Raw genomic sequence first — 111,897 nt, 5'->3', positions numbered from 1 at the left:
CATTGCGCGCTCGGTGGAGGGTGCGCTGGCCGGCGGCATCGTGGCAATCGAGCTCTACAAATGGTCCGCGGGGATCACGGTGCGAACCGGCGCGCGTTTCGCGCTGCCGCTGGCCGTCGGCATCGCGATCGGGCGGCTCGGCTGCTACTTCGCGGGCCTCGACGATTTCACCTATGGCACGCCGACGGCGCTGCCGTGGGGGCACGATTTCGGCGACGGCGTTCTCCGCCATCCCGTGCAGCTCTACGAGAGCGCGGCAATGGGCTTGTTCGCGCTTGCCTATGTGCTGGCGGTCTTGAACCGGAATACGTTCGCGATCACCAATGGATTCTATCTGGTTCTCGCCTGTTACGGAGCGCAACGCTTCCTGTGGGAATTCCTCAAGCCCTATGGCACGCTGATCGGCCCCTTCACCCTGTTTCACCTGCTGTCGCTGTCCATCCTGCTCTACGCCGCAATCATGCTGGCGACGGCGCCCAAAGCGAGACCCGTGCATGAACGCGCCGTTGCGTAAGTCGCGTCCCTACATCTTCTGGGGCCAGACCCAATCCCTCTGCGAGACCTGCCTGAAGCTGGTGCCGACCAAGATCCAGATCCAGGGCAACGAGGTCTGGTACGAGAAGCGCTGCAAGGAGCACGGCGTGCAGTCGACGCTGGTGTCGACGGACGCCGCCTATTGGCGCCTGTGCAATGACTTTATCAAGCCCGGCGACCGGCCGCTGCAATTCCAGCAGCGCACCGAATTCGGCTGCCCCTATGATTGCGGCCTCTGTCCCGACCACGAGCAGCATTCCTGCCTGGCACTGATCGAGATCACCGAGCATTGCAACCTCACCTGCCCAGTCTGCTTCGCCGAATCCTCGCCCGCACGAACCAAATTCACCCCGCTCGCGACGGTGGAGAAGATGCTCGACGCGCTGGTCGCCAGTGAAGGCGAGCCCGACCTCGTGCAGATTTCCGGCGGCGAGCCGACGCTGCATCCTGACTTCTTCGAAATCCTCGACGCCGTGCGCGCCCGCCCGATCCGCCACGTCATGATCAACACCAACGGCCTGCGCATCGCCCGCGAAAAGGATTTCGTGGCGCGACTCGCCGAGAACAGGCGCGGGCTGGAGGTCTATCTCCAGTTCGATTCGCTTCAGCGCGATGCGCTGATCAATCTGCGCGGCGCGGATTTGCGGAAAATTCGCCAGCAGGCGCTGGAGAATCTCGAACATTACGGCGTCTCGACCACGCTGGTCGCGACCATCAAGCGCGGTGTCAACGATGGCGAGATCGGCGACATCGTGCGCCACGCCCTCACCTGGAAATGCGTGCGCGGCGTCACCTTGCAGCCGGTGCAGGATGCCGGCCGCAACGAGAGTTTCGACAAGACCACCGACCGCATCATGCTGTCGGAGATCCGCAAGCGCGTCGTCGAGACCGGCGTGTTCGGCGACAAGGACATGATCCCGCTGCCCTGCAACCCCGAAAGCATCTCGATCGGCTATGGCCTGCGCAACGGCGAGAAGGTGCTGCCGCTGACCTCGCTGATCCCGCAGGAGCAGCTCGTCGCGGTGATGCCCAACACCATCAGCCCGGAAAAATATCCGATGCTGCGGGAAAAATTCGTCGATCTGTTCTCGCTGTCGTCAGGGCCATTGAACACGAGCGAGCGGGTCTGCGAATTGCTGTGCTGCCTGCCGAGCTTCCAGGTGCCGGAAGGGCTCTCCTACGAGAACGTCTTCCGCGTCACCATCGTGCAGTTTCTCGACCGCTTCAATTTCTGCGTCGGCAACGTCAAGCGCAGCTGCATCCATTTCGTGACGGAGCAGGGCGCGATCATTCCGTTCGACACCTACAATCTGTTCTACCGCAACGGTGCGATCGGCCGGATTCGCGCCGAGCTCGAAGGGCAGACTTATCGCGAGGCAAGGCAAAGCGAGGAGGCACCACGATGAGCGACACGCCACCGCCGGTTCTGCCGCCCGTCCCGACGCCCGCCGAGGCCCGCAGCGGCTGCCTCACCGCGCTCATGGTGATCTCGGGGGTGATCCTGCTGCTTCCGGGGCTCTGCGCCCTGCTGTTCGGCGGGGCCTCGGTGGTCGAGGGGGGCAAGATCGATTCCGACATCGCGCCGCTGGTCTTCCTGGGGCTGGTCGTCGGCATCGGGGGCGTCGTCCTGATCTGGGCGGCGATCAAGGGGCGAAAGTCCCCCGCCCATCCCGGAACCCGGCCCTAAGCCCCGGGAATTCCCGGACAAAATTCAGTCAACCAAGGGCCAAAGAACACATTGTTTTTTGGCGGTTTTTGCATATATTGCGCCGCAAACGCGTAGGGTGCCCGGTCGAGCTGACCGGGCTTCCTTTTTGGGCGAAGCAGGCCCCGTTTTCCACGTTTCCAGCGTTGTCCGTGAAGAGGTCCCGGTCTGACCGGCGAGATCGCGCTTAACCCATTGTTCGACCGCAAAGAAGCTCACACATGAACCTTCGCAACGTCGCCATCATCGCCCACGTCGACCACGGCAAGACGACCCTCGTCGACAAGCTCCTCCAGCAGTCCGGCACGTTCCGCGAGAACCAGAAGGTGACGGACCGCGCCATGGACTCCAACGACCTGGAGCGTGAGCGCGGCATCACCATCCTGGCCAAGGCGGCCTCGGTGCAGTGGAAGGACACCCGCGTCAACATCGTCGACACCCCCGGCCACGCCGATTTCGGCGGTGAGGTCGAGCGTATCCTGAACATGGTGGACGGCGCCCTGGTGCTGGTCGACGCCGCCGAAGGCCCGCTGCCGCAGACCAAATTCGTGGTCTCCAAGGCGCTCAAGGTCGGCCTCAAGCCGATCGTGGTCATCAACAAGGTCGACCGCCCCGACGCGCGCCCGACCGAGGTCATCAACGAGGTGTTCGACCTGTTCGCGGCGCTGGACGCCAGCGAGGAGCAGCTCGACTTCCCCATTCTTTATGGATCAGCCAAGCAGGGCTGGATGGCCGAGAGCCCCGAGGGTCCGAAGGACAAGGGCATGGAGCCGCTGTTCGACCTGATCCTGCGCCACGTCGCGCCGCCCAAGGTCGAGGAAGGCCCGTTCAAGATGATCGGCACCATCCTGGAGGCCAATCCCTATCTCGGCCGCATCATCACCGGCCGCATCTCGTCCGGCGTGCTCAAGCCGAACCAGCAGGTCAAGGTGCTGAACGCCGAGGGCAAGCTGGTCGAGTCCGGGCGCATCACCAAGATCCTGGCGTTCCGCGGCCTCGAGCGCACCCCGCTCGATGAAGCCGAAGCCGGCGACATCGTTGCGATCGCGGGCCTCACCAAGGGCACCGTCGCCGACACCTTCTGCGATCCGACCGTCGAGGTGCCGCTGCCGGCCCAGCCGATCGATCCGCCGACCGTGTCGATGTCGTTCATCGTCAACAACTCCCCGCTCGCCGGCACCGAAGGCGACAAGGTGACGAGCCGCATGATCCGCGACCGTCTCTTGCGCGAAGCCGAAGGCAACGTCGCGCTGCGCGTCGTCGAAGCCGCCGACAAGGACGCGATGGAAGTGTCGGGCCGCGGCGAACTCCAGCTCGCGATCCTGATCGAGACCATGCGCCGCGAAGGCTTCGAGCTCTCGGTGTCGCGTCCGCGCGTCGTCTACCAGAAGGACGAAGCGACCGGCGCCACCATGGAGCCGATCGAGGAGGTCGTGATCGACGTCGACGAGGAGCATTCCGGCGTCGTCGTGCAGAAGATGAGCGAGCGCAAGTCCGAGCTGATCGAGATGAAGCCGTCCGGCGGCAACCGTCAGCGCCTGGTGTTCTACGCGCCGACCCGTGGCCTGATCGGCTATCAGGGCGAGCTGCTCACCGACACACGCGGCACCGCGATCATGAACCGCCTGTTCCACGGTTACGCCCCGTACAAGGGCGAGATCCAGGGCCGCCGCAACGGCGTGCTGATCTCCAACGACCAGGGCGAGGCGGTGGCCTACGCCATGTTCAAGCTGGAAGACCGCGGCCCGATGATGATCGAGCCGGGCTGGAAGGTCTACAAGGGCATGATCGTCGGCGAGCACACCCGCGACAACGATCTCGAGATCAACGTGCTCAAGGGCAAGCAGCTCACCAACATCCGCACGACCTCGAAGGACGAAGCGGTGCGCCTGACCCCGCCGATCCGCATGACGCTGGAGAAGGCGCTCGCCTATATCGAGGACGACGAACTCGTCGAGGTCACCCCGAAGTCGATCCGCCTGCGCAAGAAGCACCTCGACCCGAACGAGCGCAAGCGCGCGGAGAAGGCCAAGGAAGCGGTGGCGTAAGGCCACCGCTCTCTCGTGCCCCGGACGCGGCGCAGTGCCGTAGGGTGGGCAAAGCGCAAGCGTGCCCACCACTTGAGAATGGTGGGCACGGCGCAAGAGCGCCTTTGCCCACCCTACGAAACCGTCTCACACGCCCACAGCTCGTTTTGTGGTGGCGCTCCAGCGAACGTGCTAGAGCCCGCCCATGACCTCCCTGCCCTCCTCCGTTGACGTCGCGATCATCGGTGCCGGTGCAGCCGGCCTCGGCGCCGCGCATGCGCTTGATGGCTCCGGCCTCTCCGTGATCGTGCTGGAGGCGCGCTACCGGCTCGGCGGCCGCGCCTGGACCGTACAGCCCTCGCCCGAGGTCACCTTCGACGTCGGCTGCGGCTGGCTGCATTCCGCCGACAAGAATTCCTTCGTCGCAATCGCCAAACAGCTCGGTTTCGAGCTCAACAAGGACCTGCCGCCCTGGCGCGAGCGCGCCTACGGCAATGCGTTTCCGCAAAGTGAGCGCGACGACTTCATGCGCGCAATGGACGCGTTCTACGAGCGCATGTGGAAAGCCGCACAAAAGGGCAAGGATGAGCCCGCGAGCCTGAGTCTGGAGCCCGGCAATCGCTGGAATCCGATGATCGACGCGATCTCGACCTATATCAACGGCTGCGAGCTGAAGGACATGTCGACGCTCGACTGGGACGCCTATGAGGACACCAACCTCAACTGGCGCGTCCGCCGCGGCTACGGCGCGCTTGTTGCGGCCTATGGCGCGCCCTGCCCGGTAGCGCTGAGCTGCAACGTCACGCTGGTCGATCATTCGGGAAAGCGCATCCGCATCGAGACGTCGCGGGGCACGCTGGATGCCGGCAAGGTGATCGTCACAGTGCCGACCAATCTCATCGCCGATGAGGCCATCCGTTTCTCGCCGCCGCTCCCGTCCAAGGTCGATGCCGCCGCCGGCCTGCCGCTCGGCGTCGACGACAAGGTGACGCTGGCGCTCGAGGATGCTGAAGCCTTCCCGAAAGAAGGAAACCTGCGCGGCGCGACAATGCGCACCGAGATGGGCACCTATCACATCCGCCCGTTCGGCCAGCCCTGCATCGAAGGATTCTTCGGCGGCAGCTTTGCCCGCGCGCTGGAAGATTCCGGCGAAGGCGCCATCGCCGCGCACAGCATCGACGAGATCGCGGGCTTTCTGGGTAACGATATCAGGCGCAAGCTGAAGCCGCTGTACGAATCGCGCTGGGCGCGTGATCCTTTCGCGCAGGGATCGTACTCGCACGCGCTGCCGGGGCATGCGGGAGATCGCGCGGTGCTGGCCGCGCCGGTGGATGGACGGCTGTTCTTCGCGGGAGAGGCGACGTCGCCGGAATTCTTCACAACGGCACATGGCGCGCGGGATAGTGGTGAGCGGGCGGCGCGGGAAGTACTGGCGGCTTTGAGCAGGCTCTAAGATGTCGTCCCGGCGAAGGCCGGGACCCATACCGCGTGATTTCTCGATGAACCACGGTGCTCGTATCGCAGCCTCCTTCACTTCCAGTCTTCGCCAAACTGCGCCATGTGGTTATGGGTCCCGGCCTGCGCCGGGACGACACTGAATTTGCGGGTGCCGCTGCGCTCGCAATGACGAGCCCTACTCGATCACCCGCGCCCGCAAATCGGCATCAGGCACGAAGCAGGCATCGTACTTCCCGAAGATACGATAACGGTTGCGCGCGATGAGGCTGTAGATCGGGTCCCGCAGCGGCTTCGGCACGGCAAACAACGCGCGCACCCAACCCCAGCCGGGGAGCTGTGACAGCACCGTTAGCGCGGCGTCCGACTTCATGAACACTTCGCCGCCGTGAACGACGGCGTTGGTGTCGGGATCGCCGGGGTCGATGCCGAACGCGCGCGCCAAACGCGCCCCATAATCCGACTGGATCGGCGTGAAGCGAAAGCGCTTCGCCGTGTCGCGCTTGGCGACGAACCGCACCCAGCGCGAGCAGAAGATGCAGACACCGTCGAACAGGATGACGTCATCGTCGGGCCATTTACTCATCAGCGATTGTCCAGCATCAGGAGCGAGACCAGCATCAGCACGATCGCCGGCCCGGTCTTCACCAGCGCGCCAAGCGGCTCGATCCAGAGGTCGGGTGTGAGAATCGCCGCGCCGAGCATGTAGCCGAGCGAAGCGGCGATGCCAGCGACGAGCCCGACCGCCGCCGTGCGGCGGAAGGCGATCAGCACGCCGATGCTCATGTCCATCAGGCTGGTGCCGATGGTGATGGGATCGACCAGCGCGGGCGGGAAGTTGTGCGCGGTCAAAATGCCGGCGGCGGCGCGGTAGGACACGAACAGCGCGATGAAGCCGGAGACGATCCAGAACGCGACCAGGCTCGCGACAATCAGCGCCTTGGTCAGGAACAGCCGCGCAAACCATTTGTCCTGGATGGTCGCGGGATGGCGCCCGATCGTCTCAGCCAGCGTCTTCGGCACGATGCTAGTAGCGGCGATCCAGGCCGAGGGATCGCCCGTCACGCCGCGGCGGAGCTCGGCAATGGCCGTGGAGCGCATCGGCGGCATCCAACCGAGATAACTGGCGAGATCGCCGATCTTCGCGCCGAGATCGAGCATGAAGGCCGGCATCGCGATGCGTGGCCAACCGCCTGTGCCGAATGCGAGACGAAATTTCTTGATGACGCCGGCCATGGTGACCGGCTCGACCTGCATCAAATCCCAGCTCACCGCTTTGACGGAGGCATCGTCGATGTCGCGCGCGGCGAGCCAGGCGATGGTGGCCGAAATATCCTCGACCGCAACGGGCTGAAATGGCGTCATCATCTCCTTTCCCGGCAGGTCGAGCGGAAAGGCCGCGAGCGCCCGCAGCATCGCGCTGCCGCCATAGGCAGATGGGGCGATCACGAAGCCGGGCCGCAGGATGGCGTGGGGCGCGCCGGACGCAGCGATCAATCGCTCCGCCTCGCGCTTGGTCGTGGCGAAGGCGGTGCGGTCCGCCGCAGCGGTGCCGGGAATCGAGATATGCACCAGCCGGACGGCACGGCCGCTGCCAGTGATCGCCTGAAGCAGGCGCGCGACGAAATCGCGATGCGCGGCGTTGGTGTCATTGCCGGGACCATCCTGAAGGACGCCGAGGCAATTGACGACGATATCAACGGAATGCTCGCTCATCAGGCGCGTCAGCGCGGTCGCATCGAGCGACAGGATCGGCAGCTCGATGTCCAGCGCGCTCATTGTCTGCGCCGGCGACAGGCTGCGCGCCACACCGACCGCACGAAAACCCCGCGCGCGCAAATCGTCGGTGACGAAGCGGCCGATCAGGCCGGAGGCGCCGAGCACCAAAATGGTTTTTGGGTTCATCGCGTGTCTCAAAACGGTTTGGCGATCATCAACCACAAGATCGCCATCGTTGCGCCGAAGCCCGGGAAGCCGAACGCGAACCAGCGGCGGAACAGGATGAAGTAGCGCTCTGGCAACGCGGCCCGCTGACCGGCAGCCTTGCGCGCGAGGTCGCGCATCTCGATCTGCATGAACACCACGGGAATCCAGAACAGACCTGCCAAGACGTAGAGGGCGAGCGAAGCAAGAATCCAGCCTTCGGCAATCGACGTTGCTGAGAGAATCATCAGCACGCCGCCGCTGACCGGCTGCAGGATCACCGCCGACAGCGTGAAGATCGCATCCGCGATCACCACGACCGATGCGGTGCGCGCGATGAAGTCGGCATCGTGCGTGCGATGCGCCATCAGCATGAAGAAGGCGATGCCGGTCCCGGTGCCGAGGATGACGATGGCGCCAAGCACATGGAAAAATTTGACCAGGAAATACAGCGTCATGGCTTCTTGGTCGCCATTGGTTTGGACGGGTTCAGCGCGCGCTCGAGCTCGGCGGCTGCAGCTTTCACGCCGGCTTCAGTCTCGATCATCCCGTGCCCCTCGCTGCCGACCACGGGCAATACGCGGAAATCGACTTTTCCGCCGGCGCTGCGAAAGGCATCTGCCAATGCCTTCGAGAATTCCAGCGCAAAATAGCTGTCATTGTTGGCGACGAACCATGTGACGGGAATGCGCGCCGCTTTGCCGAATTCGGCTGCCACCGTCAGCAGCGCATGTGGCGAACAGATCCGGTTCGGCTCGTCATTGGCGTGGCCGCCGCGCCCCGGCGCGAACGTGATGATGGCGGAAATCGCTTTTGGATCGGCATTCGCGAGCGCCAGCGCGCCCCATCCACCGGCGGAATGCCCGAACACGATCGCGGCATCCTTTCGGATAAAATCCTGCTTGCGCAAATGGTTCAGCGCGAACGAAATTTGTTCGGCCGTCGCGCGGCCGGAGCCCGCATAGTCCGCCGCGTCGCAATCACCCTGATCCTCGACATAGCGGCCGCCGGTCGCACCATGGCCGAGCCGCTCCGGCACCAGAACGGCAAACCCGCGCGCGACGAGAAACGCTGCGAGCGCGCGGTATTCCGGTTGCGGCATTTGCGCACGACGCAACGCGTTCTGCGTCGAAGCATGCGCGATGACCGCAAGCCGGAACGGACCGGCACCAGCGGGGCGAAACAGCAGCGCATGCGCGGCGATAGCAGCATCCGGCGAGGGCACCCGCCACTCCTGCCGGCGAAACGGCTCGCCTTCCGCGCCCGATGCACCGAACGTGACCTGAGCGCACAGAGGCGACGCGGTCAGCAGGGCCAGCAAAGGCAGGAGCGCTAGGTTATTGAAGAGCCGCATGAATGGCCAAAGGCGAGCACGGACAAGCGACCGCCAGACTAGTAGGAACGAATCATTCTGGGCGGACTTTCTGCGTTGCCATTGCCGTTCATTGGTTGCCGCAACACAGTTTTGCACCGACCCATAGCAGGCCGTTGCCCGTCAAGGCGCCGCCTTGTCCTCTTTCGGTACAACGTGGCCATAAAACTGATGCAGAAAGTCCACAGGTTAACCGATAATTAACGATAGGTCTTGCCGCCGGCGCGGCGACTTGGTTTGATCGCGTCCATGAGCACAACCCTGATCGAGGTCCGGCCGGCCAAAGCCGCAGATGCAACTGCGGTGGCGTCGACTCATGACGAAGCCTGGCGTTCGGCCTATCAGGGCATCATCCCCGGCTCCGAGCTGGAGAAGCTGATCAACCGCCGCGGTCCGCAGTGGTGGGACAGCGCGATCCGCAAGGGCAGCCGCGTCAGCGTGCTGGTGTTCGGCGACAAGATCGCGGGTTATGCGAACTATGGTCGCAACCGCGCGCGCAGCCTGCACTTCGACGGCGAGATCTACGAGCTCTATCTGCGCCCCGAGTTTCAGGGCCTCGGCTTCGGCCGCCGCCTGTTCGCCGCCGCCCGCCGCGACCTGATGCAGAGCGGCCTGAAAAGCATGGTGGTGTGGGCGCTCTCGGACAACGATCCGGCGACCGAGTTCTACCGCGCCCTGGGCGGCCGCATGGTGGCGCGCTCCTCCGAGCGTTTCGGGCCGAAGTCGCTCGACAAGGTTGCCTTCGCCTGGACCAATTGAGCTGCTGAAGTCCAGTCGGCAGCGCTTTCCTTCCTTCGATACCGCCGCTTGCGCCGGTGATCGCTGGATTCATTATTTCGCAAAAACACGATGGATTGGCGGGCCAAGCCCGCGTATGACAGCGCCAAAATCGCTGCCGGGCGCGATTTAACCTCGGCAACAACGGAGCCTTGAATGCGTATCGATGCTATCTCGATCGGAAAAAACGTCCCCCAAGACGTCAACGTCGTCATCGAAGTCCCCGTGGGCGGCGAACCGATCAAGTACGAGATGGACAAGGAGGCCGGCACGCTGGTGGTCGACCGCTTCCTGTACACGCCGATGCGTTACCCCGGTAACTATGGCTTCATCCCGCACACGCTGTCCGACGACGGCGACCCCTGCGACGTGCTCATCATCAACACCCGCGCCATCATTCCCGGCGCCGTCATGAGCGTGCGCCCGGTCGGCGTGCTGTTCATGGAGGACGAGGCCGGCGGCGACGAGAAGATCCTGGCGGTGCCGTCGTCGAAGCTGACGCAGCGCTACGACAAGGTGAAGTCGTACTCCGACCTGCCCGACATCACGCTGCAGCAGATCCAGCACTTCTTCGAGCACTACAAGGATCTCGAGAAGGGCAAGTGGGTGAAGATCCTGCGCTGGGGCGGCCCGGAGGAGGCGCACAAGCTGATCCTCGAGGGCATCGAGCGCGAGAAGAAGAAGAAGGGCTGATCTTCTGTGTCCCGGACGCGGCGCGGCATGAAATGACGCGACGCTGAGCCGGGACCCATGCCGCCACTGGGCCCCGGCACCGCTGAACTGGACGATGCTTCGTATCGCCAGGGAAGCGCTGCGCTGCGTCCGGGGCACGAGAGTTTACCTACACCGCCGGCTTCGGCAGCCCGGCGATCGCGCAGGCCGCGCGGAGCGTATTCACCAAGAGGCACGCCACCGTCATCTGGCCGACGCCGCCCGGCACCGGCGTGATGGCACCGGCAACGGCGAGCGCTTCCTGATAGGCGACGTCGCCGACGAGGCGCGTCTTGCCGTCCTCCTTCGGGATTCGCGTGATGCCGATGTCGATCACGGTCGCGCCGGGCTTCAGCCAGTCGCCGCGCACCATCTCGGCCTTGCCGACGGCGGCATAGACGAGGTCGGCGCGCTTCACGAGATCAGGCAGATCGCGCGAGCGCGAATGCGCGATCGTCACGGTGGCGTTCTCGTTCAGCAGCAATTGCACCAGCGGCCGGCCGACCAGGTTGGAGCGACCGATGACGATGGCGTTCATGCCTTCGAGCGAGGCATGGACGCTCTTGGTCAAAATGACGGAGCCGAGCGGCGTGCAGGGCGACAGCGCTTCGAAACCGCCGGCGAGACGGCCGGCATTGTTCGGATGCAGGCCGTCAACGTCCTTGGCGGGATCGATGGCGTTGATCACGGCCTCGGTGTTCAGCCCCTTCGGCAGCGGCAGTTGCACCAAAATGCCGTGCACGGCGGGATCGCGGTTGAGCTTTGCGACGACGGCCAGCAGGTCCGCTTGCGAGACGTCAGCGGGCAGCTTGTGCTCGAACGAGGCCATGCCGGCCGCCTGGGTCTGGGTGCCCTTGGAGCGAACATAGACCTCGCTGGCGGGGTCGTTGCCGACCAGGACCACCGCAAGACCCGGCACCAGATTATGCTCGCGCTTGACCCGGGCGACCTCGTCGGCAACGCGGGCGCGGAGTTCCGCGGCGATGACTTTTCCATCGATGATCTTGGCGGTCATGTCAGTTCCTCAGTCTGTCGATTTGGCGTCTGCCGCTTTGGCTTGGACGAGCTGACGCAGGGCTTCGCCCAGCCGCGCCGGATCGCCGTCGACCGCGATCTGCTTCAGCCGCGACGTCGCCCCCGACAGGAGCTTGACGCTGGCCTTGGGCACGCCAAGCGATTTCGCCAGCAGCATCAGAACGGCCTTGTTGGCCTCGCCGCCATCGGCAATGGCGCGCACCCGCACCTTGAGCACGCTGCGGCCGTCGGCCAATTGCTCGATCCCGTCGATGTCGTCGCGACCGCCGCGCGGCGTCACCCGCAGCGCGATGCTGATTCCTGCGGCGGAATAGCGCCAAGGTTCCCTAGAAGCTTCTTTCGCAACCAAGGCGCTCCAGCCTGCTCAGATCACGTTCGGGTAGATGTAGTACAGGATCACCCGCTCGATGAACATGATGATCAGGATCAGGATGATCGGCGAGATGTCGAGACCGCCGAGGCTGGGCAGGAAATTGCGAATCGGCGCCAGCAGCGGCTCGGTGATCCGGTACAGGAACTCCGCCACCGCCGACACGAACTGGTTACGCGTGTTCACGACGTTGAAGGCGATCAGCCAGGACAGGATCGCGGAGGCGATCAGCAGCCAGACGTAGAGGTCGAGCACGATGATGACGATGTCGAGAACGGCACGCATGGCTTTTGAGGCCTCTGGCTTATGAAAACTCTGGCTTCGGTCGGGAGTGACGCCTTTTGCTAGATATCGGTTCCCCCCGGCCCAAACAAGGGAAGTTCGGGCACCGAAATGGCTAAAACCGGGTTACACCCGTCCTTGACTTGACCTTGGCAGGGACTTAAATGGCGCCCGGTTGTCGGCCGCGTTTACCAGAGCGGCCAGCAAAGGGGCCATAGCTCAGCTGGGAGAGCGCGTCGTTCGCAATGACGAGGTCGGCGGTTCGATCCCGCCTGGCTCCACCACGCTTCGCCCTTCGGGCTACGCGTGGCGCAGCCACGCAAGAGCCCGAAGGGGGAAGCGTGGTGTCCGGCGAAGCCCGCAGGGCGAAGACGGACTGTCTCAACCAACCCAACCTCGAAAATTGCCGAGACCACTTCGGGCTACGCGTGGCGCAGCCACGAGGAGCCTGAAGGGCGAAGCGTGGTGTCCGGCGAAGCCCGCAGGGCGAAGACGGACTGGTTGAGGAATACTTCCCCCTACTTCCCCGTAAACCTTGGCGGCCGCTTCTCCATAAAACTCGCCACCCCTTCCCGGAAATCACTCCCGTTCAGCGCCACCATCATCTCCCTGTTGGCCTCGATCGTCGCCTCCGCCAGTGTCTGGAACGGGACCTCGTAGAGCTGGCGCTTGATCACGGCCATCGCGCTCGGCGAGACGAAATCGGCGAGGTCGCGCGCATAGGCGTAGGTCTCCTCGCGCAGCTGCTCGGGCGAGCAGAGCCGGTTGACCAGTCCGATCCGCAGCGCCTCATCGCTCGAAACGCGGCGCGCCGAGAGCAGCAGATCCATCGCATTGGCGTGGCCGACGATGCGCGGCAGCATCCAGCTGATGCCGTGCTCGGCGATCAGGCCGCGCCGCGCGAACGCCGTTGTAAACACGGTGTTGTCGGCGGCAAAGCGCAGGTCGCAATAGAGCGCATGGACGAGACCGATGCCCGCAGTCGCGCCGTTGAGCATGGCAATGACCGGCTTACCGATCGACGGATAGAAGCCGTAGCGCGTCTGCCAGTCGGGCCGGCGGTTCATGTCGAACGGCGGCAAATTCGACGCGCGCCTGACGTCATCGGGATCGAGCCCCTTCAGCGCATCCATGTCGGCGCCGGCACAGAAGGCCCGGCCCGCGCCTGTCAGCACGATGACACGGACGTTGTCGTCGGCGCTTGACGCTTCCATCGCATGACGCACGTCGCGCTCCATGATCGGCGTCCACGCGTTCATGCGATCGGGACGATTGAGCGTGATGGTCGCGATCCTGTCGCTCACCTCGTAGAGAATGTGTTCGTAGGCCACGGCGCTCTCCCTTTGTCTGCCGGCGCAACTTCTCGCGCGCTCGTTAGGAAAGAGCCTAGCATATCAAGGGATGAGGCAAGGACTTGCGCCAAGGATCTGCGCCAAGGACCTGCGCCAAGGACCTGCGCGAAGGCGCGGGGTTACTCGGCGGCTTGCGCCAGCACCGGCCGCCGCGCCAGCCAGCCGTCGATGAAATGATCGAGCCAGGCGCGCTCCGCCGCATCATACACGGCACGGTCCGCAAAGTGATGATGCCGCTCGCGCGCGCCGGGTGCGCTGAGGCCATCGTAGCCGCGCGTGGTCCAGCAATGCATCATCGCGTAGGTCACGTCGGGATGAAACTGCACGCCGAAGGCATTGCCGGCGCGATAGGCCTGGATCGGAAAGTCGTCGCCTTCCGCGAGCAGTTCGGCACCGACGGGCAACGTGAACCCCTCGCGGTGCCAGTGATAGACCTGCGCCGGCCAGTCCGGGCAGAGCGCATGTCCAGCAGCCGTGGGACGAATTGGATAGTAGCCGATCTGGGTCAGCGCCTCCGCATGCGGCGCGACGCGGGCCCCGAGCTGCATCGCCAGCATCTGCGCGCCCAGGCAGATGCCGAGGAACGGCCGCTGTTCGCGGAGCGGAATTTCGATCCAGTCGATCTCGCGTCGAATGTAGTCGTCGGGATCGTTGGCGCTCATCGGGCCGCCGAAGAACACGGCGCCGGCATGCCGGTCGAGGGTTTCGGGCAGGGGATCGCCGAAGCGGGGACGGCGGATGTCGAGACGGTGGCCGAGCGCGCGCAGCGCATTGCCGACGCGGCCGGGTGTCGAGGATTCCTGGTGCAGGACGATCAGAACCGGCAGCCGGTTTTCGGAGGCGGCGGCGCTCGGCGCCCTCTTTCGGAAGGGCACCACTTCTGCGCTACCAAACCTGTCCGTCCGGAACGACATGGCCTCTGCGAGTGCTATCGGTTCAGACCGCCAGCATAGCTAAGCGATGGTTAACATCGTGTGAGTTTGCGCACACACGCTCCTGGACTGAAGCAAGCTCCGGGCCACCACGGACGTTCAGAACTGCCTTCAGCGTCGCTGCCTCTGGAACCGGCTGGTGGCGGACAGGATGAAGCCGCGCGGAAAGAACCGCAGCGCGAACGGCACAATCTTGATGCCGAGACCCGGCAGCACTGCCCGTTTGTTGGCCATCAAGCCGTGATAGGCCTGTCGTGCGACATCGGGCGCCGAAACGTTGAGAAGCGCCGTGTTGTGCCCGGACCCGACACCGGCGCGCGCCTGGAATTCGGTGGGCACCGGCCCCGGGCAAAGCACCGTGACGCGAACGCCGCGCGGCGCGAGCTCTGCCCGCAGCGCCTCGGTGAGCGAAATCACATAGGCCTTGGAGGCGTAGTAGACGGCCATGCCGGGGCCGGGCAGAAAGCCGGCGACCGATCCGACATTCAGAAGTCCGCCCTTGTTCCTGATCAGCTGATCGGCAAAACGCAGCGACAGATCCGTCAGCGCCCGCACGTTGACATCGACGATGCCGACCTGCTCGGCGCGGTCGCACTCGATGGCATCGCCGAACACACCGAAGCCGGCATTGTTGACGAGATGATCGAGCTCGACGCCTTCGGCCTTAAGCGCTGCGGCGATCTTGTCGCCGGCGCCGGCGTCCTGAAGATCGCAGGCGATCACGATCGGCTTCTTGCCGCCCTTGGCGGCGAGCTCGATCGCAAGCGCCTCGAGCCGTTCCGCCCGTCGCGCCGTCAGTGCGAGACGGTGTCCATTGGCGGCAAATACACGCGCCAGCTCCGTGCCTATGCCCGCCGAGGCACCGGTGATCAACGTTACCCGCTCAGTCACGATCGATGTCTCTTGAATTGAAGTTTTTGGTCCCGCAATGGCGGAACGAGAGCATAGGCCGTGCGCGACAGGCAAGCGGCGCCGGCCGCATGGCCGCTTGAGCGGACATCAGGGAAAGCAGAAAACCCGGGAATTTACGGGCGAATCCGGGCGGCGATCGCCCACATTAAAGTTTCGTCATGTGATCGGCACAACCGGCCGTCGGCCGGCTTGCGCGGATCAACCGCCCACGGCGCTGTCCTGCACCTGACCGCCGGCACGCTCGGCAACGGCGTGCTTGAGGTCGATCCGGTCGCGCTGCGAGATCCCGAGCAGGTCGGAGGCGCGCCAGACGACGTTGTCCTCGAACTCGGAGACCTGGCCGTCGGCATAGACCAGCTCCCACATCATCTGCACGATGCGCTTGCGGCCCGCTTCGTCGAGCGAGCGCATGATGACGCTGGTGAAATGGTAGAGATCGACCGCGTCGCCCTCGACCTGGGTGGCATCGGCGATCAATCGATCAGCCGTGCCGCGATCGAGCCCGAAATGGCTTTCGATCAGGCTGTGCAGCTTGCGCTGCTCGGCCGCGCTCGGCTGGCCGTCCAGCGAGACCACGTGGACCAGCAACGCGGTCGCCGCGAGCCGATAATCGCTATCACCGAAAGCGCGATCCCCGGCCTGGGGAGCAACAATCTCGGCGATGAATTGGCGCAGGCCGTCGAGCATAAGGTCCTACCGAAATCGATGCCGCCGCGGGGTGCGGCGGCTACCAGCATTATATGAGCGGGAAACTCAACCGGCGCAACGTGCGTCAGTTTCGCGCGCGCATTACGTTTCGGCAATCTGGGCGGGCCTTCCGCCGTCATGGCCGGGCCTGACCGAGCAATGAAGATGGAGTATAACACCCATCTGCCTCCACATCGTCATTGCGAGCGCAGCGAAGCAATCCAGATTCTTTCCGCGGAGGCAGCCTGGATTGCTTCGTCGCAAGGGCTCCTCGCAATGACTGAGAGTGTGGCAATCTCCTCCCGTCCCTCACGGTATCTCGTACACCACCATCTTGTCGGCGATGCCGCGCAGCGCGGCTTGTTTCTGGATCGGCTTGATCTCGCGCTGCTGGAGAAGTTCGGCGACCGCCGGCGCATCCGCCACCGGCCCGGTGATGTGGATCTCCTGCGCGGTCGACAGGCTCTGCACGCGCGCGGCGATGTTGACGGTCTGGCCGAAATAATCCTGCCGCTCGTTGAGCATCACCGCGAGGCACGGCCCTTCGTGGATGCCGATCTTGACGATGAGATCGGTGGTGCCGCGCTGCTTGTTGAGCGCGTCCATCGCCGCGCGCATCCGCAGGCCCGCGACGATCGCGTGCTCGGGACGGTCGAAGGTCGCCATCACGGCATCGCCGATGGTCTTCACCACCGCGCCCTTCTCGGAGGAGATGATCTCGAGCAGCGCATGGAAATGCGCCCGCACGAGGTCGAAGGCGGCGAGATCGCCGACGCGTTCGTAGAGCGCGGTCGAGCCCTTCAGATCGGTGAACAAGAAGGTGAGCGAGGTGATCTGAAGCCGCTGGTCGAGGCTGAGATTGTCCGCCTTGAACACATCGCGAAAGGTCTGGTTCGACAGCATCCGCTTGGCGGTGAGGAACGGCTTGCGCTTGCCAATGAGGTGGTGGAGCGCCTCGGCCGCGATGAACACCGACGGCAGCACGCGCACGCCGGCCTGGTTCTCCATCGACAGCCGCAGCGGGCCCGGCCGCATGACCGTGGTCCCGGTCGGCGCCTGCACCTTGTTGTACATGATGGCGAGCTGCTGGCGGTCCTTGGTCGGCTCGCCCTGGACGTCGATGAAATGGGCAGCGTGCGTCACCGGCTCGAAGATGATGACGAAGTCGCTCGGCAGTTGCAGCGACATGGTCGCCTTCTCCCCGGCCGGCAGCTCCATCGTGTCCAGCGTGACCTCGTTGGCGAGTGTCGCAAACGATTCCTTGTTGAAGTCGACGCCGGAGCTCCAGAACACCTGCTTGAAATATTCCCACACCGGGAGCGTGTCGGGATCGTGTGCCGCGATGCGCCGGACGCGCGGATTCACGGTGAAGGAGACCTCGACCTGGTCGTCGACGGAGGCCTTGTAGCCGCAGGCGCAGAGCGCGCAGTGATAATCGTCGGGCTTGAGCGCCTTCAGGGTCGAGTGCGCCCCGAGCACGCCGCCGCAGCCCGGGCACAGCACGTTCCAGCCGAGATCGAACAGCCCGAGCCGCGCCGAATGCAGGAAGGCCGAGATCACGTGCTCCTCGTCGAGACTGTGCTGCGTGGAGAAATCGAGCACGTTGACGCGGTTGAGCTCGTGATCCTCGCCATGCTCGATGAGATCCGCAATCGCATCGACCACCTTCGCATCGGCAGTCTGCTTCAGAACGGAAAACTGGGCCTGAATGTCGCTCATGGCGTAACTCTATCTTGGGTCGATCACGCCATCGACCAGGCGATCGCCTGTCATCGACGCGTGATGCGGAACATGGGTGAGTGACCCGGCTGGGTCGTGACGACGCCATGCGGAATCACGGGAGTCTGGTCGGCCAGCTCGACGCGGAACGCGCCGATCAGCCGGGCCAGCGCCAGCACGGATTCGGCCTGCGCGAACGGCGCGCCGATGCAGACGCGCGGGCCCGCGCCGAACGGCAAATAGGCGAAGCGGTCGGGCGCCTCGGTCGACATGAAGCGCTTTGGAATGAACGCGTTCGGCTGATCCCACAGCTTCTCGTGCCGGTGCAGCAGCCACGGCGCGATCATGATGATGTCGCCCTTGCCAATCTCGACGCCGGCGGCGTTGTCCTTCTCGCGCGCGGCCCGCGCGACCAGGAACGCAGGCGGATAGAGCCGCATCGTCTCCTCGATCACGGCGCGGGTGAATTTCTGGCGGTCGATATCGGCCATGCTGTCGAGATGTTCGCCCTGCGTCTCGGAAGCGACTTCCTCCTGCGTCTCCGGATCGAGCGCGAGCAGATAGAGCGCCCAGAACAGCGCCGTCGCAGTGGTCTCGTGACCGGCGAGAATCATGGTCGCGACCTCGTCGATGAGCTGCTCGTCGGAAAAGCCCTTGCCGGTTTCAGGATCGCGCGCCTCGTCCATGAGATCGAACAAATCGCGCGGCGGCGCGCCGTCCTTCTTGCCCATCTTGCGCCGCTCGGCGATCAGCATCGACACGAAGTCGGTCCAACGCTTGCGGAAGCGGGCGCGGGCACGATCCATCGGGGTCGGCCAGGACACCGGCAGCACCATGTCGAGGAAATAGGGACGCCCGAGCCGCTCGCCGTACTCCATCACGAAGTTACGCAAGGTGGCGCCGTGCTGATCCATGCCGAACGAGAACATCGTGCGGCCGGCGATCTCGAGCGTCATGCGCTGCATGATCTCGCGCAGGTCGACCAGCTCGCTTGCGCGCGCATCGAGCTTGGCGATGGTCTCGTCGAGCACCGCGGTCATGTGCGGGACGAGGTTCGCGGTCGCGCGCGGCGTGAACGCCGGCGCGAGCGTGCGGCGCTGAAACGTCCAGGAGTGCCCCTCCGCGATCAGGAGGCCCTCGCCGAGCACCGGACGCAGCATGCGGATGCCCGCCGGCGTACGCGTGTAGTTCTCGTAATTGGTGAGCAGGACATGCCGGATCGCGTCCGGACGATTCAGGATGAAACTGTTGCGGAAGACGAAGCGGCCCGGGATGACCTCTTCCTCGTAGGCACGCTGCCCCCAGGTCGCGATCATGTTGCGCCGGATCACGGCGAGCTTGCCGAGAAACGACATGTTGTCGGGCGCACGCGGCGGGGCCGGGGGGACGATGGGCCGACGCACACTGGCGATATTCATGGCTCGCTCCCGCAGATGTGACGCAGCTCAATAGCTAGTAAGTCATCTCGGCAATCGCAATCCTGTTCTCGGCAGCCGGCCAGAGGCGTGCCACAATCCGTTCTTCACCGAACTGGGCGACGATGTTACGCCCGATCTCTGCGGCCGGAAGCCGCAATGTTGCTGCCGCATCTGTGGGCACGCCGGACTTGACGTCGGCCGGCTCCTTGCCGTCGAACAGCACCACGTCCCGCGGCAGGCCGAAATAGCCGCGCGGACGCGACATGATCACGATCGCACCGGCGTCCTTGTCCGCCGGCCCGAGCGGGCGCGCGGGCCGGAGGTGCACGACGTCGGACGAGCGGGGGAAGGGCGAACGATAGATGTGCGTGGTCGGCGCATCCGGCGCCGCCAGGACGAATTCGAGTGACCAGGACGGCTCGACCTGCGCCGGTCCCCAACGGCCGTCGGCGCCGGTCTTCGCGCTGTGCACGGCACTGCCCCTGCGCTCACCGGTATCGGGGTCGACGCGAAATATCTCGACGGTTGCGCCCGCGACCGGGCGATTGGTCTGCACACCGCCGGGCGTGCCGGTGACGAGGCCGCTCAGGCGGACCGTCTGCTCCGGCACGATCGCAATTCGCTGGGGCTCGCGTCCGGCGATGAACTTGTAGATCTCGCGGAAGGCGCGCGGATGGAACGCCACCTCGCGATGGTCGAGCGCGCCGAGCACCAGATTGGTGGCACCCTTGAGCTCCGGCCCCTCATTGGTGACGCCGGTCGGCGTGCCGGCTTTGCCGATGAAGCGGCCGTCGCTCTGCGCGTATTTGTCCATGCCGTCGCTGCGCAAGGTGAGGAAGGCGACCCCTGGCGTCACCTCGCTCTCCCCCTCGTTCAAACCGCGCAGGAACGGCCCCCGGCCATTGAACTCGTTTCCAAGCTGGTCGTCGGTCGCGAACACGCCGTGATTGGGTGTGCCGCACAGCACGGCGTGGCTGACATCGCCGGCGCCGCCATTCCTGATGACGTTGCGGATCGCATTGCCGCCGCGCGAGCTGCCGACCAGCGCCACGCGCGGAGCTCCAGTCCGGCGCTTCAGCTCAGCGATGGCAGCAGCGAGCTCGCGGCGCTGGTCCTCCGCCGAGGAGCGGTTCGCCTGCTCGACCTTGTCGTCGCTGCGCGCCAGCGGATCGGTGAAATTGATCGCCATCATGCGATCGCGCGCGATGCCGTTGGATTCCATCCGCCACAAGGTCGTCATCCAGAGCGCGTCGTAGTCGCCATTGCCGTGTACGAACAGGATCGGCGGCACTTCCGCGTTTTGCGCTGCGGGCGTCGTCTGGGCCAGCGCGCCCGTTCGCAAGCTCGCAAGCGCGAAAGGCAAGCTGCCCGCCCCCAGCAGGATCGTCCGTCGTGACAGCCTCATCTGTTCCTCCCCGGCAATACCATCTTTGCACCGCTTATACCGGCCTAACCACTGGACAGCGAAGGACTTTCGCGGGCATCACTGATTTTGCCGGAATCACCCAAAGACCACTTCTGCCAGCCCATATGGAAGGGGATATGACCGAGCAGCCGAACCGTCAGAAATTCGCCGGCGAGGGCATCGCCGCCCCGCTGCGGTTCACCGTATTCCGGCGCATCTGGCTTGCCAGCCTGCTCTCCAATCTCGGCCTCCTGATCCAGGGCGTGGGCGCGGCCTGGGCGATGACGCAGATGGCGGCCTCGGCGGACAAGGTGGCGCTGGTGCAGACCGCCCTGATGCTGCCGATCATGCTGATCTCGATGCCGGCCGGCGCCATCGCCGACATGTATGACCGCCGCGTCGTCACCCTGGTCTCGCTCGCGATCGCGCTGGCCGGCGCGAGCGCGCTGACGATCCTCGCCGGCCTCAAGCTCATCACGCCGGAAGCACTGCTGGCCTTCTGCTTCGTCGTCGGCAGCGGCAACGCGCTGTTCGGACCGGCCTGGCAATCCTCGGTCAGCGAGCAGGTGCCGCCGGAAGCCCTGCCGTCGGCGGTCGCGCTGAACGGTATCAGCTACAACATCGCGCGCAGCTTCGGCCCCGCCGTCGGCGGCGTCATCGTCGCTGCGCTCGGCGCAGTCGCTGCCTTTGCCTGCAATGCGATCCTCTATTTGCCGCTGCTGGTGGTGCTGCTGCTCTGGCGCCGCTCGGTGGAGCCCTCGCGCCTGCCGCGGGAAAAGCTCAACCGCGCCATGGTCTCGGGCTTCCGCTACATCGCCAATTCGCCGCCGATCAAGATCGTGCTGCTGCGCACGCTGGTGATGGGCCTGACCGGCGGTGCCATCATGGCGCTGATGCCGCTGGTCGCGCGCGACCTCCTGCATGGCGGCGCGCAGACCTACGGCATCATGCTCGGCGCATTCGGCATGGGCGCGGTGGTCGGCGCACTCAACATCCACGAACTCCGCAAGCGCATGAGCGGCGAGGCCGCGATTCGCGCCTGCACCATCTCGATGGCGTTCGCGATGGCCGCCCTTGCCGTGAGCACCGAGCCGGTGCTGACGGCCACCGCGCTGGTGCTCGCCGGCGCTGTCTGGATGGCGGCGGTCGCGCTGTTCAATATCGGCGTGCAGCTCTCAGCGCCGCGCTGGGTCGCGGGCCGCTCGCTCGCGGCATTCCAGGCCTCGATCTCCGGCGGCATCGCGATCGGCGCATGGGGTTGGGGACATCTCACCGACTATGCCGGCGTCGAGGTCGCGCTGCTCGTTGCCGCCGGCCTGATGCTGCTCTCGCCACTGCTCGGAATCTGGCTCGCGATGCCGCGCGTCGGCGCCCGCAACGAGGATGCCGAGGTGCTGGCCGATCCCGAGGTGCGGCTGTCGCTGACCGGCCGCAGCGGGCCGCTGGTGGTCGAGATCGAGTACCGCGTCGCCCAGGAGAACGCGCGCCCCTTCCACAATGTGATGCAGGACGTGCAGCTCTCCCGGCAGCGCAACGGCGCCTATGGCTGGTCGATCGCGCGCGACATCGCCGACCCCGAATTGTGGACCGAGCGCTATCACTGCCCGACCTGGTTCGATTACTTACGCCAGCGCAACCGCTCGACCCTGTCTGAACGCGCGCTGCATCAGCAGGCGATCGATTACCACATCGGCCCCGAGCCGGTACGCGTCCGCCGCATGCTGGAGCGTCCGTTCGGCTCGGTGCGCTGGAAGGACGAGACGCCGGACCGCGCGGGCGGCGAGGTGCTGCCAGTGGTCGCAACCGCGGCGGGGAGCAGCACGTAGGTTATCTCAGTCCGTAGCCCGCATGAGCGAAGCGATATGCGGGGTCAGGAGTCCCGGATATCGCTACGCTCATCCGGGCTACGGGAATCACTACTGCCCGTGCTCCGTCAGCACCTTGTCGCAGGCCTTGCTGAGGCGGGTGCGGTTCTGCTTGAGGCAGGCGAGCACGGCGCCATCGCCATTATTCATCACGGCGCGGCAGAAGCGGCTGACATCGCGCGCACAGGCGTCGTGTCCGGGCTGCTGTTGCGCGGACGCGGCGGTCGCGCACAAGAGCAAGGAAATAACGAAAAGAAATCTGGTCATCGCGTAATGCCTCTTACCCGGAAGAATGTGCGGGCGAAGCTAGTGCGACGATCCCTGAGCCGCAACGGCTTTATTGGCAGGCTGCATGACACCGCCGCGTGGCCCCGGCTTGACGCCGGGGCGCATCGCGAGGGGAGCTAACCGACGCAACGATCGCAGTGCTGCTCTTACTGTTTGTCCTGCGCGTCAGCGACCTTGCGTGAGGCGCCCTTGGCGAAGTCCTTGTCCATCACTGCGCGGCAGCCGGCGCTCAGATCCGAGCGATGCTTGATCATGCACGCGGTGATCTTCGGTATGTTGGGGATCTCCGACGAGCACAGGCGGAAGGCATCGCCGGTGCACATCTGCTGCGCTTCGGCCGTGAAGGCGAAGCTCGAGGTGGTCGAGACGATCGAGACGAGGGTGGCAAAGCCCAGAGCCAGGCCGGTATCGCGGATCTTGCTACTCAGGGACTTGGTAGAGAACGACGTGGTCATTTGAAGCTCCCATTGGCGCCGCCATAGCGGGCCCGTTGTTAATGGGAACTACGATGCTCCGGCAAAACCGTTTCCACTGTGATGACGGTCACGACAGCCCCGCCTTCTGTGACCTCGGTCACTTTGGCGCACCTCGCTGAAATTCCTCCGCATCCGCCGTCGTGTTGGTGTCACGTTAACTGTTCCTTCGCATTAATGGCTCGTCGCGCGGGAAATTCCGCCGGTTTGGTTGCGTAATTGGAAAGAGTAGCGATGCGTAATGCGTTGGGCCTGATGCTGGCCAGTGTAGTTGCGGCGGTCGTGATCGCCGCCGGCGGTTGGTTTTATTATTCCGCAAGCGCCGATCAGGGCGCCCCCAAGACAGTTGCCGCCCGTGCCGCCGACCCATTGCCGGCACAGGCGAAAATCGCCGCCAAGGACGACGTCGCGACCACTGCGACGATCGCGGCGAAGCCGACGGCCGTTGCCCAGGCACCCGCGCCTGCGCCCGCACCGGTCGCGCCAGTTCAGCCGAAGCAGGCCTGCGCCAATCCGAACGCGCTGGGCGTATCCCGCGTGGTCGAGATCGACACGACAGGCGGTCCGGGTTTCGGCTTCGAGCATTTCAAGCAGTTCGACTTCCTGACCGACAAGGAGGTCGTGCTGACCTTCGACGACGGTCCGTGGCCGGTCAACACGCCCGCGGTGCTGAAGGCGCTCGCAGATGAATGCACCAAGGGCCTGTTCTTCTCGGTCGGCAAGCACGCGACCTACCATCCGGAAATCCTGCGCCAGGTGCTCGCCCAGGGCCACACGGTCGGCACGCACACCTGGTCGCATGTCAACCTGAACAGCAAGAAGATGACGGAGCAGCAGGTCAAGGACGAGGTCGAGAAGGGCTTTAGCGCGGTGCGGTTCGCGCTCGGCACCAATCCGGCACCGTTCTTCCGCTTCCCGCAGCTTCAGCACAATCCGGCAATGGTGACCTATTTCGGCACCCGCAACGTCGCGATGTTCTCGACCGACATCGACTCCTTCGACTTCAGGAAGGGCGCGACGCCGGAGAAAATCGTCGAGACCGTGATGACCAGGCTCGACAAGCTCGGCAAGGGCATCATCCTGATGCACGACTTCCAGAAGCACACCGGCGAAGCCATGCCGGCGCTGCTGGCACGGCTCAAGGCCGGTGGTTACAAGGTCGTGCAGATGAAGGCCAAGACGACGTTCCAGACGCTGCCGGAATATGACGAGGCGCTGATGAAGGACATGAAGGTGCCGACGGCGGGCACGAACACGCGTCCGATCGGAAGCGTGGTGCAGACGGTCTCGCAATAGGCGGCCGAAGCACGTCCTCAAGACATCATGGCCGGGCTCTGCCCGGCCATTTGCTTTTGGAAGGGGAGGAAGTGCCTACCAATAGATGCCGTGGCTGCGGTCGCCAGCATGGGCAGATGCAGAAGCCAGGGCCATGGCGGCGACCAGAATGATTTTGCGCATGTGAATCTCCCCGTGTTCGGCGTGACCGGGACATTCCGGGGCGGGCGCGAGGTTATGTGGCACACGCCACGCAAACATGGGGCCGCGTGCAACGCGCGGTCATGCGAGCCGGCTGCCGTCGGCATACGTTTTCATGGCGGTCTGATGAAACAAGGCGCTGGTGCCGCAAGAGGGATTCGAACCCCCGACCCCGTCATTACGAATGACGTGCTCTACCGACTGAGCTATTGCGGCAGCTCTGCCGGGACCAAAGCGATGCCGGTCCCGATACGCGCGCTCCTGATATCGGGCGTGGCCCGAATTGGCAAGGACAAGCGGGGGCCGAAATGCGCCTCACGCGCCCCAGCGGGACCAGAATCCGCGCCAGCCGCCGGCCTGGGCCTTTGCATCGGGCTTGGGCGTGCCGATTTGTTCCGTAAATTCATCGCTCGGGCCCTCATCATCGATCCCGGGATCGTCGGGCGCGCGGACGATCGGGATGACGGCGGGGATCGGGGCGGGCTTGCCGAGATCGGCGCGGGTCCGGAACACCGGCGTTGCCGCCGGCGGCGATGATTCGGCCGGGTCGGGGGCCGGTTTGACCGGCTCGGCAGGTGCCACCGCCGGTTCGTCCGTGGCGGTTTCCGTGACGGCTTCCTTGACCGTTTCCTCGGCCGTTTCCTCGGCCGTTTCCTTGGCGGTTTCCTTGGTCTCGGGGGGTGAATTGTCCTGAGCGGCGGGGGCCGGGGCCGGACCTGTCACGACCGGTTCCACCGGGCTCTCGCTCTGAGCCGCCGTCACCCGCTTTGGCGGCGGGGCGGCCAGCATGGCCTCCTCGAAGGCCGAGGATTCGATCGTGGTCGCCTTGTCCGAGGGCAGGCTGGCGACCGGCGTCTGCCACTGGAAGGCGTCGAGCCGGCCGGTGACCGGGGAGACCGGGCGCCAGCGGTCGCTGACATAGCCGTCCGCGGTCCAGGCCGGATCGTGGCGGGCGCGCACCGCGCGCAGGGTCCAGGCGCGGGCACGGCCGCTATCGCCGTGCTCGGCGCGCTCGATCTCGGCCATCAACAGCGCCACGCGCTGGGTCGGATCGTTGATATAGGGCGCGAGCACCTGGCGTGCGCGGGCGAACTCCGTGGCATCGATCGCCGCGCGCGCGATCGCGAGCTGGCCCTCGACATGGCCGGGCTTGTCGGCAGCCGTCTTGGCCGCGAGCGTCTCGACCCGCTGCAGGCGCTGCCGCGCGGAATCGCCGAGCTTCACATGCGCATAAGCATCCGCAAGATCGGGATGCGGATTGGCGAGCCAGGCGGTCTCGACCAGCTTCATGGCGCGGCGGACCTGATGCGCCTCGCTCTCGAATTTTGCGGCGAGCACTGCGGCCGGCACCAGGGTCGGCGCGAGCTTGATCGCATCCATCACGCTCTCGCGCGCGACGTCGCGGTCCATCTTTTCCAATTCAAGCGCGCGCGCCGTGAGCAGCACACCGCGCTGGCGGCGATAGGCCGGCTTGTCGATCAGGCCGGCGGACAGATTCGAATCGAGGATCGCGAGCGCACCGCTCCAGTCGCCGCGCGCGCAGCGGAAGCCGAGCACCGCATGCGAGGCCCAGGTCGAGGACGGCGACAGCTTGATCGCTTCCTCCGCGATCATCACGGCGCCGACCGCATCGTCGGCGCGCTGCGCCTCGATGAACAGGCCGCGCAGGCCGAGCAGGCGCGTATCCTCGCGCTCGGCCATGGCGCGGAAGACGCGCTGCGCTTCGTCGCGCTTGCCCTCGAGCTGGGCCGATTGCGCATGCAGCAGCAGCGCGAGCGGATCGTTCGGCGCGTGGCGCCGCGCCGCCTCGGCGTGACGCCGAGCGAGCGCGGTGTCGCCGTGACCGATCGCGAGCAGGCCGTGGGTGATGGCGTGGCGGCCGCGCGCGTGACGCTTCTCGTGACGACGGCGGCGCATGCGGCCCGGCGTGCGCCAGATCGTGGTCAGGATGCTCCAGACCAGCACGACGGCCGCGGCAAAGAGGCCGAGCAAGAACACGAACCTGGGCAACGTCGTAGACGCGCGGAAACCACCCGCGGTCAGGACGAGATCGCCAGGTTGGTCGGCAACCCAGGCGGCGCCGCCCGCCGCCAGTGCAATCAGGACAAGGAAAAGGACGATGCGAAGCATGGCGATCCCTATTACGCGCTGATTGTTGCGCGAATCTTATTGAGCAGATTTGGCGAGATCCGCCATGGCATCGTCGGCGAATTTGCGGGACGCGGCGAGCGCGGCGTCGCGGGCATCGGCCTTCTCGAGCCAGGCCTGCGCCGGCGCCCGATCGGCCTCTGGCAGCGTCTTCAGCTCCCGCCGCGCCTCCACGAAATCGTTGCGCAGCGCCGCGGCCGTCACCCGGGCGACGATGGCGCCGCGATCGTTGCCGACGCCGTCGGTGCGCTCGATGCGTACGAGTTTCGACGCGCCTGCCTGCAGGCGCTCGACGATGCCGACATTCGCGGCCGGGGCTTCCGCCGGCGGCGACAATTTCGGCACGATGGCGAGCAGCTCGCGGCTCAGCGCGACCGGGGTCGGGATGCCCGACGATGCGAACGCATCGAGCGGCTTCAGCATGTCAGGCTTGGCGGCGAGCGACCGCGCCGCGGACAGCTGCGACTGGTAGGGATCGCCATGGCGAACGGCGACATCGAGCAGGGTCGCAGCCACCACAAAGCGCAGCGGCTTGTCATCCATCACTTTTGCGTCGGCGATCTTCTCGCCTTGCTGCGCGAGCTCGGCGCGTTCGGTCTTGCTGGCGCGCTCGAGCTGCGTGATGCGGTCGGCGAGCGCGGCAACATCGGGCGCAGCGGTACGCGGCGCGGATTTGCTATCGTTCAGCGCGCTCGCGGTCTTGTCGGACTGCGCGCGTAGATTGGCGATGTCGCTGCGCAGCGCGCTCGCCGATTTCTCCAGCGCGTCGATCCGCGCGGCCATGGCCGGATCGGCGACGGGCTTGCCGGCCTTGCCCTCGACCGCGGCGACGCGACCACTCAAAGCATCGACCGTCGCGCTCGTGACTTGCGGCGCGGCCGGCGGCGCCTGCACTGCGGGCCAGCCCAGCATCCAGCCGACCCCGATCACGAGCGCTGCCGCCGCCGCACCGGAAAACGGTGCAATGACCCAGGGGGACATCGACCGCGAAGCGGACGCGGGCGCAATGGAAGGCTGCTCCTCGGCTGACTCGGGTTGAGGCTCGGGCTTGGTCTCCTCGACCTTTTCCTGCTCAGGCGCGGCCTGCTCGGCCGCCGGCTGAGCCTCGGGCTCGCCCGCCAGCTCCTGCGGCTGGGTCGAGACTTCGGTTGCCTCGAGGTCGATGGTGGGCGGGGTGCGCTTGGCACGACCGGTGTCGGGAGCCAATCCTGCGTCTTCAGGCTTGTCGTCGGCCATCGTGACGGTTCCTCACACTTCCATACCTTGCACAGATCCTGGCATTAGATCCTTAAACGGACCCGATCGCGCCGGATTCGGCCCGACCTCTTACGCCAAACGGGTACGCAAAGCACGCTCCAAGGTGTCAAATAAGGCATTTTCGTCCGGCGTCGCGGCTACCAGAACCTGCGACGCACCGGCATCGCGCAGCACGCCGGCGACCGTCTCGGACAGGCAGCATTGCGGGATCGCCAGCGCCGAAATTTCGACGCCTTCGTCCCGCGCTGCGTCCAGGAACGCCCGCGCGCTGCGCCGGGAGTAGTGCAGCACCGCCTCGACCCCGTGGGCGGCAAAGCCCTCGCAGACCTCGCGCGGCAGATGCTTGACCGGCGCCATGCGATAGGTGGTCTGCGTCACCACGTTGAATCCTTCCGCACCAAGCTCTCCGCCGAGATCGCGCGACAGATCCGCGCCGGCAAGATAGAGCAGCGTGCTTTTCTTCTTCAGCACCTTGTCGCGTGCGCTTTGCACGACCTTGTCGCGTAGGGCCGCAGCATCGCCGCCGGCGACGATGACCTCGCCAAAGCCGGCGTCAAGCGCAGCAGACGCTGTGTGCTCGCCGACCGCGAACAGCGGCAGCTCCAAAAGGCCGAGGTCCCGCAATTGCGGCGCGACGGCGCGGATCGCATTGGCCGACGTGACGATGACGGCGCCATAGCCCGCTTCACCCTCGTCATGGAAGGCGACGGGCTCGAACTTGAGCACCGGCGCGAGCAGCACCACATGCCCCCGCGCGCGCAGATTGTCCGCTGTCGCCTCATTGTCGGGATGCGGCCGTGTGACAAGAATGGACATCGCGTGTGTTCCCGAACCGCGTGACGGTGACGCATTCGCCGGGATCGCTGCGCGTGACGATTGCGCAATCTGGCCCCGGAATGCTACCGGACTTACCAGAACTCTGCTTTATGGATCAGTGCAAGGGCGCAAATTGGATAACGATTCGCCAATGCTGGTATTGGGTATCGAAACCACCTGCGACGAGACCGCCGCGGCGGTGATCGAGCGCGCGCCTGACGGCAGTGGCAAGATCCTGTCCAACATCGTGCGGTCGCAGGTCGAGGAGCATGCCCGCTTCGGCGGCGTGGTGCCGGAGATCGCCGCGCGCGCGCATGTCGACGTGCTCGACGGGATCATCGACCGTGCCATGCACGAGGCCGGCATCGACTATGCCCAGCTCGACGGCGTCGCCGCGGCCGCGGGGCCTGGGCTGATCGGCGGCGTCATCGTCGGGCTCACCACCGCGAAGGCGATCGCGATGGTGCATGACACGCCGCTGGTCGCGGTGAACCATCTCGAAGCGCATGCGCTGACGCCGCGCCTCACCGACGGAATCGATTTTCCCTACTGCCTCTTCCTCGCCTCGGGCGGCCATACCCAGATCGTGGCGGTCACCGGCGTCGGCGAGTATGTGCGGCTCGGCACCACCGTTGACGACGCCATCGGCGAAGCCTTCGACAAGGTCGCGAAGATGCTGGGCCTGCCTTATCCAGGTGGCCCGCAGGTCGAGCGCGCGGCGGAAAACGGCGATGCCACGCGCTTTGCTTTCCCGCGGCCGATGCAGGGGCGGCCCGACGCCAATTTCTCGCTGTCCGGATTGAAGACGGCCGTCCGCACCGAAGCGAGCCGGCTCGCCGAGATCACGACGCAGGACATCAGCGATCTCTGCGCGAGCTTCCAGGCCGCGGTGCTGGATTCAACCGCCGACCGGCTCAGCGTCGGCCTCAAGCTTTTCCGCGCGCAGTTCGGCGCGCCGCGCGCGCTCGTGGCCGCCGGCGGCGTCGCTGCCAATCAGGCGATCCGCGGCGCGCTGCACGACGTCGCGCGGCAGGCGGGGACGCAATTGATCATGCCGCCGCCGGCGCTCTGCACCGACAATGGCGCGATGATCGCATGGGCCGGCGCCGAGCGCCTCGCGCTGGGCATGACCGACACGATGGAGGCGCAGCCGCGCGCGCGCTGGCTGCTCGACGCCAATGCCACGGCGCCCGCCGGCTACGGCAAGACGCGGGCGGGATACTGACGATGACCGCGTTCCAATCCGTTGCGGTGATCGGAGCGGGTGCCTGGGGAACGGCGCTGGCGACGGTGGCGGCGCGGGCAGGGCGGAGCGTCACGCTGTGGGCGCGCAACGCGGAGCATGCAACGCGGATCGCCTCGACACGCGACAATCCGCGATTGCCCGGCGTGCGGATCGCGCCGGAGATCGTGGTGACGAGCGATCTGGCGGTCGCCGCGCACGCGGAGATGCTGCTGATCGCAACGCCGGCGCAGCATCTGCGCGGCGCGGTCAACATGCTGGCCTCGCACATCACGACGCCGGTACCGATCATCGCCTGCGCCAAGGGCATCGAGCACGGCACCCATAAATTCATGACCGACGTGATCGCGGAGGCCGCGCCGCACGCGCAGCCGGCGATTCTGTCGGGTCCGAGCTTTGCCGACGACGTCGCACGCGGCCTGCCGACGGCGGTGACATTGGCGGCGAAGGACGAGGTGTTGGCGAGCGGCCTGGTGCAGGCGCTGGGCTCACCGACATTCCGCCCCTATCACTCCACCGACATCCGCGGCGTCGAGATCGGCGGCGCGGCCAAGAACGTGCTGGCGATCGCGGTCGGCATTGCGGTCGGGCGCAAGCTCGGCGCCTCGGCCCAGGCGGCGCTGACGACCCGCGGCTTTGCCGAGCTGACGCGCCTAGGCCGCGCGCTCGGCGCGCGCAGCGAGACACTCGCCGGCCTGTCCGGCCTCGGTGATCTGATCCTGACCTGCGCGAGCCCGCAATCGCGCAACTTTGCGCTCGGCCTCGCCCTCGGCCGTGGCGAGCAGCCGTCCGCCGGCAAGCTAGCCGAAGGCGAGTTCACCGCGCCGGTGCTGATCGAACTCGCGGCTTCGCAAAACATCGAGATGCCGGTATCAGAAGCGGTCGCGTCGATCCTGAGCGGCCGCAGCACGATCGACGCCGCGATCTCGGGGTTGTTGACGCGCCCCTTCAAGGCAGAGGAATGAGCATGGCGTACTGGCTGGTGAAATCCGAACCGTCGGTGTGGTCCTGGGACCAGCAGGTGGCGAAGGGCGCCAAGGGCGAGGCCTGGACCGGCGTGCGCAATTATACCGCGCGCCAGAACCTCGTGAACATGAAGAAGGGCGACAAGGCGTTCTTCTATCACTCCAACGAGGGCAAGGAGATCGTCGGCATCGTCGAGATCATCAAGGAGGCCTACCTTGATCCGACCGACAAGACCGAAAAATTCGTCTGCGTCGACATCAAGGCCGACAAGCCCTTGAAGACGCCGGTGACGATGGTCGCGGTCAAGGCCGAGAAGAAGCTCAAAGACATGGCGCTGGTGAAATATTCGCGCCTGTCGGTGCAGCCGGTGACGGCGGATGAATGGAAGCTCGTCTGCAAGATGGGCGGGATGTAGGCAGTGCCGTAGCCCGGATGAGCGGAGCGACATCCGGGATTATCTGGTCCCGCATATCGCTACGCTCATGCGGGCTACGATAGCCGAGCTTGCGTCTCCGCCAGCGCAAACACCTCGCAAGGCGCGGCAATGCCGCGGAGCGAATGCGATCCGAGCGCGATCAGCGGCATCTCCGTCTCGGCGGCGAGTGCGCCCGACACCAGCACCGTCCTGCCGAGCGGCTTGCACAATCCCTCGAGCCGGCTGGCGAGATTGACGGCGGGACCGATCGCCGTGAAGTCGAGCCGGTTGGCGGCGCCGATATTGCCCCAGAGCATCTCGCCGAGATGGAGCGCGGCACCGAACCCGAGCGGCGGCAGGCCTTGCGCGCGGCGCTCGGCATTGAGATAGGCCATCCCGGCTTCGGCCGCGCCTGCCGCGCGGAGAGCGGCATCGCAGGCGCGGCGCGGCGATGCCTCGAGCACCGGAAAGATCGCGAGCACGCCGTCGCCGATGAATTTCAGCACCTCGCCGCCGAAGGCATGAACCGCGCCGGCGATGCGGTCGAACCAGGCGTCGAGCGCCGCGATGACCTGGGCCGGCGGAGTGGTTTCCGACAAGCTCGTGAAATTGCGCAGGTCTGCATATAGCAGCGCGGCCTGAATGGTCTCGCCGAGATCGCGCCGCAGAGGTGCCGCCAGCACCCGCTCCGCGCTGCGCTTGCCGAGATAGGCATCCAGCGTTGCCCGCAACGTGGCACGCGCGGCGAGCACGGCAAGGGGCGTCGCCGCGAAGCGGGCGGCCTGGCGCAATCGTTCGGTCTCCTCCGCAGTGAACGGGCGCGACCCGATCCAGCCGAGCAACGGCCCGTCGGACCGTCCGACGACATCCTCGTGCACCTCGCCGCCCGCGACGTCGCGCAGCCAGCGGCGGCCGCCATCGTTGGGCGGGTCGGGCGCAAGGCCGCCCGGCGCGAAGCCGAGCGCTTCGATGACGCTGCCAGTCTCGGCACGCCACAGCCAGGTCCGCTTCGCGATCAGCGGATGCGGCACCTCCAGCGTCAGGGCGCCCGCCGCAAGCGGCACGCCGTCGGCGATCAGATGCGCGCCGAGTTCCGCGAGCAGGCGGTCGGCCCCGGGACAATCCGAGGCGGCATCGACGAGCCAGGCGAGGGTCGGGGACAGGTGCATGGCCCGATGATGGCGAAGCTGGCCCGTCTTTGTCACGGGCAATCCTTGACGGAGCGCAGGGCCGCCGCCATGTCCCATCGTCAGACCAGGGATGATCGCCGATGACCGAGCCGTTCATAGTGCGACGCGAGACCCAGATCGCCGCCCCGCGCGCCACCGTCTTCGCCTATCTCACCGACCCCGAGAAAATTTTGAGCTGGATGGGGTCCGACGCGACCACGGAACCGCATCCCGGCGGCCTCTATCTGCTGAAGGGTATCGGCCCGCGCGGCGCCGCCGCCCGCGGCGCCTTCCGCGAGGTCGTGCCGGTGCATCGCCTGGCCTATACGTTCGGCTGGGAGGGCGGTCAGGAGGTGCCGCCCGGCTCGAGCCTGATCGAGATCGATTTGATCGAGCGCGACGGCGGCACGCTGCTGCGCATGACCCATAGCGGGCTGCCGAATGCTGAACAGGCGGCGGCACATGCGAAGGGATGGGCGCACTATCTGGAACGGCTCACAAGCGTAGCGGCTGGCGGCGATCCCGGTCCGGACAGGGGTGTGTCCGACAAGACGTAGCTCTCGTAGGGTGGGCAAAGGCGCGCTCTTCACGCCGTGCCCACCACCTTTCACCATGAGCAAATGGTGGGCACGGCGCTTCGCGCCTTTGCCCACCCTACGGCAGTGTCGTTACACCGCGGCGGTCGCCACCACCTGCGCCAGCAGCTGCTCGCGGCGGGCTTGGGAACGCTGGCCCTTCATCGTCGCAGCGAAGCGCTCGAGGATGCCGTCCTCGAAGGCGGTGACGATGGTGTCGTGGACGTAGCTCTTGCGGCAGATCGCCGGCGTGTTCGAGAGCTTGTCGGCCGCGGCGCGGATCGCGTCCAGCACCTGCTTCTTGCGGCCGCGCTGGCTGGTCGCCGGCGTGATCCGCGACAGCGATTCCACCACGACGGCGGACGCCATCAGGGTGCGAAAATCCTTCAGCGAGATCTTGATGCCCGCGATCTCGCGCAAGAACGCATTCACCTGCGTGGTGTTGACCGCGCGGACGATGCCGTAGGCATCGCGATACTGGAACATGCGCTTGCCGGGGACGCTCTGCAAAATGCCAATGGCGCGCACCAGCTTGGCCGCGTCGCACTCTTTCCGCACCGCCTTGCCGCCCTTGGCCTTGAAGGTCAGCACGAAGCAATCGTCTTCCAGCGTGACGTTGGACTTCAGCAGCGTGGTGGCGCCGCGGGTGCCATTCAGGCGGGCATAGGATTCATTGCCCGGGCGGATCGCGGTGCGCGCGATCAGCTCGATCACCGCCGAGAGCGCGAATTCGCGCGTCGGCTCGTCGCCCGACAGGAACGCCGAGACCTTGCGCCGGATCTTTGGCAGTGCGCCGACGAGCTTCTCCAGGCGATGCGCCTTGCGATGCTCGCGGACCTTCTCCCAATCGGCGTGATAGCGATATTGCAGCCGGCCCGCGGCATCGCGTCCCACCGCCTGGAGATGCGAGCTCGGATCGGCCGAGTAGCGCACCTCGCGATAGGCCGGCGGCACCGCCATGGCGTGCAGCCGGCGGATGGTGCGGGCGTCGCGGATATGGGCGCCGTTGGGGCGGACGAAGGAATAGCCCTTGCCGCGCTTGATGCGGCGGATCTTCAGCTCGTTCTGGTCGCCGAGCCGCAGGCCCAGCTCCTTGGCGAGGGCCTCGACCGTCGCCGCGGGCGCCGTGTCGAACGCCTTTTTCGGGCTGGGACGGCTGGATGCGGCCGGTTTCGGCCATTGTCCGAGGGCTTTGGCCAGCGCAATAGCGGCAGGATCGGCTGAAGCGGGCCGCAACGTCCCGAGATTCTGCTGATCCATCATAGTCTTACGCCTTAGCCCTGCCTGTTATCGGTCAATGCCGCTGTTCTGATTTTTGTTCCATGAAGTCTCTTCGGACCCGGGTTGGCCATTTAGGGTGTTCCGAACCGTATTGCGAGTCCCGAATCAGTGAAGAGCGGTTCCTAAATACCTCCGGCCGGCGCATGGGGGCTCTGCAGGGGCCTATTCCGCGGTTTGGGTAAAGAGCCCAAAGGCGCCCCGTCGGCCTGTTTCAGATTTGCGACAGCCAACCTGGCTGACCTTGATCCTCCGCATGGCCGGCGGCTCGTCGAAGGTCCAGCTTGTGCTCCTTGTCGGGTCCGGTTAGCCCGACGCATAATCCGTCAAATGATGCTGTCGGCATGGCCTGAGCTTGCCGCATGTGGAGGGAAATATGTCCGAGAAGATCTACGACGTGCCGGCGGAATGGGCAAAGCGCGCCTGGGTCGACCAGGCCAAGTACAAGGACATGTACGCCCGCTCGATCTCGGACCCGAGCGGCTTCTGGGCCGAACAAGCCAAGCGCATCGACTGGATGAAGGCGCCGACTAGAATCGAGAACGTTTCCTTCGCGCCCGGCAACATCTCGATCAAATGGTTCGAGGACGGCGTCCTCAACGTCGCCCACAACTGCATCGACCGGCACCTCCACACGCGCGCCAACCAGACCGCGATCATCTGGGAAGGCGACGATCCCTCGCAATCCCGCCACATCACCTACAAGGAGCTGCACGACGAGGTCTGCCGGATGGCCAACATCCTGCGCACCCGCAACGTCAAGAAAGGCGACCGCGTCACCATCTACCTGCCGATGATCCCCGAGGCCGCCTATGCGATGCTGGCCTGCGCGCGGATCGGCGCAATCCACTCCGTGGTGTTCGCGGGCTTCTCGCCCGACAGCCTCGCCCAGCGCATCAACGACTGCCAATCCAAGGTGATCATCACCGCGGACGAAGGCCTGCGCGGCGGCAAGAAGGTGCCGCTGAAGGCCAATGTCGACGCGGCGCTCGCCAAAGCCGACGGCGTCGACTGGGTCGTCGTGGTCAAGCGCACCGGCGGCAAGATCGACATGAATCCGACGCGCGACCTCTGGTACCACGAGGCCGCGGCGATGGTGACGACGGAATGCCCGGTCGAGCACATGCATGCCGAGGATCCGCTGTTCATTCTCTACACCTCGGGCTCGACCGGCCAGCCCAAGGGCGTGCTGCACACCACGGGCGGCTACCTCGTGTTCGCCTCGATGACGCATCAATACGTCTTCGACTATCACGACGGCGACATCTACTGGTGCACCGCCGACGTCGGCTGGGTCACCGGCCACAGCTACATCCTCTACGGACCGCTCGCCAACGGTGCGACCACGCTGATGTTCGAGGGCGTGCCGAATTACCCGGATAATTCGCGGTTCTGGAACGTCATCGACAAGCACAAGGTCAACATCTTCTACACCGCGCCGACGGCGATCCGCGCGCTGATGCAGAGCGGCGACGAGCCGGTGAAGAAGACCTCGCGCGCCTCGCTCCGGCTGCTCGGCTCGGTCGGCGAGCCCATCAATCCCGAAGCCTGGGAATGGTATCACCGCGTCGTCGGCGACGACCGCTGCCCGATCGTCGACACCTGGTGGCAGACCGAGACCGGCGGCATCCTGATCACGCCGCTGCCGGGCGCGACGAAACTCAAACCGGGCTCAGCGACGCAGCCGTTCTTCGGCGTGGTGCCTGAAATCGTCGACGCCGACGGCAAGGTGCTGGAAGGCGAGACCACCGGCAATCTGTGCCTCACCCGCTCATGGCCGGGCCAGATGCGCACGGTCTATGGCGATCACGCGCGCTTCGAGCAGACCTACTTCTCGACCTACAAGGGCAAGTATTTTACGGGCGACGGCTGCCGCCGCGATGCCGACGGCTATTACTGGATCACCGGCCGCGTCGACGACGTCATCAACGTCTCCGGCCACCGCATGGGCACCGCGGAAGTCGAGAGTGCGCTGGTCGCGCATGAGAAGGTGTCGGAGGCCGCCGTGGTAGGCTTCCCGCACGACATCAAGGGCCAGGGCATCTATGCCTATGTCACCCTGATGGCCGGCGTGCAGCCGACCGACGATCTGCGGAAAGAACTCGTGACCTGGGTGCGCAAGGAGATCGGCCCGATCGCCTCGCCCGACCAGATCCAGTTCGCGCCGGGCCTGCCCAAGACCCGCTCCGGCAAGATCATGCGCCGCATCCTGCGCAAGATCGCCGAGGACGAGCCGGGCAGCCTCGGCGATACCTCGACGCTGGCGGATCCCGCCGTGGTCGATGATCTCGTGAAGAACCGGCAGAACAAGAAGTCGGCGTAAGCCGCTCTCGTGCCCCGGACGCAGCGCAGCGCGCACTTGCGATGCGCTGCAGAGCCGGGGCCCATCCAACGGCAAAACGTGCAGCCTCCTGGGTCCCGGCTCTGCGTCGCGTCACCATAGCGCGTCGAAGACGCGCGTAGACGCGCTTAAGGTGCCGCGCCTTGTCCGGGACACGAGGCCGCGGTTCGCGCCGCCCCCTAAACAACAGCCATTCACATCCTCACGCTCTTGTCAGGGCGCGCGGCGGCGCGGCTGCATCTTTCCCTCCGACTGTTGTTTTCAGGTCATTTACTTTATTTCGAACATTTCCTTTGTTCCCCCTGCCCGCTGGCCCTCGGCGGCCGTGCTTGGAAACCATCCGGTTAACGGGCGCGGTTAATACTGTGTGGGCGAGCAGGCCATTGCCGGGTTTTGCGTAGATTTGGACGACCCGTTCGGGGCAACGGAAGGGAAGCATTGATGTCGATGAGGATTGCTGTGGCGGTCGCCGCCACCATCGGGGCAGGGATCTTGATGTCGAGCGCGGCCGAGGCCCGGCCGGAAATGGTCGGTGCGCATCCGGGCGACTATTCGCCGGGCACCATCGTGGTGAAGACCAACGAGCGCAAACTCTATCTCATTCTCGATTCCGGCCACGCCGTGCGCTACCCGGTCGGCGTCGGCAAGTCCGGCAAGCAGTGGGCCGGCACCACCCGCATCGACGGCAAGTACCGCAACCCGGCCTGGTCGCCGCCCGCCGAGGTCAAGCGCGACAAGCCGCAGCTGCCCGACGTCATTCCCGGCGGCTCGCCGCGCAACCCGATGGGCGTTGCCGCCATGACTCTGGCCGGCGGCGAATATGCCATCCACGGCACCAACGTGCCGGGCTCGGTCGGCGGCTTCGTCTCCTATGGCTGCATCCGCATGCTCAACGACGACATCACCGATCTCTACAGTCGCGTCTCGGTCGGCACCACGGTGGTCGTGACGCGCTGATCGCTAAAATCGCAAGAGAATCGAAAAGGCCGCGTCGTTCGACGCGGCTTTTTTGTTACCAGAAGCGTCTGCTCCGCGCGCACCAGCCGTCGCGGTGGCCGCCATCGTAGCTCCGCGCGTAGCCGCCGGCGAGCAATGCTGCGGACACGTTGGCAGTGCGCCTGGTGGCGACGTCGGCGAGAACGCGACCGTATTTGTCAGCTCCGAGATTGCTGATGGTCACGTCACCCTGGCCGAGCAAATCGCGCAGCGCGGCGGTCGCGGCCTTGGCCTTGTCCAGTTCATCCTGACAGGATGCTTTCATCTCCGGCGCATCGATTCCGCGCAGCCGGACCCGCACGACGAGATCGCGGCCGTTGCGCTGGAGCACGCGTGCAAGAAAAGTATCGCCGTCGATGGCGCGGATGACATCGACCGGCTGGCGTGCATTGGCGTTGCCGGACTGCTGCAGGACGATCTCGGTATCTTTCGCCCGTCCTTCGGCGTCATGCGCAGCAGGCCAGTTCGTTCCGTGCCGGGAGACGAGCACCAGAGCCGTCGCGGCTCCGATCACGAACATCCACGGGAGCAAACCGGAAAAGCGACGTCCGAACGGCGAGCCGCTATAGGACGGCCGACGTGGATGGCTGGGCTCGAAGCGCGGCATCCGCGCACGCTAGGGCTGAGTCGGCCGAACCGGCAAGATGCCTCAAGAGGTAGGGAAGACGAGAAAGTATGCCGGACCTGCAGCTCAAAAATCCGACGCAATGCCTTTGCGCTCCCAATCCCCGTAACGGGTGGGCTCAGGCCCCTTCGGTCCCTGCAATTCCTTGGGCCCCGCTTCGGCATGAGCCGCAGCAGCAGCCTGCCGGCGTGCTTCGGCCTCGGCCAACGCACGCTGGGCAGCCGGCGGGAGCTGCTTGCGATCAGGAACGGAGGGTTGGTCACTCATGTCGGCGCTCCTAGCGCAAGATCACGGGGCATGCGAGGTCCATTATCGCATTGCTGAAATGGTCATGGCGGGCTGTAAACGCGAGACGCCATTCTTACATTTGGCATATTCGCGTGTCACAGATCGAATTCTCTAGGCATGCGCCCATTGCGGCGGAACTGCCGCTCGCTCAGAACCTTGCTTCCGCATGCCATCTCAACGTTTCGCCCCACCGTCCGAAGTGCCTGGTCTTGCGGCGCGGCGGATTGCCGCCGACATCGTCGACGGCGTCCTGCACAAGCACCGCACGCTTGACGACCAGCTCGACGGCGGCGGCGCCCATCCCGGACTGAAGACGCTGGCCGACCGCGACCGCGCGCTGATGCGCCGCCTGGTTGCGACCGTGCTGCGCCGGCTCGGCACGCTCGGCCATGTCCTGTCCCGCCTGCTCGACAAGGGCATTCCCTCCGACGCACCGCGCGCGCAGAGCGCGCTCCTGATCGGCGCCGCCCAGATCCTCTGGATGGACGTGCCCGATCACGCCGCCGTCGATCTCTCCGTCCGCCTCGTGCAATCCGACCGACGCGCAGCCCGTTATGCGGGCCTCGTCAATGCCGTGCTGCGCCGCTGCGCGCGCGAGGGCAAGGCGCTGGTCGACGAGGTCGCGACGCAATCGCTGGATCTGCCGCCCTGGCTGCTTTCGCGCTGGAGCGCGCATTATGGCGAGGCGACAGCGAGGAACATGGCGCTGGCGCTCGGCCATGAGCCGTCGCTCGATCTGACCGTGAAGTCGGACCCCGAACAATGGGCGAGCCGCCTGCATGGCGAGACGCTGCCGACCGGGACGGTGCGGATGCTGCTGCACGGCTCGGTGACGATGCTGCCCGGCTTCGCCGAGGGACAATGGTGGGTGCAGGATGCCGCCGCCGCACTGCCGGCCCGGCTGTTCGGTGACATCAAGGGCAAGTCGATTGCAGATCTCTGCGCCGCGCCCGGCGGCAAGACCGCGCAACTGGCGCTATCAGGCGCGCACGTCACGGCGATCGACCGCTCGCCCGCCCGTGTGGCGCGGCTGCGCGAGAATCTGGCGCGGCTGTCGCTCCAGGCCGAGACCGTCGTCGCTGACGCCGTGGAGTGGGCCGGCCCGGCCGAAGGTTTCGACGGCGTCCTGATCGACGCGCCCTGCACCTCGACCGGCACCATCCGCCGTCACCCCGACGTCGCCTGGCTCCGTCAGGAATCCGACATCACTGCCCTGACCGCGCTCCAGCAGCGGCTGCTGAAGAAATCCGTCTCGCTGCTCAAGCCGGGCGGCACGCTGGTCTACTGCACCTGTTCGCTGGAACCCGAGGAAGGCGAGCAGGCCGTGGCCGCGCTGCTGGCCGCCGAGCCCGCGTTTCGACGCGTCCCGATCGAGGCCTCGGAGGTCGCGGGCCTCGCCGAAATCATCACCGCCGACGGCGACTTGCGCACCCTGCCGAGCCATCTGCCGAACGCCGATCCCAAGCTCGGCGGGCTCGATGGATTCTTCGCGAGCCGGCTCGTTAAATCCTGATTTTGCACTGGTTTTTGCAATCCCGACGCTGATTCGCGCCGTTCAGGGTGGTGTCAGGCGGTCGATTTTGGGATTAATAAGGATTCGTCGGAATCCTCTCTCCCCCTTCAAGGCAAGGCGTGTCGGTCGCTCAACGCAGACGTATCTCGACGCTGGTCATGAACCGCTTCGCGCGGAACATGCTCGCGCGCGCGAGTGGCGGCTCGGTTGCACTGTCGCGGGTGTGGCCCAGCCGCACCGACCGGCTGATCATCGCGCCGCATGACTTACGCACCGCCGATGCGACCCGCGCCGCCGAGATCTATGCCGGCCGCTTTGTCTTCGCCGGCAAGATCGTCAATTGCCACGGCCGTTCGATCTTCGATCTCGAGCCGCCATCCGAAGATTGGGAGGTCGCGCTGCTCGGCTTCGGCTGGCTGCGCCATTTGCGCGCCGCCGACACCGCGCTGACGCGAGCCAATGCGCGCGCGCTGGTCGAGGACTGGATCGCCAATCCCGCCAACAAGCGTCGCCCCGTCGCGCGGCGCGCCGACGTGCTGGCGCGGCGCGTGATCTCGCTGCTGTCGCAGGCGCCGCTGGTGCTCAACGACACCGACAACAAATTCTATCGCCGCTATTTGCGTGCGCTGGCCCGCGAGATCCGCTTCCTGCGCTACACCATGGTCGACATTCCCGACGGGGTGCCGAAGCTCCAGGTGCTGATCGCGCTGTGCTACACGACGCTCTGCCTCGCCAACCAGGCGCGCCATATCCGCAGCGCTTCGAAAAAGCTCTCGGACGAATTGCAGCGGCAGATCCTGCCCGACGGCGGCCACATCTCGCGCAATCCGGGCGCGCTGATCGAATTGCTGATCGACCTCTTGCCGCTGCGGCAGACCTTCGCCGCACGCAACATCGCGCCGCCGCCGGCGCTGCTCAACGCCATCGACCGCATGATGCCGATGCTGCGTTTCTTCCGGCATGGCGACGGCAATTTCGCGCTGTTCAACGGCATGAGCGCGACGCCTTCCGACCTGCTCGCGACGCTGCTCGCCTATGACGACACCCACGGCGCGCCGATGGCGAACATGCCGCATACCGGCTTCCAGCGGCTCGATGCCGGCCAGACCACTTTGATCATCGACACCGGCCCGCCGCCGCCGGCCGGCGTCAGCCACGACGCCCATGCCGGCTGCCTGTCGTTCGAACTGTCCTCCGGCATCAGCCGCATCGTCACCAATTGCGGCATGCCGACCACCGGCCGCGACAATTGGCGACCGTTCGCGCGCGGTACCGCGGCGCATTCGACGCTGACCTATCACGACACCTCATCATGCCAGTTCGTGGAGATGTCGGCGATGAAGCGGCTCCTGCACGGCTCGCCCGTCACCAGCGGTCCGGTCGAGGTCGAGAGCTATCGCGAGGTCGTGCAGAACGGCACGCTGCTCACGACATCGCATGACGGCTATCTCGGTAAATTCGGCGCGATCCATCGCCGCGTGCTGATGATCGCCAATGACGGCGCGCGCATCGACGGGGAGGACACGCTGTCGCCGCCGCAAGGCGGACGTCTCAAGGGCGCCGATGCCGATTTCGCGCTGCGCTTCCACCTGCATCCGGCGGTGAAGGCGAGCCGGCTGTCGGATGCCCGCGGCGTCATGCTGGTGCTGCCGAACCGCGACGTCTGGACCTTCGAGGCGCTCGACGACAAGGTGGATCTCGAGGACAGCGTGTTCCTGGCCGGCAATGACGGCCCGCGCCGCACTGCCCAGATCGTGATCCGCCAGGATGCGCGGCAGGCCCCTTCGATCCGCTGGAGCTTTATCCGCTCCACCGCTTCGCCCGCGGTTACCAATGCCCGCCGCAACGCCCGGCGCGAGCCGGAACTTCCGCTGTAAACAGGCGCAATCCGGTCCTATCTAGCCGTTGAGACGCGCGCCAAAAGCTGCTATCGAGCCCTCGCTCGCGCGACTGGCGACCTTGGATGGAGCACCATCGGGAAGCGCGGGACATATCAGCCGCGCGCCTGGGCATAGACACTCCCTTAGCAGAGGATCTTGCTCATGACTGACCATCCCCGCCGCGTCACCCGTGCCCTGCTCTCCGTCTCCGACAAGACCGGCCTGATCGAATTCGCCAAGGCGCTCGCCGCGCATGATGTCGAGCTGGTTTCGACCGGCGGCACGGCCAAGGCCATCGCCGCCGCCGGCCTCAAGGTGAAGGACGTGTCCGACCTCACCGGTTTCCCCGAGATGATGGATGGCCGGGTCAAGACGCTGCATCCGAAGGTGCATGGCGGCCTGCTCGCGATCCGCGACAACAAGGAGCATGCGGAGGCGATGAAGGCGCATGGCATCGCGCCGATCGACCTGCTCGTCGTCAATCTCTATCCGTTCGAAGCGACGGTCGACAAAGGCGCCGGCTTCGAGGATTGCATCGAGAACATCGACATCGGCGGCCCCGCGATGATCCGCGCCGCCGCCAAGAACCATGACGACGTCGCCGTCGTGGTCGAGGCCGACGACTACAAGGCCGTGCTCGACGAGCTCGCCGCCAACAACGGCGCGACCACGCTGAAGCTGCGCCGGCGTCTCGCCGCAAAGGCCTATGCGCGCACCGCGGCCTATGACGCCGCGATCTCGAACTGGTTCAACCGGCAGCTCGAGATCGACGCGCCCGACTTCCGCGCCTTCGGCGGCAAGCTGATCCAGTCGCTGCGTTATGGCGAGAACCCGCACCAGACTGCGGCGTTCTACGCGACGCCGGACAAGCGCCCGGGCGTCTCGACCGCGCGGCAGCTGCAGGGCAAGGAGCTCTCCTACAACAACATCAACGACACCGACGCGGCCTATGAATGCATCGGCGAGTTCGACGCAACGCGCACCGCGGCCTGCGTCATCGTCAAGCACGCCAACCCTTGTGGCGTCGCCGAAGGCGCGAACCTCGTCGAGGCCTATCGCAGGGCGCTGGCCTGCGATTCCACCTCGGCGTTCGGCGGCATCATCGCGATGAACCGCGCGCTCGACGCCGACACCGCGCGCGAGATCACGAAGATCTTCACCGAGGTGATCATTGCGCCCGACGCGACCGAGGAGGCGATCGCCATCATCGGCGGGAAGAAGAACCTGCGCCTGCTGCTCGCCGGTAGCCTGCCCGATCCGCGCGCGCCCGGCCTCACCGCCAAGACGGTGGCGGGCGGCCTGCTCGTGCAAAGCCGCGACAACGCCGTGGTCGACGACATGACCTTCAAGGTCGTCACCAAGCGCGCGCCCACCGATGCAGAGATGCGCGACCTGAAATTCGCGTTCCGGGTGGCAAAACACGTCAAGTCCAACACCATCATCTATGCCAAGGATCTCGCCACCGTCGGCATCGGCGCGGGCCAGATGAGCCGGGTCGATTCAGCGCGGATCGCGGCACGCAAGGCGCAGGATGCTGCGAACGAGCTGAAGCTCGCAGAGCCGCTGACCAAGGGCTCGGTCGTGGCGTCGGATGCGTTCTTCCCGTTCGCCGACGGCATGCTCGCCTGTATCGAAGCCGGCGCCACCGCCGTGGTGCAGCCCGGCGGCTCCATGCGCGACGACGAGGTGATCAAGGCCGCCGACGAGCACGGCATCGCCATGGTGTTCACGGGGACAAGGCACTTCAGGCACTGAACCGCGCCACGAGCGTAGCCCGGATGGAGCGCAGCGAAATCCGGGTTTCGCAACCTCACAACGACTGTCCCGGATTTCGCTTCGCTCCATCCGGGCTACGGCATGCGGGCTAATCCCGCACCCGCATCAATAGCCCCAACCCCGCAACGAAAAACACCACCAGCACCGCCATGCCGGCCTTCTGGCTCGCGGTCGCGGCCGTGATCATGCCGATCAGGAGCGGGCCGATGAAGGACGTCACCTTCCCGGTCAGCGCGAACAGGCCAAAATACTGCGCGATACGATCCTTGGGCGCGAGGCGGATCAGCAGTGTGCGCGAGGCGGCCTGAAGCGGACCACCGGCGGCACCGATGAGACAACCCAGCACGAGGTAGGCGCGCTCGGCCGCGCTCGAGAACAACGGCGCGCCTGCTTGCGGCGGCGCCACCTTGAAGAACAACACGCTGTCCTTGTCGACCAGAAGGATCGCCGCCACCGACAGCAGCAGGACCAGCAGGCTGCCGGCAATCACGCGCTTCGGCCCGAGATGATCATCCAACTTGCCGCCAAGCCATGCGCCGAACGTGCCGGCGATCGCGAGCATGATGCCGAAGCTGCCGATCTGGATCGTGTGCCAGCCGAAGGTGCCGGCGGCGTAGATGCCACCGAACGCGAACAGCGACACCAGGCCGTCGGTATAGATCATGTTGGCGAGCAGGAACGCCGCGAGCGATTTCTGCTGCGGCAGACCCTTGATCGATTGCTTGAGCTCCAGCAGGCCCTCGCGCAGCGCCTCACGCACCGGCAGCTTCGCCGGGTAGTCCGGCGTGAACAGGAACAGCGGCGTCACGAAGATGATGAACCACAGCCCGGTGAGCGGTCCGACGATGCGATCGCCCTGGTGTGTGGCGGGATCGAGCCCGAACAGCGGCGCAAATCCGAGCAGCGTGCGTCCGGTCTCGGGATTGGCGGCGAGGAAGCCGAGCACGATGATCAGGCTGAAGATGCCGCCGATGTAACCCGTGGCCCAGCCGGTGCCGGAGAGCCGGCCGATGCGCTCCGGCGGCACCAGGGTCGGCATCATCGCATTGTTGAAGACGGTGGCGAATTCCGCACCGATGCTGGCAAGCGCGACCGCAGTGAGCAACGGCGGAATGACCGAGGGATCGCCGGGCTTGCCGATCCACAGCGTGCAGGACGCCAACACCAGCAGCGCACCGAACCCTGCGATCCAGGGCTTCCTGCGGCCCGACGCATCCGCGATGGCCCCGAGCACCGGCGACAGCAGCGCGATGGCGAGACCCGCGGCCGCCATTGCAAAGCCCCACAGCGATTGGCCCGTGGCCGCATCTGGCGCAACACTGGTCGCGAAATAGGGCGCGAACACGAACGTCGTGATCAGCGTGAAATAGGGCTGCGCAGCCCAGTCGAAGAAGATCCAGCTGACGACAGCCGCGCGCGGCGGATAGGTCCGCTGCACGCCGGCCATGCGCACATCGGGGGCGATTGTCGTCATTCCGAAGTCCTTATCACGAACAGTTTTGTCCCTCTTGGCGCAAACGGTATAGCATTAAGGAGAGGCGTGTGAACCGGCCCGAGGCCACGGCGGAAATTTGATAATGTCGTCATATTGGACCCGGCGGACATTTGTCGCCTTCTTCTCCATTCTGGCGTTCGGATTTGCGCCTGCGACCGCGCAGGATGCCCGGCGGGCCTATGTTCCGCCGCCGCTCGATACGGTGCACGCCGTTGCCGCCGAGCACGGCATGGTGGTGGCGCAGGAGAAGATCTCCGCGCAGGTCGGCGCCGACATCCTGCGACGCGGCGGCAATGCGGTCGATGCCGCGGTCGCGACCGGCTTTGCCATGGCGGTGACCTATCCGCGCGCCGGCAATATCGGCGGCGGCGGCTTCATGGTGATCCATTCCGCCGAGCGCAACGAGGACATCGCGATCGACTATCGCGAGACCGCGCCGGCAGCGACCACGCCGCAGATATTCCTCGGTCCCGACGGCAAGCCCGATGCCGCGAAGTCGCGCGATTCCGCGCTCGGCGTCGGCGTGCCCGGCACCGTCGCAGGCCTTGCGCTGGCCTTGGAGAAATACGGCTCGGGCCAGTTCACGCTGGCGCAGCTGCTCGAGCCTGCGATCGCGCTCGCCCGCGACGGATTCGTCGTCAGCGACGACATCGCCGACAGCCTGCCGGGCTGGCACCGGCGCCTCGCGCGCTGGCCTTCCTCGGCGAAGATTTTTTCACGCCCTGACGGCAGCTCGCTCGGCGAAGGCGATCGGCTAGTGCAGGGCGATCTTGCCGACACGCTGTCGGCCGTCGCCACACAGGGGCCGCGCGGCTTCTACGAGGGCCCGGTTGCGGAGAGGCTCGCCAAGGCGCTGTCCGATGCCGGCGGCATCATGACGGCGGCCGACCTGAAGGCCTATCAGCCCGTGATCCGAAAGCCGGTGCGCGGCACCTATCGCGGCTATGACATCGTCTCGATGCCGCTGCCGTCCTCCGGCGGCGTGGTGCTGGTGGAGACGCTCAACATCCTCGAAGGCTTTCAGCTCGCCGATCTGAAGCAGGGATCGCCGGCCTCGCTGCATCTCCTGATCGAGGCCATGAAACGCGCCTATGCGGATCGCGCGCGCTATCTCGGCGATCCCGCCTTTGTCAACGCGCCGATCGAGACCCTCACGTCGAAGGACTATGCGGCCAAGCTGCGCGCGGGCATCTCCGCCGATCGCGCCACGCCGTCGAAGCAGCTGGCGTCCGCCGCCGACGCGCCGCGCGAGGGCAGCAACACCACCCATTTTTCGGTCGTCGACAGCCGCGGCAATGCGGTCAGCAACACCTACACGCTGAACTTCAGCTACGGCGTCGGCCTCGTCGCCGAAGGCACCGGCGTGCTGCTCAACAACGAGCTCGACGATTTCACCGCGGCGGTCGGTGCTTCCAACGCCTACGGCCTCGTCGGCTACGAGCCCAATCTGCCCGGCCCCGGCAAGCGTCCGCTCTCCTCGATGTCGCCGACCATCGTTCTGAAGGACGGCAAGCCGGTGCTGGTGACGGGTTCGCCCGGCGGCAGCCGCATCATCTCCACCGTGCTCCAGGTGATCGTCAACGTGCTCGATTACAAAATGGACGTCGCCGCCGCCGTCGCCGCGCCGCGGCTGCATCATCAATGGCTGCCGGACGAAGTGCGCATCGAGCGCGGCTTCTCCGATCAGGTCCTCTCCGAGCTGAAGGCCATGGACCACGTCATCGTCGAGCCGATGGGACAGACCTCCGCCAATTCGATTCTCGTGACGCCGAACGGTCCGCTCGGCGCCCCCGATCCGCGCACGCGCGGCGCGGAAGCGGCGGGCCAGTAACCCGCCGCTGCATGGCATGGCAGCGCGCACCGGCTTGCTCCGGCCGGCGCGCGTGCTACCACCGCGCAGCTTTGAAGAAACTGCCGGGGAAACGCACATGACCACAGCCGATCCGAACCAGCGCATCGAACGCGCCGAGATCGAGGACACCAGCCTTCTCGCGTTCTATCGCGACATGAACACGCCGGAACGGCGGACGTTCTGGGCCTGCGCTGCGGGCTGGGCGCTCGACGGCATGGATTTCATGATCTACCCGCTGGTGATCGGCACCATCATCGCGCTGTGGAAGGTCGACGCGGCTTCCGCGGGCCTCGCCGGCACGGTGACGCTGCTGGCGTCCGCCATCGGCGGCTGGCTCGGCGGCTATCTCTCCGATCATATCGGCCGGGTCAGGACGCTGCAGATCACCATCATCTGGTTCTCGTTCTTCTCGCTGGTCTGCGCCGTCGTGCAGAATTTCGACCAGCTCCTGATTGCGCGCGCCGTGCTCGGCCTCGGCTTCGGCGGCGAATGGGCGGCGGGTGCCGTGCTGATGGGCGAGGCGATCCGGCCGCAATATCGCGGGCGCGCGGTCGGCTCGGTGCAGTCGGGCTGGGCGGTCGGCTGGGGCCTCGCCGTGCTGTCGCAGGCGATCCTGTTCTCGATCCTGCCGGCGGAGACGGCCTGGCGCTGGATGTTCGTGATCGGCGCGCTGCCGGCGCTGCTGGTATTCTACATCCGCCGCTCCGTCACGGAGCCGGAGATCGCGGCCGAGGCGCGCGCCAAGCAGGCTGCGAGCGGCGATCGGCCGGCGCTCTGGGAAATCTTCTCCGGCCCGATCCTGAAGACCACGGTGCTGGCATCGCTGATGGCGACGGGCTGCCAGGGCGGCTACTACGCCGTCACCTTCTGGGTGCCGCAGTTTTTGACGAAGGAACGGCATCTGTCGATCGTCGGCTCGACCGGCTATCTCTCGACGCTGATCATCGGCTCCTTCATCGGCTATCTCACCGGTGCCTGGCTCGCCGACCGGATCGGACGCCGCAACCTGTTCCTGATCTTCTCGATCGGCGCCATGGCCGTAGTGCTGCTCTATACGCAGCTGCCGCTGACGAATGAGATCCTGTGGGTGCTCGGCTTCCCACTCGGCTTCTTCGCCTCGGGCTATTTCTCGGGGATCGGCGCGTTCCTGACAGAACTCTATCCGACGCGGCTGCGTGGCTCCGGTCAGGGCTTCTGCTACAATTTCGGCCGCGGCATCGGCGCGCTGTTTCCGTTCCTCGTCGGCGCATTGTCGGCGACGACGTCGCTCGCGAATGCGATCGCGATCTTCGCGGTGGTGGCCTACGCGGTGTTCTTCATCGCCGCGTTTGCATTGCCGGAGACGCGCGGACGCGTGTTGCACGCGGATTGATTACTCGACGTCATCCCGGGGCGGCTCGAAGAGCCGAACCCGGGATCTCGAAATTGCGGCGCGAGATTCTCAGGTGCGCGATTGCGCACCGTAGTTCGGTGCTGCGCACCGCCCCGGAATGACAGGAGAGTGGCTTACCGCCCCACCTGATAAGGCCCGCCCTTCTCCAGCGCTCGCGCATAGGCGGGCCGCGCATGAATGCGCTCCAGGAACGCCATCGCCCTGGGATGGCCCTGCTCGAGCCCGCCGCGCGCTTGCGCGGCTTCCAGCGGAAAGCTCATCTGGATGTCGGCGGCGGTGAATTCGTTGCCGGCGAACCACTCGCTCTTCGCGAGCTCGCCCTCCCAATAATCCATGTGCTGCTTGAGCTGCGGATTGACCAGCGCGGTCAGCGCCTGGTTGCAGACTTTTCGCACCAGCGGGCGCAACAGCGCCGGCGCGCGCTTCGGCATCAGCGTGAACAGCAGCTTCAGGAGCAGCGGCTGCATCGCCGATCCTTCCGCATAGTGCAGCCAATAGGTGAAGCGCAGCCGCTCCGGCGTGTTCGGCGGCGGGATCAGCCGGCCGTTGCCGTAGGTGGCGATGAGATATTCGATGATCGCGCCGGATTCCGCGATGGTGTTGCCGTTGTCGGTGATGACCGGCGACTTGCCGAGCGGGTGGATCGCGCGCAGCTCCTTCGGCGCGCGCATGTCCGGCTGGCGCTGATAGCGCACGATCTCGTAGGGCACGCCCAGCTCTTCGAGCAGCCACAGCACGCGCTGCGAGCGCGAATTGTTGAGATGGTGAACGGTCAGCATCGTGGGTCCCCGGAGCTAGGCGTGATCGGCCGTTCGTGCCAGCCCGGGAACACAATGTCGAGCCGTCGGTATGGATATTTTCACCCGGGTATATTGACGCCTGGAATTTACCCGGGTATTAAGCCCGCCAACGCTGTTCAATATGGCAATGATTCCAATGCATAAGATTTTCACCGCTTTCCAGGGACAACGCCGCCTGGTGTCCGGGCCGGCAGGAGAGGTCGCGCTGGTCGTCAAGCGGGTGGCGCCACGGCCGGACGAGCCGATCATCATCTTCGAGGATGCCACGGGCCGATCGATCGACTTCGATCTGCGCGGCGGAGATCGCGAGGTGCTGGCGCGCCTGGCGAAGCTCGTCCCGCCCCCTGTTGAGGAGACCGCAGAACCGGCCGAGCCGCGCGGCCGCGGCCGGCCGAAGCTCGGCGTGGTCGCGCGTGAGGTGACGCTGCTGCCGCGGCACTGGGAATGGCTCGGCGCGCAGCCGGGCGGCGCCTCGGTCGCATTGCGGAAGCTCGTCGACGAGGCGCGTAGCGCAAGCGGCGACAAGGACCGCGAGCGGCAGGCGCGCGATGCGGCCTATCACTTCATGTCGACCATGGCGGGCAATTTGCCGCAATTCGAGGAAGCCTCGCGCGCATTGTTCGCGGATGACCGGCGACGCTTCACCGGACTGATCGCCGACTGGCCGACTGATATCCGCGACCACATCGTCAAGCTCGCCTATAGCGACCGCGCTTAAAGCGCACCGCTCTTCACAACCCCTTCAACGGCCGAGCCGCGCGTTGCGCGGCAACGGCTTCGCACGCCCTGATGAAAGGCCAAGCCCATGTCTGCTCCAAAGCCGCTCTGGACCACGTTCCTCCGCTTCCTCGCGCCGCTGATGCTGAGCAACGCGCTGCAATCGCTGTTCGGCACCGTCAGCAATGTCTATCTCGGCCAGATGATCGGCGTCGACGCGCTGGCGGCGGTGTCGGCGTTCTTCCCGGTGATGTTCTTCCTGTTCGCCTTCGTCATGGGCCTGAGCACCGGAGCCACCGTGCTGATCGGCCAGGCCTTTGGCGCGGGCGAGCACGGCAAGATTGGAAGCGTCGCCGGCACGACGCTCGCGGTCGGCCTGTTGCTGTCGATATCGGTTGCGCTGGTCGGCGGGATCTTCAGCCGGCAATTGATGACGATGCTCGCGACGCCCGCTGACATTCTCGACCAGGCCAGCGCTTATGCCCGCATCATGCTGCTCACCATGCCGCTCGGCTTCGTCTTCCTGCTGATGACGGCGATGATCCGCGGCGTCGGCGACGCGCTGACGCCGCTGCTGGCGCTGGCGCTATCGACGGTGATCGGCGTGATCCTGACGCCGATGCTGATCCGTGGCACGTTCGGCATGCCCGTGGCCGGCATCGCCAGTCCGGCATGGGCGGCGGCAATCGCCAACGCGCTGACGCTGATCGTGCTCGCCGTTTATTTGCTGCGGAAGAAGCATGCGCTCGCGCCGGACGCCGCGTTGCTGGGTCATCTCCGGCTCAACAGAGCCATGCTCGGAAAAATCCTCGGCATCGGCCTGCCAAGCGCGATCGGCATGGTGGTGATGGCGGTCGCCGAGCTGGTGCTGCTCGGCCTCGTCAACGGCTTCGGCTCGAATGCCACCGCGGCCTACGGCGCCGTCAACCAGGTGATGGGCTATACGCAGTTCACGGCAATGTCGATTTCGATCGCGGTCTCGATCCTCGGCGCCCAGGCCGTCGGCGGCGGCGACAGGGCGCGGCTCGACGGCATCGTGCGTACCGGCCTTGCGTTCAACATCGTCCTGACCGGCGGCTTAGTCGCGCTGATCTATCTCGCGCCACGCGCCGTGCTCGGCATCTTCATCACCGACGGCGCCGTGCTCGATCTGGCAAAGCGACTGCTCGATATCGCCTTGTGGAGCTCGGTGCCGTTTGGCCTCGCCACAGTGTTTTCCGGCGCGATGCGCGCTGGCGGCGTCGCCTTCACGCCGATGCTGCTGTCGATCTTCGCCATTGTCGCAATCGAGCTGCCGGCTGCGATCATCCTCAGCCGCACCGTTGGCCTTGAGGGCGTGTGGGCCGCCTATCCCATCGTGTTCTGCGCCATGTTCCTTTTGCAGATGGGCTATTACCTTCTGGTGTGGCGCAAGCGGGCAATCCGGCGCCTGATCTGACCGTCAAAGTATTATGACCGTCATTAAACGATGGACCTGTGGCGCGGCCTGCGCCACAATGCCAAAAAAGCGCCTTCAGGGAGAACGAACTTGCCCCGCACAGCTCCGCAATTCCTGTTCGATTTCGGCAGCCCGAACGCCTATCTCAGCCATCTGGCGATCCCGGAGATCGAGCAGCGGATCGGCGTCAAATTCGAATATGTGCCGATCCTGCTCGGCGGCATCTTCAAGTCGACCAACAACAAGTCGCCGGCCGAGACGCTCGCCGGCATCAAGAACAAGCGCGAATTCCAGCAGGTGGAGACCGAGCGCTTCATCAAGCGCTTCAAGGTCCAGCCCTATGTCTTCAATCCGCACTTCCCCGTCAACACGCTGAATCTGATGCGCGCCGCGATCGCGGCGCAGCTCGAGGGCGTGTTCGAGAAATACGTCGATGCCGCGTTCCACCACATGTGGCGCGAGCCGAAGAAGATGGACGACCCCGAAGTCGCGGCGAAGGCGCTGGCGTCGTCTGGCCTCGACGCGCAAAAGCTGTTCGCCCGCGCTCAGGAACCCGAAGTGAAGGCCAGACTGATCAAGAACACCGAGGAGGCGGTCGCCCGCGGCGCGTTCGGCTCGCCGACCTTCTTCGTCGGCAACGAGATGTTTTTCGGCAAGGAGCAGTTGCGCGAGGTCGAGGAGATGGTGCTGGAGACGTAGACGCTCCTTCGCCGACGACGGAATGTGATCGCGGCAGCATTCTGGATTGCTTCGCTTCGCTCGCAATGACGACTATAGATGGACCGCCAATAGCAACAAAAAGGAATATCCCATGCGTATCCTCGTGGTCGGCGCCGGCGCCATCGGCGGCTATTTTGGTGGCAGGCTGTTGCAGGCCGGCCGCGACGTCACCTTCCTGGTCAGGCCGCGCCGCGCCGGCGAGCTGGCCAGCGCCGGCCTCGTCATCAAGAGCCCGAATGGCGACGTGACCTTGAAAAATCCGCCGACCGTGCAGGCCGACGCGCTCAAGGACAAGTTCGACGTCGTGCTGCTCAGCTGCAAGGCGTTCGACCTCGACGATGCCATCAAGTCGTTTGCGCCGGCGGTCGGGCCGAATACGGCGATCATCCCCATGCTCAACGGCATGAAGCATCTCGACATCCTCGACCAGAAATTCGGCAAGGAGCGCGTGCTCGGCGGGCTCTGCGCCATTGCCGCGACGCTGAACGAGAAGCGCGAGGTGGTGCAGCTGCAGCCGATGCAGTCGCTCAATTACGGTGAGCGCGACGGCAAGCTGTCGGATCGCGTCAAGGCGATCGACGAGGCCTTCAAGAGCGGCATCAACGGCGCCGCCGCCAGCCAGAACATCATGCAGGACATGTGGGAGAAGTGGGTGTTCCTCTCCTCGCTCGCCGCAAGCACCAGCCTGATGCGCACCTCCGTCGGCAACATCCTCGCCGCACCCGGCGGCCGGGATTTTCTGCTCGGCATGCTCGATGAGACCAGCGCCATCGCCACGGCGGCCGGCTATCCGCCGGGTGGCTCGTTCTTCGAGCGCGTCAAAGGCAATCTCACCGCCGAGGGATCGCCGATGACGGCGTCGATGTTCCGCGACATCAAGGCGGGCCTGCCGGTCGAAGCCGACCACGTCATCGGCGATCTCATCGCCCGCGCCGATGCCGCCAAGGTGCCGGTGCCGAAGCTGCGCATCGCGTACACGCATCTGAAAGCGTATGAGAAGCAGCGGGCGGGGTAGCTCGCGCTCCACACGCCGCCGTCGTCCCGGGGCGCGCGCAGCGCGAGCCCGGGACCCATAACCACAGCGAGTGGTTATGGAGCGAGCTGGTCACCACGAGTCTTCGCCAAACTCTCGCCTGTGGCTATGGGTCCCGGGCTCGCGACTTCGTCGCGCCCCGGGACGACGAGCTGTGTTTGCCGCAACAGCCCAGCACTATTTGAAATTCGCCAGATAGTGCGAGACCGCGGTGATTTCCTCATCGCTCATGTGATAGGCGACATCGGCCATCGCCGCGACGCCGCCGCCGACGCGCGTGCCGGCCTTGTAGTCGTGCAGCGCCTTGACGAGATATTCCTCACGCTGGCCCGCGAGCCGCGCCACGGCCTTGGTCCCGGCAAAGCCGTCGGTGTGGCATGAGGCGCAGCGGCGGCCGACGGCAACCTGCGCGCCCTTCTTCGACAGGTCCGGGTCGTTGTCCTCCGCTGCCTTCGGCGGCGTCATTTGCGAGAAATAGGCGCCGAAATTACGGATGTCCTCGTTGGTGATCTCTTCCGCGATCGGCTGCATCTGGTCGTTCTTGCGCGAACCCGCGCGGAAGAACACCAGCTGCCACTGGATGAATTGATCTGGCTGGCCGGCGAGCGATGGAATGTTCTCCGTCTGGGAAATGCCGTTCTCGCCGTGACAGCCGGAGCAGACGGCGGCCTTGTCCTTGATTGCGGAATTGTCGGCGGCCAGGGCTGGGACGAATGCGATCGCTGCGAACGCAACCACGCTGATTGCGTGCGAGGTGAACTGCCGGCGCATGAGGGAGGATTCCGATCTATCGAGGTCGTCATTCCGGGGCGTGCGGAGCACGAACTATGATGCGCAATTGCGCATCTGAGAATCCATAACCACGACTCGGGGTTATGGGTTCCGGACTTGCGCTGGCGCGCAATCCGGAACGACAGCATCAGACTAAAGAGGCTGCGGCCGCCTCGTGGCCACCGCAGCCTCTGCTTCACTTACGCGCTACTTCTTGCTGTAGCTGATGCGATAGATCGCGCCGGCCCAGTCGTCGGCGACGAGGATCGAGCCGTCCTTGGCGAGGATGATGTCGTTGGGACGGCCGAGATAGCCCTGGTCACCCTCGAGCCAGCCGGATGCGAACACTTCCTGCTTGGCGTTCTTGCCGTCGGGCCCGACCATCACGCGCATGATGCGGGCGCCCTGATACTTGTGCCTGTTCCAGGAGCCGTGCTCGGCGATCAGGATGTTGTTCTTGTACTCGGCGGGGAATTGGTCGCCGGTGTAGAACTTCATGCCGAGCGGAGCGACGTGCGCGCCGAGATTCAGCACCGGCGGCGTGAACTCGGAGCATTTGTGGCCCATCGCGAACTTCGGATCGGGCAGGTCACCCTGGTGGCAATAGGGATAGCCGAAGTGCTCGCCGATCTTGCTGATCATGTTCAGCTTGTCGGAGGGCAGATCGTCGCTGACCCAGTCGCGCGCATTCTCGGTGAACCAGAATTTGCCGGTGCGCGGATCGACGTCGCCGCCGACCGAGTTGCGGACGCCGAGCGCATAAATCTCGGCGTTGCCGGTCTTGGGATCGACGCGGCGGATCTGCGACACGCTGGTCGGGGGAATGCCGACGTTGAAGGGCGGACCGAACGGCAGGAAGAACCAGCCCTCCTTGTCGACCGCGATGTACTTCCAGCCATGCGCGGCATAGGAGGGCATGTCGTCATAGACGACCTTGCCATCGCCGAGCTTGTCGAGATTGGCTTCGGCGTTGTCGTAGCGGATCAGCTTGTCGACCGCGATGACATAGAGCGCGCCGTCCCTAAAGGCGAGACCGGTGGGCATGTTCAGCCCCTTGAGGATGGTCTTGACCTCCTTCTTTCCGTTGTTGTCCTTGATGGCATAGACGTTGCCGAGGCCGAACGAGCCGACGAACAGCGTGCCCTTGTCACCCCAGGCCATCTGCCGCGCGGCGAGGACGCCAGGCGCATAGACCTCGATCTTGAAGCCTGCCGGCAACTTGATCTTCTTCATCATCGCCGCGAGCTCGGCCTCCGACGCGCCGGTCGGCGGACCCGAGGGCGGCGCGAGGCCTTTCTGCGCCTCGGTCTCGTCGCCGAGGAACCAGTCATCCGGCGGATGGGTCCAGAACTCCTTGGTGCCGGATTCGTATTTCTTCAGTGCCCGGCTTTTGTCCTGTTGCTGCGCATTGACAACGCTGGTCCCGGCAAGAAGGGCAACCGCTGCAAGCGCCAACACGGATCGATGGAACATCGATGTCATCGCGTCACTCCCCTAAGGCAGCCGTCAGGGCTGCACGTTCTTGTTTTGCTGTTTGAGTAGGCGAAGTTCGGAGTCTGTCAGGACGACAGACGTAAAAAGGTTAGCACATCTGCGAGCGGTGAGAAGCGCATCGCGTGTGCTGCGGTTGCGCTCAATAAAAGTTGAGACGGATTTGCTCCGGCCGCCAGCGCGGCAAGGATAACGATCTCGCTGCAACGCGGAATCAGAAAGATGCCCAGCTCAATTTGCAGGCAGCGGGAAGGGCCCACACAAAAAGTGCGAGAACAACCCCATGCACAGTAGAATGCCTCAGGCCAATTTGCGCCCGGTGACACCGCGCAGGCGTTTGACACGTCGAGCAAAACTGCGAAAGCGGTGATCAGGAGGCGACGGGGTAAGGCCCGTCGTCAAACACCGCCTCATGATAGCCTTTCGACCCGACTTCGCGCGCCAGCGTGCTGCGGAAATCCTGACCCGCACGCAGGCACTGCAGCACATGCGCAAAGTCGAATTCAGGCCGCCAGCCCAGCTCGCGCCGGGCGCGCGCATTGACATAGACGCGGTCGAGCTGCGGAAACAGGCGCCAGCCGCGCGCCGCGTAGAGCTGCGCATAATCCGGATAGAGCGCGCGCACGACGCTTGCCGCGTCATCCGCCAGCGCGGCGAGATGATGCGGCTCGAACGGGCTCGTGGCCGAAACGATGTAGCGGGCAAAACCGATTCTCGGCGCGCGGTCGACGGCGAGCAGATGGGCGCTCACGGCGTCCGCTATGTCGAGCCGGCGATAGAGCAGCTCGTTGGCCTGCGCGTTGTCCAGCGGATAGGCCGACCGCATCGCCGGATCGTCATCGTCCTCCGGAAAGAAACGCGAGGTTCGCAGGACAATGACCGGAAGGGCGCGCTCGCGAAAGAACAGCTCGCACAGATTCTCCGCCATCAGCTTGGTCGTTCCGTAGATGTTTTTCGGCACCGGCAGCAAATCCTCGGTGACCCACACCGCCGCTTGGCCGGCTTCGGGACGAAGCTGCGAGCCGAATGCGCTGGTGGTGCTGGTGAAGACGAAGCTCCGCACGCCGGCCGCCGCGGCCGCCGCCTCGAGCAGGTTGAGCGTGCCGGTGACGTTGGTGTCGACGAAGTCGCGTTTGGAGTGGGTCGCGACATGCGGCTTGTGCAGCGTCGCGGTGTGGATCACGGCCGTGACGCCCTCCATCTGCTCCCGCACGAACGCGAGATCGACGATCGAGCCGACGGCGTCGGTGAAGGAGGAGGGCTTCAGATCGACGCCACGCGCAGGCGACCCGCGCCGGCGGAGTGTCCGCAGAACGGCTTCTCCGAGGTGCCCTGCGCTGCCCGTTACCAGAATTGTCATTGCAAACCCAAGACAGCCGCCAGCGGCGTGGAAGACCACGGCCCGGTCTGGTTTGGCTGGATGCTCTGGGAAAAATTGGAGCGGGCGAAGGGGCTCGAACCCTCGACCCCGACCTTGGCAAGGTCGTGCTCTACCACTGAGCTACACCCGCATCCTGTGTCGGTCGCGTGACGCGCCGGCAACGGCTGTCGTATGCCAAAAGCGGGAGGGGAATGCAACAGCTACCGGCAGCATAGATTCGCAATTGCGAGCCCTAAATAGACCCGGAATGCGGCTAAATCGCCCAGAAGCGCCCCGGAACCGGCGAATCGGCCCCGATGGATTGAAATTCGGCCCATTCGGCCCAATTTAGGAGCCGACAACAAGCATCAGCGTTGGCGACGTGCTAAAGAGCCGCCATTCCAGACATCAGACGAGGGGATCCCGTGACGATCATCGACCAGGGTAACGGAGCGGCGGGCCCGGCTGCGGCCGATCTGATCAAGGACACCACTACCCAGACCTTCGTGAAGGACGTCATCGAGGAATCGAAGCGCCAGCCGGTGCTGATCGACTTCTGGGCGGAGTGGTGCGGCCCCTGCAAGCAGCTCACCCCCGTGCTGGAAAAGGCGGTCAAGGCGGCCAAGGGCAAGGTCAAGCTGGTCAAGATGAACATCGACCAGCACCCGGCGATCCCGGGCCAGATGGGGATCCAGTCGATCCCGGCCGTGATCGCCTTCGTCAACGGCCAGCCGGCCGACGGCTTCATGGGCGCGGTGCCCGAGAGCCAGCTCAACGCCTTCATCGAAAAGCTGACCAAGGGCGTCACCGCCCCCGGCGAAGTCAATGTCGCCGAGATCGTGCAGGAAGCCGATGCCGTGCTCGCCGAGGGCGACGCCGCGGCCGCCGCGCAGATCTATGCCGAGGCGCTGCAGCATGATTCGACCAACATCGCGGCCCTGGCCGGCCTTGCCAAATGCTACGCCGTCTCCGGCGCGATGGAGCAGGCGAAGCAGACGCTGGCCATGGTCCCGGAGTCCAAGCGCAACGATCCCGTGGTGAAAGCCGTGCAGACGACGATCGATCTTGCCGAGCAGGCGGAGCAGCTCGGGCCCGTGGCCGAGCTGGAACAGAAAGTTGCCGCAAACCCGCTCGATCATCAGGCCCGCTTCGATCTCGCGACCGCGCTCAACGCCCAAGGCAACCGCGCAGCCGCCACGGACCAACTGCTCGAGATCGTCAGGCGCGATCGCAAGTGGAACGACGACGGCGCCCGCAAGCAGCTCGTGCAGTTCTTCGAGGCCTGGGGCGGCACGGATGATGCAACGGTCGAGGGACGAAAGCGCCTGTCGACGATCCTGTTTTCGTAGGGAATGCGTACAAGCGTCAGCGGGGACCAGATGCCGATCAACATCGAATATCGCGGACCCGCCGACCTTCCCGAAATCATTCCGGTGTTTCCGCTGCCGGGCGCGCTGCTATTGCCGCGCGGTCAGATGCCGCTCAACATCTTCGAGCCGCGCTATCTTGCGATGGTCGACGATTGCTTCCGCGACGGCCATCGCCTGATCGGCATGATCCAGCCCGACGTGGCGCACTCGCCGAAGAATTCCGACAAGCCCGCGCTGTTCCGCGTCGGCTGCGTCGGCCGCATCACCCAGCTCGCCGAATCCGGCGACGGCCGCTACATCCTCGAGCTCACCGGCGTCGCGCGCTTCAAGGTGGTCGAGGAGCTCGAGGTGCTCACCGCCTATCGGCAGTGCAAGGTGGATTTCTTTACCTTCGTCGACGACTTCACGGCCCGCATGGGCGAGGACGAGGTCGATCGGGAGGCGCTGCTGTCGGTGCTCGCGGACTTCCTGAAGGCCAACAATCTCAAGGTCGACTGGGAGGGCGTCGAGAGCGCGCCCAACGAGGCGCTGGTCAACGCGCTGGCGATGATGTCGCCCTACGGCCCCGCCGAAAAGCAGGCCATGCTGGAAGCGCCCGACCTGAAGACCCGCGCCGAGATCCTGATCGCGGTCACCGAGATGGACCTCGCCAAGAAGCGCACAAGCGGCGACCCGCCGTTGCAGTGAGCCTCTGACGGCTCACGCCGCGCGGATGGCTGCTCCGGAACCTCGCCGCAGCATCCTGGCGATGTCGGATGCAGGCATCGGCCGGCTGAAATAATAGCCTTGCGTTTCGCCGCATCCTTCTTCGCGCAGGATGTCGAGCTGTTCCTTGGTTTCGACGCCTTCGGCGGTCGTCGTCTTGCCGAGGCTGACCGCGAAACGAACCACCGCTCGCGCCAGATGGCGCGCCTCGGCCCGCGGGCTGGAGAGTTCGTTGACGAAGCTGCGGTCGATCTTGACCTTGTCGAACGGGAATCTCTGCAGGAAGCTCAGCGATGAATAGCCGGTGCCGAAATCGTCCAGGGCAATTCGCACGCCGAGCTCGCGCAGCTCGGCGAGCACAGCAAAGACGGCTTCGCTGTCATGCATGATCACCGTCTCGGTGACCTCGAGTTCGAGCCTGTGCGGCGCAAGTCCTGAACTCGCCAGCGCGCCGACAATGACCGGAACGAGCTCCTTGCTCCTGAATTGAGCGGGAGATAGGTTGATCGCGATCCTGACATGTGCAGGCCATGTGGCGGCTTCCGCGCAGGCGGTCCTCAAGACCCATTCTCCCAGCGGCACGATCAAGCCGGTCTCCTCCGCGAGCGGGATGAATTCGCCCGGCAGGACCATGCCTCGCTGCGGGTGATGCCAGCGCAGCAAGGCCTCGAAGCCATAGGTCTTTCCGGTCGCCGCGCCGACGAACGGCTGATAGTGAAGCTCGAATTGACGCCCCGCGAGCGCAGCCCGCATGTCGCGCTCCAAATTGCGTCGCGCATGCATGAGCTCGTCGAGCTCCGGCTCGAAGAAGCGGAATGCACCACGTCCGCCGCTCTTGGCCGAGTAGAGCGCGAGATCCGCGCTCTTCAGGATCACGTCCGAATCGTTGCCATCGCGCGGCGCGATGGCAATGCCGATGCTGGTGCCCACCGTGACCCGGTGATCGCCGAGATCGAAGGGTTCGCAGAGCGCCTTTCTGATGTTCTCGGCAAGGGCCGCGGCCTCCACGGCCGGGTTGGTCACGTAATCGATCACCGCGAACTCGTCGCCGCCCAGCCGGGCGATCAACGCGGTTTCCGTGACGCATTCGCGCAGACGCGCAGCGACGGCGCGCAGCAGGGCATCGCCCGCCGGATGTCCAAGCGTGTCGTTGACTTCCTTGAAGCGATCGAGGTCGAGCATGAGCACGGCCAGATCGAGGCCGCCATTGCGCGTTACCGCAATCGCATGCTCCATCCGTTCCCTGAGCAGCACGCGATTTGGCAGATCGGTCAGCGCGTCGTGTTGCGCCATATGGGTGATCTTGGCCTCGGACCGGCGTTGCTCGGTCACATCGAGATGCGTGGCCACCCATCCGCCGCCGGCCATTGGCTGCCGTGTCACGCAGATCAACCGGCCATCCGCGAACTCGTCGATTCTGCTCGAGACTGCATCGAACGGCAGGGCTGCCAGTTTCGAGATGAACTGCTCGGCAGCGCCTTCGCTGGAATCGCCCTTGAGAATGCCCTTCGCGATACGATGCCTGATGATGTCGGCATGCGATGTCCCGGTCCTCAGCAGTTCCGGCGGCAACTGATAGAGCCGGGCATAACGCTCGTTGCATACGACGAGCCGCTTTTCGGCGTCGAACATGCAAAGGCCCTCGACCATGTGATTGATCGCCGTGTCCAGCCTGAGCGTCTGTCCCTGTAGCTCCTGCTGCGAATCTTCGAGCTGCTGCCGGGCGACCGAAAGCTGGCTGATGATCTCCTCGAACCTGGCGGTTCGGCTTGCCAGGCGACGATCGGCCAGCACGCCGATCAGGCTCATCCCCAGCACGGAAAGCGCCACACCGGCGATGGCAAGCGCGAGGAACGCCGGAGACAGCGAAAGCGTATCCGTCGCGAGGGTGGGATCCGGCGTGATCTGCACGGCACCCATGGCCGTGAAGTGATGCGACACGATGGCGAGTGTGAGCAGGACGGCCGCTGCCAGGGTGCCTCGATAGCCCTGGTAGGTGAGGGCAACTGACAGCGCGGCGTAGCCGAGACACATGCCGAAAATGATCGAGACGAAGACGAGGTCTACTGACCAGGAGACCCGGCCAGGCACTTCAAGGGCCCACATTCCCAGATAGTGCATGCTGGCGATGCCGCCGCCGATGATGATCCCCCCTGCCATCGCGCCCCAGCGAGCGGACGCGCCGACCGCAACGCCGAAGCCGACCGAGGTCAAAAGCATAGCCGCGGCGAGCGAAAACGCGGTCAGCACGAGGCCGTAGCCAGTCGTGACGCCGGGTTCATAAGCGAGCATCGCGACGAAATGCGTCGCCCAGATTCCGTATCCGATGGCTGCGCCCGCGATCGCGATCCAGATCCACCGCGTTCGCGAGCGCGTCGCGATCGCACGATGAAAGATGCTGGCCGCGACGATGCTTGCGACGAAGCAGACGAGCCCTGCGAGCACAACGAGCCGCCAATCGTGCTCGGCCGTAAGACAGGAAAAAACGCGGAACATTCAATATCGCTCCCTCGTCAATACTATCGAGGATTGAGCCGATCAGACTTTCTCCGCGTTAATTTTCTGCAATGCCCAGTTGCATGCCTATCGCGAGGTAAATGCTTGCCGGCAAATGACGCCAGTTGGGCGTAGTTGTGCGGGTCACGATGGTTCCGCCCGTGAAACTACGCGGTTGAGCGGGCCTGTGGTTGCTTGGGAACTCAACCGGTTCCGCTTAGGGATGATGCCGGATGCGCTTGCGGCCGGTGATCATCGCGCGGATCAGGTTCTCGCGCTGAAGCAGTCCCATCAGCAGCACGCCGAGCACGTGCAGCACGACCAGCACAATGACCGCGTCCGATGAATAGTGGTGGGTGTCCTCGACCCACCAGAGGCCGAAGAAGGTCACGGTCACCGACATCGCGCCCGTGATTGCCGAGACGGCGACCGCCAGCAGCAGCGCCACCAGCATCAACGTGCCGGCGGGATTGAGCCCGATATAGCGGCCGGTGATGCCGCGGCGCAGATTCCAGAGATAGCGCGGCGCGGCACGCAAGCGGACGCCGACCATGCGGAAGCGGGAGTAGCGACTGCCCCAAAAACCCCAGACCAGACGGAAGGCGAGAAGCCCAAGCACCGTGTAGCCGACGATGCGATGAAGCCGGTCATAGACGGTGGGCGTGAACCACGCGGCCATGATGCTGGCCGCGAAAGCCCAGTGCCAGAGGCGCAGCGGCAGATCCCAGACTGCGACCGTCCGCGAAGCGGTTCGATCCGCGGGGGTCCTGTCGGACGCCCCGCGCGCTTCTGGCACCGCTTCCTCGATCAAGCTGGGACCACCCTTGAGCCTCACTCTGCGCGGACGATCTCGCGCAGCTCAACTGGCAAGTTTACTTGCAGCCTTACTTGGCAGCCTTACTTGGCAATCGTGTGCTTCAGGCTGAGATCTTCCGGGCTGTAGAACAGCTCGTAGAGCTTGCCTTCCTTGACGCCGTACACCTCGTAGCACGAGCCTTCGATCTTGGAGCGACGCACTTCGTAGCCCAGCGCCTTGGCCTTGGCTTCAGCTTCGCTGGCCGGCTTCCACGACGCCTTGTCGAGCTTGGTGCAGTCCTTGAAACCGTCGGCCATGGCCGTCGATCCCGCGCCAATCCCGACCGTCAGTGCAATGGCAACAACACGAATGACCTTCACGAACTTCTCCTCCTCTGTCGTGGGCGCTGCGCGGAGCCGCGAGCGGGACCGAAGGAAGCAAAGGAGGAGGTGAAGTCAATCGGGTTCGGGCATGGATCGCTTTAGATAAGTTCTAACATCCGCCAAAAGCTGAGTGCTCTCCGTGCGCAGTGCAGGTTTGGTGCGCCTCTGCGGCCTTACGCCTCACGCGCAGCTAGTAGCCCGCAACCGCCAGCACGACGACCGCACTGAGCATCATCCAGCCGAAGTGCCGGCCGCGCGTCGCCCATGCGTTGGCGCAAGCGGAGAAGCCGAACACAGAGGCCATGGTGGCGACGATCCAGTGGCGCGCCGGCTCCGAGCCCATCCAGGGCGTCGCGATGAGGAGCACGCCACCGCCGATCCAGGCGACGGTCGAGGCCTGCCAGACCAGGCGGATCAGCGTGCGCAGCCGTTCCGGCTCGATGCGGGCGCGGACGAACACCTTGGCCTCGCCGAGGTAGCCGTGGATCAGGGCCACGACGACGGTCAGCACGCCGGCGCACTGGAGCAAGAGATCACGCATCATCAGGGCTCCCGAAGCTTCGTCCATACATCTGTGTATGGTGAGATAAGCGCTGGTCCGCGACCTGTCAATACACTAGTGTATGGCCTGATCCCGGGAACTGATATGACCGAACAGCTCTCCGCCGACGATTGGACCAGCCAGGGCCTGAAGACGCTCGCCAGAAACGGCTTCACCGCGTTGAAGGCCGACCCCCTCGCCAGGGCCATGGGGGTTTCGCGCGGCAGCTTCTATTGGCATTTTGCCGATCTCGGCGCATTCCACGCCGCGGTGCTGAAGCGCTGGCGCGAGATCGCGGCGGAACAGATCATCGCCGACGTCGAGGCGGCCGGCGACGAGCCGCTGAAGGCGCTGCTGCGCCGGTCGTTCGGCGCGCGGCTTGACCTCGAGCGCGCGGTGCGCAACTGGGCGGCGTTCGATGCGGGCGCGCAAGGAGCGGTGCGCGCGATCGACCGCCGCAGGCTCGACTATATCGAGCAGCTACTGGTGATGCGCGGGCTTGCCCCGATGGCGGCGCAGGCCCGCGCGCAGATCCTCTATTGGACGTTTCTCGGCTTTGCCCTGTCCGGGGCGCCGGTGCCGGCGGCGCGGCTCGAGGCCCTGCTGGACGAGCTTCTGCAAATGGTCTCCGCGTGACCGACGCGATGGGCGGGGGCGGATTTCTGTGCTAGAGGCAACCGACCGCCGGAGACAATGATGAACGCGCCTACCGAACGCCCCGAAGCCAGTGTCGATCCCAAGCTGCTGGAGATTCTGGTCTGCCCGCTGACCAAGGGCCCGCTGGAGTTCGATTCTGCAAAGCAGGAGCTGATCTCGCGCAGCGCCAAGCTCGCCTATCCGATCCGCGACGGCATCCCGATCATGCTGCCGGAAGAAGCACGCAAGATCGATTGAGGCTTGGCGCGATGGCCGCGCCGAACCCCCGGTGTCGTCCCGGCGAAAGCCGGGACCCATAACCACCGAATTGCGTTGTTGCGCGAGCAGGCAACTCCGAGTCTTCGCAAAACGATTGCTGCGGAGTATGGGTCCCGGATCTGCGCGCGCTTGGGGCGCGCTTGTCCGGGACGACAGTGGGGGGTGTAGCGCCAGCGCCGCCTTACAACGCCTCGCCCTTCAACAGCCGCGGCACCTCGCCGGTGAGGCCGGCGGCCTGGCGGATGAAGAGGTTCTTCAGCGGCGGGGCGCGGTCGACGAGGCCGAGGCCGATGTCGCGCACCGTGCGCAGCAAGGTCGACTGGTTGGAGAACAGGAAGTTCAGCGAGTTGGTGGCAACGCCCATCGCCATGGTGTCGAAGCGGCGCCAGCGCTGGTAGCGCTCGAGCACGTCGGCGCCGCCGAGATCCATGCCGAGCCGCGCGGCGTCGACGACGACCTCGGCCAGCGCGGCAACATCCTTCAGCCCCATGTTGAGGCCCTGGCCCGCGATGGGGTGGATGACATGCGCGGCATCGCCGACCAGCGCGAGGCGCTCGCCGATGAAGGAGCGCGCGACGAAATAGGACAGCGGAAACGCGCGCGGCTTGTCGAGCGCCTTCACCTCGCCGAGATGCAGGCCGAAGCGCTGCTCGAGCTCGCTGTGAAAGTCCTCGTCACTGAGCGCAATGATGCGCGCGGCCTCAGCCCGGCGCTCGGTCCATACCAGCGATGAGCGTTTTCCGGTGAGCGGCAGGATTGCGAAGGGACCCGCGGGCAGGAAGTGCTCCTCGGCGCGGCCTTCGTGATCGCGCTCGTGGCCGACGGTGACGACGATGCCGGACTGGTCATACTCCCAGCCATGGGTGGCGATGCCGGCACGCTCGCGCAGTTTCGACCGCGCGCCATCGGCGGCGACCAGGAGGCTCGCCGCGATCACGCTGCCGTCGCCGAGCGTCACGTCGATGCCCTCGGCGCGCGCGTCGTAGGACGACACCGTGGTGGCGCGAAGATCGATGCCCTCGGCCTCGGCACGCACCACCAGCGCATCGATCAGGCGGCGGTTCTCGACCATGTGGGCAAAGGGCTCGCCCGGCGCGACGTCGCCGGCGAAATTCAGGAACGCGGGACGCGTGGCGTCCTCCAGCTTGGAATCAGTGACGACCATGTCGAGGATCGGCTGCGCCTCGCCCCTGACGTCGTCCCAGGCGCCGATCGCCTCGAACAGGCGGCGGCAGGCGGCGACGATCGCGGTGGCGCGCGGGTCCCGGCTCGGCCGCGTGCTGAGCGCGGGATCGGCGACGATCACGGGGATCTCCGGCCCGAGCCCCTGGCGCAACGCCAGCGCCAGCGCCAGGCCGGCAAACGCGCCGCCGCCAATGACAATGCTTCCCTGTACCGACATACCAAGCTTCCCGGTCAATTCTCGGTCTTGCTAGCAGACTTGAGCTGGGCGAAACAGTGCGGTGAAACAAGGGCGGAACGGCCCCATTGTGTCATTCCGGGGCGCGACGAAGTCGCGAGCCCGGAATCCATAACCACGAGCCGGGGTTATGGATTCCGGGCCTGCGCTGTTCCGGCGCATCCCGGAATGACGACTTCAGAGAGTTGTAGTCATGTCCAAAAGCCTGATCGACCTGATCTCGATCCTCGACCTCGAACAGCTCGAGGTGAACCTGTTCCGCGGCAACAGCCCGAAGACGAGCTGGCAGCGGGTCTTCGGCGGCCAGGTGATCGGACAGGCGATGGTTGCGGCCTGCCGCACGGTCGAGGGCCGCCTGCCGCATTCGCTGCATTGCTATTTCATCCTGCCGGGCGATCCGCAGATCCCGATCATCTACCAGGTCGAGCGCCTGCGCGACGGCAGGAGCTATTCGACGCGGCGCGTCACCGCGATCCAGCACGGCAACGCGATCTTCTCGATCATGGTGTCGTTCCACGCCGACGAGGAGACCGCGTTCGATCATCAGGACAGAATGCCCGACGTGCCGCCGCCGGAAAAGCTCACGGCGGAGGAAGTGGCGAAGCAACCGATGTTCCGCGAGATGCCGGAGTTCATCCGCCGCTACTACGAATCCGACCGCCCGATCGAGCTGCGCCCGGTCGAGCTCGGCCGCTATTTCGGCCAGAAGATCGACGACGGCCGCATCCACGTCTGGATCAGGACCGCGGCAAAGCTGCCTGACGACCCGGCGCTGCACATGTGCGCGCTTGCCTATGCCTCGGACTTCTCGCTGCTGGATGCGATCATGGCGCGCTACGGCCGCACGCTGTTCGACAAGCGCATGATGCCGGCGAGCCTCGACCACGCGATGTGGTTTCACCGCCCGTTCCGCGCCGACGAATGGCTGCTCTACGCCCAGGATTCGCCGAGCGCGCAATCAGGCCGCGGCCTGACCCGCGGCTCGATCTTCAAGCCCGATGGCACGCTGGTCGCCTCCGTCGCGCAGGAAGGCTCCGTGCGCGAGCGGAAAAGCTGACCGCTAGAGCGCACCTCGCGGAGCGAGCTCGGTCTGCGACGCGAACCAGTTCATGATCCAGCGATACACCCACGGAATCGGGATGATCAGGCTGCACAGGATCGCAGCCACGATGCCGCGCCAGAGGATGTCGAGTCCGCTGCCCTTGAAGACGATCTCGCGCCGCGTGCCCTCGATGCTGCGGCAGAACCAGCGCATCTGGGCCGCGGCAACCCAGGCCCAGCCGATGATGGTGATGATGGAGATCGCAAACAGCAGATTCCAGCCGATATACGCCCAGACCGAACCGGTGAAGCTGAGACCGAGCGGCTGCCCGTTGGAAGCCAAGTTCGCGACCATCCATTTGATCAGGAGCCAGTAGAGCACGATCTGGACGATGAACAGCAAATTGCTCAGCAACTGGCTGCCGACGAAGCCGAGCGCGATCGCCAGAACGATGAAGCCGAAGAACCAGGGCACCAGCGTCATCGCGCTGCCGGTGAAGCTGAGATTGGGTCGACCGGGGACCTTCAGGCAGGGCACGATCCATTTCGTGTACCAGACGAACAGCCACGGCACCGGGATCACGAAGCACGATCCGATCACGAGCACGAGCGTGCGCCAAGTGAACTCGAGGATGCCGAAATCGACGGCCAGCGATCCTCCGCCGCCGCCGCCATAGCCACCGCCGCCCATCATCGGCGGGCCGCCGGCCGGAACCATCGGAGGTCCGCCGCCGCCGACCAGGCCGGGAATTTCGACGGCCTTCTGCCAGCCGGCCATGCCCTCGGTCCACACCAGTGTGTCCGGGCGGACGACGCCCTGGGCGATCAGATCGCGGAATTGTCCTTCCGGAAAGGGCCCCTGCTGCTTGCCCTCGGATGCATAGAACCAACTCGCCATGAAGCGTCCCCCTCGAACATACTTATGTACCGGCCGGGACGCTTGGGTTCACCGCATCCATGCCAAAAATGCATTGTGAAGGATGAACGGCTGCCCTGTACAGAGGCGGCCATTCACATGACCGCCCTTGGCCAAACGTTTTTCCGCTTCAATCTGCAACATTTTTATGCCATTTGCCCGAAAAGATGCCAGATTGACGCGGCGCCGGGGACATACGGCGCGGCGCATCCCGGGGAATAGGCCTGACCATGAAACTCGTCGTCGCGATCATCAAACCCTTCAAGCTCGATGAGGTCCGCCAGGCCCTGACGGCGATCGGCGTCCACGGCATGACCGTGACCGAGGTGAAGGGCTATGGCCGCCAGAAGGGCCATACCGAGATCTATCGCGGCGCCGAATATGTCGTGAACTTCCTGCCGAAGCTGCGCATCGAGATCGCGGTCGCCTCCGACGTCGCCGACAAGGCGGTGGCCGTGATCACCGCGACGGCCCGCACCGGCCAGATCGGCGACGGCAAGATCTTCGTCACGCCGATCGACCACGCGCTGCGCATCCGCACCGGCGAGACCGACAGCGACGCGCTCTGACTCTAATAAGCCTTCGTCGATCGCACCGGGCAACGACGCCACAGCGTGCGACGTAATTTCTATGCTGGGGGAATGACATGGCGGAATTGTTGCGCCGTGCAGCCGGTTTGGCTGCGCCGATCGGATTTGCGTTGGTCATGGCCACGCCGGCGCACGCCGCCGCCTCCGAGATCAACACCGCCGACACCGCCTGGATGATCGTCGCCACCGCGCTGGTGCTGATGATGACGATCCCGGGTCTGGCGCTGTTCTATTCCGGCATGGTGCGCAAGAAGAACGTGCTCGCCACCATGGCGCAGAGCCTTGCTGCGGTGACGATGATCTCCATCCTCTGGGTCGCGTTCGGCTATTCGCTCTGCTTCGTCGGCGACGGGCCGTGGATCGGCACGCTCGACCGCTGGTTCCTCGCCGGCATGACGCTCGACAGCGTCAACCCGGCGGCGAAGACGATCCCGGAAGCATTGTTCATGCTGTACCAGATGACGTTTGCGATCATCACGGTGGCGCTGGTCGCGGGCTCCGTCGCCGACCGCATGCGGTTCTCCGCCTATCTGCTGTTCTCCGTCGCCTGGTTCATCTTCGTCTACATTCCGCTGGCGCATTGGGTCTGGGGCGGCGGCTTCCTCGCCAGCATGGGCGTGATGGATTTCGCCGGCGGCCTCGTGGTGCATCTGTCGGCCGGCACCGCCGGCCTCGTCGCCGCCAAGGTGATGGGACGCCGCCACGGCTACGGCACAGAAAATCTCTCGCCGTTCGATCTCTCGCTCGCGGTGATGGGCACCGGCCTATTGTGGGTCGGCTGGTTCGGCTTCAACGGTGGCTCGGCGGGCGCAGCCAATTCGCGCGCGGTGATGGCGATCATCGCGACGCATCTTGCAGCCTGTTCCGGTGCGCTGACCTGGGGCGCGATCGAATGGTCGACCCGGCGCAAGCCCTCCGTGCTCGGCATGATCTCCGGCGCGGTCGCGGGTCTCGGCACCATCACGCCGGCCTCGGGCTTCGTGGCGCCGTGGCATGGCATCGTCATCGGCATCATTGCCGGAGCGGTCTGCTACTGGGCCTGCACCTGGCTGAAGCACCGCTTCAACTACGACGACTCCCTCGACGTGTTCGGCGTCCACGGCATCGGCGGCCTGACCGGGACCCTGCTCGCCGGCGTGTTCGCGACCAGCGCGATCGGCGGCACCGCCGGCCTGCTCGAGGGCCATCCGCAGCAGCTCCTGATCCAGCTCTACGGGGTCGCCGTCACCTTCGTTTGGGCTGCGGGCGTGAGTTTTGTGCTGCTCAAGCTGGTCGGCCTGTTCGTGCCCTTGCGCGTATCCCGTGAGCACGAGCTCGAGGGACTGGATATTTCGCAGCACGGCGAAGCCCTTCAGTAATCGAGGCTTGCGCAACACATAAGTACATGCTTATGTGTTGACATGATCGAAGCCGACATCTTCAAGGCACTGGCCGACCCGACGCGCCGAAAAGTCTTTGAGAAGCTCGCTGGCGGAAGCCTGAATGCCAGCGCTTTGCGCGACGGTTTGGAGATCAGCCAGCCGGCGATGTCGCAGCATCTTTCGGTGCTGCGCGCGGCAGGCCTCGTGCGCGAACAGCGGCAGGGCCGCTTTGTGAATTACGAAGTCGACCCGGACGGAATCGTGGCCATCGGGGCATGGCTTGCGCGTTACCGCGCCTATTGGCCGAAGCGCATGGAAGCACTCGCCGATCTCCTCAAGGACATGGATCAATAAGGATCTGGATCAATGAGCGACGCAGCGAAACCTGATCCCTCCGACGCAGAACTGGTGCTCGAATATGAATTCGACGCGCCGCCGGCAAAGGTCTGGCGCGCCGTCACCATTCCGGCGCTGCGCGAACGCTGGCTACCGGATTGCGACCTTGCCGGCGCCGAGCCGGAATCGTCGATCGCGGGCGAGGAGGTGCGCTACCGGCTTCGCGATTCCGAACCGCCGTTTCGCGAAAGCCACGTGATCTTCCGGATCGAGCCGAACGAGGACGGCGGCACGCGCTTTCGCATCATCCAGCAAGCCTGCGACGATGATGCGAAGCTGCCGCAGCCGGCCAACAGCAATTGCTGCTTGATGCGCGTCGCCGCCTAACACCAGCAAGACGTCATCACCTGCAAACATGGAGGTCGCCAATGCGCGACATGCTTCAGCTCGTCCCTATGGTTGTCGAACAATCCGCCCGCGGCGAGCGATCCTTCGACATCTATTCGCGGCTCCTGCGCGAGCGCATCATCTTCCTCAACGGCGAGGTCAATGATGCGATGTCCGGACTGGTCTGCGCGCAATTGTTGTTCCTGGAGGCGGAGAATCCGAACAGGCCGATCAACCTCTACATCAACTCCTACGGCGGCGTGGTCACCTCTGGTCTCGCCATGTACGACACCATGCAGTTCATCAAGGCGCCGGTTCATACGCTGTGCATGGGCACCGCGCGCTCGATGGGCTCGTTCCTGCTGATGGCCGGCGAGCCAGGTCACCGCGCCGCGCTCCCCAATGCGAGCCTTCACGTGCATCAACCGCTGGGCGGCTTCCAGGGCCAGGCGTCCGACATCCTGATCCATGCCAACGAAATGCAGGAGACCAAGCGGCGCATCACCCGGCTCTACGCGCAGCATTGCGGACGCACCGAGGCGGAGGTGGAACGCACCCTGGACCGCGACCACTTCATGACCGCGCAGCAAGGGGTCGAATGGGGATTGATCGACCGGGTCTTTGCGCAGCGCGAGGCCGCCTGACGGTCCAGGCCGGTTGCGCGCATCCCGTGAGCACGCCGAGGGCCGGTTCGATATTTCGCGGGGCGGTGGGGCCCCTTATCAGACCTCTTCTGTAATTAAATACCTTCGCGCTGCCCGACACGTGAGCAGCAATTGTGTCGGCAGCCTGTCGTGCCTGCTTTTTGATCAGATATGACCACGTTTTGAGCGCGACGTAATAGCGCACTGCACCGCAATACGGGCCAGGCGCGAAAATACCCGTTTTCATAGTCCGTTAGGCAATGCGCCCGATCTGGCACGGCATTTGATTCTAGGGGTCCTGGCTGTGCCCGCGTAGTGAACTTCTCCCTCGTGGCGAACCAGTCGAGAAACGCCCGGCCACGTCCGGACCGGGCCCAAGCGGGGATAGGACCCATGAAAATTGTTATGGCGATTATCAAGCCATTCAAGCTGGAAGAAGTCCGTGACGCCCTGACCGCCATCGGCGTTCACGGTCTCACGGTGACGGAAGTCAAGGGGTATGGCCGCCAGAAGGGCCATACGGAAATCTATCGCGGCGCCGAATATGCCGTGAGCTTCCTGCCCAAGATCAAGATCGAGGTCGCTGTCGCCTCCGACCAGGTCGACAAGACCATCGACGCCATCACGTCCGCTGCGAAAACCGGACAGATCGGCGACGGCAAGATCTTCGTCATCAATCTCGACCATGCGGTTCGCATCCGCACCGGCGAGGCCGATGCCGCGGCCCTCTGATTTCGCGCTCAACCTTATCCAATCAGGAGTAAACAATATGACGTTCAAGCGTCCCTATGGCGCGGGATTGGCGGCTCTCGCAGTCGGCCTGTTCGCTGCGACCGCAGCCTACGCCGAGCCAACGGTCAACAAGGGAGACAACGCCTGGATGCTGACATCGACAGTGCTCGTGCTGTTGATGACCATCCCCGGCCTCGCGCTGTTCTACGGCGGCCTCGTCCGCTCCAAGAACATGCTCTCCGTTCTGATGCAGGTGTTCTACACCGTCTGCGTCGTCACCGTGATCTGGGCCGTGTACGGCTACAGCCTCGCCTTCACCGGTGGTTCCGACTTCATCGGCGGCTTCTCCAAGGCCTTCATGATGGGCGTCACCACCGACTCGAAGGCCGCGACCTTCTCGGTCGATGCCAACATCTCGGAGCTCATCTACATGTGCTTCCAGATGACCTTCGCGGCGATCACGCCCGCCCTCATCGTCGGCGCCTTCGCCGAGCGCATGAAGTTCTCGGCGATCGCTCTCTTCATCCCGCTCTGGGTCACGCTGATCTACTTCCCGATCGCGCACATGGTCTGGTACTGGCCGGGCCCGGACGCGATCCAGGACGCTGCCAAGGCTCTGGCTGCGGCGGGTGATGCGGCGGCGAAGACCGCGGCGCAGGCCAAGCTCGACGAGATCAACGCCGACGCCGGCTGGATCTTCAAGGCGGGCGCGATCGACTTCGCAGGCGGCACCGTGGTGCACATCAACGCCGGCATCGCAGGTCTCGTCGGCGCCCTCCTGATCGGCAAGCGCGTCGGTTACGGCAAGGAGCTGATGGCCCCGCACTCGCTGACCATGTCGATGATCGGCGCCTCGCTGCTCTGGGTCGGCTGGTTCGGCTTCAACGCCGGCTCCAACCTCGAAGCCAATGGCGGCGCTGCCCTCGCCATGACCAACTCCTTCGTCGCCACCGCAGCCGCCGCGCTGTCGTGGATGTTCGCGGAGTGGATCGTGAAGGGGCATCCGTCGGTGCTCGGCGTCATCTCCGGCGCTGTCGCGGGTCTCGTGGCCGTCACGCCTGCCGCCGGCTTCTCCGGTGTCATGGGTGCGATCGTCCTCGGCCTCGTGGTCGGTGTGGTCTGCCTGTTCTTCTGCACCGTCGTGAAGAACGCGATCGGCTACGATGACAGCCTCGACGTGTTCGGCGTGCACTGCATCGGCGGCATCGTCGGCGCCATCGGCACCGGCATTCTCGTCAATCCCGCCCTCGGCGGCGCCGGCATCATCGACTACACCGCGATCCCGCCGAAGGTTGCCGACTACGACTTCGCGGCGCAGATGATCTCCCAGCTCAAGGCCGTCGGCACCACGCTGGTGTGGTCGGGCGTCGGTTCGGCGATACTCTACAAGGTCGTCGATGTGATCGTTGGCCTCCGCGCCAATGTCGAGAGCGAGCGTGAAGGCCTCGACATCACCGAGCACACCGAGCGCGCCTACAACATGTAACCTCTCCTCCCGGGCGCGGTCTCCTCGGGGACCGCGTCCACAACTACGGTTTGGGCACATACCCGGCAATGCCCCGACCGTTGAGGGGCTCCAGCGCAAGTTGGAGCCCCTTTCTTTTTGCAGATTTTCTTTTTGACCGGGTGCCGAAGAAAAAGATTGCCATTCCAGATTGCCGGCGCAGAAATACCGACCACAACGAAAAACAATCGGGAGGTCGTCATGCGTTTGGAAGGCGGATGCTATTGCGGCGAAGTGCGCTATGTCGCCGAGGGCGACCCGATGATGCAGGCCCAGTGTCACTGCCGCGAGTGCCAGTACATCTCGGGCGGCGCGCCCAACACCTTCATCGCGATGCCGGCAGCCGGCTTCTCCTACATCACCGGACAGCCCAAGCAGTTCACACGCAAGGACCTCGAGCGCGCCGTGACGCGCGAATTCTGCGCCGAATGCGGCACGCATCTGGTGACCAAGGTGCCGGGCCTGCCCGCCGCGATCCTGAAGGTCGGCACGCTGGACGAGCCCAAGCAATTCCAGCCGCAGATGGCGATCTACACCTGCGACATGCAGGAGTTCCACGCGATCCCCGCGGGCATGAAGACATTCGAGAAGCTGCCGGGGCGCTAAGCCACTATAATGGTGCGCTCTTTCCCCCGCATGCGGGGGAGGCTGGGGAGAGGGTGTCCCAACATCGGGACAGTCCCTAAGCGGCGAGAACCCTCACCCGCGCCTTTGGCGCGACCTCTCCCGCAAGCGGGAGAGGTGGAGGAACCAGCCCGGCCCTGTAGCCCATGCATCCCGTTGTTATCCGGCCCCATTTTTCCCGCTCTGGACGGCGGCGGCGGCCGATGGTTAATCGCGTCTTAACCTCGCCCTATCTATGGTGAACTGAACCGCTTCCCGCCGGCGCCTTGGTGCGACCGGCCGTTCCAAGAGTACTGGCGCCCAACGAATGGCTCTGACCGCTTCATCCCGTGCGCCGCAGGGCGGTAATGGCTCCGATTCCGCACGCTCGCCCTTCGTCCGGCTGAACGAGCTTTTGGCCCCGCATCAGCCTGGCAAGCCCTTGATTTCGCTTGCGGTCGGCGAGCCCCAGCATCCCGTGCCCGACTTCGTCGGCCCGGTCCTGGCCAAGCACATCGCCGAGTTCGGCCGCTACCCGATGAACCAGGGTACCGAGCCGTTCCGGAACGCTGCGAGCGCCTGGCTGTCGTCGCGCTTCAACCTGCCACGGCAGCTCGACCCCAAGAGCGAGATTCTCGTCCTCAATGGCAGCCGCGAGGGGCTGTTCCTCGCCGCGATCGCAGCCGCCCGCTATGTCGGGCCGCGTCCGGGCAAGCCCGCGATCCTGATGCCGAACCCGTTCTATCCGGTCTATGGTGCAGGCGCCCTCGCGGCCGCTTGCGAGCCGATCCATCTGCCGACCACGGTCGAGAACGGCTTCCTGCCCGATCTCGACGCGATCGACGAGGCGACGCTGGCGCGCACGGTGGCGTTCTATCTGGCCTCGCCCGCCAATCCGCAGGGCTCGGTCGCCAAGCCCGACTATTTCAAGCGCTTGAAGCAGCTCGCCGATCGCTACGGCTTCGTGATCCTCAGCGACGAGTGCTATTCGGAGATCTACACCCGCGAGGCCCCGGGCAGCGCGCTGGAATGCGCCGGGCCCGATTTCACCCGCGTGGTCGCGTTCCAGTCGCTGTCGAAGCGCTCCAACCTGCCGGGCCTGCGCGTCGGCTTCGCCGCCGGCGACAAGAAGCTCATCGGCATGTTCCTCGAGCTGCGCAACATCGCGGCGCCTCAGGTGCCGGTGCCGCTCCAGCATGTCGCGACCGTCGCCTATGGCGACGAGGCGCATGTCGAGGAGAACCGCAGGCTGTACCGGATCAAGTTCGATCTCGCCGACCAGATCATCGGCAATCGTTACAGCTACCGCCGGCCCGATGGCGGCTTTTGCGTCTGGCTCAACACCTCCGAGATCGGCGACGATGTGTCGGTGACGCTCAAGCTGTTCAAGGAAGCAGGCGTGCGCGTGGTGCCCGGCAGCTTTCTGGCGCGACAGCAGCCTGACGGATTCAATCCCGGCGCAGGCTACATCCGCCTCGCGCTGGTGCAGGATGGCGAAACGACGGCGCAGGCGCTGCACCGTCTGGTCGAGACTCTGGGTTAGGCGGGGCCCGTGAGCATGTCGGCAATCGAACGTGTCATTCCACTGGTCGGCCATCTGCCGCCCTCGATCCGCGAGGGGCTGGCTCGGCGCATGCGCGAGCTCAGCGGCCTCGGCCTGATCGCGCTGTCGGGCGTCGCCTCGGCGGCGCTGATGACCTGGTCGGTGCAGGATCCCAGTCTCAGCCACGCGACCTCGCGGCCGATCCGCAACATCCTCGGCTATGCCGGCGCCATCGGCGCCGACCTCGCGATGCAGATCCTCGGGCTCGGCGCGATCATGCTGGTCCTGACCGTCGCGGTCTGGGGCTGGCGGATGATGACGCATCGCCCGTTCGACCGCGAAGCGCTGCGGCTCGGCTCCTGGATTCTCTGCACCGTGATCGCAGCAGGCTTCGTCAGCTGCTGGCCGCATGGCGGCGCCTGGCCGCTGCCGACCGGGCTCGGCGGCGTGGTCGGCGATGCCCTGGTGCGCGCGCCCGCGGTGATCTTCGGACCGCCCGGCACGATCTATCGCATGATCCTCGGCACGATCCTGTTCGCCGCGATGACCGCGACCTTCCTGATCGCCTGCGGTCTCGGCGCACGCGAGCAGGACGAAGAGCTCGCCGAGATCGAAGATGACGACAAGCCGCTCGACGAGGACGAGGGGAGCGATCGCGGCTCGGTGTCGCTGGGTTGGCTGTTCCATGCGCTGATGAGCACGAAAGCGCGACTGATCTGGCTGCTTGGCGCGGCTTATCGCTCGCTGGTCTCGAGCGGACCCAAGACCAAGGCCGCCAGCTTCAGCCGCCAGGAGCCGAATCTCGGCGGTGGCCGCGCCGCGCCGTCGATCTCGCCGCAGGCCGAGGACGAGGATTACGAGGACGAGCACGAGGAAGAAGCGGAAGACGAGGAGGAGGAAGAGGAGGAGCCGGCCGCGCGCGCCCCGCGCAAGAAGGCCGCGCCGAAGGCGGCTTCCAAGAAATCCTCCGACAAGTTCGAGCTTCCATCCGTGTCCGTGCTGGCCGCGCCAAAGGCGGGCGATCGCCAGCCGCTCAGCAAGGCCGAGCTGGAAGCCAATTCGCGCTCGCTCGAAGGCGTGCTGCAGGATTTCGGCGTGCGCGGCGAGATCGTGAAGGCCAATCCGGGTCCTGTCGTCACGCTGTACGAGCTGGAGCCGGCGCCCGGCATCAAATCATCGCGCGTGATCGGCCTTGCCGACGACATCGCCCGCTCGATGAGCGCGCTGTCGGCGCGCGTCGCCGTCGTGCCCGGCCGCAATGCCATCGGCATCGAGCTGCCGAACGCCCATCGCGAAAAGGTCTATTTGCGCGAACTGCTGATCGCCAAGGAAGCCACCGACACGGTTGCGAAACTGCCGCTCTGCCTCGGCAAGACCATCGGCGGCGACCCCGTCATCATCGACCTCGCGCGCACGCCGCACATGCTGATCGCCGGCACCACCGGCTCCGGCAAGTCGGTCGCGATCAACACCATGATCCTCAGCCTGGTCTACCGGCTGCGCCCCGATCAGTGCCGCCTGATCATGGTCGATCCGAAGATGCTCGAACTCTCCGTCTATGACGGCATTCCCCATCTGCTCACGCCCGTCGTGACCGACCCCAAGAAGGCGGTGGTCGCGCTGAAATGGGCCGTGCGCGAGATGGAAGAGCGCTACAAGAACATGGCCAAGCTCGGTGTGCGCAACATCGACGGCTACAACACGCGCCTGCTCGAACTGAAGGCCAAGGGCGAGGAGCCGACGCGCACGGTGCACACCGGCTTCGACAAGGAGACCGGCAAGGCGATCTACGAGGAAGAGAAGCTCTCGCTCGACCCGCTGCCCTACATCGTCATCATCGTCGACGAAATGGCCGACCTGATGATGGTCGCCGGCAAGGACATCGAAGGCGCGGTGCAGCGCCTGGCGCAGATGGCGCGCGCCGCCGGCCTGCACGTGATCCTGGCGACGCAGCGCCCGTCGGTCGACGTCATCACCGGCACCATCAAGGCCAACTTCCCGACCCGCATCGCCTTCCAGGTCACATCCAAGATCGACAGCCGCACCATCCTTGGCGAGATGGGCGCCGAGCAGCTGCTCGGCCAGGGCGACATGCTCTACATGGCCGGCGGCGGCCGCATCAGCCGCGTGCACGGACCGTTCGCTTCCGACGAGGAAGTCGAGAAGGTGGTGCGTCACCTCAAGACGCAGGGCCAACCGGAATACCTCGAGGCGGTTACGGCCGAAGAGCCGACCGAGGACGAGGACGGTGCGGTGTTCGACGCCACCGGCATGGGCGCGGACGGCGGCGGCGATTTGTTCGCGCAGGCGGTTGCGATCGTCAAACGCGACCGCAAGGCCTCGACCAGCTACATCCAGCGCCGCCTGCAAATCGGCTATAACCGGGCCGCATCGCTGATGGAGCGCATGGAACTGGAGGGCATCGTCGGTCCCGCCAACCACGCCGGCAAGCGCGAGATTCTGGTCGAGGAAGAAGACAGCCATATGTGAGGCGGGAGGCCCCTAAACATAATTTCACGCAGAATCGATATCTGCTTTTGCCCGAAATCACGGTAAAAGGGCGCCCAGCCACACAGGACGACCCGTTGATCAGACATCCGGACATTCGATTCGCTGCCACCATCGCCGCGCGAAGCGCGCGCATGGCCGGCGTGCTTCTCGTCACCGCCGCGATGGTGACCACCGCATCGTTCGCGCAGAACGTCCCCGTGCCGAAGCCCGCGCCGAAGGGCCGCGATGGCGGGGCGTCTGCCGGCGGACCAGCGATTACCGGCGCGACGCAGGCGCCGCCGAATCCGATCATCCCGGATCCGCGCCGCAACGTGCCGAGCAGCATCTTCCAGACCTTCGATGCCAACCAGAAGGCGCAGGCCGCCAAGGTCAGCGCCTATCTGTCCTCGCTGCAGACGCTGGTCGGGAATTTCGTCCAGGTCGGCCCCGACGGCAGCAAGACGCAGGGCGATTTCTACATCCAGAAGCCCGGCAAGATGCGCGTCGAATATGACGCGCCGAGCCCGATCGACATCGTCGCCGATGGATCGTCGCTGGTGGTGCGCGACCGCAAGCTCGCGACGCAGGACGTCTATCCGCTGTCGCAGACGCCGCTGCGCTTCCTCTTGTCCGACCGCATCGACCTGATGAAGGACACCAACGTCATAAGTGTCACTGCCGACGATCTCTTCATCAGCGTCACCATCGAGGAGAAGCAGGCGCTGGTCGGCACCAGCCGCCTCCTGCTGATGCTCGGCGCCAAGGACGGCCAGCTCAAGCAGTGGACCGTCACCGATCCGCAAGGCTACGACACCACCTTCGCGGTTTATAATCTGGATACGAGCAAGAAGCTCGATCCCAGCATGTTCAAGATCGATTTCACGAACTACGGCCCGTCGCCGGGATAAGCGCTCCGCTGCCGTAGGGTGGGCAAAGGCGCAATTGCGCCGTGCCCACCACCTTTCCCCGTCGCGGTCGGCACGTGGGCACGCTTCGCTTTGCCCACCCTACGAGAGCACGCCCAGATCCTCACATCTCGCACCCGAAAAGACGGTGGGCACGGCGCTTTGCGCCTTTGCCCACCCTACGAGAGCTTGCTAAGACGCAATTCCCATGCGTCTTTCCCTGACAACCTGGAACATCAATTCGGTGCGGCTGCGCATCGACCTGGTCGCGAAATTCCTCAAGAGCGCGCGGCCGGAGGTGCTGTGCCTGCAGGAGACCAAGTGCATCGACGACGCCTTTCCGCTGAAGCGCTTCAAGCGGCTCGGCTATGAACACGTCGCGCTGAACGGGCAGAAGGGCTATCACGGCGTCGCCATCGTCTCGAAGATCCCGTTCGAGTCGAAGGACATCCGCACCTTCTGCGACAAGGTGGATTCGCGGCATATCTCGGTGTCGTTCGGCGAGAAGGCCGGCATCGCAAAGCCGCTGGTGCTGCATAATTTCTACGTGCCGGCCGGCGGCGACATTCCCGATCCCGCGCTGAACGAGAAATTCGATCACAAGCTCCGCTTCCTCGACGAGATGACGGCGTGCGAGCCGCTGCACCCGCGCGGCGAGGATCGCCACGTCCTGGTCGGCGATCTCAACGTCGCCCCGCACGAGAACGACGTGTGGTCGCACAAGCAGCTTCTGAAGGTCGTCTCGCACACGCCGGTCGAAACCGAGAAGCTGAAGGCCGCGCTCGCCGCCGGCGAATGGGTCGACGTCGCGCGCGAGCGCATTCCGATGTCGGAGAAGGTCTATACGTGGTGGAGCTACCGCTCCGCCGACTGGACCGTCGGCGACCGCGGCCGCAGGCTCGACCACATCTGGGTCTCGCGCGCGCTGAAGGATGCGGTCAGCGATTTCAAGATTCTGCGCGATGCGCGGAGCTGGGAGCGGCCGTCGGACCATGTGCCTGTCACGGTGACGCTGGAGGTGTGACCTCCCGTAGCCCGGACGGAGCGCAGCGCAATCCGGGACGGTCTTTCCGCAAGCGGGAATCCCGGATTACGCTTCGCTCCATCCGGGCTACGACAAGCTCAGCTCGTCAGCTTCGCGCCCGCCATCAGGATATCGCTGGCGATCTGGCTGGAGCGCACCGCGAATTCGTCGCGCAGGCGCACGGCGGCGGCGGGATCGCTTTCGAGCACGCGCTGGAACAGGCTGCGTGCGACGCGGATGACGGAGGAATGCTCCAGCGCGATCGCGCTCGACGGCCGCTTCATCGGCACCACCAGCGCAAGCTCGCCGATCAGCGCGCCGGGACCGGCGATCATCTCGGCGCCGGCACCGTCCTCGACCCGGAAGGCGCCGCGCTGGACCACGAAGCCGGCATCGGCGTCGTCGCCGAGATTGAACAGGACGTCGCCGCGGACGAAGTCACGCTGCTCGGAACCGATCGCCAGCATGCGCAACGAGGCGTCTCCCAACAGGCGCAATGTCGGGACACGCTCGAGAAGCGCTACGTCGTCGTCGATTGACATTCAGGTCCGAGGCTCAAAGGCACGCCATCTAAAACGATTCGCGCGCCCCTGAAGCGTATCACGGCACCAGCTTGTAGCCACCGGCTTCCGTGACCAGGATCTCCGGGTTGGCGGCGTCCTTCTCGATCTTCTGGCGGAGGCGGTAGATGTGGGTTTCCAGCGTGTGCGTGGTGACGCCGGAATTGTAGCCCCAGACCTCCTGGAGCAGGGTCTCGCGCGACACCGGCATCTGGCCGGCGCGGTAGAGGAAGCGGAGGATCGCCGTTTCCTTCTCGGTGAGGCGGACCTTGCGTGCATTGGCCGCGGTCAGCATCTTCGAGCCCGGGCGGAAGGAGTAGGGGCCTACCGAGAACACCGCGTCCTCGCTGGCTTCGTGCTGGCGGAGCTGGGCGCGGATGCGGGCCAGCAGCACGGCGAAGCGGAACGGTTTTGCGACATAGTCGTTGGCGCCGGATTCCAGGCCCAAAATCGTATCGGAGTCGGTGTCGTGCCCGGTCAACATGATGATCGGTGCCTTGAAGCCGCCCTTGCGCAGCGAGCGGACAACTTCGCGGCCATCGGTGTCGGGCAGGCCGACATCCATCAGAACGAGATCGGGGGAATTGGCCTTTGCGGCGCTCGCGCCCTTGGCGCCGGTATCGACGGCGGAGGCTTCGAATTCTTCGTGCAGCGATAATTGCTCCACCAACGTATCGCGCAGATCGGTATCGTCATCCACGATCAGGATCTTGCGGGCATTGGCCATGGGGTATCATCCTTTTGGGGGCCGGCTCGGCGCGCATGCATGCTGCACCCAGTCGGGAGGGAAGTTTAGGGGTCGCCGTTATTATTGTTGTTCGTGTTGAAGTAGTGGGCTGTTACCGATTCTCAAGGCAGAACCACTAACCCAGAATAGCAGGGCGCCTTGATGAATGTCCTGTAATGAATTCGACATTGCACGTTCACATGAAAAACAACGTTGCTTCAGTGACTTACACCAGAAATCGAAGCTCCGGACCGCTGTCGGCGATCCGCGTTAAGCCTGCTGCCGGCAATCCTCGCCGGGGCTGGCTGACGGCCGGACCGCTGACCATTCCGGTGGCGCTGGGGCGGGGCGGCATTCTCGCCAACAAGCGCGAGGGCGACGGCGGTACTCCAAGGGGTTGCTTCCGTCCCAAACGCCTGTGGTGGCGCGGCGACCGGCACAGCCGCCCGCAGACATTCCTGCCGGCGCGGATCATCACCGGCGCGGACGCCTGGTGCGAGGATCCCAACGATCGTCATTACAATCAGGGCATCCGGCTGGGCGAGGGGCAGGGCGGCGACCGGCTCAAGCGGGCCGACCACCTTTATGACTTCATCATCGAGATCGATCACAACACGAGGCCGCGCATCGCCGGCCGCGGCAGCGCCGTGTTCCTGCACCTGGCCCGCGACAACTTTGGCCCGACCGCAGGCTGCGTCTCGATGACCAAGGCGGCGATGCTGCAATTGCTGCGGCGGCTGGGACCAAGAACGAGAATCATCATCGGGTGAGGGCACATGCTCGACAAGGATCAGATCGCCGCCGCATCGCGCGTCCTCTTTGAGCATTGGCGCGACGGCACCAAGCTCGACGCACTCGAGGCTCGCTTGCGGCCGCAGAGCCGCACGGAGGGTTATGCGGTTCAGGCCGGGCTCGAAACGCTGTCGCCTGGAAAATTGTTCGGCTGGAAGATCGCGGCCACGAGCGTATCAGGGCAGAAGCACATCAATGTCACGGGACCGCTGGCCGGGCGCATCATGAGCGACACCGTGATCGCCGATGGCGGCACCGCGTCGATGAAGGGCAACGCGATGCGCGTCGGCGAGCCGGAATTTGCCTTCCGCATGGGGCGCGATCTGCCGCCGCGCGCGAAGCCGTATTCGGTCGACGAGGTTCTGGCCGCCGTCGGCAGCTTCCATCCCGCGATCGAGATTCCGGATTCGCGCTTTGTCGATTTCGCCGGCGCGGGCGAGGCACAGCTCATCGCCGACAATGCCTGCGCACATCTGTTCGTGCTGGGCGCAGCAACGTCTGCGGATTGGCGCGCGATGGATCTCGTCGAGGAACGGCCGCAGATCACGCTGCGCGGCGAGCGCTATATCGGCCACGGCAGGAACGTGCTCGGCGATCCCCGCGCAGCGCTCGCCTGGCTCGCCAACGAGCTGCGCGGGCTCGGCCTTACCTTGCGGGCAGGGGAGGTGGTGACGACAGGCACGTGCCATCCGCCGCTGCCGATCCAGGTCGGTGATCATTTCGCGGTGGATTTTGGCGTGCTCGGGAAGGTTTCGGTGGGGTTCGCGTAGGTGTTCTCCCCGTCGTCATTGCGAGGAGCCCTTGCGACGAAGCAATCCAGAATCCTTCCGCGGAAAGATTCTGGATTGCTTCGCTGCGCTCGCAATGACGTATTCGAGAGCGGTCGCCAGGCACGCCCTCGCTAACGGCTCCTACCTGTGCCCGAAGATCGCGCTGCCCACGCGCACATGGGTGGCGCCCAGCATGATCGCGGTCGCGAAATCGGCGCTCATGCCCATCGACAGATTCTTCAAGCCGTTGCGCTCCGCGATCTTGGCCGTCAGCGCGAAATGCGCGGCCGGCGGCTCATCGACCGGCGGGATGCACATCAGGCCGGAGATCGTCAGCCCATAGGTGTCGCGGCAGCTTGCGAGGAAGGCATCGGCCTCGCCGGGCGCGATGCCGGCCTTTTGCGGCTCCTCGCCGGTATTGATCTGGACGAAGAGGTCGGGGCGCTTTTTCTGGGATTCGATTTCCTTGGCTAACGCCTGGCAAATGCTCGGACGGTCCACCGAATGGATGGCGTCGAACAGCGCGACCGCCTCTTTCGCCTTGTTGGACTGCAGCGGCCCGATCAGGTGCAGGGCGATATCGGGGTAAACAGACGTTAACGCCGGCCACTTGCCTTTGGCCTCCTGCACCCGATTCTCGCCAAATACGCGCTGTCCGGCGGCGATAACCGGCGTAATTGCACCGGCGTCGAAAGTCTTGGACACCGCGATCAGCGTAACGGAGCTGCGATCACGCCGCGCATCCTTGCAGGCGCGTGCAATTTCGGCTTCGACCGAAGCGAGTGCGTTTGGTGAATCGCCGGTTATCGGCGCTGCGCTTTTTTCTGTCATGACGTTGGATTGGCCGTGATCGTACGGGAGGTAAGTCCAATTTTACCGAGTTCAAGAAAGAGTTTTTGAACCCTTCGCTTTACCTTAGCCCGCGGGGTGGGCAGCGAAGATGGCAAACGTCAGTTTCAACCGCAAACGAGCGAAACTCAAGCAGGTTCTCGGAATCCGGGCCCGGCTTGCGTTGCTTGCCGTCATCCTGGTTGCGCCCTTGATGCTCGAGCGCATTCGTTCGCTCGAGGATGCGCGCACGCGGCAGATCGCGCAGGCTGCGGCCGAATTCACCACCGTCGCACGGCACAGCGCCGATGCGCAGCGCGAGGTGATCTCGTCGGTCGAGACCATCCTGAAATCGGAAGCCTTCATCCGTGCCTCCGCCGGCGGCATCAGCAAGAGCTGCGACGTGCTGCGCGCGAGCCTGCCCTCGAACCTTCCCTGGATCCGCACATTGCTGATCGCCGGCCAGGACGGACGCATCCCGTGCGCCACCAACAACATGTATGTCGGCCTCGATCTCAGTGACCGGCCGTACTTCCAGCAGGCGCAGGAAACCGGCCGTTTCGTGCTGAGCGATTTCATCCTGTCGCGGCCGGTGCCGTCCCCGACCGTCATGGCGGTCTATCCAGTGTCGGCGTTCAGCGGCGTCGCCGATGCCGTCGTGCTGGCCACCGTCAACCTCGACTGGATGTCGAAGGTCATGAACAATCTCGGCGGCCGCGCCGGCATCACCGCCGTGCTGGTCGACAGCGCCGGAACCGTACTGGCCGCCCCCGCCGACCAGCACAGTACGGTCGGCCGTCCCCTCGACAACATGCCGCTGATGTCCGCGATCGCCGACAGGGCGCTGCGGTCGGACCAGGACGAAGGCTCGCTGTCCTTCCTCGCCGCCGACGGCTCCCGCCGCGCGGTCAGCTACATCCGCATCGCCGGCACCAATGCCCGCCTGATCGCCAGCATCGACGAGGACAAGGTGTCCGCGGCGGTGAACCGCGACATCCGCACCGCCTATCTCCAGCTCGCTTTCGTCGTCGTCTTCGTCCTGCTCGGTGCACTCATCGCCGCCGAGAAGCTCGTGATCAAGCCGATCGAGATGCTCGCCGACATGGCCAAGCGTCTCGGCGAGGGCGATCTCTCGGCGCGCGCGGCGCGCAACCGCCTGCCGGCCGAGTTCGTGCCGCTGGCCCGCGCGTTCAACGCGATGGCCGCGCAACTCAGCCAGCGCGAGCGCGAGCTGATCGCGAGCAACGACCGGTTGACCGTGATGGCCTCGATCGACATGCTGTCGGGCCTCGCCAACCGCCGCGGCTTCCAGAGCCGGCTCGATTTCGAATGGATGCGCGCGCAGCAATATGGCAGCGATCTCGCGCTGCTGATGATCGACGTCGACCATTTCAAGCTGTTCAACGACACCTACGGCCATCTCGAAGGCGATTCCTGCCTGACGCGGCTCGGCGAGTCGCTCTCGGGCATCGCCGCCGACACGATGGGCTTTGCCGCGCGCTATGGCGGCGAGGAATTCTGCCTGCTGTTGCCGAACACCGACGTGAACCGCGCCGTCGAGATCGGCGAGCAGGTGCGTGCGGCCGTGCTGAAGCTGTGCCTGCCGCACATCACCTCCGCCCACATGATCGTCACCGTCTCGATCGGCGTTGCCGCGACGAGGCCCAACGAGGCCTTGCGCCCCGGCGATCTGATCGAAGCCGCCGACGCCGCGCTCTACGCCGCCAAACATCGCGGCCGCAACAACGTCATGGAGCATGGCATCCAGGTGATCGAGACCGGCGCGGCCGACATGATGATGGCGGCGAGCGCTTAGATTCTTGTTTTGACGCGTTTTCTTTACGCGAACCGGTGCCCACTTCGCTCGAAAACGCTAGCCCGCAGCCCCGCGCGATCGAGCTCGATCTCGGTTACCACGCGATTGCGGCCGCCGCCCTTGGCGAGGTAGAGCGCACGATCGCAGCGCTCGATGAGATCGGCGATGGTTTCACCGGAACGATACTGCGCCACGCCAATCGAGACGCTGATAGAGGGCAAGGTCTCGCCGGTCGAGCGACGGGTGATGGTGCATTCGGCGATCGCGCGCCTGACGTGCTCGGCAATCCCGGCACAGGTGGCAAGATCGGCGTCCGGCAGCACAGCGATCAGCTCCTCGCCGCCGTAGCGGGCCGGCAGATCCTGCGCGCGCACCTTCTCGCGCAGCACCCTGGCCATCAGCCGCAGCACCTGGTCGCCAACGCCGTGGCCGAAATCGTCGTTGAAGGTCTTGAAGTGATCGATGTCGAGCAACAGCACGCTGAGCGGCTCGCCCCAGTCCGCCGTGACTTGCGCCTTGCGCAGGAATTCGTCCAGCGCCCGCCGGTTGGCAAGGCCCGTCAGCGTGTCGGTCCGCGCGCGCTCCTCGGACTTGGAGAGCGAGGCGCGGATCACGTCGAGCTCGCGGGCCTTTTCGACGAAGCCCGCTTCCAGGCGCGTCGCCCGCGTGGCCGCGCGGGCGAGCTCATTCATGAGCTGGGCAACCAGCGCCTTCGGATCGACGCCGGACTGGCCCTGGTCGGCGACCTCGCTGATCGCCTGCATCTGCGAATGGTTGTCGGCAATCGCGGTCGCCAGAAACTCCTTCGCCGCTCCCATCAGGGCGTTGAGCCGCTCGGACGTGTCGACGATGGCCGCACTCAGCTGTGGCGCGACATAGGTCTCGAACAGGTTCTGATTGGTCCGGGCGTCGAACGGACGATTGTGGTCGATCAGGAGATCGATGGCGTTGCGCAAATCGTCGTGGCTGCCTGCGAAATACTGGTACCAGACCGCAAAATTGGTCGGCGTCGGCGCGATCCGCTGCTCGGCCATGACCCGCATCGCCCGTCCGGCGATGGACGCGGCATAATCGTAGTCGGGATCGTCGAAGCTGGCGTCCATTGCGCGTATTTTGGGGTCCTTGGCCAGCCGCAACCTCGCATCGACCCCTTAATCATACCCCAACGGCAGCCTCGGTAGTTATGCGGAGCAGCGGCCCAGGTTCCGGGGTGAGGCAACCCATTGACCCCCCGAGGGCTTCTATGGCCTAGTCCGCCGTCTTTAGACGGCCGAACCCAAGAAAAACCAACGATTCCATGACCTCCGAACGCTATAACGCCCGCGATTCCGAACCGCGCTGGCAGGCTGCCTGGGACCAGCAGGCGATCTTCGTCTCGAAGAACGACGATCCGCGGCCGAAATACTATGTGCTCGAGATGTTCCCCTACCCGTCCGGGCGCATCCATATCGGCCATGTCCGGAATTATACGCTGGGCGACGTGCTGGCCCGCTTCATGCGCGCCAAAGGGCTCAACGTGCTGCACCCGATGGGCTGGGACGCCTTCGGCCTGCCGGCCGAGAACGCCGCCATCGAGCGCAAGGTCGCGCCCAAGGCCTGGACCTACGACAACATCGCCGCGATGAAGAAGCAGCTCCGCTCGATCGGGCTGTCGCTGGACTGGAGCCGCGAATTCGCGACCTGCGATCCGAGCTACTACAAGCATCAGCAGAAGATGTTCCTGGACATGCTCGCCGCCGGCCTCGCCGAGCGCGAGAAGCGGAAGCTCAACTGGGATCCGGTCGACATGACCGTGCTCGCCAACGAGCAGGTGATCGACGGCCGCGGCTGGCGGTCCGGTGCGATCGTCGAGCAACGCGAGATGAGCCAGTGGGTCTTCAAGATCACGAAGTACTCGCAGGAGCTGCTATCGGCGCTGGATGGGCTGGACCGCTGGCCCGACAAGGTGCGGCTGATGCAGCGCAACTGGATCGGCCGCTCGGAAGGCCTGCTGATCCGCTTCGCGCTGGATGCGGCGACGACGCCCGCCGGCGAAAGCGAGCTGAAGATCTTCACCACGCGCCCGGACACGCTGTTCGGCGCGAAGTTCATGGCGATCTCGGCGGATCATCCGCTGGCTCAGGCCGCCGCCGCCAAGAACCCGAAGCTTGCGGAGTTCATTGCCGACATCAAGAAGATCGGCACGGCGCAGTCGCTCATCGACACCGCGGAGAAGCAGGGTTTCGACACCGGCATCCGCGCGGTGCATCCGTTCGACCCAAGCTGGAAGCTGCCGGTCTATGTCGCCAACTTCGTGCTGATGGAATACGGCACCGGCGCGATCTTCGGCTGCCCCGCGCACGACCAGCGCGACCTCGACTTCGTCAACAAATACGGCCTCGGCAATACGCCGGTCGTTTGTCCCGAGGGCCAGGATCCGAAATCGTTCGTCATCACCGATACCGCCTATGACGGTGACGGCCGCATGATCAATTCGCGCTTCCTCGACGGCATGACCATCGATCAGGCCAAGGAAGAGGTGGCGAAGCGTCTCGAGAGCGAGCTGCGCGGCAATGCGCCGGTCGCCGAGCGCCAGGTCAATTTCCGCCTGCGCGACTGGGGCATTTCGCGCCAGCGCTATTGGGGCTGCCCGATCCCGGTGATCCATTGCCCGAAATGCGATGTTGTGCCGGTGCCGGATGCGGACCTGCCGGTGGTGCTGCCGGAGGATGTGAGCTTCGACAAGCCGGGCAACGCGCTCGACCATCACCCGACGTGGAAGCACGTCACCTGCCCGAAATGCGGCGGCAGCGCTAGCCGCGAAACCGACACCATGGACACCTTCGTGGATTCGTCCTGGTACTTCGCGCGCTTCACCGATCCCTGGAACGAGACTTCGCCGACGACGCCTGCCGTGGCCAACCGGATGCTGCCGGTCGACCAGTATATCGGCGGCGTCGAGCACGCGATCCTGCATCTGCTCTACAGCCGCTTCTTCACCCGCGCGATGAAGGCGACCGGGCACGTGGCGCTGGACGAGCCGTTCGCCGGCCTGTTCACGCAGGGCATGGTGGTGCACGAGACCTACCAGAAGGCCGACGGCACCTATGTGCAGCCGGCCGAGGTGAAGATCGAAGTCGGCGGCAACGGCCGCCGCGCGACGCTGCTGTCGTCAGGCGAAGACATCCAGATCGGCCCGATCGAGAAGATGTCGAAGTCGAAGAAGAACACGGTCGACCCCGACGACATCATCGAGACCTACGGCGCCGACGTCGCCCGCTGGTTCATGCTGTCGGACTCACCGCCCGACCGCGACGTGATCTGGAGCGAGGAGCGCGTCCAGGGCGCCTCGCGCTTCGTGCAGCGGCTGTGGCGGCTGGTGAACGACTCCGTGGAGTTCGGCAAGGCCGCGCCGGCGGCGCGGCCGGCCTCGTTCGGCCCGGATGCGACCGCCCTGCGCAAGGCCGCCCATGGCACGCTGGACAAGGTCACCACCGGGATCGAGCGGCTGCACTTCAACGTCTGCCTCGCCCATATCCGCGAATTCACCAATGCGTTCTCGGAGGTGCTCCAGCGTCCCGGCCGGCCGGCGGACGACCTAGCCTGGGCGATCCGCGAGGCCGGCCAGATCCTGGTCCAGCTGTTCTCCCCGATGATGCCGCATCTGGCCGAGGAGTGCTGGCAGGCTCTGGGCCAGAAGGGGCTGGTTTCGGAGGCCAATTGGCCCCAAATCGAACGCGATTTGCTGGTTGAAGACAGCGTGACCCTGGTGGTCCAGGTCAACGGCAAGAAGCGGGGTGAGGTCACAGTTGCAACAGCGGCCCAGAATCCGGAAATCGAGGCTGCCGTTTTGGCCCTCGATGCGGTAAAGCTGGCCCTGGACGGCAAGCCCGTCCGCAAGGTGATCATCGTCCCCAAGAGGATCGTGAATGTTGTCGGCTAGGATCCGCATCGCAGCCCGCCTGCTGGCAGTCGCCGCACTGGCGGCGCTGACGGCTGGCTGCTTCCAGCCGATGTATGCCGACCGCGGCGACGGCACCCCCGGCCTGCGCGAGAAGCTGATGGGGGTCGAGCTGCCGCCCATCAGCAAGCCCAACGCATCCCGCGAGGCCCGTGTCGGCGTCGAGGTCCGCAATGCCCTGGCCTTCAAGCTCTACGGCAGCGCCACGGGCATGCCGCCGACGCACCGCCTGGACATCCGCTTCAACTCCAGCCGCTCCTCGCTGATCGTCGATCCCAACACGGGTCTGCCGAGCAGCGAGAATTTCGGCATCGACTGCCAGTACAATCTGATTGAGATCGTCAGCGGCAAGTCGGTCATGACCGGCACCACGTTCTCGCGCGTGTCGTACGACATGCCCGGGTCCTACCAGCGCTTCTCGCGCAACCGCGCCGTTCGCGATGCCGAGGATCGTGCCGCCAACGAGATCGCGGAGAACATCAATACCCGGCTCGCCGCGTTCTTCACCGCGGGCACGTAGTTCATTCCCGTCATTCCGGGGCGCCCGCAGGGCGAACCCGGAATCCAGAGATTGTTGATCGAGATTCTCAGGTGCGCAATTGCGCACCGTAGTTCGCGCTTCGCGCGCCCCGGAATGACAGTTGGGCCGATGGTCGCGCTGCGCGGAAAAGAAATCGACGCCTTCCTCGCCCGCCCCGATGCGGGCCGTCCGATCATCCTGCTCTACGGTCCTGATGCCGGCCTCGTGCGCGAACGCGCCGACGCGCTGATCGCCTCGGCGGTCGACGATCCCAACGATCCCTTCTCGCTGGTGAAGCTCGACGGCGACGAGCTCTCCGCCGAGCCGTCGCGGCTCGTCGACGAAGCCATGACCGTGCCGTTGTTCGGCGGCCGCCGCGCCATCCGCATCCGCGCCGGCTCGCGCAGCTTTGCCGGCGGCATCGATACGCTGGCCGAGATGAGCGTGAAGGATTGCCGCATCGTGATCGAGGCCGGCGAGCTGCGCCCGGAATCGCCGCTGCGCAAAGCCTGCGAGAAGGCCAGGACGGCGGTCGCGATCGGCTGCTATCCCGACACCGAGCGCGACCTCGCCAAGCTGATGGAGGATGAGCTCCGCATCGCGAACTTGCGCATCGCGCAGGATGCCCGCGCGGCGCTGATGTCCTTCCTTGGCGGCGACCGCCAGGCCTCGCGCAACGAGCTGCGCAAGCTCACGCTCTACGCCCATGGCAAAGGCGAGATCACGCTGGACGACGTGATGTCCGTGGTCGCCGACGCGTCCGAGCTGAAGCTCGATCCGATCGTGGACGGCGCCTTCGCCGGCCGGCCCGACATCGTCGAGACCGAATTTGCAAAAGCCATGATCGCCGGCACCTATCCCGGCGTGATCATCTCGGCCGCACAGCGCCAGGCCGCATGGCTGCACAAATCCGCGCTCGCGATCGCCGACGGCCAGCCGGCCTCCGCCGTGCTCGACGGCGGCTTTCCGCGCTTACACTTTTCACGAAAGCCGATGGTCGAAACCGCGCTGCGCAATTTCAGCGTGGCACGCCTCGCCGCCATCATCGAGCAGCTCGCGACCGCCGCGCTCGACACCCGCAAGCAATCGACGCTCGCCGCCGCCATCGCCCAGCGCACGCTGATGGCGATCGCCGCGAATGCGAAGCGGCGGGGGTAGACTTCCACTCTCTCCACGTCGGGTGTAACTCTCTCCACTCGTCATTGCGAGCGCAGCGAAGCAATCCAGATTCCCTCCGCGGAAAGATTCTGGATTGCTTCGCTCCGCTCGCAATGACGTGGTGGATGCAGACGCGCGCCAAATACTCGGCCGTCGTCCTGGCGAAAGCCAGGACCCATTACCCCAGGGAGAGGTTTGGCGAAGATTCGTAGTTCGGTACTGCGACCTTCAGCAATTGAAGGATCACGCGGTATGGGTCCTGGCTTTCGCCAGGACGACACCGAGAGAGTTACAGCGCGCCCTTGGCGAGCCGCTTCATCACCTCGTCGAGCTGATCGAGGTTGCGGTAGTTGATCTGCACGGAGCCGCCGGGGTCGCGGTGATTGACGGTGACCTTGAGGCCGAGCGCGTCGCTGACGCGCTTCTCGAGATCGATCGTATCCGGGTCCTTCTCCTTGCCCCCGGTCGAGCGCGCCTTCTGCGGCTTGCGCTCCGGTACGCCCTCTTCATGCGCGAGCGCCTCGGCCTGGCGGACGTTGAGGCCTTCCTCGACGATGCGCTTGGCGGCGGCGAGCGGATCAGGCACGCCGATCAACGCGCGGGCGTGACCCGCCGTCAATTCACCGGTCGCGATGAAGGCCTGCACCTCGGCCGGCAGCTTGGTCAGCCGCATCATGTTGGCAACGTGGCTGCGGCTCTTGCCCACGACCTTTGCGATGTCGTCCTGGCTGCGTTTGAACTCGTTGGCGAGCGCGTGATAGCCCTGCGCCTCTTCCATCGGGTTGAGATCTTCGCGCTGCACGTTCTCGACGATCGCGAACTCCAGCGCATCGCTGTCGCTGATGTCGACCGGGACGATCGGCACCTCGTGCAGGCCGGCCATTTGCGAGGCACGCCAGCGCCGCTCGCCGGCGATGATCTCAAAGCGGTCCTGCGCGCCCTTCACCGGACGCACCACGATCGGCTGGATCACGCCGTGCTGCTTGATGGACTCGCTGAGCTCCTTGAGCTCGGTGTCCGAAAACGTGCGGCGCGGATTGCGCGGATTGGCCTTGATGAATTCGATCGGCACCTTGCGCTGCGCGCGCGGCCGATCGACATGCTGAGCCTCGCCGCCGACGTCACCGATCAGACTTGCAAGACCCCGGCCCAGTCGCGAACGCGCTTCGTCGGCCATCGCCAGCTCCCTTGGATTCACGGTGCAGCACTCCAGAACTGAATTTCAAATCGTAGGGTGGGCAAAGCGAAGCGTGCCCACCAGTTGTTTATGTGCGGAAGATGGTGGGCACGGCGAAGACGCCTTTGCCCACCCTACGGCACCGCTAATGCGTCGTGCGCAGCTCGCGCTCGCGCTGAATCACTTCGGTGGCGAGCCGCAGGTAAGCTTCGCTGCCGACGCATTTGAGATCGTAGACCAGCACGGGCTTGCCGTAGGACGGCGCTTCCGAGATGCGCACGTTGCGCGGGATCATGGTCTTGTAGACCTTCTCGCCCATGAACTGGCGCACGTCGGCGACGACCTGGTTGGAGAGGTTGTTGCGCGAGTCGAACATGGTCAGCACGATGCCGTGGATCGACAGGTTCGGATTGAGCGTCGAGCGAACCTGCTCCACCGTCTGCAGCAATTGCGACAGACCTTCGAGCGCGAAGAACTCGCACTGCAGCGGCACCAGGATCGCATCCGACGCAGCCATCGCGTTGACCGTGAGAAGGTTGAGCGAAGGCGGGCAGTCGATCAGCACATAGGTGTAGTCGGCATCCGGCGAGACGTTGTTGTTGAGCGCGCCGATCGCGTCGCGCAGCTTGAAGGCGCGGCCCGGCGTGGTGCCGAGCTCGAGCTCGAGGCCGGAGAGATCCATGGTCGAGGGTGCGATGTGCAGCCGCGGCACTGCGGTCGAGACCACCGCCTCGCGCAGAGGCGCTTCACCGATCAGCACGTCGTAGGTCGAGCAGGAGCGGTTGCGACGATCGATGCCGAGGCCGGTCGAAGCGTTGCCCTGCGGATCGAGATCGACGATCAGGACGCGCTCGCCGATCGCAGCGAGCGCCGTGCCGAGGTTAATCGCTGTGGTTGTTTTTCCCACGCCGCCCTTTTGATTCGCCAGCGCGAGGATGCGCGGGTGGCCGTGCGGGACCTCTGCGGTCTGCTCTTGCTGCGGCTCGTCAATCACGCTCATCGAAATTTCCCCACTCCACCCCTGAACGTCTCACCCTCGCCGTTCGGCGGCATTCAGCTCCACGATCCAACCATCGCCGGTGCGGCTTTGGTGGAGCTGAGGCTGAATATTCCAATATTTAGCGGCTTCGGTCAATTCAGCCTCTACATCTTGACCCTTAGGAAATAGCGCCTTTGCGCCCTGGCGCATCAGCGGCTCCGCAAAGCCGATGAGTTGATGTAGCGGAGCCAGCGCACGCGCGGTGACGCAATCGACGGGGCCGGTGATTCTATCCACATTATCCCCGATCTCAGCGAGATGTACGACTCCCGGAGATGAGGTGACGCGGACAGCTTCGCGCAGGAACGCCGCCTTCTTGGCGATTCGCTCGACGAGGTGGACGCTGCCGCCCGGGGTCTCCGCCATGGCGCAGGCGAGCACGACGCCGGGAAAGCCGCCGCCGCTGCCGAGGTCGGCCCAGCGCTTTGCGCTCGGCGCGAGATCGACGAGCTGGAGCGAATCGGCGATGTGCCGGGTCCAGAGGTTTGGCAGGGTCGACGGCGCAACGAGATTGGTCTTGGCCTGCCACTCCCGGAGCAGCGCGATGTAGCGGTCGAGCCGGGTCTCTGTTTCATGTGAAACGGGCGCGAGCTTGAGCGCTGCGATCTTGTCCGCGGCGATGATGGCATCGAGCGACCGATCGTTGGCGCTGGCCTTGTCGATCCTCGGTTTGGCCGTCGCCGGTTCGGATCGACGACCCGCGCCCTCACCTACTCCGGGTCGTCGCGATAGCGGTCTGTCCCCGCCCGGTCCGCGCTGTTTCACGTGAAACGCCTATGCGATTGCCTTGGAAGTCTTCCGTGCCTCGCGGCGGAGATAGGCCGCGAGAATGCCGAGTGCCGCCGGCGTCATGCCATCGATGCGGCCGGCCTGGCCGACCGTGAACGGCCGCGCCTTCTCCAGCTTGGCGCGGACCTCGTTGGAGAGACCGGGGACCTGCTGGTAGTCCACCTCCGACAACACCATCCCCTCGTCGCGCCTGAAAGCTTCGACGTCGGCGCTCTGGCGCTCCAGATAGACATCGTACTTGGCGTCGATCTCGAGATGGGTGGCGATGATGGGATCGATCGCCGACAGCTCCGGCCAGATCGCGCGGACCTGGCTCCAGCCGATCTCGGGATAGGCCATCAGCTCGAACGCCGAGCGGCGCTGGCCGTCCCGGTTCAGGGACAGTCCGTGCTTGATCGCCTCGTTCGGGGTGATGGTCAGCGACTTCGACAGTGTCCCGGCGGCGTTCAGGGCGTCCATCTTGGCGCGGTGATGCCGGGTCCGGGCACTGCCGACGCAGCCAAGCGCGATCCCCTTCTCGGTGAGGCGCTGATCGGCATTGTCGGCGCGCAGCGTCAGCCGGTACTCGGCCCGCGAGGTGAACATCCGATAGGGTTCGCTGATCCCGCGGGTCACGAGGTCGTCGATCATCACGCCGAGATAGCCGTCTGCGCGGTCGAACACCGTCAGCGCGGCGCCGCTGGCGGAGAGCGCGGCGTTCAGGCCGGCCACGATGCCCTGCCCGGCGGCTTCCTCGTATCCGGTGGTGCCATTGATCTGCCCGGCCAGAAACAGACCGCGCAGGCGCTTGGTCTGCAGGGTCGGATCGAGCTCCCTGGGATCGATGTGGTCGTATTCGATGGCGTAGCCGGGGCGGACCATCTTCACCCGCTCTAGGCCGGGAATGCTGGCGAGGATCGCGAGCTGGACCTCCTCCGGCAGCGAGGTCGAGATGCCGTTGGGGTAGACGGTGCTATCATCGAGCCCTTCCGGCTCCAGGAAGATCTGATGGCCGTCGCGGTCGCCGAAGCGGACGATCTTGTCCTCGATCGAGGGGCAATAGCGCGGTCCGGAGCTCTTGATCTGGCCGGAGTACATCGGGGAGCGATGGACATTGGCCCGGATCACCTCGTGGGTTGCGGACGTGGTCCGGGTGATCCCACACTGGATCTGCGGGGTCGTGATCCGCTCGGTCATGACCGAGAACGGCTCCGGCGGCTCGTCTCCGGGCTGCATTTCGACCGCCGCCCAGTCGATTGTGGTGCCGTCCAGACGCGGCGGCGTGCCGGTCTTGAGCCGTCCAAGGGTGAAGCCGGCCCGCTCGAAGGAAGCCGAAAGACCCATCGCCGGTGCCTCTCCGACCCGGCCGGCGGGCCAGTTCTTCTCACCGAGATGGATCAGACCACGGAGGAAGGTGCCGGTGGTGACGACAACCGCCCCTGCCCGAAGCTCCCGGCCATCGGCCAGACGCAGTCCGGTGACGCGTCCTTCGACCACGATTAGCTCGTCGGCTTCGCCCTCGATGACGGAAAGACCGTTGGTCTCCCGGATCGCGGCCTGCATCGCCGCCGCATAGAGTTTGCGGTCCGCCTGGGCCCGTGGACCGCGGACTGCGGGGCCCTTGCGGCGATTGAGCACGCGAAACTGGATGCCGCCGGCATCGCCGACCCGGCCCATCAGACCATCAAGCGCATCGACCTCGCGGACCAGATGACCCTTGCCGAGACCACCGATGGCGGGGTTGCAGGACATCGCGCCGACCGTTGAGAAACGGTGCGTCACCAGAGCCGTGGTCGCACCCATCCGGGCGGCGGCAGCCGCAGCTTCACAGCCGGCGTGGCCGCCGCCAATCACGATGACGTCGAAACTCTCTCGCTCTGTTCGCATGGGCGGACTTCTATCCCAGAGCGGAAAAAGCCGGAAGTGGAAACTGGGTGGGACCGTGTTTCACGTGAAACAGATGGGCCGAAGGGGACTGCGGCAATTTCGCGAGAACAACCCCATGCACAGTAGGAGGCGCCCTGATCTGCCTCGTGTTTCACGTGAAACAATCGTTGGCCTCCTTACGCGAAAGGAGCCGAAAGCGTCCTACCATTCCCTATTATCGCGTTACGAGGAGGAGGCGGATCAGAGTCAGACCCGTCGCGTCGCACTCCGTCATTGCGGGCGCAGCGAAGCAATCCAGAACCCCTCCGCGGAGGCAGTCTGGATTGCTTCGTCGCAAGGGCTCCTCGCAATGACGAGGTTGGGGTGCGGCCGCCGGCCTAATCCTCGCTGGTGGGACATCGGATCCGCAAACGAAACCACTGAAACTGCCCAATTGTTTCACGTGAAACAAAAGAGAGAATCGACCCCATCTGTTAGCGAAAGGGCTATAGCCCGGATGGAGCGCAGCGAAATCCGGGGAAGGTATCTCCGCCGGGCGACCGGCCCCGGATTGCGCTGCGCCCCATCCGGGCTACGAGAACCGTCCTCGTTTCACGTGAAACCCAAGCAATGGAACAAGTGCTAGTTCTACAATGAAGAACTAGCGCTACTTTCCGATGCAGAATTTCTGGAAGATGGCCCCGAGGACGTCCTCGACGTCCACCCGACCCAGGAGCCGGCCCAGGGCGTAGGCGGCGGCGCGCAGCTCTTCGGCCGCGAGCTCTTCGCCCTCTTCTACAAGGTCCAGACTCCGGCGCAAGCTGTCCGAGGCCTGGCGCAACAGATCGCGCTGGCGAGCCCGGGTCACCAACGCACCCTCGGTCGTCCCGAAGAAATTGGCGGCGAATTTGACGAGGGCGTCGACCAGCTCGGGAATGCCGTCGCCCCGGCTGGCCGAGATCCCGAACTCGCCTGCCGGCTCGGCACCTCCGGCCCCGCCCAGGTCGATCTTGTTGCGCACGATCCAGACCGATCCGCCGGGTCGATGGTCTTCGGATTTCCCCAGCGATCGCATTGCCTCGGGACCGACCGGCCCCTCACCCTCGGCCAGCCACAAGACCAGGTCGGCGTCCTCGGCACGCGCACGCGCACGACGCACGCCTTCCTGCTCGACCGGATCGTCGGTCTCGCGAATGCCGGCGGTGTCGATGACCGTGACCGGATAGCCATCGAGATCGAGCGACACCTCGATCACGTCGCGCGTGGTACCCGCATGCGGCGAGACGATCGCGACGTCGCGCCGCGCGAGCTGATTCATCAGCGTCGACTTGCCGACGTTCGGCTCGCCCGCGATCGCAACCACGAGGCCGTCGCGCAGACGTTCAGAATGTCCCTGTGCCGCAAGCACTTTTGTGATTTCATCGTGTAGCGCCTTGATCGCTTTCACCGCCGGCGCCCGCAACTCCGCCGGCACATCGCCTTCATCGGAAAAATCGATACCGGCCTCGATCAGCGCCGACGCCTCGATGATGCGCTCGCGCCAGTCGCGCGCGCGGTCGCCGAGCAGGCCCTGCAGCTGGCGCAGCGCCTGGCGGCGCTGCCGGTCGGTGTCGGCGTGGATGAGATCGTCGAGGCCCTCGGCCTCGGTCAGGTCGAGCTTGCCGTTCTCGAAGGCGCGCCGGGTGAACTCGCCGGGCTCGGCCGCCCGCGTATTCGGAATATCAGAAATAGCAGCGAGGAGCGCCGCCAGCACCGCCCGGCCGCCATGGACGTGAAATTCGGCGATGTCCTCGCCGGTCGCGCTGGCCGGTCCTGGAAACCAGAGCACGACCGCGTCGTCGATCGGCTGGCCCGCGCCGTCCCGGAGCAGCCGGCGGCTCGCCTGTCGCGGCACCGGCAGCTTCCCTGCGAGGGTCGTCAGAACCAGGCCGGCTTGCGCGCCCGAGACGCGCACCACTGCAATGGCGCTGGGCGCCCGGCCGGATGACAGCGCAAAAATGGTCTGGTCCCGCGGATGCATGGCCTATTTGTGCGGCTGCCAGTGAAAAGGCAAACATCCGTTTTCAGCCCGGTCGGCGGCAGGATTTTGCTGCGCCAGATCCGCAGCAATTCTCTTATTGCACCGCAATATATTCGCGTCATTTTTGCTGCAGAAATGCCTTCTCCGGAAGAGGTTCGGCCGAGTCGAATTCAAGTATTATTTTGATATATCAACAAATTAATGGGACACAGCGATAAGCGCTGCGGCACCCCTGAATGCTGCACTTCGCTGCAGCAAAGCCGCAACAAAAAGGGCGCCCGAAGGCGCCCTCTGATTCTGCTGCACTGCACTCAAGTATTCATGGAGTCGAAGAACTCCGAATTGCTCTTGGTCGAGCGCAGCTTGTCGAGCAGGAAGTCGATCGCGTCCATGGTGCCCATCGGATTGAGGATGCGGCGGAGCACGTACATCTTCTTGAGCACCTGCGGATCGGTGATGAGCTCCTCCTTGCGGGTGCCGGAGCGCGAGATGTCGATCGCCGGGAAGGTGCGCTTGTCCGAGACCTTGCGGTCCAGGATCAGCTCCGAGTTACCGGTGCCCTTGAACTCTTCGAAGATGACTTCGTCCATGCGGCTGCCGGTATCGACCAGCGCGGTCGCGATGATGGTCAGCGAGCCGCCCTCCTCGATGTTGCGGGCGGCACCGAAGAAGCGCTTCGGACGCTGCAGCGCGTTGGCGTCGACACCGCCGGTCAGCACCTTGCCGGATGACGGCACGACCGTGTTGTAGGCGCGGCCGAGGCGCGTGATCGAATCGAGCAGGATCACGACGTCGCGGCCATGCTCAACCAGGCGCTTGGCCTTCTCGATCACCATCTCGGCGACCTGGACGTGACGCACCGCCGGCTCGTCGAAGGTCGAGGACACGACCTCGCCCTTCACCGAGCGCTGCATGTCCGTGACTTCTTCCGGACGCTCGTCGATCAAGAGCACGATCAGATAGCATTCGGGATGATTGTGCGTGATCGAGTGCGCGATGTTCTGCATCAGCACGGTCTTACCCGTGCGCGGCGGCGCCACGATCAGCGCGCGCTGGCCCTTGCCGATCGGGGCGACGATGTCGATCACGCGTGCAGACAGGTCTTTCCGCGTCGGATCGTCGATTTCCATGCGGAAACGCTGGTTCGGAAACAGCGGCGTGAGGTTGTCGAAATTGACCTTGTGCTTGGCCTTTTCCGGGTCCTCGAAATTGAGCGTGTTGACCTTCAGCAGCGCAAAATAGCGCTCGCCCTCTTTCGGGCTGCGGATGTGGCCTTCGATGGTGTCGCCGGTGCGCAGGCCGAAACGGCGGATCTGCGAGGGCGAAACGTAGATATCGTCAGGGCCCGGCAGATAATTCGCATCGGGCGAGCGGAGGAAGCCGAAACCGTCGGAGAGCACCTCGACGACGCCTTCACCGACGATATCGGTCTCGGCCAGCGACAGCTGCTTGAGGATGGCGAACAGCAGCTCCTGCTTGCGCATGGTGCTGGCGTTCTCGACCCCGTTCTCTTCCGCGAACGAGACGAGCTCGGCCGGGGTCTTCGACTTGAGGTCCTGGAGTTTAATTTCCCGCATTGGGGTGGTCCTGTGGGGTAACCTTGGAAGGGGTGCGAGGAGGCTCTGAAATGCGGACGTGAGAAGATTAAGGTCCGCAGGTCTGGCAAGGAGAGTGCCGGTGAGGCTTCAAACCTGATGCGGTGTCCGGCCTCTGGAAAGCTCAGACACAACCACATCCGCCTGCGTTGGGTGGGATATCGATAATATAGAAAATCGCTCCCTTCTCCGCAAGCCGAAGCGCTGAGCGATTCCGCGGGTGGCTTGCCTAGAACGGCTTCACGATCACCATGATGACGATGAGAATCATCAAAACGGTCGGCACCTCATTGATAATCCGATAGAATTTCTGGCTTCGCGGACGCCGGTCGGCGGCGAAATCCTTGAGCCAGCGCGAAAAAAAGCCGTGGACCGCCGACAGCGCCAGGACCAATGCCAGTTTTACGTGCAGCCAGCCGAACGTGAACCAGTGGCCGGACCAGGCGAGAAAAAGCCCGGCAAGCCAGGTGACGATCATGGCGGGGTTGATGATCGCCTTGAACAGCCGGCGTTCCATGACCTTGAACGTCTCCGACTGCTTCGAGCCGATCTCGGCGTCGCAGTGATAAACGAACAGCCGCGGCAGATAGAGCATGCCCGCCATCCAGGAGATGACGGCGATCACATGCAGCGCCTTGATCCAGAGATAGCCGTCTTCGAACATTTTCGCGGCCCGGATTGATGCCCAGCGAAAGGAGCTGGGGATAGTAAGAACCCGTTAAGGTCTTACCCTGCACACATATCCGTCCGTAGCGCCTTCCTCAAATCTAGAATCTTAGATTCTTAAGGTTTGAGTCTAAGTGACCGTGGATTGGACTCACGCAATTCCGTCCGCCGCTTCGCGCGCGCTTGTTCACATCCATCAACATATTCTGCGCAGGTCCGGCCAGTTCCGATAAGCCGTCCGGACTCAAAGGCTTGCGTGCGCTCGTCGGCAGCTTATCAAGGGGGTTATCCGCGCAATCCCGCTTCCCGCATGGAGAGGCGTCGGACTTGTTCTGACGGGCAGCGGTGTGAAGAAAATTGGCACTTGTCCCGTCCCTGGTGTCGCACATCCCTTTCCGAGCGGTTAAGCTCCACAGAAATCCACAAACCACCCCGCCCTCATCCAAAGAGTTTTTGTGCCGACCTCGAACAATTATTTCCATCTGCACCTGGTCTCCGACTCCACCGGCGAGACGCTGATCACCGTCGCGCGCGCCGTCGCTGCGCAATATGCGAACGTGACGCCGGTCGAGCATGTCTATCCGCTGGTGCGGAGCCAGAAGCAGCTCGACCGGGTGCTCGACGAGATCGAGGAAGCGCCGGGGATCGTGCTGTTCACGCTGCTCGAGAAGGATCTGGTCGCCAGGCTCGAGGACAAGTGCAAGCAGATCAATGTTCCGAGCCTGTCGATCATCGGGCCGGTGATGCAGCTGTTCGAAGCTTATCTCGGGGCTGCGACGACGGGTCGCGTCGGCGCCCAGCACGTGCTCAATGCGGAATATTTCAAGCGCATCGACGCACTTAACTACACGATGATCCATGACGACGGTCAGCATGTCGAAGGTCTCGACGATGCCGACGTGGTTCTGGTCGGCGTGTCCCGCACCTCGAAGACGCCGACATCGATCTATCTCGCCAATCGCGGCATCCGCACCGCCAACGTGCCGCTGGTGCCCGGCATTCCCGTGCCGGCGCAGCTCGAGACGTTGACGCGGCCGCTGGTCGTGAGCCTGCACGCGACGCCGGAACGTTTGATCCAGATCCGCCAGAACCGCCTGCTCTCCATGGGCGCCGAGTCCGGCAGCGACACCTATACCGACAGGCAGTCGGTCACCGAGGAGGTCGCGTTCGCGCGCAAGCTGAGCGCCAAGCACGACTGGCCGCTGCTTGACGTCACGCGGCGCTCGATCGAGGAAACCGCCGCGGCGATCATGAAGCTCTACAGCGATCGTCAGCGCAACCGGCCCTCGGAATAGTTGTCGCGATGGCTCTGTGGCGCGGCACATCTCCGCTGATCCTGGCCTCGCAAAGCAGCGCACGAAAAATGCTGCTGGCCAATGCCGGGTTCGAATTCGATTCCGTCACGGCTGATATCGACGAGCGCGGTATCCAGGCCAGCTCCAACCTCAGCGATCCGCGCGAGATCGCTCTGCTGCTGGCCCGCGAAAAAGCCAGGGCGGTCTCTATGGGTCGTCCGGGAAGTTATGTGATCGGCGCCGACCAGACGCTGGCGCTCGGCAGCCGTCTCTTCAATAAGCCCGTCGGCCGCCCACAGGCGCTGGCGCAACTGCGCGATCTCGCCGGCAACAGCCACGAGCTGAATTCCGCTGTGGCCGTGGCGCGGGACGGCAAGATTGTTTTCGAGGATGTCTCAGTGGCGCGCATGACCATGCGGCCAATGAGCGAAACCGAGCTTTCGGCCTATCTCGACGCCGCCGGCGATGCCGTGACCAGAAGCGTCGGCGCCTATCAGCTCGAGGGTCTCGGCATCCATCTGTTCGAGCGCATCGAGGGCGACCATTTCACCATTCTCGGCCTGCCGCTGCTGCCGCTGCTTGCGTTCCTGCGGAGCGAGCAGCTAATTGCGGTGTAGATGCGAGAGAAGGCTGGGTGCTGATGCGGATCCTCGGACTGACCGGCTCGATCGGGATGGGCAAATCCACCACCGCGAAATTGTTCGCGGAGGCCGGCGTGCCCGTCTACGACGCCGATGCCGCCGTGCATCAGCTCTACGAGGGTGAAGCGGCGCCGGCGATCGAGGCCGCCTTCCCCGGCACCACTGTGAACGGCAAGGTCGACCGGACAAAACTGTCGGCGCGCGTGGTGCACGATCCCGCCGCGATCAAGCAGCTCGAGCAGATCGTCCATCCGATGCTCGGTGACTCCCGGAAGAAGTTCTTCGCCGACGCCGAGGCCGCCAAGGCGCCGGTCGTGGTGCTGGACATTCCGCTGCTGTTCGAGACCGGTGGCGAGAAGCGGGTCGACGCCGTCGTTGTCGTCTCGACCTCGCCGGAACTCCAGCGCGAGCGGGTGCTGGCGCGCGGCACGATGGACGAAGCGAAGCTCGATGCCATCATCGCCAAGCAGACGCCGGATGCCGAGAAGCGCAAGCGGGCCGATTTCGTGGTGGATACCTCACACGGACTTGAGCCGGTGCGCGCCCAAATCAAGCACATCCTGGCCGAGGTCGTTAAGATGCCGCAGCGGCGAGTCTGATTCGCCGTCTCACACGGCCTCCCGATCATGCGCGAAATCGTCCTCGACACCGAAACTACCGGCCTTGATCCGCTCCGCGGCGATCGCTTGGTCGAAATCGGCTGCGTCGAGATCTTCAACCGCATGCCGACGGGACAGACCTATCACGTCTATATCAACCCCGAACGGGACATGCCGGCGGAAGCCTTCGCCGTGCACGGGCTGTCGGCCGAATTTCTCTCGACCAAGCCGCTGTTCCACGAGGTCGTCGATGCGTTTCTGGAGTTCATCGGCGATGCACCGCTGGTGATCCACAACGCCTCGTTCGACATCAGCTTCATCAATGCCGAGCTCGACCGGATCAAGCGTGCCGCGGTCCCGCGCGAGCGGCTGGTCGATACGCTGCTGCTGGCGCGCCGCAAGCATCCCGGCGTGTCGAACCGGCTCGACGATCTCTGCTCGCGCTATTCGATCGACAATTCACACCGCACGAAGCACGGCGCCCTGCTCGACGCAGAACTGCTTGCGGAAGTCTATGTCGATCTGGTGGGGGCGCGGCAGTCGCAGCTGCTGCTGGCTTCGGAGAGCGCAGAGATTCGCGTCAATTCCGCCGGCGATGCGCCGCGGCGGCAGCGGTCAGTGCCGCTCGCGCCGCGGGTTTCGGATGCCGAGCGGGAGGCCCATCGGGCCTTCATCGCAACGATGGGCGAAAAGGCGATCTGGAACGAGTATCTCGCCGCTCCAGTCGCCCCTCCGGCTGGTTAAGCCTGCGCTTAGGCCTGGCCGGTCTGGCCACCCTGGGCGGCCATCTGCCGCTCCATGTTCTGGCGATAGAGACCGACGAAATCGACCGGGTCCAGCATCAGCGGCGGGAACCCGCCATCGCGCACCGCGGTTGCGATGATCTCACGGGCGAACGGGAACAAGAGCCGCGGGCACTCGATCATGACCAGCGGGTGCAGGTTCTCCTTCGGCACGTTGACGATCCGGAACACGCCGGCATAGGCGAGCTCGAACGAGAACATCACCTTGCCCGCGGTCTCGGCCTTGCCTTCGACCGTCAGCGTCACCTCGAACTCCTGTTCGCTGAGGTTATTGGCGCCGACATTGATCTGGATGTTGATCTGGGGCGGCTGGCCCTGCTGCTGGAGCGAGCTCGGCGCGTTCGGATTTTCGAACGACAGGTCCTTGGTATATTGCGCCAGCACGTTGAGCTGGGGAGCCTGAGCCGCCTCGGGAGGGGTGCCGTTACCGTTGGTCATAGAAGTGTCTCCTTAACCCGATTGGGGCTGAAATTCGCGGCGGTTGGCTAACATAGGGCCGCCTCGTTCCACAAGGACGAACGGTCCCGGATGGGAATCCTGATCGTGCCCGCAACTATGACGTTCAGGGCGGCCTTTCGCCGAAATCGCGCCTTAAACGATTGAAGATACGCGATTTCCGCCCAGGATCGGGTTTCCCCTTAAGGATAAAACGCGCTACACTCGCCTCTGTGCCAAAAGGCGCCATTGGCCGGGCAAGATTTCGTGCCTACATCCCAGGGACCAGACGCGCGGACCTAAAATGGTGATGTAGACTTGCCGTTTCCGTATGGAACGGTCTACTGGCCGGATTGATTTTCCCGGCAACGACCCCGAAGCGAAGACCCAGAGCAAAGACCAGAAAGCGAATACGACGTGGACATCTACACCATCATCTTCCTGGCGTTGGCGGTCTTCATCTTTCTGAGGCTGCGCAGCGTGCTGGGGCAGCGCACGGGCAACGAGCGGCCGCCGTTCGATCACACTGCCGCCCGTAATGCGCTGGGGGGTGCCCAGGACAAGAACGTCGTGACCATGCCGGGCAAGGTGATCGACCAGGCTCCGCTGGCGCCGACGGCCGAGCCAACCGCGCCCAGCGACCGCTGGAAGGGTCTGACTGAACCGGGCACCGCACTGGCGCAGGGTCTCGATGCCATCGTCGAGAAGGATTCCACCTTCGATCCGCGTCATTTCATCTCGGGTGCTCGCGGCGCTTATGAGATGATCGTGCTGGCCTTTGCCAATGGCGATCGCCGCGCGCTGCGCGACCTGTTGTCGTCGGAGGTCTATGAAAGCTTCGACGCCGCGATCAAGGAGCGCGAGAGGAACGAGCAGAAGACCGAGACGCGCTTCGTCTCGATCGACAAGGCTGAGCTCGTCGGCGCCGAGATGCGCGACCGCACCGCGCAGCTCACGATCCGCTTCGTCTCGCAGATGATCTCGGCGACCCGTGACAAGGCCGGCAACATCGTCGATGGCAGCGCCGACACGGTTGCCGACATCACCGATATCTGGACTTTCGCCCGCGACACCACCTCTCGCGATCCGAACTGGAAGCTGGTTGGCACCGGAAGCGCGAATTAAGATCTTCCTGAAGAACAGCGCGACGGCGCTCTGCGCGGGTGTCGTCGTGCTGTCATCGTTTTCGCTCGGCGCCGAGGCGGCGCGGCGCCACTACCGCAGCCATCATCACCACGCCCCGCAACTGGCCGCCGCTCCGCCGCGGGCCTTGCCCTATCCGCAGCTTCCCCTGCCGTTCGAGATCTCAGGCGCGCAATATCTGCCGCTGGCCTGGGCCGACGTGAAGGGCTGGGGCGACGACGATCATCTCGCCGCCTACAAGACATTTCGCGCCAGCTGCAAGTCGATCAATGCGCAGACCGGCGCGCCCGAGGCGAAGGCGCTGGGGGCATCGCTCAGCGAGCCCTGCCGGGTCGCCAAATCGCTCGAGCTTGCCGACGACGCCAAGGCAAAGACATTCTTCGAGGAGAATTTCGCGCCGCTGCGCATCTCCCGCTTAGGGGAGCCCGATGGTTTCGTCACCGGCTATTACGAGCCGGTGCTCGAGGGATCGCGGACGCAGACCGACGTCTTCAATGTCCCGGTCTATCGCCGGCCCTCCAACCTGTTCGTGCGCGGCTACAAGCAGGATTCCGTCAGCCTGCCCAACAAGGGCCCGGTCTACCGCAAGATCGGGCGCCGCAAGCTGGTGCCCTATTACGACCGCGGCGAGATCGAAGACGGCAAGATCGCCGGTCGCGGCCTTGAGGTCGCCTGGCTGAAGGATCCGACCGATCTGTTGTTCGCGCAGATCCAGGGCTCGGCGCGGATCAAGTTCGAGGACGGCACGACGCTCCGGCTCAACTACGACGCCTATAACGGCTATCCCTACACGGCGGTGGGACGCATCCTGATCGAGCGCGGCATCATTCCGAAAGAGGAGATGTCGATGCAGAAGATCAGGGAGTGGATGGCGCAGAATCCTGATGGCGCCAAGGAGCTGCGCCGCCAGAACCGCGCCTATATCTTCTTCCGCGAGGTCAACCTCTCCGACAAGGACGAGGCGGTGGGCGCGCAAGGCATTCCGCTGACGGCGGGACGCTCGATCGCGGTCGACAAGTCGCTGCATGTCTACGGCACGCCGTTCTTCATCGAGGGCGAGCTGCCGATCGACTCCGAACGTTCGAAGACGCCGTTTCACCGGCTGATGATCGCGCAGGATACCGGCTCAGCCATCATCGGCCCCGCGCGTGCGGATCTGTATTTCGGTGCCGGGCAGGAGGCCGGCCGCGTCTCCGGGCGGCTGCGCCATCCCATGCATTTTGTCATGCTGGTCCCGAAGAGCCTCGATCCTGTGACGCGCGCTGCGCGGCTGCCGATACCGGATCCGCGTCCCTCGGAGAAAATCGCAAAACTGTTTCCGCAAACCGATCCGGCCAAGACGGGCACGCCTGCTGCGGCGCCCGCCGCGGCGCAAGGCAAGAACGAAACGGTTGCCATCGCCGGGCCTGTGCCGCTACCGGTGCCGCGTCCCGCGATCGAGCCTGTCCCTGAGCCGCGGCGGCCTTTGAAGAATCGTCCCCATCGGCAGCAATGAAGCGATCGTCCCGTCCGCCCGTGCTGGAGCCTCGCCCCTCGCCGCGCCGCCGCGCGCTGAGCGAGGAAGAGCGCGCGCTGTGGGAGACGGTCGCAAAGCAGGTCAAGCCGCTGAGGAAGCATCGCGTGGCCAAGGCGCATGCTGCGCCGCCCGCCGGGCCTTCGCCCGTGGTCCAGGTGTCCCGGGTTGCGCCGGCGGCAAGACCGGTTGCCGCAGCCCCGGCGCCGCGTATCGCAAAACCGTCTGTTCCGCCTTTGGCGCCGCTCGGCAAGCGCGAGCGCACAAAACTGTCGCGCGGTCGCCGCGAGATCGAGGCGCGGCTCGATCTGCACGGCATGACCCAGATGCGTGCCCATCGCGCGCTGACCGGCTTCCTGCACCGGGCCCATCATGACGGGCTGACCTTCGTGCTCGTCATCACCGGCAAGGGACGCAGCGGCAACGAAAGCGGCGTGCTCCGCCGCCAGGTGCCGGAATGGCTGAGCCTGCCGGAATTCCGCGCCTTCGTCGTCGGCTTCGAGACCGCCCATATCGGCCATGGCGGCGAGGGCGCGCTATATGTGCGGATCAGGCGGGCGAGAGGCTAGAGAGTTCTGACAGCGGCGAGCTCGGTGCAACCTCTCCCGCTTGCGGGAGAGGTCGTCGCGCGAAGCGCGGCGGGTGAGGGCTCTCTCCTCTTGGGGGTTCTCGCCCGCGGAGACACCCTCTCCCCAACCCTCTCCCGCAAGCGGGAGAGGGAGCGCATCGTCTAAAACGGCCGCACGATGCCGACGCGCGGGATCAGGGTGATGACCAGGCCGAAGATATTTGTCTTCCGATCCTCGATCGGAATCATCGGAGCTTCCTGCTTTGCCGGCAGCATCTTCACCGCATGCAGGATCAGGACCATGCAGACCGCCCAGTTCGAGATCCAGCGCGAATAGTCGAACACCATCGCGAACATCACGAGATAGGCGAGGCTGACGCCGATCAGTGCTGCGATGACGAGGCGGCGGTGCGTTTCGCTCGCGAGCGCGCCGATCAGGCTCGCAAAGAAACGCCACAGCGGGGTGTGCAACCAGATCAGCAGCGCGAACACGGGCAGGCCGAGGATGTTGTGCGGCAGGCGGCCCCAGGTGTCCGAAATTTCCTTCGCCAGCGGCTGATACCAGATGCAGGCGAATTGCAAGAGGTCGGTGCGGGACGGATCGGCCATCCGGGTCTTCAGATACGCGACGAAGTCCGCTTCGGGGATCGGCATCGTTCCCAGGAATTGCGCGGCGAAGAACAGTGCGGAGACAAGGGCGAGGGCGATCACGCCGAATGCGACGTTGCCGCGACTGCTGCCATACGTGAGGTAGTGCCTGATCACCACGATGGTGATGATCGTCGGCACGTACATCAAGAGATGGATGTGGTGGATCAGCACCAGCACGATCGAGAACAGCGCGGCCACAGCCACGAACAGCAATGAACCTGCCGGCATCAGCAGGAGGACGATCGCCAGCGCGCAGCCATAGACGTCGAAATGGCCGAGCGTGTGCATGAAGTTCTTCAGGAAGAACGGCGAGCCCGCGGTGAAGACGAACAGCGGCAGCGTTTTCGCGGTGAAGCCGAACGTTCGCTGGAACAGTCTTGCATAGAGACCAAGCGTCACCAGCCATGTCGCCCCGCCGAGCGCGAACACCAGCCAGACCGGCACCTGGTCGGTGAACAGCGCGACGATCGCCCCGATCAGCGCGCGCTTGATGAAGCCGAGATGGTAGTCGACGAGGAGATGGATGTAGGGGACGTAAGGCGGCAGCTGGATCTTGTGGACGAACACGCCGGCGATGATGGCGGCGTTGATCGCGAGCAGGAGCCGCCAGGGGTTTTGCAGGATGCTAGCGGGCACGTGGCACCCGGCGCGCGTCAACCTCCGCCGTCGTCCCGGGCAAGCGAAGCGCGACCCGGGACCCATAACCACAGGCGGTCGTTTGTGCCGGGATCGGAGCCGCCATCTGTTTCAACAAGGACCGCTGGTGGTTATGGGTCCCCGCTTTCGCGGGGACGACAGCGGGATAGATAGCTGATCTCTACCGAACTACAAAATGAACCGGCTCAGATCCGCATTCTTGGCGAGGTCGCCGACGTGCTTCTGCACGTAGTCGGCGTCGACCTTGATGGTCTCGCCGCTGCGGTCGGGGGCGGTGAAGGAGATCTCGTCCAGCACCCGCTCCATCACGGTCTGGAGCCGCCGCGCGCCGATGTTCTCGACGGTTGAATTCACGGCTACCGCGACGTCGGCCAGTGCATCGATGGCGCTGTCGGTGATGTCGAGCGTCACGCCCTCGGTCTGCAGCAGCGCGACATATTGCTTGATCAGCGAGGCCTCGGGCTCGGTCAGGATGCGCCGCATGTCGTCGCGGGTCAGCGCCTGCAGCTCGACGCGGATCGGCAGACGGCCCTGCAATTCCGGCAGCAGGTCGGACGGCTTGGCGACGTGGAAGGCGCCCGACGCAATGAACAGGATGTGGTCGGTCTTGACCGTGCCGTGCTTGGTCGAGACCGTGGTGCCCTCGATCAGCGGCAAGAGATCGCGCTGCACGCCCTCGCGCGAGACGTCGCCGCCGACGCGGCCGTCGCGGGCGCAGATCTTGTCGATCTCGTCGAGGAACACGATGCCGTTGTTCTCGACCGCGCTGATCGCCTCCAGCGTGAGCTGCTCGGTGTCCAGCAGCTTGTCAGATTCCTCGTTGACCAGGATCTCGTGCGAGCCTTCCACCGTCAGCCGCCGCGTCTTGCTGCGGCCGCCCAGCTTTCCAAAAATGTCGCCGATCGAGATCGCGCCCATCTGCGCGCCCGGCATGCCCGGGATCTCGAACATCGGCATGCCGCCGCCGGACGACTGCGTCTCGATCTCGATTTCCTTGTCGTTGAGCTCGCCGGCCCGCAGCTTCTTGCGGAAGGATTCCCGCGTCGCCGCGCTGGAATTGGCGCCGACCAGCGCATCGAGCACGCGCTCCTCGGCGGCGAGCTGCGCCCGCGCCTGCACGTCCTTGCGCTTCTTCTCGCGGACCTGGGCGATCGCGACCTCGACGAGATCGCGCACGATCTGCTCGACGTCACGGCCGACATAGCCGACCTCGGTGAATTTCGTGGCTTCCACCTTCAGGAACGGCGCATTCGCCAGCTTGGCGAGACGTCGCGCGATTTCCGTCTTGCCGACGCCGGTGGGGCCGATCATCAAGATGTTCTTCGGCAGCACCTCCTCGCGCAAGGAGCCTTCGAGCTGCTGCCGCCGCCAGCGGTTGCGCAGCGCGATCGAGACGGCGCGCTTGGCGTCGCCCTGGCCGACGATGAAACGGTCGAGTTCGGAAACGATTTCGCGGGGGGAGAAGTCTGTCATGGCACCTTAGCTAGGGTCAGATGCGGGCCGGGACAAGCCGCTTTTTTCGGCCGTCAGATGATCGGCGGGCCCGACTGCCATTGTTTCACGGCCTCGATCGGATGGATCAGCATCAGGATATTGAGCGTCAGATTGTCGCGAATATGGAGCGCCAGCATGATCTCGAAGGCGAGGCCGAGCAGGACGGTCGCAGATACCGGCAGCACGCGCGCGACGAGGAACCCGAGCATCATGGCCAGATTGTCAGACACCGAATTGACGATGCTGTCGCCGTAATAGTCCAGCGAGATCGTACCGGCGCGGTAGCGCTCGATGATGAAGGGCGAGTTCTCGACGATCTCCCAGGCGCCCTCGATCAGCATGGCGATGATCAACCGAGCCGGCCACGATAAGGTGAGGAATGGCAGACGCGCGAACAGCAGCCAGGTCAGCCCGTAGAACAGGAAACCGTGCAGCACGTGCGAGAAGCTGTACCAGTCGGCGATGTGCTGGGAATTCTCCGAGCTGTTCACCACGCCGTGCCAGAGCTTGACATAGCCGCAGGTGCAGATCGGCACGCGCCCCATCGCGAACAGGATCACGGCTTGCAGCGCCAGCAGCGATAGCGCGATTCCGGCCCAGGCGAGCGGCGGAAATGCGACCTTGCTCTCCTGCGCGTGCGCCAGCGTCATGGCTCGCGCACCATCAACAATGCGGCCCCGTCCGGCGTCTCGACCATGCGGTCGCGAACGAAGCCGGCCTTCTCGTAAGCGCGTATCGCGCGCGCATTGAGCGGATCCGGATCGGTGACCATGCGCGGCAGGCCGTGCCGCAACTGCTCGTCGACGAACGCGCGAGTGAGCGCCGAGCCATGGCCCCGCCCGATCATGTCGCCCTCGCCGATGAACTGGTCGATGCCACGCGTGCCCTCCGGTTGCGGCCCAAAGCCCGTATTCCAGGCGGTCAGGCGGTAGCACTGAAGATAGCCGAAGGGCCTGTCGCCGGCCAAGACGATGAACTGGTCCATCGCGGGTTCATCGAGGTCACCGCTCACCAGCGCAAACTGCTCGTCCGGATCGCCCCACCATTCCCGCACATGGGCTTCGCCCAGCCACCGCCGGATCAACGGCAGGTCGGCCGCGGTCATCGGGCGGAAGGTGTAGGTGGCGATCATCTAGCAGCCACGGCGGTGGTGCCCTCCCTCTCCCGCTTGCGGGAGAGGGTCGGGGAGAGGGTGTCTCTGCATCGGGACAGCCCCTGAGTGGAGAGAGCCCCCACCCGGCGCTTCGCGCCGACCTCCCCCGCAAGCGGGAGAGGTTACACCGGCTTCGGAGCTCCGCTGTTCAATCACAACCCTACCCGCTTGCCAGGCTCTCGATGGTCAGGTTGCGGTTGGTGTAGACGCAGATGTCGGCGGCGATGTCGAGGGAGCGGCGGACGATGGTCTCGGCGTCCTTGTCGGTGTCGAGCAGGGCCCGCGCGGCGGCCAGCGCGTAATTGCCGCCGGAGCCGATCGCCATCACGCCGGCCTCGGGCTCGAGCACGTCGCCGGTGCCTGTCAGCACCAGGGAGACGTCCTTGTCGGCCACGATCATCATGGCCTCCAATCGCCTGAGGTAACGGTCGGTGCGCCAGTCCTTGGCGAGCTCCACGGCGGCCCGGGTCAGCTGCCCCGGATATTGCTCGAGCTTGCTTTCCAGCCGCTCAAACAGGGTGAAGGCGTCGGCCGTGGCGCCGGCGAAGCCGCCGATGACGTCGCCCTTGCCGAGCTTGCGGACCTTTTTGGCGTTGGACTTGATCACGGTCTGGCCGATCGAGACCTGACCGTCGCCGCCGACGACCACCTTGCCGCCCTTGCGGACCGTCAAAATCGTGGTGCCGTGCCAGCCCGGCGAGCTGTTTTGGGAGTCCTGCATGAAATACCTCACTGTCCGGCCTGATTTAGGCGGTCGGGGCCAAGGGGACAACCTGCGTACAACGGGCCGTTCCGGGCCGAATTTCGCTCACCATAGGCAGAAGTAGAGGCCCGGCCAGCCGTTCCCGCAGTAGCGAAGGTGTCATTTGGCTGTTAATAGACTGGCGTTTTCGGCCCCCGAGCATGATCCGGAAAAGTGGGCACCGG

105 protein-coding genes, 3 tRNA genes and 1 riboswitch (1 of these 109 only partly in view) are annotated in these 111,897 nt (G+C 65.1%); of the genes, 55 read left to right on the top strand and 53 right to left on the bottom strand.

What is annotated here, in order from left to right; genetic code table 11:
• The 5 genes from IQ16_RS02860 to IQ16_RS02840 form a co-directional block, all read left to right on the top strand.
• Window positions 1-514 carry the 3' portion of a prolipoprotein diacylglyceryl transferase gene (locus IQ16_RS02860; protein ID WP_018645125.1) on the top strand. 203 nt of this gene lie to the left of the window's left edge, so the window shows 514 of its 717 coding nt (coding positions 204-717); the start codon falls outside the window, past its left edge; it ends in the stop codon at window positions 512-514.
• The gene (locus tag IQ16_RS02855; RefSeq protein WP_018645124.1) at window positions 495-1,940 is read left to right on the top strand and encodes a radical SAM protein; all 1,446 of its coding nucleotides are present in this window, start codon (window positions 495-497) and stop codon (window positions 1,938-1,940) included. The genes IQ16_RS02860 and IQ16_RS02855 overlap by 20 nt, the downstream gene beginning before the upstream one ends.
• Window positions 1,937-2,221 (top strand): hypothetical protein, encoded by a 285-nt coding sequence (locus IQ16_RS02850; RefSeq protein WP_018645123.1) that lies wholly within the window; start codon window positions 1,937-1,939, stop codon window positions 2,219-2,221. The genes IQ16_RS02855 and IQ16_RS02850 overlap by 4 nt, the downstream gene beginning before the upstream one ends.
• Window positions 2,222-2,460: 239 nt before the next feature.
• Window positions 2,461-4,287, top strand: a complete 1,827-nt coding sequence (typA, locus tag IQ16_RS02845; RefSeq protein WP_018645122.1) for a translational GTPase TypA — start codon at window positions 2,461-2,463, stop codon at window positions 4,285-4,287.
• Between the two features lie 184 nt (window positions 4,288-4,471).
• Window positions 4,472-5,719, top strand: a complete 1,248-nt coding sequence (locus IQ16_RS02840; protein WP_018645121.1) for a flavin monoamine oxidase family protein — start codon at window positions 4,472-4,474, stop codon at window positions 5,717-5,719.
• Window positions 5,720-5,899: 180 nt separating this feature from the next.
• On the opposite strand, the gene IQ16_RS02835 is transcribed toward IQ16_RS02840, so the two are convergent.
• From IQ16_RS02835 to IQ16_RS02820, 4 genes are read right to left on the bottom strand one after another with little or no spacing between them, the layout of a single operon-like run.
• Window positions 5,900-6,307, bottom strand: coding sequence for a thiol-disulfide oxidoreductase DCC family protein (locus IQ16_RS02835; RefSeq protein WP_018645120.1), 408 nt, complete (start codon window positions 6,305-6,307; stop codon window positions 5,900-5,902).
• Entirely contained in the window at window positions 6,307-7,626 is a 1,320-nt protein-coding gene (locus IQ16_RS02830; protein ID WP_145831174.1) for an SDR family oxidoreductase, read from the bottom strand. The genes IQ16_RS02835 and IQ16_RS02830 overlap by 1 nt, the downstream gene beginning before the upstream one ends.
• Window positions 7,627-7,634: 8 nt before the next feature.
• Entirely contained in the window at window positions 7,635-8,102 is a 468-nt protein-coding gene (locus IQ16_RS02825; RefSeq protein WP_018645118.1) for a DUF2269 family protein, read from the bottom strand.
• Window positions 8,099-8,998 carry a dienelactone hydrolase family protein gene (locus IQ16_RS02820; RefSeq protein WP_018645117.1) on the bottom strand — a complete coding sequence of 300 codons (900 nt, stop codon included), beginning with the start codon at window positions 8,996-8,998 and terminating at the stop codon, window positions 8,099-8,101. The genes IQ16_RS02825 and IQ16_RS02820 overlap by 4 nt, the downstream gene beginning before the upstream one ends.
• 267 nt (window positions 8,999-9,265) lie before the next feature.
• Here IQ16_RS02820 and IQ16_RS02815 point away from each other — a divergent pair, with 267 nt between their 5' ends.
• Together IQ16_RS02815 and ppa are read left to right on the top strand one after the other, a co-directional pair.
• A complete protein-coding gene (locus tag IQ16_RS02815) occupies window positions 9,266-9,775 on the top strand; it encodes a GNAT family N-acetyltransferase (RefSeq protein WP_008539229.1) in 510 nt (169 codons plus the stop codon).
• 174 nt (window positions 9,776-9,949) lie between these two features.
• Window positions 9,950-10,486 (top strand): inorganic diphosphatase, encoded by a 537-nt coding sequence (gene ppa / locus IQ16_RS02810; protein WP_018645116.1) that lies wholly within the window; start codon window positions 9,950-9,952, stop codon window positions 10,484-10,486.
• A gap of 148 nt (window positions 10,487-10,634) precedes the next feature.
• On the opposite strand, the gene IQ16_RS02805 is transcribed toward ppa, so the two are convergent.
• Genes IQ16_RS02805 through IQ16_RS02795 form a run of 3 tightly spaced genes read right to left on the bottom strand, consistent with a single transcriptional unit; the run spans window position 10,635 to window position 12,194 of the window.
• Window positions 10,635-11,519 carry a bifunctional methylenetetrahydrofolate dehydrogenase/methenyltetrahydrofolate cyclohydrolase gene (locus IQ16_RS02805; protein ID WP_018645115.1) on the bottom strand — a complete coding sequence of 295 codons (885 nt, stop codon included), beginning with the start codon at window positions 11,517-11,519 and terminating at the stop codon, window positions 10,635-10,637.
• A gap of 9 nt (window positions 11,520-11,528) precedes the next feature.
• Entirely contained in the window at window positions 11,529-11,888 is a 360-nt protein-coding gene (locus IQ16_RS02800) for a DUF167 domain-containing protein (protein WP_018645114.1), read from the bottom strand.
• A 15-nt stretch (window positions 11,889-11,903) separates the two neighbouring features.
• The gene (locus IQ16_RS02795) at window positions 11,904-12,194 is read right to left on the bottom strand and encodes a YggT family protein (protein WP_018645113.1); all 291 of its coding nucleotides are present in this window, start codon (window positions 12,192-12,194) and stop codon (window positions 11,904-11,906) included.
• A gap of 205 nt (window positions 12,195-12,399) precedes the next feature.
• Here IQ16_RS02795 and IQ16_RS02790 point away from each other — a divergent pair.
• Window positions 12,400-12,475 (top strand) — tRNA-Ala (locus tag IQ16_RS02790).
• 234 nt (window positions 12,476-12,709) lie between these two features.
• Here the strand turns inward: IQ16_RS02790 and IQ16_RS02785 are convergent.
• The 7 genes from IQ16_RS02785 to IQ16_RS02755 all read right to left on the bottom strand — a co-directional run bounded on the left by IQ16_RS02785 (window position 12,710) and on the right by IQ16_RS02755 (window position 20,616).
• Window positions 12,710-13,522, bottom strand: a complete 813-nt coding sequence (locus IQ16_RS02785) for an enoyl-CoA hydratase (RefSeq protein ID WP_018645112.1) — start codon at window positions 13,520-13,522, stop codon at window positions 12,710-12,712.
• Between the two features lie 140 nt (window positions 13,523-13,662).
• Window positions 13,663-14,457, bottom strand: coding sequence for a glutamine amidotransferase (locus IQ16_RS02780; RefSeq protein ID WP_018645111.1), 795 nt, complete (start codon window positions 14,455-14,457; stop codon window positions 13,663-13,665).
• 129 nt (window positions 14,458-14,586) lie between these two features.
• On the bottom strand, window positions 14,587-15,366 hold the full coding sequence (locus IQ16_RS02775; protein ID WP_018645110.1) for an SDR family NAD(P)-dependent oxidoreductase: 780 nt from the start codon (window positions 15,364-15,366) through the stop codon (window positions 14,587-14,589).
• Between the two features lie 219 nt (window positions 15,367-15,585).
• Complete coding sequence (locus IQ16_RS02770) at window positions 15,586-16,074, bottom strand: tellurite resistance TerB family protein (RefSeq protein ID WP_018645109.1); 489 nt, start codon at window positions 16,072-16,074, stop codon at window positions 15,586-15,588.
• Window positions 16,075-16,383: 309 nt separating this feature from the next.
• A complete protein-coding gene (locus IQ16_RS02765; RefSeq protein ID WP_018645108.1) occupies window positions 16,384-17,793 on the bottom strand; it encodes an adenylate/guanylate cyclase domain-containing protein in 1,410 nt (469 codons plus the stop codon).
• 50 nt (window positions 17,794-17,843) lie between these two features.
• A complete protein-coding gene (locus IQ16_RS02760; RefSeq protein ID WP_018645107.1) occupies window positions 17,844-19,211 on the bottom strand; it encodes a cytochrome P450 in 1,368 nt (455 codons plus the stop codon).
• Between the two features lie 34 nt (window positions 19,212-19,245).
• Entirely contained in the window at window positions 19,246-20,616 is a 1,371-nt protein-coding gene (locus IQ16_RS02755) for a twin-arginine translocation pathway signal (protein WP_018645106.1), read from the bottom strand.
• Window positions 20,617-20,753: 137 nt separating this feature from the next.
• Between IQ16_RS02755 and IQ16_RS02750 the strand changes: the two genes are divergently transcribed.
• The gene (locus IQ16_RS02750) at window positions 20,754-22,442 is read left to right on the top strand and encodes an MFS transporter (RefSeq protein WP_018645105.1); all 1,689 of its coding nucleotides are present in this window, start codon (window positions 20,754-20,756) and stop codon (window positions 22,440-22,442) included.
• A 90-nt stretch (window positions 22,443-22,532) separates the two neighbouring features.
• Here IQ16_RS02750 and IQ16_RS02745 read toward each other — a convergent pair whose 3' ends face one another.
• The gene (locus IQ16_RS02745; RefSeq protein WP_018645104.1) at window positions 22,533-22,748 is read right to left on the bottom strand and encodes a cysteine rich repeat-containing protein; all 216 of its coding nucleotides are present in this window, start codon (window positions 22,746-22,748) and stop codon (window positions 22,533-22,535) included.
• Window positions 22,749-22,915: 167 nt separating this feature from the next.
• Window positions 22,916-23,224 carry a hypothetical protein gene (locus IQ16_RS02740; RefSeq protein WP_018645103.1) on the bottom strand — a complete coding sequence of 103 codons (309 nt, stop codon included), beginning with the start codon at window positions 23,222-23,224 and terminating at the stop codon, window positions 22,916-22,918.
• A gap of 252 nt (window positions 23,225-23,476) precedes the next feature.
• Here IQ16_RS02740 and IQ16_RS02735 point away from each other — a divergent pair, with 252 nt between their 5' ends.
• Window positions 23,477-24,538, top strand: a complete 1,062-nt coding sequence (locus IQ16_RS02735; RefSeq protein WP_018645102.1) for a polysaccharide deacetylase family protein — start codon at window positions 23,477-23,479, stop codon at window positions 24,536-24,538.
• A gap of 320 nt (window positions 24,539-24,858) precedes the next feature.
• Here the strand turns inward: IQ16_RS02735 and IQ16_RS02730 are convergent.
• From IQ16_RS02730 to IQ16_RS02715, 4 genes are all read right to left on the bottom strand, one after another.
• Window positions 24,859-24,934, bottom strand: a tRNA-Thr gene (locus IQ16_RS02730).
• A gap of 99 nt (window positions 24,935-25,033) precedes the next feature.
• A complete protein-coding gene (locus IQ16_RS02725; RefSeq protein ID WP_018645101.1) occupies window positions 25,034-26,848 on the bottom strand; it encodes a heme biosynthesis protein HemY in 1,815 nt (604 codons plus the stop codon).
• 36 nt (window positions 26,849-26,884) lie between these two features.
• Window positions 26,885-28,102, bottom strand: a complete 1,218-nt coding sequence (locus tag IQ16_RS02720; protein WP_018645100.1) for a COG4223 family protein — start codon at window positions 28,100-28,102, stop codon at window positions 26,885-26,887.
• A 90-nt stretch (window positions 28,103-28,192) separates the two neighbouring features.
• Window positions 28,193-28,939, bottom strand: coding sequence for a uroporphyrinogen-III synthase (locus IQ16_RS02715; RefSeq protein WP_018645099.1), 747 nt, complete (start codon window positions 28,937-28,939; stop codon window positions 28,193-28,195).
• A 151-nt stretch (window positions 28,940-29,090) separates the two neighbouring features.
• Here IQ16_RS02715 and tsaD point away from each other — a divergent pair, with 151 nt between their 5' ends.
• Genes tsaD through IQ16_RS02700 form a run of 3 tightly spaced genes read left to right on the top strand, consistent with a single transcriptional unit; the run spans window position 29,091 to window position 31,563 of the window.
• Window positions 29,091-30,164, top strand: a complete 1,074-nt coding sequence (gene tsaD, locus IQ16_RS02710; protein WP_018645098.1) for a tRNA (adenosine(37)-N6)-threonylcarbamoyltransferase complex transferase subunit TsaD — start codon at window positions 29,091-29,093, stop codon at window positions 30,162-30,164.
• Window positions 30,165-30,166: 2 nt separating this feature from the next.
• Window positions 30,167-31,147: an NAD(P)H-dependent glycerol-3-phosphate dehydrogenase gene (locus IQ16_RS02705; protein WP_018645097.1), complete on the top strand. Its 981-nt coding sequence runs from the start codon at window positions 30,167-30,169 to the stop codon at window positions 31,145-31,147.
• A 2-nt stretch (window positions 31,148-31,149) separates the two neighbouring features.
• Window positions 31,150-31,563, top strand: a complete 414-nt coding sequence (locus IQ16_RS02700) for an EVE domain-containing protein (RefSeq protein ID WP_026312321.1) — start codon at window positions 31,150-31,152, stop codon at window positions 31,561-31,563.
• A gap of 74 nt (window positions 31,564-31,637) precedes the next feature.
• Here IQ16_RS02700 and IQ16_RS02695 read toward each other — a convergent pair whose 3' ends face one another.
• Window positions 31,638-32,732 (bottom strand): adenylate/guanylate cyclase domain-containing protein, encoded by a 1,095-nt coding sequence (locus IQ16_RS02695; protein WP_026312320.1) that lies wholly within the window; start codon window positions 32,730-32,732, stop codon window positions 31,638-31,640.
• A 101-nt stretch (window positions 32,733-32,833) separates the two neighbouring features.
• Here IQ16_RS02695 and IQ16_RS02690 point away from each other — a divergent pair, with 101 nt between their 5' ends.
• Window positions 32,834-33,289: an SRPBCC family protein gene (locus tag IQ16_RS02690; protein ID WP_018645094.1), complete on the top strand. Its 456-nt coding sequence runs from the start codon at window positions 32,834-32,836 to the stop codon at window positions 33,287-33,289.
• A gap of 111 nt (window positions 33,290-33,400) precedes the next feature.
• On the opposite strand, the gene IQ16_RS02685 is transcribed toward IQ16_RS02690, so the two are convergent.
• Window positions 33,401-34,570 (bottom strand): DNA topoisomerase IB, encoded by a 1,170-nt coding sequence (locus IQ16_RS02685; protein ID WP_018645093.1) that lies wholly within the window; start codon window positions 34,568-34,570, stop codon window positions 33,401-33,403.
• Window positions 34,571-34,961: 391 nt separating this feature from the next.
• Between IQ16_RS02685 and acs the strand changes: the two genes are divergently transcribed.
• Window positions 34,962-36,908, top strand: coding sequence for an acetate--CoA ligase (acs, locus tag IQ16_RS02680; protein ID WP_026312319.1), 1,947 nt, complete (start codon window positions 34,962-34,964; stop codon window positions 36,906-36,908).
• Window positions 36,909-37,367: 459 nt separating this feature from the next.
• The gene (locus IQ16_RS02675) at window positions 37,368-37,883 is read left to right on the top strand and encodes a L,D-transpeptidase (RefSeq protein WP_020607978.1); all 516 of its coding nucleotides are present in this window, start codon (window positions 37,368-37,370) and stop codon (window positions 37,881-37,883) included.
• 55 nt (window positions 37,884-37,938) lie between these two features.
• Here the strand turns inward: IQ16_RS02675 and IQ16_RS02670 are convergent, their stop codons facing one another.
• On the bottom strand, window positions 37,939-38,529 hold the full coding sequence (locus tag IQ16_RS02670; protein ID WP_018645090.1) for a thermonuclease family protein: 591 nt from the start codon (window positions 38,527-38,529) through the stop codon (window positions 37,939-37,941).
• An 84-nt stretch (window positions 38,530-38,613) separates the two neighbouring features.
• Window positions 38,614-38,814: a DUF1674 domain-containing protein gene (locus IQ16_RS02665; protein WP_018645089.1), complete on the bottom strand. Its 201-nt coding sequence runs from the start codon at window positions 38,812-38,814 to the stop codon at window positions 38,614-38,616.
• A 187-nt stretch (window positions 38,815-39,001) separates the two neighbouring features.
• Between IQ16_RS02665 and IQ16_RS02660 the strand changes: the two genes are divergently transcribed.
• The 3 genes from IQ16_RS02660 to purH all read left to right on the top strand — a co-directional run bounded on the left by IQ16_RS02660 (window position 39,002) and on the right by purH (window position 43,983).
• Window positions 39,002-40,348, top strand: a complete 1,347-nt coding sequence (locus tag IQ16_RS02660) for an RsmB/NOP family class I SAM-dependent RNA methyltransferase (RefSeq protein ID WP_018645088.1) — start codon at window positions 39,002-39,004, stop codon at window positions 40,346-40,348.
• Between the two features lie 158 nt (window positions 40,349-40,506).
• The gene (locus IQ16_RS02655) at window positions 40,507-42,225 is read left to right on the top strand and encodes a heparinase II/III family protein (RefSeq protein WP_026312318.1); all 1,719 of its coding nucleotides are present in this window, start codon (window positions 40,507-40,509) and stop codon (window positions 42,223-42,225) included.
• Between the two features lie 59 nt (window positions 42,226-42,284).
• Window positions 42,285-42,366, top strand: a riboswitch (ZMP/ZTP riboswitch).
• Window positions 42,367-42,390: 24 nt separating this feature from the next.
• The gene (purH, locus tag IQ16_RS02650) at window positions 42,391-43,983 is read left to right on the top strand and encodes a bifunctional phosphoribosylaminoimidazolecarboxamide formyltransferase/IMP cyclohydrolase (protein WP_018645086.1); all 1,593 of its coding nucleotides are present in this window, start codon (window positions 42,391-42,393) and stop codon (window positions 43,981-43,983) included.
• 109 nt (window positions 43,984-44,092) lie between these two features.
• Here purH and IQ16_RS02645 read toward each other — a convergent pair whose 3' ends face one another.
• Window positions 44,093-45,478: an MFS transporter gene (locus IQ16_RS02645; RefSeq protein WP_018645085.1), complete on the bottom strand. Its 1,386-nt coding sequence runs from the start codon at window positions 45,476-45,478 to the stop codon at window positions 44,093-44,095.
• Window positions 45,479-45,581: 103 nt separating this feature from the next.
• Between IQ16_RS02645 and ggt the strand changes: the two genes are divergently transcribed.
• Together ggt and IQ16_RS02635 are read left to right on the top strand one after the other, a co-directional pair.
• On the top strand, window positions 45,582-47,330 hold the full coding sequence (gene ggt / locus IQ16_RS02640; protein ID WP_051123026.1) for a gamma-glutamyltransferase: 1,749 nt from the start codon (window positions 45,582-45,584) through the stop codon (window positions 47,328-47,330).
• Window positions 47,331-47,427: 97 nt separating this feature from the next.
• Entirely contained in the window at window positions 47,428-48,723 is a 1,296-nt protein-coding gene (locus IQ16_RS02635; RefSeq protein ID WP_018645083.1) for an MFS transporter, read from the top strand.
• A 134-nt stretch (window positions 48,724-48,857) separates the two neighbouring features.
• On the opposite strand, the gene IQ16_RS02630 is transcribed toward IQ16_RS02635, so the two are convergent.
• Window positions 48,858-49,523 carry a glutathione S-transferase family protein gene (locus IQ16_RS02630; protein WP_018645082.1) on the bottom strand — a complete coding sequence of 222 codons (666 nt, stop codon included), beginning with the start codon at window positions 49,521-49,523 and terminating at the stop codon, window positions 48,858-48,860.
• Window positions 49,524-49,665: 142 nt separating this feature from the next.
• Between IQ16_RS02630 and IQ16_RS02625 the strand changes: the two genes are divergently transcribed.
• The 4 genes from IQ16_RS02625 (at window position 49,666) to panE (ending at window position 53,434) form a co-directional block, all read left to right on the top strand.
• Complete coding sequence (locus IQ16_RS02625; RefSeq protein WP_018645081.1) at window positions 49,666-50,262, top strand: DUF2239 family protein; 597 nt, start codon at window positions 49,666-49,668, stop codon at window positions 50,260-50,262.
• Between the two features lie 87 nt (window positions 50,263-50,349).
• The gene (locus IQ16_RS02620; RefSeq protein WP_018645080.1) at window positions 50,350-51,699 is read left to right on the top strand and encodes an MATE family efflux transporter; all 1,350 of its coding nucleotides are present in this window, start codon (window positions 50,350-50,352) and stop codon (window positions 51,697-51,699) included.
• A gap of 90 nt (window positions 51,700-51,789) precedes the next feature.
• Complete coding sequence (locus tag IQ16_RS02615) at window positions 51,790-52,398, top strand: 2-hydroxychromene-2-carboxylate isomerase (RefSeq protein WP_026312316.1); 609 nt, start codon at window positions 51,790-51,792, stop codon at window positions 52,396-52,398.
• Window positions 52,399-52,510: 112 nt separating this feature from the next.
• On the top strand, window positions 52,511-53,434 hold the full coding sequence (gene panE, locus IQ16_RS02610) for a 2-dehydropantoate 2-reductase (RefSeq protein WP_026312315.1): 924 nt from the start codon (window positions 52,511-52,513) through the stop codon (window positions 53,432-53,434).
• 195 nt (window positions 53,435-53,629) lie between these two features.
• On the opposite strand, the gene IQ16_RS02605 is transcribed toward panE, so the two are convergent.
• The 4 genes from IQ16_RS02605 to IQ16_RS02585 all read right to left on the bottom strand — a co-directional run bounded on the left by IQ16_RS02605 (window position 53,630) and on the right by IQ16_RS02585 (window position 57,225).
• Window positions 53,630-54,223, bottom strand: a complete 594-nt coding sequence (locus IQ16_RS02605) for a c-type cytochrome (protein WP_018648276.1) — start codon at window positions 54,221-54,223, stop codon at window positions 53,630-53,632.
• 207 nt (window positions 54,224-54,430) lie between these two features.
• A complete protein-coding gene (locus IQ16_RS02600; protein ID WP_018648275.1) occupies window positions 54,431-55,705 on the bottom strand; it encodes a PQQ-dependent sugar dehydrogenase in 1,275 nt (424 codons plus the stop codon).
• 379 nt (window positions 55,706-56,084) lie between these two features.
• Window positions 56,085-57,074 (bottom strand): NAD-dependent epimerase/dehydratase family protein, encoded by a 990-nt coding sequence (locus IQ16_RS02590; protein ID WP_018648274.1) that lies wholly within the window; start codon window positions 57,072-57,074, stop codon window positions 56,085-56,087.
• Between the two features lie 76 nt (window positions 57,075-57,150).
• Window positions 57,151-57,225, bottom strand: a tRNA-Gly gene (locus IQ16_RS02585).
• A 274-nt stretch (window positions 57,226-57,499) separates the two neighbouring features.
• Between IQ16_RS02585 and trxA the strand changes: the two genes are divergently transcribed.
• Together trxA and IQ16_RS02575 are read left to right on the top strand one after the other, a co-directional pair.
• A complete protein-coding gene (gene trxA, locus IQ16_RS02580; RefSeq protein WP_018648273.1) occupies window positions 57,500-58,423 on the top strand; it encodes a thioredoxin in 924 nt (307 codons plus the stop codon).
• Between the two features lie 30 nt (window positions 58,424-58,453).
• Window positions 58,454-59,131, top strand: coding sequence for an LON peptidase substrate-binding domain-containing protein (locus IQ16_RS02575; RefSeq protein ID WP_018648272.1), 678 nt, complete (start codon window positions 58,454-58,456; stop codon window positions 59,129-59,131).
• Window positions 59,132-59,143: 12 nt separating this feature from the next.
• Here IQ16_RS02575 and IQ16_RS02570 read toward each other — a convergent pair whose 3' ends face one another.
• From IQ16_RS02570 to IQ16_RS02555, 4 genes are all read right to left on the bottom strand, one after another.
• Complete coding sequence (locus IQ16_RS02570; RefSeq protein WP_018648271.1) at window positions 59,144-61,645, bottom strand: EAL domain-containing protein; 2,502 nt, start codon at window positions 61,643-61,645, stop codon at window positions 59,144-59,146.
• 217 nt (window positions 61,646-61,862) lie between these two features.
• Window positions 61,863-62,456: a cytochrome b/b6 domain-containing protein gene (locus IQ16_RS02565; protein WP_018648270.1), complete on the bottom strand. Its 594-nt coding sequence runs from the start codon at window positions 62,454-62,456 to the stop codon at window positions 61,863-61,865.
• 86 nt (window positions 62,457-62,542) lie between these two features.
• Window positions 62,543-62,821 carry a PepSY domain-containing protein gene (locus tag IQ16_RS02560; protein WP_018648269.1) on the bottom strand — a complete coding sequence of 93 codons (279 nt, stop codon included), beginning with the start codon at window positions 62,819-62,821 and terminating at the stop codon, window positions 62,543-62,545.
• Between the two features lie 193 nt (window positions 62,822-63,014).
• Window positions 63,015-63,365 carry a hypothetical protein gene (locus IQ16_RS02555; protein ID WP_026312864.1) on the bottom strand — a complete coding sequence of 117 codons (351 nt, stop codon included), beginning with the start codon at window positions 63,363-63,365 and terminating at the stop codon, window positions 63,015-63,017.
• A gap of 105 nt (window positions 63,366-63,470) precedes the next feature.
• Between IQ16_RS02555 and IQ16_RS02550 the strand changes: the two genes are divergently transcribed.
• Together IQ16_RS02550 and IQ16_RS02545 are read left to right on the top strand one after the other, a co-directional pair.
• Entirely contained in the window at window positions 63,471-64,001 is a 531-nt protein-coding gene (locus IQ16_RS02550) for a TetR/AcrR family transcriptional regulator (protein WP_018648267.1), read from the top strand.
• A gap of 60 nt (window positions 64,002-64,061) precedes the next feature.
• Window positions 64,062-64,259: a Trm112 family protein gene (locus tag IQ16_RS02545; RefSeq protein WP_007598651.1), complete on the top strand. Its 198-nt coding sequence runs from the start codon at window positions 64,062-64,064 to the stop codon at window positions 64,257-64,259.
• A 202-nt stretch (window positions 64,260-64,461) separates the two neighbouring features.
• Here the strand turns inward: IQ16_RS02545 and IQ16_RS02540 are convergent, their stop codons facing one another.
• Window positions 64,462-65,682 carry a ubiquinone biosynthesis hydroxylase gene (locus tag IQ16_RS02540; protein WP_018645996.1) on the bottom strand — a complete coding sequence of 407 codons (1,221 nt, stop codon included), beginning with the start codon at window positions 65,680-65,682 and terminating at the stop codon, window positions 64,462-64,464.
• Between the two features lie 211 nt (window positions 65,683-65,893).
• On the opposite strand from IQ16_RS02540, the gene tesB reads away from it, so the two are divergent.
• Complete coding sequence (gene tesB / locus IQ16_RS02535; RefSeq protein ID WP_018645997.1) at window positions 65,894-66,757, top strand: acyl-CoA thioesterase II; 864 nt, start codon at window positions 65,894-65,896, stop codon at window positions 66,755-66,757.
• Between the two features lie 3 nt (window positions 66,758-66,760).
• Here tesB and IQ16_RS02530 read toward each other — a convergent pair whose 3' ends face one another.
• The gene (locus IQ16_RS02530) at window positions 66,761-67,639 is read right to left on the bottom strand and encodes a DUF4339 domain-containing protein (protein WP_018645998.1); all 879 of its coding nucleotides are present in this window, start codon (window positions 67,637-67,639) and stop codon (window positions 66,761-66,763) included.
• 248 nt (window positions 67,640-67,887) lie between these two features.
• Here IQ16_RS02530 and IQ16_RS02525 point away from each other — a divergent pair, with 248 nt between their 5' ends.
• The 12 genes from IQ16_RS02525 to IQ16_RS02470 all read left to right on the top strand — a co-directional run bounded on the left by IQ16_RS02525 (window position 67,888) and on the right by IQ16_RS02470 (window position 79,776).
• Complete coding sequence (locus IQ16_RS02525; RefSeq protein ID WP_008142802.1) at window positions 67,888-68,226, top strand: P-II family nitrogen regulator; 339 nt, start codon at window positions 67,888-67,890, stop codon at window positions 68,224-68,226.
• A gap of 77 nt (window positions 68,227-68,303) precedes the next feature.
• The gene (locus tag IQ16_RS02520) at window positions 68,304-69,605 is read left to right on the top strand and encodes an ammonium transporter (protein WP_018645999.1); all 1,302 of its coding nucleotides are present in this window, start codon (window positions 68,304-68,306) and stop codon (window positions 69,603-69,605) included.
• A 42-nt stretch (window positions 69,606-69,647) separates the two neighbouring features.
• Window positions 69,648-69,962: an ArsR/SmtB family transcription factor gene (locus IQ16_RS02515; RefSeq protein WP_018646000.1), complete on the top strand. Its 315-nt coding sequence runs from the start codon at window positions 69,648-69,650 to the stop codon at window positions 69,960-69,962.
• A 12-nt stretch (window positions 69,963-69,974) separates the two neighbouring features.
• On the top strand, window positions 69,975-70,331 hold the full coding sequence (locus IQ16_RS02510) for an SRPBCC family protein (RefSeq protein WP_018646001.1): 357 nt from the start codon (window positions 69,975-69,977) through the stop codon (window positions 70,329-70,331).
• 41 nt (window positions 70,332-70,372) lie between these two features.
• Window positions 70,373-70,975, top strand: coding sequence for an ATP-dependent Clp protease proteolytic subunit (locus IQ16_RS02505; RefSeq protein WP_018646002.1), 603 nt, complete (start codon window positions 70,373-70,375; stop codon window positions 70,973-70,975).
• Between the two features lie 393 nt (window positions 70,976-71,368).
• Window positions 71,369-71,707, top strand: coding sequence for a P-II family nitrogen regulator (locus tag IQ16_RS02500; protein WP_008142813.1), 339 nt, complete (start codon window positions 71,369-71,371; stop codon window positions 71,705-71,707).
• Window positions 71,708-71,744: 37 nt separating this feature from the next.
• On the top strand, window positions 71,745-73,193 hold the full coding sequence (locus IQ16_RS02495) for an ammonium transporter (RefSeq protein WP_026312461.1): 1,449 nt from the start codon (window positions 71,745-71,747) through the stop codon (window positions 73,191-73,193).
• 219 nt (window positions 73,194-73,412) lie between these two features.
• Window positions 73,413-73,817, top strand: coding sequence for a GFA family protein (locus tag IQ16_RS02490; protein ID WP_020608033.1), 405 nt, complete (start codon window positions 73,413-73,415; stop codon window positions 73,815-73,817).
• Window positions 73,818-74,142: 325 nt separating this feature from the next.
• On the top strand, window positions 74,143-75,357 hold the full coding sequence (locus IQ16_RS02485; RefSeq protein ID WP_018646005.1) for an aminotransferase class I/II-fold pyridoxal phosphate-dependent enzyme: 1,215 nt from the start codon (window positions 74,143-74,145) through the stop codon (window positions 75,355-75,357).
• A gap of 9 nt (window positions 75,358-75,366) precedes the next feature.
• The gene (locus IQ16_RS02480; protein WP_018646006.1) at window positions 75,367-77,847 is read left to right on the top strand and encodes a DNA translocase FtsK; all 2,481 of its coding nucleotides are present in this window, start codon (window positions 75,367-75,369) and stop codon (window positions 77,845-77,847) included.
• A gap of 152 nt (window positions 77,848-77,999) precedes the next feature.
• Window positions 78,000-78,755, top strand: coding sequence for an outer membrane lipoprotein carrier protein LolA (locus IQ16_RS02475; RefSeq protein WP_026312462.1), 756 nt, complete (start codon window positions 78,000-78,002; stop codon window positions 78,753-78,755).
• 205 nt (window positions 78,756-78,960) lie between these two features.
• On the top strand, window positions 78,961-79,776 hold the full coding sequence (locus IQ16_RS02470; RefSeq protein WP_018646008.1) for an exodeoxyribonuclease III: 816 nt from the start codon (window positions 78,961-78,963) through the stop codon (window positions 79,774-79,776).
• Between the two features lie 98 nt (window positions 79,777-79,874).
• On the opposite strand, the gene IQ16_RS02465 is transcribed toward IQ16_RS02470, so the two are convergent.
• The gene (locus tag IQ16_RS02465; RefSeq protein ID WP_018646009.1) at window positions 79,875-80,318 is read right to left on the bottom strand and encodes a cyclic nucleotide-binding domain-containing protein; all 444 of its coding nucleotides are present in this window, start codon (window positions 80,316-80,318) and stop codon (window positions 79,875-79,877) included.
• A 58-nt stretch (window positions 80,319-80,376) separates the two neighbouring features.
• Window positions 80,377-81,063, bottom strand: coding sequence for a response regulator transcription factor (locus IQ16_RS02460; protein ID WP_008142830.1), 687 nt, complete (start codon window positions 81,061-81,063; stop codon window positions 80,377-80,379).
• Window positions 81,064-81,263: 200 nt separating this feature from the next.
• On the opposite strand from IQ16_RS02460, the gene IQ16_RS02455 reads away from it, so the two are divergent.
• Both IQ16_RS02455 and IQ16_RS02450 read left to right on the top strand, forming a co-directional pair.
• A complete protein-coding gene (locus tag IQ16_RS02455; protein WP_026312463.1) occupies window positions 81,264-81,833 on the top strand; it encodes a L,D-transpeptidase family protein in 570 nt (189 codons plus the stop codon).
• Window positions 81,834-81,839: 6 nt separating this feature from the next.
• Window positions 81,840-82,625, top strand: coding sequence for a 2-keto-4-pentenoate hydratase (locus IQ16_RS02450; protein WP_018646011.1), 786 nt, complete (start codon window positions 81,840-81,842; stop codon window positions 82,623-82,625).
• Between the two features lie 141 nt (window positions 82,626-82,766).
• Here the strand turns inward: IQ16_RS02450 and IQ16_RS02445 are convergent, their stop codons facing one another.
• On the bottom strand, window positions 82,767-83,456 hold the full coding sequence (locus IQ16_RS02445; RefSeq protein WP_018646012.1) for a YggS family pyridoxal phosphate-dependent enzyme: 690 nt from the start codon (window positions 83,454-83,456) through the stop codon (window positions 82,767-82,769).
• 109 nt (window positions 83,457-83,565) lie between these two features.
• Between IQ16_RS02445 and IQ16_RS02440 the strand changes: the two genes are divergently transcribed.
• Window positions 83,566-85,269, top strand: coding sequence for a diguanylate cyclase domain-containing protein (locus IQ16_RS02440; protein ID WP_145831171.1), 1,704 nt, complete (start codon window positions 83,566-83,568; stop codon window positions 85,267-85,269).
• Between the two features lie 23 nt (window positions 85,270-85,292).
• Here IQ16_RS02440 and IQ16_RS02435 read toward each other — a convergent pair whose 3' ends face one another.
• On the bottom strand, window positions 85,293-86,372 hold the full coding sequence (locus IQ16_RS02435; RefSeq protein WP_018646014.1) for a GGDEF domain-containing protein: 1,080 nt from the start codon (window positions 86,370-86,372) through the stop codon (window positions 85,293-85,295).
• A 194-nt stretch (window positions 86,373-86,566) separates the two neighbouring features.
• Between IQ16_RS02435 and leuS the strand changes: the two genes are divergently transcribed.
• The 3 genes from leuS (at window position 86,567) to holA (ending at window position 90,887) form a co-directional block, all read left to right on the top strand.
• Window positions 86,567-89,191: a leucine--tRNA ligase gene (gene leuS, locus IQ16_RS02430; RefSeq protein WP_018646015.1), complete on the top strand. Its 2,625-nt coding sequence runs from the start codon at window positions 86,567-86,569 to the stop codon at window positions 89,189-89,191.
• Complete coding sequence (locus IQ16_RS02425) at window positions 89,178-89,729, top strand: LPS assembly lipoprotein LptE (protein WP_018646016.1); 552 nt, start codon at window positions 89,178-89,180, stop codon at window positions 89,727-89,729. Before leuS ends, IQ16_RS02425 begins: the two co-directional genes overlap by 14 nt.
• A gap of 129 nt (window positions 89,730-89,858) precedes the next feature.
• Window positions 89,859-90,887: a DNA polymerase III subunit delta gene (holA, locus tag IQ16_RS02420; RefSeq protein ID WP_018646017.1), complete on the top strand. Its 1,029-nt coding sequence runs from the start codon at window positions 89,859-89,861 to the stop codon at window positions 90,885-90,887.
• A 289-nt stretch (window positions 90,888-91,176) separates the two neighbouring features.
• Here the strand turns inward: holA and IQ16_RS02410 are convergent, their stop codons facing one another.
• From IQ16_RS02410 to hemJ, 7 genes are all read right to left on the bottom strand, one after another.
• Entirely contained in the window at window positions 91,177-92,064 is an 888-nt protein-coding gene (locus IQ16_RS02410; RefSeq protein ID WP_026312464.1) for a ParB/RepB/Spo0J family partition protein, read from the bottom strand.
• Window positions 92,065-92,209: 145 nt separating this feature from the next.
• Window positions 92,210-93,064, bottom strand: coding sequence for a ParA family protein (locus IQ16_RS02405; protein ID WP_018646020.1), 855 nt, complete (start codon window positions 93,062-93,064; stop codon window positions 92,210-92,212).
• A 30-nt stretch (window positions 93,065-93,094) separates the two neighbouring features.
• Window positions 93,095-93,868: a 16S rRNA (guanine(527)-N(7))-methyltransferase RsmG gene (gene rsmG / locus IQ16_RS02400; RefSeq protein ID WP_018646021.1), complete on the bottom strand. Its 774-nt coding sequence runs from the start codon at window positions 93,866-93,868 to the stop codon at window positions 93,095-93,097.
• Between the two features lie 9 nt (window positions 93,869-93,877).
• Window positions 93,878-95,758: a tRNA uridine-5-carboxymethylaminomethyl(34) synthesis enzyme MnmG gene (gene mnmG / locus IQ16_RS02395; RefSeq protein ID WP_018646022.1), complete on the bottom strand. Its 1,881-nt coding sequence runs from the start codon at window positions 95,756-95,758 to the stop codon at window positions 93,878-93,880.
• Window positions 95,759-96,404: 646 nt separating this feature from the next.
• Window positions 96,405-97,757 (bottom strand): tRNA uridine-5-carboxymethylaminomethyl(34) synthesis GTPase MnmE, encoded by a 1,353-nt coding sequence (gene mnmE, locus IQ16_RS02385; RefSeq protein ID WP_018646023.1) that lies wholly within the window; start codon window positions 97,755-97,757, stop codon window positions 96,405-96,407.
• 311 nt (window positions 97,758-98,068) lie between these two features.
• Window positions 98,069-99,334: a transcription termination factor Rho gene (rho, locus tag IQ16_RS02380; protein ID WP_011083462.1), complete on the bottom strand. Its 1,266-nt coding sequence runs from the start codon at window positions 99,332-99,334 to the stop codon at window positions 98,069-98,071.
• A gap of 247 nt (window positions 99,335-99,581) precedes the next feature.
• Window positions 99,582-100,016 carry a protoporphyrinogen oxidase HemJ gene (hemJ, locus tag IQ16_RS02375; RefSeq protein WP_018646024.1) on the bottom strand — a complete coding sequence of 145 codons (435 nt, stop codon included), beginning with the start codon at window positions 100,014-100,016 and terminating at the stop codon, window positions 99,582-99,584.
• Between the two features lie 457 nt (window positions 100,017-100,473).
• On the opposite strand from hemJ, the gene IQ16_RS02365 reads away from it, so the two are divergent.
• From IQ16_RS02365 to dnaQ, 4 genes are read left to right on the top strand one after another with little or no spacing between them, the layout of a single operon-like run.
• Window positions 100,474-101,313, top strand: a complete 840-nt coding sequence (locus tag IQ16_RS02365) for a pyruvate, water dikinase regulatory protein (protein ID WP_018646025.1) — start codon at window positions 100,474-100,476, stop codon at window positions 101,311-101,313.
• A gap of 8 nt (window positions 101,314-101,321) precedes the next feature.
• On the top strand, window positions 101,322-101,930 hold the full coding sequence (locus tag IQ16_RS02360; RefSeq protein ID WP_018646026.1) for a Maf family protein: 609 nt from the start codon (window positions 101,322-101,324) through the stop codon (window positions 101,928-101,930).
• A gap of 23 nt (window positions 101,931-101,953) precedes the next feature.
• Complete coding sequence (gene coaE, locus IQ16_RS02355; protein ID WP_018646028.1) at window positions 101,954-102,553, top strand: dephospho-CoA kinase; 600 nt, start codon at window positions 101,954-101,956, stop codon at window positions 102,551-102,553.
• A 27-nt stretch (window positions 102,554-102,580) separates the two neighbouring features.
• Window positions 102,581-103,297, top strand: a complete 717-nt coding sequence (gene dnaQ, locus IQ16_RS02350; RefSeq protein ID WP_018646029.1) for a DNA polymerase III subunit epsilon — start codon at window positions 102,581-102,583, stop codon at window positions 103,295-103,297.
• A gap of 8 nt (window positions 103,298-103,305) precedes the next feature.
• On the opposite strand, the gene secB is transcribed toward dnaQ, so the two are convergent.
• Window positions 103,306-103,794 carry a protein-export chaperone SecB gene (gene secB, locus IQ16_RS02345; RefSeq protein ID WP_018646030.1) on the bottom strand — a complete coding sequence of 163 codons (489 nt, stop codon included), beginning with the start codon at window positions 103,792-103,794 and terminating at the stop codon, window positions 103,306-103,308.
• Window positions 103,795-104,208: 414 nt separating this feature from the next.
• On the opposite strand from secB, the gene IQ16_RS02340 reads away from it, so the two are divergent.
• The 3 genes from IQ16_RS02340 to IQ16_RS02330 are packed head-to-tail and all read left to right on the top strand — an operon-like array spanning window position 104,209 to window position 107,016.
• On the top strand, window positions 104,209-104,916 hold the full coding sequence (locus tag IQ16_RS02340) for a Tim44/TimA family putative adaptor protein (RefSeq protein ID WP_018646031.1): 708 nt from the start codon (window positions 104,209-104,211) through the stop codon (window positions 104,914-104,916).
• A complete protein-coding gene (gene mltA / locus IQ16_RS02335; RefSeq protein ID WP_018646032.1) occupies window positions 104,894-106,429 on the top strand; it encodes a murein transglycosylase A in 1,536 nt (511 codons plus the stop codon). Before IQ16_RS02340 ends, mltA begins: the two co-directional genes overlap by 23 nt.
• Entirely contained in the window at window positions 106,426-107,016 is a 591-nt protein-coding gene (locus IQ16_RS02330; RefSeq protein ID WP_018646034.1) for a Smr/MutS family protein, read from the top strand. Before mltA ends, IQ16_RS02330 begins: the two co-directional genes overlap by 4 nt.
• A gap of 161 nt (window positions 107,017-107,177) precedes the next feature.
• Here the strand turns inward: IQ16_RS02330 and IQ16_RS02320 are convergent, their stop codons facing one another.
• From IQ16_RS02320 to hslV, 5 genes are all read right to left on the bottom strand, one after another.
• Complete coding sequence (locus IQ16_RS02320; RefSeq protein ID WP_020608034.1) at window positions 107,178-108,302, bottom strand: hypothetical protein; 1,125 nt, start codon at window positions 108,300-108,302, stop codon at window positions 107,178-107,180.
• A gap of 189 nt (window positions 108,303-108,491) precedes the next feature.
• Window positions 108,492-109,796: an ATP-dependent protease ATPase subunit HslU gene (gene hslU, locus IQ16_RS02315; RefSeq protein WP_018646038.1), complete on the bottom strand. Its 1,305-nt coding sequence runs from the start codon at window positions 109,794-109,796 to the stop codon at window positions 108,492-108,494.
• Window positions 109,797-109,849: 53 nt separating this feature from the next.
• Window positions 109,850-110,467: a DUF2585 domain-containing protein gene (locus IQ16_RS02310; RefSeq protein WP_018646041.1), complete on the bottom strand. Its 618-nt coding sequence runs from the start codon at window positions 110,465-110,467 to the stop codon at window positions 109,850-109,852.
• Entirely contained in the window at window positions 110,464-110,949 is a 486-nt protein-coding gene (locus tag IQ16_RS02305; protein WP_018646042.1) for a GNAT family N-acetyltransferase, read from the bottom strand. The genes IQ16_RS02310 and IQ16_RS02305 overlap by 4 nt, the downstream gene beginning before the upstream one ends.
• A gap of 181 nt (window positions 110,950-111,130) precedes the next feature.
• Entirely contained in the window at window positions 111,131-111,691 is a 561-nt protein-coding gene (gene hslV, locus IQ16_RS02300; RefSeq protein ID WP_018646043.1) for an ATP-dependent protease subunit HslV, read from the bottom strand.
• Window positions 111,692-111,897: the final 206 nt, after the last annotated feature.

This window comes from Bradyrhizobium huanghuaihaiense (assembly GCF_007830635.1).
Lineage (GTDB): Bacteria > Pseudomonadota > Alphaproteobacteria > Rhizobiales > Xanthobacteraceae > Bradyrhizobium > Bradyrhizobium huanghuaihaiense.
This window is presented reverse-complemented; position numbering and strand designations above follow the sequence as displayed.

Excerpts from the sequence above, each read along its gene's own strand:
- IQ16_RS02855 (WP_018645124.1), top strand. The coding sequence starts at position 495 with ATGAACGCGCCGTTGCGTAAGTCGCGTCCCTACATCTTCTGGGGCCAG.
- IQ16_RS02850 (WP_018645123.1), top strand. The coding sequence starts at position 1,937 with ATGAGCGACACGCCACCGCCGGTTCTGCCGCCCGTCCCGACGCCCGCC.
- typA (WP_018645122.1), top strand. The coding sequence starts at position 2,461 with ATGAACCTTCGCAACGTCGCCATCATCGCCCACGTCGACCACGGCAAG.
- IQ16_RS02840 (WP_018645121.1), top strand. The coding sequence starts at position 4,472 with ATGACCTCCCTGCCCTCCTCCGTTGACGTCGCGATCATCGGTGCCGGT.
- IQ16_RS02835 (WP_018645120.1), bottom strand. The coding sequence starts at position 6,307 with ATGAGTAAATGGCCCGACGATGACGTCATCCTGTTCGACGGTGTCTGC.
- IQ16_RS02830 (WP_145831174.1), bottom strand. The coding sequence starts at position 7,626 with ATGAACCCAAAAACCATTTTGGTGCTCGGCGCCTCCGGCCTGATCGGC.
- IQ16_RS02825 (WP_018645118.1), bottom strand. The coding sequence starts at position 8,102 with ATGACGCTGTATTTCCTGGTCAAATTTTTCCATGTGCTTGGCGCCATC.
- IQ16_RS02820 (WP_018645117.1), bottom strand. The coding sequence starts at position 8,998 with ATGCGGCTCTTCAATAACCTAGCGCTCCTGCCTTTGCTGGCCCTGCTG.
- IQ16_RS02815 (WP_008539229.1), top strand. The coding sequence starts at position 9,266 with ATGAGCACAACCCTGATCGAGGTCCGGCCGGCCAAAGCCGCAGATGCA.
- ppa (WP_018645116.1), top strand. The coding sequence starts at position 9,950 with ATGCGTATCGATGCTATCTCGATCGGAAAAAACGTCCCCCAAGACGTC.
- IQ16_RS02805 (WP_018645115.1), bottom strand. The coding sequence starts at position 11,519 with ATGACCGCCAAGATCATCGATGGAAAAGTCATCGCCGCGGAACTCCGC.
- IQ16_RS02795 (WP_018645113.1), bottom strand. The coding sequence starts at position 12,194 with ATGCGTGCCGTTCTCGACATCGTCATCATCGTGCTCGACCTCTACGTC.
- IQ16_RS02780 (WP_018645111.1), bottom strand. The coding sequence starts at position 14,457 with ATGTCGTTCCGGACGGACAGGTTTGGTAGCGCAGAAGTGGTGCCCTTC.
- IQ16_RS02770 (WP_018645109.1), bottom strand. The coding sequence starts at position 16,074 with ATGCTCGACGGCCTGCGCCAATTCATCGCCGAGATTGTTGCTCCCCAG.
- IQ16_RS02765 (WP_018645108.1), bottom strand. The coding sequence starts at position 17,793 with ATGAGCGACATTCAGGCCCAGTTTTCCGTTCTGAAGCAGACTGCCGAT.
- IQ16_RS02760 (WP_018645107.1), bottom strand. The coding sequence starts at position 19,211 with ATGAATATCGCCAGTGTGCGTCGGCCCATCGTCCCCCCGGCCCCGCCG.
- IQ16_RS02755 (WP_018645106.1), bottom strand. The coding sequence starts at position 20,616 with ATGAGGCTGTCACGACGGACGATCCTGCTGGGGGCGGGCAGCTTGCCT.
- IQ16_RS02750 (WP_018645105.1), top strand. The coding sequence starts at position 20,754 with ATGACCGAGCAGCCGAACCGTCAGAAATTCGCCGGCGAGGGCATCGCC.
- IQ16_RS02745 (WP_018645104.1), bottom strand. The coding sequence starts at position 22,748 with ATGACCAGATTTCTTTTCGTTATTTCCTTGCTCTTGTGCGCGACCGCC.
- IQ16_RS02740 (WP_018645103.1), bottom strand. The coding sequence starts at position 23,224 with ATGACCACGTCGTTCTCTACCAAGTCCCTGAGTAGCAAGATCCGCGAT.
- IQ16_RS02735 (WP_018645102.1), top strand. The coding sequence starts at position 23,477 with ATGCGTAATGCGTTGGGCCTGATGCTGGCCAGTGTAGTTGCGGCGGTC.
- IQ16_RS02725 (WP_018645101.1), bottom strand. The coding sequence starts at position 26,848 with ATGCTTCGCATCGTCCTTTTCCTTGTCCTGATTGCACTGGCGGCGGGC.
- IQ16_RS02720 (WP_018645100.1), bottom strand. The coding sequence starts at position 28,102 with ATGGCCGACGACAAGCCTGAAGACGCAGGATTGGCTCCCGACACCGGT.
- IQ16_RS02715 (WP_018645099.1), bottom strand. The coding sequence starts at position 28,939 with ATGTCCATTCTTGTCACACGGCCGCATCCCGACAATGAGGCGACAGCG.
- tsaD (WP_018645098.1), top strand. The coding sequence starts at position 29,091 with ATGCTGGTATTGGGTATCGAAACCACCTGCGACGAGACCGCCGCGGCG.
- IQ16_RS02705 (WP_018645097.1), top strand. The coding sequence starts at position 30,167 with ATGACCGCGTTCCAATCCGTTGCGGTGATCGGAGCGGGTGCCTGGGGA.
- IQ16_RS02700 (WP_026312321.1), top strand. The coding sequence starts at position 31,150 with ATGGCGTACTGGCTGGTGAAATCCGAACCGTCGGTGTGGTCCTGGGAC.
- IQ16_RS02695 (WP_026312320.1), bottom strand. The coding sequence starts at position 32,732 with ATGCACCTGTCCCCGACCCTCGCCTGGCTCGTCGATGCCGCCTCGGAT.
- IQ16_RS02690 (WP_018645094.1), top strand. The coding sequence starts at position 32,834 with ATGACCGAGCCGTTCATAGTGCGACGCGAGACCCAGATCGCCGCCCCG.
- IQ16_RS02685 (WP_018645093.1), bottom strand. The coding sequence starts at position 34,570 with ATGATGGATCAGCAGAATCTCGGGACGTTGCGGCCCGCTTCAGCCGAT.
- acs (WP_026312319.1), top strand. The coding sequence starts at position 34,962 with ATGTCCGAGAAGATCTACGACGTGCCGGCGGAATGGGCAAAGCGCGCC.
- IQ16_RS02675 (WP_020607978.1), top strand. The coding sequence starts at position 37,368 with ATGTCGATGAGGATTGCTGTGGCGGTCGCCGCCACCATCGGGGCAGGG.
- IQ16_RS02670 (WP_018645090.1), bottom strand. The coding sequence starts at position 38,529 with ATGCCGCGCTTCGAGCCCAGCCATCCACGTCGGCCGTCCTATAGCGGC.
- IQ16_RS02665 (WP_018645089.1), bottom strand. The coding sequence starts at position 38,814 with ATGAGTGACCAACCCTCCGTTCCTGATCGCAAGCAGCTCCCGCCGGCT.
- IQ16_RS02660 (WP_018645088.1), top strand. The coding sequence starts at position 39,002 with ATGCCATCTCAACGTTTCGCCCCACCGTCCGAAGTGCCTGGTCTTGCG.
- IQ16_RS02655 (WP_026312318.1), top strand. The coding sequence starts at position 40,507 with ATGAACCGCTTCGCGCGGAACATGCTCGCGCGCGCGAGTGGCGGCTCG.
- purH (WP_018645086.1), top strand. The coding sequence starts at position 42,391 with ATGACTGACCATCCCCGCCGCGTCACCCGTGCCCTGCTCTCCGTCTCC.
- IQ16_RS02645 (WP_018645085.1), bottom strand. The coding sequence starts at position 45,478 with ATGACGACAATCGCCCCCGATGTGCGCATGGCCGGCGTGCAGCGGACC.
- ggt (WP_051123026.1), top strand. The coding sequence starts at position 45,582 with ATGTCGTCATATTGGACCCGGCGGACATTTGTCGCCTTCTTCTCCATT.
- IQ16_RS02635 (WP_018645083.1), top strand. The coding sequence starts at position 47,428 with ATGACCACAGCCGATCCGAACCAGCGCATCGAACGCGCCGAGATCGAG.
- IQ16_RS02630 (WP_018645082.1), bottom strand. The coding sequence starts at position 49,523 with ATGCTGACCGTTCACCATCTCAACAATTCGCGCTCGCAGCGCGTGCTG.
- IQ16_RS02625 (WP_018645081.1), top strand. The coding sequence starts at position 49,666 with ATGGCAATGATTCCAATGCATAAGATTTTCACCGCTTTCCAGGGACAA.
- IQ16_RS02620 (WP_018645080.1), top strand. The coding sequence starts at position 50,350 with ATGTCTGCTCCAAAGCCGCTCTGGACCACGTTCCTCCGCTTCCTCGCG.
- panE (WP_026312315.1), top strand. The coding sequence starts at position 52,511 with ATGCGTATCCTCGTGGTCGGCGCCGGCGCCATCGGCGGCTATTTTGGT.
- IQ16_RS02605 (WP_018648276.1), bottom strand. The coding sequence starts at position 54,223 with ATGCGCCGGCAGTTCACCTCGCACGCAATCAGCGTGGTTGCGTTCGCA.
- IQ16_RS02600 (WP_018648275.1), bottom strand. The coding sequence starts at position 55,705 with ATGACATCGATGTTCCATCGATCCGTGTTGGCGCTTGCAGCGGTTGCC.
- IQ16_RS02590 (WP_018648274.1), bottom strand. The coding sequence starts at position 57,074 with ATGACAATTCTGGTAACGGGCAGCGCAGGGCACCTCGGAGAAGCCGTT.
- IQ16_RS02575 (WP_018648272.1), top strand. The coding sequence starts at position 58,454 with ATGCCGATCAACATCGAATATCGCGGACCCGCCGACCTTCCCGAAATC.
- IQ16_RS02570 (WP_018648271.1), bottom strand. The coding sequence starts at position 61,645 with ATGTTCCGCGTTTTTTCCTGTCTTACGGCCGAGCACGATTGGCGGCTC.
- IQ16_RS02555 (WP_026312864.1), bottom strand. The coding sequence starts at position 63,365 with ATGCGTGATCTCTTGCTCCAGTGCGCCGGCGTGCTGACCGTCGTCGTG.
- IQ16_RS02550 (WP_018648267.1), top strand. The coding sequence starts at position 63,471 with ATGACCGAACAGCTCTCCGCCGACGATTGGACCAGCCAGGGCCTGAAG.
- IQ16_RS02545 (WP_007598651.1), top strand. The coding sequence starts at position 64,062 with ATGAACGCGCCTACCGAACGCCCCGAAGCCAGTGTCGATCCCAAGCTG.
- IQ16_RS02540 (WP_018645996.1), bottom strand. The coding sequence starts at position 65,682 with ATGTCGGTACAGGGAAGCATTGTCATTGGCGGCGGCGCGTTTGCCGGC.
- tesB (WP_018645997.1), top strand. The coding sequence starts at position 65,894 with ATGTCCAAAAGCCTGATCGACCTGATCTCGATCCTCGACCTCGAACAG.
- IQ16_RS02530 (WP_018645998.1), bottom strand. The coding sequence starts at position 67,639 with ATGGCGAGTTGGTTCTATGCATCCGAGGGCAAGCAGCAGGGGCCCTTT.
- IQ16_RS02525 (WP_008142802.1), top strand. The coding sequence starts at position 67,888 with ATGAAACTCGTCGTCGCGATCATCAAACCCTTCAAGCTCGATGAGGTC.
- IQ16_RS02520 (WP_018645999.1), top strand. The coding sequence starts at position 68,304 with ATGGCGGAATTGTTGCGCCGTGCAGCCGGTTTGGCTGCGCCGATCGGA.
- IQ16_RS02515 (WP_018646000.1), top strand. The coding sequence starts at position 69,648 with ATGATCGAAGCCGACATCTTCAAGGCACTGGCCGACCCGACGCGCCGA.
- IQ16_RS02510 (WP_018646001.1), top strand. The coding sequence starts at position 69,975 with ATGAGCGACGCAGCGAAACCTGATCCCTCCGACGCAGAACTGGTGCTC.
- IQ16_RS02505 (WP_018646002.1), top strand. The coding sequence starts at position 70,373 with ATGCGCGACATGCTTCAGCTCGTCCCTATGGTTGTCGAACAATCCGCC.
- IQ16_RS02500 (WP_008142813.1), top strand. The coding sequence starts at position 71,369 with ATGAAAATTGTTATGGCGATTATCAAGCCATTCAAGCTGGAAGAAGTC.
- IQ16_RS02495 (WP_026312461.1), top strand. The coding sequence starts at position 71,745 with ATGACGTTCAAGCGTCCCTATGGCGCGGGATTGGCGGCTCTCGCAGTC.
- IQ16_RS02490 (WP_020608033.1), top strand. The coding sequence starts at position 73,413 with ATGCGTTTGGAAGGCGGATGCTATTGCGGCGAAGTGCGCTATGTCGCC.
- IQ16_RS02485 (WP_018646005.1), top strand. The coding sequence starts at position 74,143 with ATGGCTCTGACCGCTTCATCCCGTGCGCCGCAGGGCGGTAATGGCTCC.
- IQ16_RS02475 (WP_026312462.1), top strand. The coding sequence starts at position 78,000 with ATGGCCGGCGTGCTTCTCGTCACCGCCGCGATGGTGACCACCGCATCG.
- IQ16_RS02470 (WP_018646008.1), top strand. The coding sequence starts at position 78,961 with ATGCGTCTTTCCCTGACAACCTGGAACATCAATTCGGTGCGGCTGCGC.
- IQ16_RS02465 (WP_018646009.1), bottom strand. The coding sequence starts at position 80,318 with ATGTCAATCGACGACGACGTAGCGCTTCTCGAGCGTGTCCCGACATTG.
- IQ16_RS02460 (WP_008142830.1), bottom strand. The coding sequence starts at position 81,063 with ATGGCCAATGCCCGCAAGATCCTGATCGTGGATGACGATACCGATCTG.
- IQ16_RS02455 (WP_026312463.1), top strand. The coding sequence starts at position 81,264 with ATGAAAAACAACGTTGCTTCAGTGACTTACACCAGAAATCGAAGCTCC.
- IQ16_RS02450 (WP_018646011.1), top strand. The coding sequence starts at position 81,840 with ATGCTCGACAAGGATCAGATCGCCGCCGCATCGCGCGTCCTCTTTGAG.
- IQ16_RS02445 (WP_018646012.1), bottom strand. The coding sequence starts at position 83,456 with ATGACAGAAAAAAGCGCAGCGCCGATAACCGGCGATTCACCAAACGCA.
- IQ16_RS02440 (WP_145831171.1), top strand. The coding sequence starts at position 83,566 with ATGGCAAACGTCAGTTTCAACCGCAAACGAGCGAAACTCAAGCAGGTT.
- IQ16_RS02435 (WP_018646014.1), bottom strand. The coding sequence starts at position 86,372 with ATGGACGCCAGCTTCGACGATCCCGACTACGATTATGCCGCGTCCATC.
- leuS (WP_018646015.1), top strand. The coding sequence starts at position 86,567 with ATGACCTCCGAACGCTATAACGCCCGCGATTCCGAACCGCGCTGGCAG.
- IQ16_RS02425 (WP_018646016.1), top strand. The coding sequence starts at position 89,178 with ATGTTGTCGGCTAGGATCCGCATCGCAGCCCGCCTGCTGGCAGTCGCC.
- holA (WP_018646017.1), top strand. The coding sequence starts at position 89,859 with ATGGTCGCGCTGCGCGGAAAAGAAATCGACGCCTTCCTCGCCCGCCCC.
- IQ16_RS02410 (WP_026312464.1), bottom strand. The coding sequence starts at position 92,064 with ATGGCCGACGAAGCGCGTTCGCGACTGGGCCGGGGTCTTGCAAGTCTG.
- IQ16_RS02405 (WP_018646020.1), bottom strand. The coding sequence starts at position 93,064 with ATGAGCGTGATTGACGAGCCGCAGCAAGAGCAGACCGCAGAGGTCCCG.
- mnmG (WP_018646022.1), bottom strand. The coding sequence starts at position 95,758 with ATGCGAACAGAGCGAGAGAGTTTCGACGTCATCGTGATTGGCGGCGGC.
- mnmE (WP_018646023.1), bottom strand. The coding sequence starts at position 97,757 with ATGCATCCGCGGGACCAGACCATTTTTGCGCTGTCATCCGGCCGGGCG.
- rho (WP_011083462.1), bottom strand. The coding sequence starts at position 99,334 with ATGCGGGAAATTAAACTCCAGGACCTCAAGTCGAAGACCCCGGCCGAG.
- hemJ (WP_018646024.1), bottom strand. The coding sequence starts at position 100,016 with ATGTTCGAAGACGGCTATCTCTGGATCAAGGCGCTGCATGTGATCGCC.
- IQ16_RS02360 (WP_018646026.1), top strand. The coding sequence starts at position 101,322 with ATGGCTCTGTGGCGCGGCACATCTCCGCTGATCCTGGCCTCGCAAAGC.
- coaE (WP_018646028.1), top strand. The coding sequence starts at position 101,954 with ATGCGGATCCTCGGACTGACCGGCTCGATCGGGATGGGCAAATCCACC.
- dnaQ (WP_018646029.1), top strand. The coding sequence starts at position 102,581 with ATGCGCGAAATCGTCCTCGACACCGAAACTACCGGCCTTGATCCGCTC.
- secB (WP_018646030.1), bottom strand. The coding sequence starts at position 103,794 with ATGACCAACGGTAACGGCACCCCTCCCGAGGCGGCTCAGGCTCCCCAG.
- IQ16_RS02330 (WP_018646034.1), top strand. The coding sequence starts at position 106,426 with ATGAAGCGATCGTCCCGTCCGCCCGTGCTGGAGCCTCGCCCCTCGCCG.
- hslU (WP_018646038.1), bottom strand. The coding sequence starts at position 109,796 with ATGACAGACTTCTCCCCCCGCGAAATCGTTTCCGAACTCGACCGTTTC.
- IQ16_RS02310 (WP_018646041.1), bottom strand. The coding sequence starts at position 110,467 with ATGACGCTGGCGCACGCGCAGGAGAGCAAGGTCGCATTTCCGCCGCTC.
- IQ16_RS02305 (WP_018646042.1), bottom strand. The coding sequence starts at position 110,949 with ATGATCGCCACCTACACCTTCCGCCCGATGACCGCGGCCGACCTGCCG.
- hslV (WP_018646043.1), bottom strand. The coding sequence starts at position 111,691 with ATGCAGGACTCCCAAAACAGCTCGCCGGGCTGGCACGGCACCACGATT.